Here is a 115,343-nt window from a genome sequence, read left to right on the forward strand (position 1 = left end):
CCTTAAACCTTAACAATTTCATAATTCTATCTGACCAAATTTCTAATGGCACATATACATCTTTGCTGATTGAAAATATTTTTAAGTATATGAATAGAAGATCACTGTTAAAAGGCGGAATACTTGCCGGTATAAGTATGCCTTTTGTTGGTTTGCATGATGTTATTGCCAAGCCGATCGGAGGAGTAAAAAAATCGAAAAATATCATCATGATGGTAAGTGATGGCATGAGTACAGGAACATTAAATATGGCCGATCTATATGCTAACCGTACGTTTGGTATAGGAAGTAAATGGCTTGACTTATATAGAGATAACAAAGCTGTAAGAGCTTTGATGGATACGGCTTCGGCAAGTTCAATGGTTACTGATTCAGCAGCTGCCAGTTCATCCTGGGGTGGGGGAATGAGGGTGAGGAATGGCTCATTAAATGTTGGGATGAGAGGTGAGAAACCTCAGCCAATACTTCAGAAATTTAAAGAGAGTGGAAAGAAAGTTGGCTGTGTAACTACAGTTCCAATTACCCACGCTACACCGGCAGGCTTCTGTGTAAATATAGACAACCGCGATGGACAAGCCTTAATCGCAGAGATGTATTTAGAACTAAAGTTTGATGTGATGATGGGAGGTGGAAGCAAATATTTTGATTCAAAAAGAAAAGATGGCAGCATTATACCTAAATACCTTACCCAAGGATTTAAAGTGGCAGAAAACCGAACTGAAATGCTTGCTCTTGATAAATTAAAACCGGTTTTGGGATTGTTTGCTGAAGATGGTTTGCCTTATGAAGTAGATCGGAAAAATGATCCAGAATTGATGAAAACTGTACCTTCAATAGCTGATATGACGATGAAGGCCATAGAATTAATGAAGGACCATAAGAATGGTTTTGCACTACAGGTTGAAGCAGGAAAAGTAGACTGGGCTGCGCATTCAAATGATGTTGCTGGTTTAATATTTGATCAATTGGCTTTTGATGAAGCAGTTGGGAAAGTAATAGAGTTTGCTGAAAAGGATGGAGAAACTTTGGTAATCATAACAACAGATCATGGCAATTCTAATCCAGGGCTTTTTTATGCTGATGAAGCCGACAAAAAATTTGACAATCTACAGCGTTTTAAGCATAGTAATACCTGGCTGCTCACTCAACTGAACCAATCGTTTAGTGAGCAAAAGATTACAGAGATAATTAGGGAAAGTCAGGGATTGGAGATGAAACTAGAAGATGTAAACTCTTTAGTTGCTCATTTTAAAGATATCGCTCCCGGACAATTATACAACGAGTCGAATCTTCCATTTTATGAATATGGAAAGATTATAGGCAAGTATACCGATGTGCAGTGGGCAGGAATGAACCATACCGGAGATTACGTGGAGCTAACAATGTTTGGCCCCGGCTCAGAACAGTTAACCCCTTTCATTAAAAACTATGAGCTTCATAATTTTATGTTAAATGCAGCAGAAATGCCAGCGCATTTTTTAGTTAAAGCTTAAAAGGTAATTAAAAATAAGAAAGCCATCTGATAATTATCAGATGGCTTTCTTATGTGCGCCGGGCATGGCGATCAACTATAGGGTGGAAATCCCGAGCCCACTTTGCAGTAGGAAGGGTTAGCCAAGAGCAAGGGTGTCGCGGGTGACTGCGAATCTAAAGGAAGCTGGCGGCAAATATGGGGGCCTACGAACAGAAACTGTATATAAGGCGAAATGATGTGGGTGATGTTGCATAACAAACAAAAGCCCCATACTGCACGGAACATCATAACGTAAATACAGAGGCTAGATCCATAGAAAGTTGATAGTCTTACCCCGGGAGATCTGTAAGCAATCTGTTGAAGGTATGCGCGAATGCCGGAAAAGAAACAATAGTCAGAGTCAAAGGACAATGATTAACTGGTGCTTACAGAAGTCAGCAGAGGTCGTAGTACTGTTTTTTTTTTTAAGGGACAGGAAGGGCTGAATGTTAGGATGGCAAAGGAAACAGGAAATTTATGGCGAGACGATCACAACAGAAACTCTTAAGAAAACTGCCTTTGAGAGGATAGGCCGGAAGCCGAAAGTAACAACAAAGGAGAGTTGAGTTTAGCCATGCAACCAATGGGCACAATGCTTGGGAAGGAAGTTTTTTTTTTTTAGTAGTATGCTTGAAGAGATATTAGACATCCGTAATGTACAAAAAGCCTTTCGGCAGGTGACTGCCAATAAAGGAGCCAGTGGTATAGATGGTATGCAGACCGATGAACTTCGTGACTACCTGAATACGAACTGGCAGACATTACGGTCTAATATATTAACAGGTAATTACAAACCACGGGCCGTACGCAAGGTAGAAATACCTAAGGCTGGAGGAAATGGTTTGAGGATGATCGGGATTCCCACTGTCGTGGACAGGTTGCTGGGGCAGGCGATCGCACAATGGCTAAGCCCAAGATATGAGCCCAACTTTTCAGGAAATAGTTATGGATTCAGACCTGGGCGCAATGCGCATCAGGCAGTTCTGAATGCACAGCGTAACTTAAACTCAGGTCACAGATGGATCATAGAACTAGATCTGGAAAAGTTCTTCGATCGGGTAAACCACGACAAAGTGATGCACTCACTATCGGCAAAAGTAAAGGATAAACGTACACTGAAGTTAATCCGAAGCTTTCTGAGCAGTGGCATTATGGAAAACGGATTGGTCAGCCCTCGTAATGAAGGTACAGTTCAAGGCTCCCCACTCAGCCCCCTGATCTCCAACATCCTCCTTGATCAACTGGATCAGGAATTGGAAAAGCGTGGACATGTGTTCGTACGCTATGCCGACGATATCAGTATCTATGTGAAGAGTAAGAAATCCGCCTTAAGGGTAATGGGATCGATTACATCTTTTATAGAAAAAGATCTGAAGCTAAAGGTCAACGGGCAGAAGAGCAAGGTAAGTAGGCCGGGCAGGAGCACACTATTAGGCTTCTCATTCTATGGAAGTAAAACAGGGTGGGAAATTCGGATAGCCCCCAAAGCACTCAGGAGCATTAGGGAGAAAATGAAGCAGCATACCAAACGCAATGACCCTATCGGGATAAAAGATAGGATCAGGAAAATCGAATTAAGTATTAGAGGCTGGATCAATTATTTCGCACTGGCGAAAGCCAAGAATCAGATGTTGAAACTTGACGAGATGATGCGAGTACGCTTACGGATAATTATCTGGAAGCAATGGAAGCATGCAAAAACGCGGCAACGTAACCTAATGAAGCTCGGCATCAGCAGAGGAAAAGCTTACGAATGGTCACATACCCGCAAGGGTTACTGTAGGACGGCCCATAGCCCGATACTACAGCGAAGTGTAACTAATGCTTACCTGAATGGGCTGGAATACACTGGGTTCGCGAACTACTACTATTGGAAAACAGCGCACCAAACGAAGTTATTCTAACAAACCGCCGTATGCCGAACGGCACGTGCGGTGGTGGGAGAGGACAGTAGGGGAAATAATCCCCTACTTCCTACTCGATTTACTGAGGAATTGCCGTAAATTGAATTAAATATTATTCCTATGAAAAAGCTATCTAAATTATGTCTGCTCTCGATGTTCCTTTTTGCTTGTGTATCAACCCAAAAACTATACGAGAAGGGAGAGTATGATAAAGCCTTTTATGCTGCAATTAGTGATCTTAAAAAGAATCCATCCAATTCTGATGCTTTAAAAATTCTTCCCAATGCATACAAAGAAGCCTCGACCAGATATGAACAGGATATTCTGGCAGCGAAAGGAGGAAAGGGTAGAAAATCGGAACAATTTGCAAATATTTATACCGGTTACTTCTCCATGCAAAAAATGTACGATGGTTTTAAGAATTCAGGTGTAAAGATAAGCACTTTCACTCCCAAAAATTATGAGAACGAATTAAATCAGGCGGCTTTGAGTGCTGCTGAAGCTCATTATAATAGAGGAATTGTGCTGATGAATAGGCAAGATCGGGTTAGCGCCCGTAAGGCATATAACAACTTAAAACTAGCAGATGAATATGTTCCGGGCTATAAAGATGTGATAGAAAAGAAACAAGAAGCTCATGAAGCTGCTATTACCAATGTTTTGGTTACTAAGTTTGATCAGCGTTTCGGATATTATTCAATAGATGGAAGTTTTTTTGAAAGAGATATTTTATGGAACTTAAATTCAATTGGCAATTCTAATTATTATGAATTTTATACTGGAAATGAGGGGCAAAATAGAAGAATTGATCAGAATTTAGAACTCTCGACGTATGACATCTGGTTCAGCAACCTGGCTACCAATAATTATTCATATAGAGTTTCTAAAAAGATTCCTGTTAAAAGCGATAAAATGACGGGCAGCACCAGCACAATTACTGTTACAGCAACTATAAGTGCTGTAAGAAGAATTATAAATTCAAGAGCCATAATGGATTACAGAATCACAGATGCTGTATCAAGAAAGTTGATTGCATCTGACCGAATTCCGGCACAATACACCTGGGAAAGCATCACCGGCAAATACACTGGCGATTCAAGGGCTTTAAGTGCAAAAGATTGGGATATAGTTAGGGGGAATTTTAACAACAGACCTGACTATAATGAATTGTACAGAGAACTTACCCGTCAGATCATGACTCAGTTTAACTTTAGGATGCGGGATATTTATCGTTAATGTTCAAATTAAAATGGGGGTGTCCAAAAAGAAATGACGACCTTCTCTTTAGACACCCCCTTTAGTGTGATCAAAGCGGTGTCAGGTATTGAGTATAGGAATATCCTGCAGCCCCATTATCAGTTTTAATTTCCCACCATTGATCATTTGCTTTGCTAACCAATGTAACCACTTCGTGCCTGGCTGCTTTGCCTACAATTTCAGCATCGGTACTAGGGCCGCTGCGAATATTTAAGTTTGAGCTGTTGGTTGTTACTTTTAGTTTTGAACCTTCTGTAACGCCAGCTACGCTATTGATATTCATTACTAGATCACCAGAAGAATAATTGGGATCGAGACGTCCATACGTGTCCCACAGTTGTTGTTTTATTGAACCACTGGCATCGCCATCAATATAGAGCACACCTTCCTGCTCACGTACATTTAGATTGTTTACCCCCTGTGCAGTAGCGGTATCTATCAATTCTTTATATTTTTCTTGTAAAGCCATTTTATATATCTCCTTTAACTATTTAATAACCAGTTGTGAATTGTCTACTTTTTTAGGTTTCAACGCATTTAAAGCCATCATCAATTTCTGGAGATTTGCTTTTTGGATTTCACCCTTTAATGTAACTACGCCATCATTTACCGTTGCAGTTACTGTGGGGAAGTCTTTTGTCGCATCCTTAACAGCATTGGTAAGCACATCAGTAGCGGCTACAGGTACGTTCGGAGTTTCGGGCACAATAGTCAGATTGTTTACAACTGATTTAACCCCGGCAACTCCTGCAACAGTTTTATCGACGTCTGCTTTAGTTGCATCATCAGGAACGTGTCCCGATATTGTTGCTACGCCTTTTTCAACAGTTACAGCCGCTTCGGCTATGTGTGGATTTGAAAGTAGTGCGGTTTCCACTGCTGCTTTTACAGCATCATCTTTTGGGCCACTTTTGCAGCTGATAAGTGTGGTTCCCATGATGATCAGGGCAACCAAGAGCGCGGTTGTTTTCATTGTCAGATTTTTCATACGGTTTATATTTTGGTTTTAAGTTTGGTTGACATGTCTATTCGTCTTATCTAAAGAAGGATAGCACACCATACCTAAATGATAAAACAATGGTCAAATGAAATTGTTTTATCAGCTGAAATTAAATCAAGTGATGGGAAATATTGTATGCAGTTTTGCCGTATCTTGGTTAAGTCAAACATCAATATTTTTATGGATTTATGCTTAAAAAAGTTTTGGAAAGAGGGTAGCGGAAGGCAATTAGCTGAATGGTCAGGAGCCGAACTCAATCTTAATACACCGAACAACTTTGTGGAACTGGCTAATAAATATGATGTTTTGGGTGATGAAGCAGTAAAAGAAATATTTAATGGAAGAAGTTTTAGTGAAGCCTATGTATATGTTACACAATTATCTAAAAATAAGATTCTTGAGGGTGATGACTTGCCGTATAACTTAAAGATAATGTTTTTAAATATGCAGGAGAAGCCTGCCTGGGTAAACGATGACTTAATAAAAATGGGCTGCAATTTATGTATGCGTAGCGGAACAAACGCACTCATCGCTTTGAGAGACTATAGCCTTATGAGCGGTTATGATTATGCTTACTTAAATAAGGCACTTATATATACAGGAGCCCTGAAAAAGGGCCCTGCTAAAAGAATAACCGATACGCTGGATTTTTGGGTACACGTTACACGTGATAAAGCCTTGGAAATTAATGGACTAGGCTACCAGTATATTGCCAGAACGAGAATGATACATTCTTTTTCAAGATTAATGATCATAGAGAAATACGCAGATTGGGACAAAGAAAAATGGGGTGAACCGATTAATTTGGGTGATATGGTTGCCACCAATATCGGCTTCAGCCTTTTTTATCTTCATGGTCTTCATAAATTAGGTATGCACATCTCTGATAATGAAGAGTTTGGAGTTTTTCACCTTTGGAAATATGTTGGATATTTATTGGGAATCCCTGAGACCTACCTGCCAAGTAACAAAAAGGAAGCCACAGAAATGTTCTATTTATGGACGGATACACAAGTTTCTGCAGATGAAGATTCTGTGATGCTTGCTCAAGCCCTGGAAAATGAATCTATTGCTTCCAATATTTTTAAGAAAGCCTATCAAAAGAATTTCATTAAGTACCTTCATACTTGCTATGTTCGGTTTTTAATTGACGAAGAAACCTGCAATAGACTTAAGATTTCTAAAATTAAGATGTATTCTCTTTTCCCGATATTTAGAAAGTTGCGTAATAAGCTTTTGCAAAAAATGACTAGCATAAGCAGTAAAAACTATCAACGAGCCGTATACATAGGTAGTATCCTTCAGACAAAAATTTCTGAAGAGTATTTAAAAGCAGATAGTAACATCCATTCCAAATAAAATATAGCTTTTCAGTTCTTGTGATTTTCCAAAAAGTTTAAAAGATTAATCATTTATGTCATTTAAGACTAGGGGAAGACAATTCATTATGTCAAAAAGTATAAATATAAGTGCCTTTTGGTAAAATGGAAATTATTGACCAATGCTTAGGTTTGTTTTAGTCAATAGAGTGAGTAAGACCTTACAACTCTTTACCTCAATTCTATTATAACCTAAATATAAACCAAATCTAAACAAGTTATGAAAAGGAAAAGATTGCTTTTTTTTATCAGAAGGGGCGGATCATGCCTGGTTATGTCTTTGATATTCTATTTACCAGCACATTCAAAGACATTCACAAAAGAAAATTTATATGGATATTATGCCCAACAGCAAGGAGTTACTTCAGGAAAGGTAGTGGACCTTCAGGATGGAAAACCATTAACTGGAGTTACGGTTGCTGTAAAAGGTACAAATCAGAAAACAACTACTAATAACGAAGGAAACTATCAGTTAGCAGCAACATCCTCTGCTGTATTGGTTTTCTCGTCTGTGGGGTATCAAACTAAAGAAATTCCAGTAAATGACAGGTCTGTTATCAACGTTCAGATGGAATCTGCTAGTGAAAGACTGAATGAAGTAGTGGTTGTAAGTTATGGAACACAAAATAAAAGAGAAGTTACAGGAGCTGTAAGTCAGCTAAACACGAGTGAGGTTAAAGACATGCCGGTAGCTAACATCGGTCAGAAATTGCAGGGAAAATTTGCCGGTGTTCAAATCGCAAACAACTCCGGAGCTCCTGGTGCAAATATGTCATTTAGAATCAGGGGAGCGGCTTCGATCAACGCAGGAAATAATCCACTAATTGTAATTGACGGATTTCCATCCACTAGCGGACTTGAAACGATAAGTCCGGATGAAATAGCAAGTATTACCGTATTAAAGGACGCTTCTGCCTCTTCTTTATATGGTTCAAGAGCTTCAAATGGGGTAATTCTTGTAACTACTAAACAAGCCAAAAGTGGCCAAAAAAGTATCGAACTTAGTTCATATGCAGGGTTGGTGAGGGTATCTGACAGAGGTAAGCCTGATTTGATGAATGCACCTGAGTTTGCTCAGTTTAAGAAAGAATATTATGAAGATGCTGCCCGTTACGAAGGGTATGCCGGCGGTGTACCAGACGTGTATCAGAATCCGCAACAATACGGGGCAAATTCAGGTACCAATTGGTACGATGTTTTATTGAGGGATGCAATTACTCAAGATTATAACTTATCCTTATCATCAGGTGGAACTGATCTTAAATCAACCATTAATCTTAATTACAATAAGCAGGAAGGAGTAATCTTAAATACTTTTGCAAACCGAATAAGCGGCAGAACTAATAACATTTACACTGCTACAGATAAACTAACGATTGGATTTAATCTATCAGGTACTTACCGACGTAATCAGGTAACTCCTGGCCTTGATAATGGACGTGCCATTATTCAGCAGGCCTTCTTAATGGATCCAACGTTAAACTATAAAAATCCGGATGGTAGTTATCCAATTAGCTTTTCGCAACCTGGTATGTTCGCGAATCCCAATTTTTATCTGGTTTTAACTCAAAGGGTTAATCCTTCGGAGCAAACAACGGTTTTAGCCAATGCATTTGCCTCTTATAAAATTATTCCGGGATTAGAATATAAAATTAGTTTGAATGGAAATACGGAGAGTGCAATTAACAGGTCGTTTACGCCATCAACAGCACAGGGTGGTTTGGGTGGTGCTCCACCTCAGCCACCTACGGGAAGTTACGGTACCAATAGATTCTTAAATTTACTGGCAGAAAACACCCTTACTTATCAGAAAACCTTCAGTGAAAAACATAATCTGGATGCATTTGTAGGTTATACCTTTCAAAAATTCAGATCAGAGAACAGCAATATCCAGGCTTCTGAATTTCCAGATGATAATGTTCAATGGATAAATGCAGCAACTACCAGAATAGGGACTGCAGGTACTACAGAATCGTCATTGTTATCATATATAGGTCGTTTAAACTATAATTACGACAATAAATATTTGATTTCACTGGCTTTTAGAAGAGATGGTTCTTCAAGATTTGGATCTGATAACAAATATGGAAATTTTCCGTCGGTATCAGTAGGTTGGGTAGCCTCGGATGAGAAGTTTATGAAAGAACAGGATAAAATAAGTTTCTTAAAATTCAGAGCGAGTTATGGTAAAGTGGGAAATAACAATATTGGAGATTACACCTACCTGGCTGCTGTAAATTCTGATAACTATGTGTTTGGAAACCAGGTTACCCCAGGTAAATCTCTTAACGGGATTGGTAATTCGTTTCTTACCTGGGAGACTACATCTAGTTTTGATGCTGGTCTTGACCTTGGACTTTTTAATGACCGGTTAAGAATAACCTATGATTACTATTGGAAAAAAACAGATGGACTGCTTTATAATGTAGATATCCCAGTTCAATCGGGATTTAACAGTATTACATCAAATATTGGTCGTTTTGATTTTTGGGGCCATGAGCTGAGTTTGGAATCGAGAAATCTTAATGGTGAATTAAAATGGACCACAGGTTTAAACATTTCCTGTGATCGCAATAAGGTGATCAAATTAGGTACAAACAATGCTCCTATTGGAGGATATAGCCTTTATTGGGATGACAACAGAACCGCTGTAGGTAATCCAATCGGAATGTTTTATGGATATGTCAATACCGGTGTATACATGACCCAGGAAGAATTTGATACGCAACCGCATGGCGCAACTTCTATGGTAGGTACAGCAAGATTTAAAGACATTAGCGGACCGGATGGCATTCCTGATGGTATTATAGATGAAAATGACAGAACTTACATCGGTAACCCAAATCCTGATTTTACTTACGGATTAACGAATAGGTTTAGTTACAAAAACTTAGATCTAAGTATTGTTATTGCAGGTTCTGTAGGAAATGAAATAGCAGATGATGCTTTTCAATCTACCGAAAACCTGGATGGTGTATTTAATGTAAGAAAAGGCGTAGCTAATAGATGGCGCTCTATAGAAAATCCGGGAGATGGGATTTATCCGAGAACAAGAACCGGTACTACTGCCGACTTCCGTAATTTCACTTCCAGACAGGTATTTAGTGCTACTTATTTAGCTGTAAAGAACATAACATTGGGATATAAGCTGCCTTTTAAACCTAATGAGTATATCAAAAACGCGAGAGTATATTTCAGTACTCAAAACCCTTTAATTTTTACTAAATATCCAGGGATGAATCCTGAAGCAGGTATATCCGGACTTAACGGTTTAAGTCAGGGGCGCGATTTTACTTCTTATCCAATCTCTCAGATTTTTACGCTGGGACTTAACGTAGGCTTTTAATCTAGAAAAATAATCATGAAAAATAAAATATTATACATCGTGGCAGTTTCTATCGGATTTCTATCCTGTAAAAAAAGTGAGCTTGATCTTGTACCTAAGACAAGTATAAGTGCCCCAACTTTTTTCAAAAATGAAACTGAATTTCAGCAGGCTGTAGTGTCTGCGTACAGCAACCTTAGGGGAGTTGCTTTTACAGGTATTTATATGGACGAAATGCGTTCCGACAATACCTTCTTTAGTTATTATTCTTCAGACAGGGGATCCGAAATCAGTATAGAAGCAATGGCAGTTTTCCTTGACAATAGTTTATCAAGTGCAGAACGCAATAATGCAGGTAACAGGTATGGAAATGATTACTCTGGAATTGCCAAAGCAAATACGGTACTAACCAGACTTAAAGCAAACACGATTGGTCTTTCTCAGTCGTCTATGGACGATCTTTCGGGTCAGGCCTTATTTCTTCGTGCATACTATTACTTTGATCTTGTGACACATTATGGAGGTGTGCCTTTGCAATTGGAGGAGATCATATCAGAAACTGGTGCATTCTTGCCTAGAAACACAGTTGATGAAGTGTATGCACAAATTATTACAGATCTGAATGATGCCATAGCAAAGCTTCCGGTAGCAATTGCCTTCCCTCAAACAGGAAGAGTGAGTAAAGGTGCTGCCAAAATGTTGTTGGCCTATGCTTATATGTCTAAACCCACACGCGACTATGCTAAAGCGGAAACAGAGTTATTAGATATTACCAAGATGAATTATACACTTTTGCCAAATTATACTGATGTGTTTTCGCCAACAAATAAAAACAACAGCGAATCAATTTTTGAAGTACAATATAAGGCAGGTAATGATGGTCAGCAAAGTGATTTTATATGGAGGTTTATTCCGAAAACTACCAATACAGAAGTTATTCTTGGATTGCATGGAACCAACCAAAGAGGAGGTATTACTAGTGGGGGATGGAATGTGCCTACGCAAGAAATGGTGAGTTCATATGAAAGTGGCGATAAAAGATTACCAGCTTCGATTGGTGTAGCTATTGGTACTCAAACCGGAGATTCTTTTACAATAAGTTCAGTTGTTAGTTCTGTTAATTTCACTCCACCTGCGGGAAAAACATTTTATTATTTTATAAATAAATATGTGTTTCCACCATATACTGTTGAGTGGAATACCGATCAGAATTGGCCGGTTTACCGTTACTCAGGTGCTTTATTATTGCTTGCAGAATGTTTGATAAAGCAGGGTAAAAATGTCGAAGCATTGCCTTATTTGAATCAGGTAAGAAAAAGAGCAGGATTACCAAACCTGGCTTCTGCTAATGAAGATAACGTAGCGAACGAAATGCGACATGAACTTGCTTTTGAAAACCATCGCTGGACTGATCTTATTCGTAATGGAAAGGCAGTAGAAACTTTAAATGCGAAAGGGAAGCAGCTTAAAAGCCTTTATGGCTGGTTATTACCAACCTCATTTAATGTAACTAATAATAGATTGATTTATGCAATACCATCTAGAGAGGTACAGATAAATAGTAATCTGGTGCAAAATCCAGGATATTAATACATACGCCGTCATCTCTACTATTGTCGAGATGACGGCAACTTTTAACAAATAATTAAGAAATATGAATTATCTAATAAGATCTTTTTGCTTTATTATTGCCGTTATTCTAAGTACTTCATGTTTCTCTCAAACAGAGCGCTGGAAAGCAGAATGGATTGGAATTCCTCATGCAGAAAAAGATACTAATGTATGGACATCCTTTCGAAAGCAGATTTCTATTGATAAAATTCCAAATAAGGTGCTTACCAAAATTAGCACCGATTCTAAGTATTGGGTTTGGGTGAATGGGAAAATGATCGTATTTGAAGGTCAATTAAAAAGGGGGCCTAATCCACGTGATACCTATTATGATGAAATTGATCTGGCACCCTATCTTACCAAAGGAAAAAATACGATCTCTGTATTAACCTGGTATTGGGGAAGAGATGGTTACGACCATAAAAATAGTGGCAAGGCTGCTCTTTTGTTTGAGATGGCAGCAGGAAACAAAGAAATTATATCAAACTCAACATGGAAAGGGATAAGGCATCCGGCTTTTGGCAATACCGGAGCGCCCTTTCCAAATTATCGCTTGCCCGAGTTTAATATTTATTTTGATGCTCAGAAAGATATGCCGCTTTGGAACCAGCCAGACTTTGATGATCATGCCTGGATAAATGCTACCTCCTATGGTGTAGCACCAGTTTCTCCATGGAATAACCTGGTGAAAAGACCCATACCGTTTTGGAAAGATTCGGGACTTTTACATTATACTAATAATACTAGCCTGCCAAAGGCCAGTGATGGCACTTCGATTGTTGCCAAACTGCCTAAAAATGTATCTATTACTCCATATTTAAAGATCGATGCTCCAGCTGGTTTGAAAATAGATATCCGAACAGATAACTATAAAGGTGGCAGTGAGTATAACGTTCGGACAGAATATATTACAAAAGAAGGTATACAGGAGTTTGAAACATTTGGATATTTAAACGGACATGAGGTTCACTATTCCATTCCTAAGGGCGTGAAAATTATTGACTTGAAATACCGTGAAACCAGATATGATACAGAACAGATAGGTAAATTTAAATCAGATGATCCTTTTTATAACCGTCTTTGGGAAAAATCATATAACACGCTAAATGTTAATTTGAGGGATGCAATTCAAGATCCGGATAGGGAAAGGGCACAATGGTGGGGTGATGTGGTAATACTAATGGGTGAAATTTTGTATGCCTGCGATAGAAATGGAGAATTAGTTATTAATAAGGCAATTCGTAACCTTGTTGACTGGCGAAAACCTGATGGGGTATTGTATTCCCCTGTTCCTTCGGGTAGTTGGCATGGCGAACTTCCAGCTCAAATGCTTGCCAGTGTGGGCAAATATGGTTTTTGGAATTATTATCGTTACACTGGAGACACAGCTATGATTCGGCATGTTTATCCAACAGTGAGAAAATATTTGCAATTGTGGCATTTAGGAGAAGACGGTTTGGTGATACATCGGCCGGGAGGATGGGACTGGATGGATTGGGGGGATGATATCGATACTCCATTACTTGAGAATGCATGGTATTATATGGCCGTTGAAACTGCAGTAAAAATGGCAGAGCTAACAGGGAATCAAGGTGATGTAAGAGACTACCGGGAGCTATTGAAATCTATAAAGTTAAATTTTAATAGAAAATTATGGAATGGTAGTGCTTATAAAAGCCCAACAAATAAGGGAGTTATTGATGACAGGGGGAATGGATTAGCTGTGGTAGCAGGCTTAGCAGATAGTGGAAAATACGAAGCCATTAAAAATGTATTAAAAACCGAATTCCATGCAAGTCCTTATATGGAAAAGTATATAATGGAGTCTTTCTTTATTATGCATGACGCGAAGGGCGGATTGGAAAGAATGAAGAAGAGATATTGCAATATGGTTGAAAGCCATCTCACTACACTATGGGAAGGCTGGGGGATAGGATCCGAAGGCTATGGCGGGGGCTCGTATAATCATGGTTGGTCTGGTGGCCCATTAACACTTTTAAGCCAGTATGTTGCCGGGATTGCTCCGGAAGCGACCGCCTATAAAACGATTAGTATACTACCTCAACCCGGAAACTTACGTGAAATCTATTGTGTTACGCCTACTGTAAAAGGAAATATTACTTTGGATTTGAAAAGAAAAGATAACAAACTCACCTTGTTTGTTGATATCCCAACCAATACCCTGGCTAAAATAGGTATACCTAACATGGAATCTGATTTATCCAATATATCATTAAATGGGAAACTGTTTGTAGAGAATAAGAAAAGTGTTAAGAAACATCCCGGGGCTACATTTAAAGGAGAGGATAGAAATTATTTCCTGTTTGATGTTAAACCCGGTAAGTGGTCATTTGTTTTGTATTAGAATCATTAATAAAAATAACTATATTGATATTGTTCAAACTCGGGGGTATATGATTAATTCATTATCCCCGAGTTTATTTGAACTAGGGTAAAGGAGGGTTTTTAGAATAGATCAATGGATTTTGTTCATCATCTTTTAGCAGGTCGCCTACTTCCAGCTTAGCTACCTGCTCATCAGACAGGATATTCTGGATTCCATTAAATACAGCGCCATCAGGCATAAAAGCACAGGTCATAGCCCTGCGGAAACCTTTGGTCATGTTAGCACCTGCTCCATGTATTGTTAACCCATTGTGAAAAGAACAGCTACCCGCTTTCATAGGAACAGCCTTGGAATCAGAAGAAGAGAGTTGCGGATAAAACTTAAATACCTCATCCATATTCTTGCCGATACCGGGGTTTTCAAAGGATGTAGCATGATAAGAACCAGGAAGAAAATACAAACATCCATTCTCTAGTGTGGCATCGTCAAGTGCAACCCAGATGGATAAAGCGCGTCGATCGGAAAAGGACCAAAACGGGGTATCTAAGTGCCACGAAGTAGGGTTGGCCCATGGCCGTTTTATCAAGGCCTGATCATGCCATACCCGTATTCCATCGCAACCAGATAAATCGGCAACCATTTTACCAAGATTTTCATCGAGTATTAACTGTTTTACCTTTTCATTGGTTTGCCATAGGTTGAGCATTTGATCGAATACCTTTCCAAAATAGTCGGCATTTTTATTAATCCCATCCTCCTCACCGGTTTTGGTGTCTTTCCCGGGTAGTTTTCTACCATCGCGTTGAACGATTGCCTCGGTAACCGCTTCGCGCCAGATTTCTAATTCATCCTTATCTAAAAAATCTTCAATAAGCAAAAAGCCATTCTTTCTGTAATCCTCAATTTGTTGTTGTGTGATTTGTGTCTTCATGTGTTTTTACAAAAGGTTATTGATACGAATTTACCGCGTTGGTTTGAAAAATATACTACCAATAATTTGTTATTATTTGCACTTTCTGATATTATAAAGCCCCTTCATATTTTCTTGAATTCAATTTAAAATCGTTAAATTCAATATACATTTGCAGTTAGCTTTATCAAATCTATATCAGGATGAAAAAAATCACAATAATGGCCTTTCTAATCTGTACTGCATTTATTTCTTATAATGCAGAGGCTCAGAAAGTAAATAAAAACTACGATGAGGAATTAGCTAAAGAACTTAAAGCTGATGAGTACGGAATGAAGAAATACATTCTGGTGATTTTAAAAACAGGTTCTGCTAAAGATTTGCCTAAACTTACATTAGATAGTATTTTTAAAGGACATATGGGTAATATCGGCAGACTAGTTAATGAAGGGAAACTGATTGTTGCCGGGCCACTTGGTAAAAATGACAACGCTTATCGTGGTATTTTCATTTTTGACGTAGAAACTGCTGAGGAAGCACAAAAGTTAGTAGAAACGGATCCTGTTATTATAAGCAAAGTAATGGCCGCAGAGTATTATCCGTGGTATGGCTCAGCAGCATTGAAGGAAACCGTGAAAATCCATAGTAAAATAGAAAAGAAAAGTCACTAGGTTAAATGGCAATTTTCTTTTGAGGGAACTGCTCAGTATGAGACAATATCATGTGAAGTATATAATCATTAGAAGGGTAGGGCTGTAGAGCCGATTTTAGCTCCTCAGGCGCGTTAATATCTGTATGATGTGAAATGTATCCCATGCCATAGAATTTTCCTTCCTCTACAAGCAAACAGCTTTGTTCGTCTTCAGTTCTTCCTTTATCAATAACGGCAAAAGTTGGTAGCATCTTTTTCAAATCTTCAATTGCATATTTAACCCTTACGTTGTAGGCAGCAGCAGATTCTTTACCTACGCAAGCACCCGTACATTTACCCTCGTCATGAGCGGTACAAGCCTGTCTATTTTTCTGAATAAAGCAAAGCTTTTCACAAAGCAAATGTTCTTTAATTAATACCTTTAAAAGGTTATGTCCCTCTAGTATTGTATTAAAACTATACAGGGCCGGTGCATTTTTTTTAAATTTATCTATGCCCAATCTTATATAACCCTTCTGATCTTCGAAGGCATATAAGCTGTATTTCTGTTCAAAACGCTTTAAAGCCCGGTTGTTGGCCGGCCATAGTTTTTTGATTTCTGTAGCTTCCAAAATAAAAGCCATCAGTTCCGTACCACATACTTCAAAATCCACACTGTAGATGTCCTTAAGGAAATCCTGTCGCTGTTTAGTTGTGCTATTCCCTGTAAAATGAGAACAAACCCGTTTTTTCAGGCTTTTGGCTTTGCCAATGTAAATCACTTTACCTTTTTGATCTTTAAAATAATATACACCAGGGTTTAAGGGCAACTTTTCTACCTCCGATTTTGGCAAGTTAGGGGGTAAGGCTTGCTCTTTTGAGGTTTTTCTTAAAGATTGATTGATAATTCCTTCAGTATCTGCTTGTAAAAGCATGCCCAATAGAATTGCCGTAGCGGCAGCATCTCCACCTGCACGGTGCCTGTTGTTTATCTCTATGCCTAAACCATTACAAAGCTTACCCAGACTGTAAGAGCGATGACCGGGAAGTATTTTACGGCTAAGCCTTACGGTACAAAGTTTATTGCACTGCAGCTGATAACCCGCCAATGATAACTGATGTTTAACAAATGAAAAATCGAAATTTACATTGTGCGCAACAAAAGTTTTATCATGCAACAATTCATATACTTTTGGAGCTATATCATTAAATAATGGGGCATCCATTACCATTTCATTGCTTATACCGGTTAATGCCTGTATGTATTCAGGAATCTCTTGAGCAGGATTAATTAGCGTTTCAAAAGTATTTATTACAGAAACACCATCATGAATGAGAATTGAAATCTCTGTGATTCCATTTCCTGAAGCAAAGCCACCTGTTGTTTCTATATCTACTACCGCGTAAAGCATGTTTTTTAAAAGCCTTTATGAATTGTAAATATGCTAATAATTTTAGTAATAAATCAAATTATTGGGATTTAGTAAGTTTTTTGTTCTCGGTAATAGACTTTAACAAAAATTGTCCCAGATCACTTTTATGGTATTTAATTAACAATAATGAAAAGTGTGGCATATAAATAGCTTATAATTAACTTAAAAGAGTTAGTGAAATGTCCAGAAAAATATTAGCAGTTGACGACGATAGTGATATAGTTGATATTATTAAAATTGTATTGGAGGGTGAGGGTTTCGAGGTATCTACTTTAACCAGTGGAAGAAATGTATTAAATGTAATATCATCGTTAAGGCCTGATCTGGTATTGTTAGATGTGATGCTTGGTGGAATTGATGGCAGAGACATTTGCAAAGCAATAAAAGCACACTCTTTGTTTAAAAATATTCCTGTTGTTATGATCTCTGCGAGTCACAATTTACAAAGTCTTTTAAAATTACCAGGCTCCCCTAATGACTTCCTTTCAAAGCCATTTGATATTGATAGTCTTGTTAAAAAAGTAAAAGCCCAATTCGCCGCCTAATTAGTTGCTAGGTGTACTAATTAATGTATAGATAGTACTAAATTGTATATAGTAAAATGCGGTTATTATTTGGTCTCAATTCTTATGGGATTACTTAATATTTTATGAATTGGGCATTTGTCTGCTATTTGCATTAAGCGTGTACGTTCTTCTTCAGTTAAGGTGCCAATCAGTTCAATTTTTCGCGTAATGGTTGTTTCCTTACTCATTTCCTTTTCCTCGCAAATTGCCAACTCTATTTTAATCGAATCTAAGTTATATTGTTTACGATCTGCATACATCCTAACAGTTATTGCAGTGCAACTTCCCAAGCTAGCTAGCAATAATGCTCCAGGCGTCATACCTTCGTCCGTTCCTCCTATCCTTTCCGGTTCATCAGAATAAATAAAATGGCCCCCTGCGTAAACTTTTGTTTTATAATGAGACCTGTCTAGTTCTGTAATTGCTGTAATTTGATTGTCTGCCATGTTTTAATGTTATGTAGATAAAGCTACAATTAAATTTAAGTATTTGACTTCATAAAATAATCATCCGGATTTAACAATAATATTGCAAGCACTTAAAATAGGCTAAACATATTATAACTTAATTTGTTATAGAAATAACTAACCAGATATCAGTATGTTAAGTAGCTATTTAAATTTCAGGTTTGATGTTCAGGGCAAGCCCATAAACGGATTTTGTATGCGCATACAGGATGATTTTCACGAAACCTATGCGGTAATAGTAGATGGCTACCATTCTTTTTGTGTGTGGTTAGATTCGACATCTACATGGAGATCTTCTAAACATACCAGTTTAGAACCTACTGCACTGGAACAGATTATCAGCAGAATAATATCAACAGAATCTAAATAATTCTGTACATCACGTTTCTTATCCAAAAAATAAATAAGCGAGGCCTATTGCTGTACATACCCCAACAAGATCGGCCAGTAGCATTGCGCCAATAGCATAACGGGTATTCTTAATACTTACAGAACCAAAATAAACTGCAACTACATAAAAAGTAGTGTCAGAGGCACCTTGGAAAATTCCAGAAAGCCTGCTTGCAAACGAATCCGGACCATAGGTTTCCATAGTACTCACCATCATTCCTCTTGCAGCACCACCACTTAATGGTCTTATTAAAGCCGTAGGTAAGCCTTCTACGAATCTGGTGTCGGCTCCTAAAAACGAGAAGAAATCTTTTATTCCCCCAATTATTACATCAAAGGTGCCACTGGTGCGAAGCATGCTTATTGCCACCAGCATCCCAACCAGATAAGGGATAATTTTAACTGCAGTTTCAAATCCATTTTTTGCTCCCTCAACAAATGCATCAAAAACATCAATCTTTTTATATAATGCCCCAAGTATAATCAACAGAAAAACCAAAAGTATAAGTCCGTTGCTTAAAATTCCTGAGAATGATTTTATTCCATCGGCATTAAGTGAAGTAATGTATAAAACCAATAATGCAATGATGAAAGAAAGGCTTAGAATCCAGACAATTACTACGGGTTGCAGCAGGTTAATCTTTTGTTTAAAAGAAACAATAAGCATTGCTGCCATGGTACCAACAAAAGTAACGATCAGACAAGGAATAAAAATATCAGTTGGATTGGAAGCATTTTGTGAAGCCCTGATTGCAATAACACTAACCGGAATTAAGTTTAAACCAGCTGCATGAAGGCAAAGAAACATGATTTGGGCATTCGATGCAGTATTTTTGCTTGGGTTTAACTCTTGCAGACTTTCCATAGCTTTTAAGCCAAAAGGAGTAGCTGCATTATCTAAGCCCAATAGATTAGCAGAAAAGTTCATAATCATGTGCCCCATAGAAGGGTGGCCTTTTGGAATATCCGGAAATAATTTAGAAAAGAAGGGTCCAACTATACGAGATAATAAACGGATGCCACCGGCTTTTTCAGCAATGCTCATCAAACCAATAAATAGTGCCAAAATACCTACTAGCTTAAGGCATAACTCTACCGAAACCCAGCAGGTCTCAATAATACCATCTAGTTTTAAAGGATTTGCAGGGTCATTGGCTTTACCAATGACCATCCAATTAAATATATCAGATTGTCCAAAAAAAAAGCACTTTATAGTGGCTACAACAATTGCAACAATGATAAAGGCCGACCAGATTTTACTTAATGCCATTTGGGATAGTTAGTTTTACGATGTTAATGTAGGGATTTTAAACAATATATCCCTAAGGCTTCTCATCCGTAAGCTCAAAACCCCATGTTTTACCTTTTTCTGTTGCCGGTATTCCCTGTGTCATCCATAAAGGTGCTTTAGCTCCTTTTAAATAGTAGTCAAAGAACTGCTGTTCACGTATTTGGATGTCTTTTCTGTTCTGACGCTTTATCAGGTTATGTGCCTCATTATTGTAGTTTAACATCCATACCGGTTTGCCCAATCTTCTTAAACCTGTAAACATTTCAATTCCCTGATACCATGGCACAGCTCCATCGGCATCGTTGGCCATAATTACTACTGGTGTACTTACTTTAGGTAAGGCAAATAATGGAGAGTTTTCAATGTATAATTCTGGCTTTTCCCATAAAGTTGCACCAATTCTGCTCTGTGTTTTTTCATATTGAAACTGTCTGTTCATACCACTTTCCCAACGCATACCGCCATAAGCAGAAGTCATGTTTACTACCGGAGCACCTGCCCAGGCAGCAGCATACATATTCGTTCTTGTAATTAAGTGTGCCACCTGATAGCCGCCCCAGCTTTGTCCCTGAATCCCGATTTTAGTGCCATCAACCCATGAGTTTTTCTTTAAAAATTCTACTCCGGAATTGATGAATTCCTCAGCAGATTTGCCAGGGTAGCCACTTTCATAGCTAATGTCCGGTGCAAAAACTAAATACCCATTGCTTACAAAATAAGATATGTTTAATCTGGAAGGAGTAGGAGCTGGTGGCTGATAGGTATATAATCCATTTGATAACTTCTCGTAGAAATATACAATCATAGGGTATTTCTTAGCTGGGTCAAAATCTTCAGGCTTGTAAAGAATACCATCCGCTTTAAAGCCTTTAGGTGTACTCCAGGCAACCAGTTCGGCTGTCCCCCAATTGTAATTTTGTTGCTGAGGGTTGGTATTACTTAATTTAACCTCGGTTTTCATATCTGTTGATACGAATACATTGGGCGAATTGGTATAGTTTGCTTTGTCGTAAATATAACGATCGGCATCTCTTGCTTTGCCTAAATTTGAATACTTAAACTTAGCCATGACAGCAAGCTCCGGGCTTTTATTGTCGCCAATATTCTTTCTGTAATATCCGTTTTCTTTAGTTGTATTGTTAAAGGCATCGAGCAATACCACTTCTTTTTTATCTAAAAAGCGAACGTTGGTGTCTAATTGTTGGTAGCGGAAAGTAATGTTGTTCTGTCTGCCAAAACCATTGGTGATATTTTGAGGAACATTTTTTCCATCTGGAGAAAAAGCCCAGATGTCGTACCTGTCATATAATAGAACAGTTTTATCATCTTCAGTCCATGCAGCAAGGCCATAAGCGTCTGGTTGATCTGGTACGTCGTTTTCTTCATCTACAAATTTAACATTTAACCCGTTATTTAGGTGTGTAACCTTACCTGTTGCAATAGTATAAGTGTACCAGTTAGATGTTTTTTTGTCGAAGTAAATTATAAATTTTCCGGATGGAGATGGCATTGCTGTTCCCACAAGCCCTTCAATGATCTTTTTTCTTGATCCTGTTTTTGTATCGACCAGATAATAATCTTTAATAGAATTTGCAGACCACTGTGATTGGATTCTGTTCCCAAAATCTGTTGATGCAAGTATATAGTTTGAATTGCCTTCGTCAATTAGTTTAGCTTCAGGTAGCTTAACATCTGTTAAAGGCACTACTTTTACATCACTATTAAATATTTCGATAGAAGTTAAATAAGTTCTTTTCGATTCCCTTTCCGCATTTTTTAGCTGCATTGGCTGCAGGTAGTCGTCCTTGTAGCTCCATATATCAAGCTTAGCATGTTCAAAATCAATAAGGGTAGTATCTTTTGGGTTTTTAATAGGGGCGATACCAAAAAATAGCTTTGTAGCTTCTTTGTTAAAGTTCAATTTTCCATCGCCACTAACCGCCCATTTAGCAGGGAACCCGGCGATGTCATTGTCTACCAAAACTTGTGCGGTATCTAACGAAGGTGAGTTATAGTATACAAAGTAGTCTTTAATTTCAGCCTTTTCGGGGCTTCTTTCTCCAAGAAATGCCAATGATTCACTTTCATCATCGAACACAAAGTTTTTGAAATTCCCTTTGCCGTTAACCAATGTTTTAAGAGTACCCTTTTCTGTGTTTAAAAGAAAAACGCCTGTTTGGGCTGTCTTATCTTTTTTGGAACCTGTGCAAGCAAACGCAAGCTGCTTGCCGTCTTTACTGAAAACATATTCGTTTACATATTTAAAAGTACGTTCTATACCTGTTGTAAGGTTCCTGAAAATCAAATCAGAACCTTCCTTGTCGTCTTTTTTTGTGGTGTCTGCCTGGACTTTTTTTGATGTATCTATTGGTTTTTCTAATTGATAAGCAAGCAATGCTAATCCATTCTCTGGTAGTTTAAAAGATTTTACACGTGCAACCTTTGAAATGGCAAGATTAGCTAAGTTGGCTATGCCCAAAGAGTCCTTTGGCATCTCATCTATCTTTTTCTTTTTAATTTTTGCTTGTCGTATAGCCGAATAAAAAGGCTTAATGGCAAATACAGCAAATTTAGAATCGGCACTAAACTGTGTATTTTCCGCCCGGTTTACTTTGGCTTTTGCATTGGTAAGCAGGTTAGTTAAATACAAATTTGCATCTCCTTCCTGCACCGAGATGCTATATGCTGCCCAATTTCCATTATTGGATAACTTTCTGGAGGCAACAGACTCCCATGCATCATACACCGTATGGTCAAGCGGTTTCTTTTGCGCAAAGCTGATTGTTGTAAAAAATAGGAGAGAGAGAAGTAGATATTTCTGCATAATTAAAATGGTTGTTTTTATCCCGGTTTAGTTCTAGAAGTCTAAAAATTAGAAAATTTTAAGACATATCCGTATTGTATATCAAATTTTACAATAAAAGGGCATATTGCGGCTTGGTGTGAACCATGTGAAGCCTGTCATAAGGATTATTTTGGTTAAATAGGTTTGATGTAAAAAGGGTGTATCATGATTTATGAAACACCCTTTTTTTTCGATTTTGCCATCTCAACGATAGGAGAGATGACGGATTCCTTGTGAGGACGAACTACTTATTCTTTTTTTGTTGAATCTGAGCTTGCTGTTGCTGACGCATATAGTCTTCTAACTTAGCACTGAATCTTGATTTCTTTTTCTCTACAACAGGTTTGGTTTTGTTGTCCTGAAGTGTTTTATGGATTTTTTCATCATCTACCATAGATTTGATTAGGAACTGCTGAGCAAACGTTAACATGTTCGCTAAGAAGTAGTAGTAGTTCAAACCTGAAGGATAGCTATTTAACACACCTAAAAACACGATTGGCATAATGTAACCAATGTATTTCATTTGACCGGTTGCACCAGAGATCTGATTATTAAAGTAAGTGTAGATCAATGTAGAAATCGTCATCAGTATACACATTAAACTTAAGTGGTTACCTAGAATAGGGATGTTTACACCAAACTTGATAAAATCATCATAGGTCGATAGATCCTTCATCCATAAAAAGCTTTCGCCTCTTAACTCAAATAAGTTAGGGAAGAAGAAGAAGAAAGCCATTACAAATGGTAATTGTAGCAGCATTGGTAAACAGCCGCCTAATGGATTTACACCCACTTGTTTGTACAGCTTTAAGTATTCCTGTTGTAACAATGTTGGATTGTCATCGCCTACCTTTGCTTTAATTTCATCCATCTCAGGTTTCAAGATTCTCATCTTAGCCATTGAAAGGTATGATTTGTAGGTCAATGGCGACATGGCTAGCTTTAACATAATGGTAAGCACCAGAATAATTAAGCCATAACCCCATCCAAAACCTTCAAGGAAGTTAAATACAGGCAATACAATAAATCTGTTGATGTATTTTAATGGCCAGTATCCCATGTCTACTTGTTTCTCCAATTCATGTCCCTGAGCCTTTAAAGTAGAGAATTTGTTGGTTCCAAAGTAAAATTCCATAGCGTAGTTTTGAGCAGCCAATTGGTTAAATGTAAGTTGCATATTAGCACCATACCATTTAATTTGACCAGGCTCAGTAGTTACCTTAACTTCAAGTTCACCTTTATCAAAAGGAACTGTTGGTATTAGTACAGCCGAAAAGAAGTGTTGTTTGAAAGAGAACCATTCGATTTTTCCTTCTTTTAGTTCTTCTTTTTCGTCTTTAGCAACACTTAAATGGTTAGGGTTTTCGCCTGCATATTTGTAATATGGAGCTGAATGTTCCTGCTCTTTTTGCCCTGATTTTTCTTGTTCAAGTAAAGTAGCTTCCCAGTTTAAGGTAATTGTATTGTTCTGAATGACCTGGTTTAAACCATTCAGGTTAATGTTAAAACCAACCTTGCTGCTATTCGGTTTTACATCGTAAACAAATTCAATGTATTTATCTCCGGAATAATTGGCACGCATGCTTACACTGTTTGCACCGATTTTAGAAGCAGTAAAATACAAATCGTTAGTACTTACAATTTTGCCGCCTATATTTAGGTTTAAACCAAACTTATTCTTGTTACCATCAAACAATATTACCGGTTTACCATCATAAGTAGTTTGTCCTTTAACCTGAGCAGAAAGGATTTTACCACCTTTGTTGGTGAAAGTTAATTTTAAATTCTCGTTTTCTAAAACGCTTGTTTGCTCTGTACCAGAGATATTGCCACCAAAAGGACCTTTTAATGCAGTCGAATCAACAGCTGGCAATGTAGCAACTGCTGCTGTAGCCGGAGTTGCAGTACTATTTGCTGTTGCTTTCTTTATAGAATCAGCAGCAATTCTTTCATTTTCTTTTTTAATTTCAGCCTCACTTGGCTTGAAAAAGTAAAAAGAACCTGCCAGAACAATCATGATCAGGAATAATCCTGTAAACGTATTTCTATCCATTATTGTTAATTAAACGCGTATTATTTTATTTTCTTCTTCGCAAACTCCATCGCTGCGGCGACAAATTTAACAAAAAGTGGGTGAGGATTAGCAACAGTTGATTTTAATTCAGGGTGAAACTGTCCGCCAACAAAGAAAGGGTGGTTTTTAAGCTCCACGATTTCTACCAGATTGCTTTCGGGGTTGATACCTGAAGCAATCATTCCTGCTTCTTCAAATTGACTTAAGTAAGTGTTATTGAATTCATAACGATGTCTGTGACGCTCTGTAATATGTTGTTTTCCGTAAGCAGCGTAGGCTTTAGTACCTTTTTTAAGATCGCATGGATAAGAACCCAAACGCATAGTACCACCTTTATTAGTAATGGTTTTCTGATCTGCCATCATATTAATTACCGGATGCTCAGTATTTTCATCAATCTCGGTAGTATTTGCATTTTGTAATCCAAGTACATTTCTTCCGTACTCGATAACTGAACATTGCATACCTAAACAGATTCCAAAGAATGGAACATTGTTTTCCCTTACATATTTAATTGCATCAATTTTTCCTTCAATACCTCTGCTACCAAAACCTGGGGCAACAAGTAAACCATCTAAATGACCAAGTTTTTCTTTAGCATTATCTGGATAAACCCCTTCTGAGTGAATGTATTGAACACGTACCTTACATTCATTTTTTGCACCGGCATGAACAAATGACTCAGTTATAGACTTATAAGCATCAGGTAATTCCACATATTTACCTACAACACCAATGGTTACTTCTGATGTAGGATTTTTTAAACGACCAAGGAAATCTTTCCAGCTTTCCATATCAGGTTCGTTTTTATGAGCCAGTTTTAATTTGGTTAATACCGTTTTATCTAACTGCTCTTTCATCATTAACAACGGAACTGAATAAATTGATGATGCATCAATAGATTCGATTACTGCATTAACGTTTACATTACAGAACAAAGCAATTTTTTTACGGATGTCCTGAGAGATATGGTGCTCGGTACGGCAAACCAAAATATCTGGTTGTATACCATACTCTAATAAGGCTTTAACAGAGTGTTGTGTAGGTTTGGTTTTTAACTCGCCAGCTGCTGCAAGAAATGGGATTAGTGTTAAGTGAATAACTATGGCATTATTAGCCCCTTCTTCCCATTTAAACTGACGAACTGCCTCTATAAACGGAAGTGATTCGATATCACCAACAGTACCACCTAGTTCAGTAATAACGATATCATACTTGCCGCTATCGCCTAAAATGCGCATGTTTCTTTTGATCTCATCTGTAATATGAGGAACAACCTGCACAGTTTTACCAAGGTATTCGCCTTGTCTTTCTTTGTTGATTACATTCTGATAAATACGACCAGTAGTAATGTTGTTAGCCTGTGTGGTTGGAACATTTAAGAAACGCTCATAGTGCCCTAGATCAAGGTCTGTTTCTGCACCATCTTCAGTTACATAGCATTCGCCATGTTCGTAAGGATTTAGCGTTCCCGGATCGATGTTGATATATGGGTCAAACTTTTGAATGGTTACACTGTAGCCGCGTGCTTGTAATAGTTTGGCTAATGAAGCGGAGATGATGCCCTTACCCAAAGAGGAAGTAACACCGCCCGTAACAAAAATATACTTAGTCATGTTTGTGAATTTCTGATATAAAGGCAGTTTTTTATGCTGTCCTTATTGTTTTTGTACGGGATACAAAGTTAGCAAATAAACCGAAGCTTTAAGGCTCTTTTTTTAAATATTCGTAAAGGAAAAAATGTTTTAATGAAATTCTTTATATGATTTGCCTTCTAGCGGTGACTAGCAATTATATAAAGGAGTACTTTTAAAGGACGAATCCATATATAGCTTTGCGTATTTCTTCTGGTTTCTCGTTTTTATTTCCGTTGTAACGCGTAAATAATTCAATTAATTTCTTCAATTCTCTTTCTGTTTCTGTTTTTTTGCCCTTGTTAGGTGGTTGAATTTCGTTATTAAAATTAGTAAAGGCGTCAACTTTGGTGGCAAACCAGGTAGTATTTAATCTGGGGATGGCAAGCCCTAATATCATACCCGGTAAACCGCTGAAGCCTTCTGGACCGCCACGCAGTAAAATTTCGTCTGTATAAAAAGCAACCACATACACTGTGTCGTTAATACGACCTATTGCTTTTCTACATTCATAGCCTGAAATAATTCGGATGTCGTGCATAATTTTCCAGTTTACACGAGGTATTGTGTCTTTTAGCAGGTAATCGTCGCCCATTATATTTTTTCTTAATACGCGGTTTCTGTTTGCGTAATCGACATAAAGTTCGTTGGTAGATTCACCGGGTGTAATGAAGTACATTAAATCCTCATCATTGTCGTCTTTTTTTTGAGCTTTATAGATAGATCTCGTACGGTCAAAATAAAGGTCCCAATTACTGGTTTTGTACTTTTTCATGCCTCCTTTAATTTCATCAGAAAGCCCAAAATCCGCCATTGTACGCACCATATTTATCCTTTTTTCGAACGTAATTTTTCCATTTGGAATGAAAAGCTGCTGGGCAAGCAACTTAAACGGCATTGCACAGAAAAGAAGAAAAAATACCGACCTGCTCATTGATTAGCTATTTTACACTGGAGTTTTTAATAAAATTACCACTTAAATTCCAGTTTATTCCAAATAATACATATCTGGGAATATAGCTAAACGTACTTTCACTTTTAATATTTCCACCAACATATCTGTTGTACCCAATTTTTTGATTAAGGATATCCGTTATGGATAGTTTTATTTCAAGCGCTTCGTTTTTTAATACCTTGGTTGACAGATAACCATTCCATATAATCACGTCAAGATCTTTATCAAAAGATGAGTTTGCAGGACGGAATGAAAGTGACATGGTTGAGTTAAATTCAAATTTGTAAGGTAGTTGTACTGTAGCAGAAAATTCATGGTCGTGAATTAAGCTTCTGCCGTCATTAATGCTACCAATAGATGATTTACCATACATAAAGCTGGCCGATGGGGTATAGCTTAAATCAAGCTTATGAGTATAGTAATTAAAAGATGTTCTTAAATTAAATTGAGTGTTTCTTGTTTTATTTCGCGTAAAGTTTAATATCGTTTGATTGTTAGAAGTATTAAACCCGAGGTCTACACCAAAGCGGAAGTTTAACTTCGGGAAACCTTTAGAGTAATATACGTTTCCTGCTATTGAATTGTTTCCATTCAGGTTGGTATAGCTGGATATTCTTTTGTTAAACTCATCAACTATTTCTGTATCAACAATTGCATTATTTGTAAAACCGTAACTAAAATAGCCAGAGATATACTGATCTGTTGAGAACTGAAAACTATTGTAAGAAAGGCCAAAGTTATTTGTAAACGAAGGTCTTAAAGATGGATTTCCGATAACCTGAAATAGAGGGTTGTTTAACTGCCTTACCGGTTGTATCTGATTAATGCTTGGCTGTTGCATGTAGCCATTGTAGTTTACAGATAAGTTGCTGTTGTTGTTTATTTTATAGAAAAGATTAGTGCTTGGAGACAGGTTTAGGTAGTTGCGATCAAAGTCGCTTTGCTGATCCAGATCTTTAAGCACAAAATTTGTTTGTGTGGCTTCCAATCCGGTGGAGATAGAGAAGTTTTTAACCTTATATTGCGTAATTATTTTTCCAACATTAGAGAAATTGATGAATTTAAAATTATTACTTAAAGAGTCTATTTTGTTGGTGCTGTTGTCTGAAACTAATCTGTAGCTACTTGATGCTATTGTTTTAAAACTATATCCTGCCTCTATAGCCCATCTTTTTGACAACGGCTCTGTATAACTGATCCTGGTGCCTATTGACTTTTGATCGTTTATATTGTCCTTATTCAGGTTCGTGTTTTCTACCCGGTTTTCATGGCCATTGTCATCATAGTATTTTGTTTGATTTATACTTTTTTCAATGTTTTTACTGGAAAGGTTCTCGGGCTGGATGTCTATTGATAGTGTCCTTCCTTTTTTATTAAATCGTTTTGACCAATTGATATTTCCATTAAATGCTTCGCTATGACCAGAACCGGTATTTATTTGAGTATTGTTACTGATAAATAAGCCTCGCTGATCTCTTGTAAAGTCATCGCTGGTAGAGTTTAGCTGATTTCTGTTTTGCTTTGCTCCAAAGGCTATTTTTAATGTTGTAAGTGAATCTATATTGTAACTATATCCACCTCGTAGGCTTTCGCCGGTATTTTTTGATCTGTCTTCTTTCCTTCCGGAGCTTGAAAATAACGATCCATTGGGTAGAAGTTCCTCAGATTTAGAAGTTCTTATATTCTTGTTTTTGTAATCGAAGCCTTTAAAATTAAGCTTTAACCCCATGGTATTGTTTTCGAACCTGTCGGCAAAGTGGCCGCCCATATTAAAATTATTGGGCAAGCCACTGGTAGGGGAGCTGTAATCATCATCGTCATCACCACCAGAAGAATACATTACCGAGCTGCCATCGTCGCCCACTTCAATCACATCATATTCTTCGCCTTTAAGTTTACGCATGGATCGGTTGATTTTAGAATCGTTGGTGAGGGTTGAGTAAGTTCCATAAACTGCAGCTTTGAGCTTGCTCTTAAAAACCCCAACCATAGCGCCGTAATCTCGAAACTTGTCGTTTCCCTGGTTTGCATCTAAAGATGCCAGATATCCATTTTTGGCATTTTCCTTTAATTTAATATTAATGGTCTTGTTTTTTACACCATCATCTATTCCAGTAAGCTCTGCTGTTTTACTTTTTTTATCGAAAACCTGAACTTCTTCTACAGCATTTGCCTTTAAATACTTTGTGGCCAAAAGTGGGTCATCGCCAAAAAACTCATCTCCATCAACTAAAACGGTCTTAACATCTTTACCCTGTGCTTTTATATTTCCGTTTTTATCTACAACAACTCCTGGTAGTCTCCTTAGCAATTCTTGTACATTGGCATTGGTACGCACAGCAAAGCTATCGGCCTGAAATACCAAGGTGTCACCTTTCATTCGTACTGCGCTTTTTGCCTGTATAACTACTTCGCTTAAGAGTTTCGATTTAAGCTCCATTCTAATGTCGCCAAGCCTAATGTTAGAGGTATCCGAAATCCTTAGATTTGTGATATAGTCGGCCATTTTAGGAAATGTTACCAGCAGCTTGTAATCTCCTTTGGTAACGTTTCTAAATTCAAACTTTCCTTCTGCATTTGTTCGGGTAGTTTTTACCATTATGGAGTCTACGGATCTTAACAATAAAACTGAACTGTGTTCCAGATTCCTTTTTCCCAATGTATCGACAACTCTACCAGTAACACTTGCTTTTTGCGCAATTACGGTAAGAAACGATAGTGTAAGGAAAATGAAAATGGACAACCTCTTCAGCATAAATTACCGTATAACATCTATTAAGAAAGCTAAAATAATGTTTTTTGACAACTTAAGGTTTTTATGCGTGGGGACAAAAAAAAGGCCCGAAATATTTCGGGCACTTTCTTTAAAGTATATTTGGTTAGAATATTCTAGGTTGTTTATTTATAAGTTATTACGTAGTTCTTTTGTTTCGTTATATAAACATAGTGTTAAATTTGAAATTATCATAATATTTTTTTCAATTGTTTTCAACAATTTTAATGGAATGCCTAAAAACGCATCAAATAAGCATTTATTGCGTTGATATGGGTTTTTACTAAAATATAAGATTTTCCTTAGTGCAGCAGGTATAGTATGTTTTAACCTTACCTTCTTTATCAGACCAGGCTACATAATTTTTACTCTCTTTTCCCAGCCGATAGATGAATCCATTCAATCTGGTTTTTTTGAGCTCGTCGAAAAATGCTTTGTCGGGTACGTTTGCATCAGCCACGTCTGTTTCATCAACAGCAGGTTCCATAAAGTTCTCGTCATCAAAGAAACGGTTAACTTCTTCCTGTAGAAATTTGATCTGGTTTTTCTTCTTGGAAAGATCTATGGTAGCAATATAATTCTTAAACAAATCGGTAGCTTTAATGTCTATATCGTAAATCTGTTTACCATCAAAAGAGGTGATGGAGAATGCAAGGTGCATGTTGTCGGGTTTGTCACCCAGTATTTGTACTTTAAAGGTGTCAGCCTTTAAAGAATCACTAAATGGCTTTGTTACAATTTTTACAAGATCTTTTCCATCGGAATCGTCTTTGTCGGTACTGTTACATGCAACAAAAAAAACGGCGCAGAGAAAAATGCAGGCAATTAACTGTTTCATATGCCATCATTTATTTTAGCTAGGTCTTCTGGAGTATCGATAGCAGTAGTTTCAATCTCAGTTATCTTGGTTTTGATCCTATACCCATTTTCTATCCATCTTAATTGTTCTAAGCTTTCTGCAATTTCTAAAGAGGATAAAGGCAGTTTGGTAATTTCTAACAGGATGGGATAAGTATAGCCATAAATCCCGATATGTTTATAAAACTGATGGGCTTTTAGCCAATTCTCCTTTTCCTGATTTCTGATATATGGAATTGTTTGTCGGCTAAAATAGATTGCTTCTCCTTTGGAATTGATAACGACTTTAGGGATATTAACATTGAAAAGCTCGATTTCTGTATGTATTCCCTTAATTAAAGTGGCTAACTGAACATCCTTTTCGTTAAAGCACGAGGCTAAAAGATTAATCTGCTCAGGATCTATATACGGTTCATCGCCTTGTATGTTTATGATTGCATCGTAACCAGAAACAGATGTTGCTACTTCCGCACAACGGTCTGTACCACTTAAATGATTGCTTCCGGTAATGATGAATTTGCCTCCAAACCTTTTAACCTCGGTGGCAATACGCTCATCGTCGGTTGCCACAATTACATCAGATAAGCTTTTGGCTTTACTGGCTTGCTCATAAACCCTTTGGATCATACTTTTACCTTTAATTTGAACTAAAGGTTTCCCCGGAAAGCGGGTTGAGGCATATCTTGCAGGTATGATTCCAAGGATCTTCATTTAAAATAATCCGTTTATTTCGGCTTCTATGGCTTGTATTATTGTTCCCAGATCTTCAGGATTATTAGTAAAATCTAATTTATCCTTATCAAGGATAAGCAGGTTACCCAGTTTATAATCTTTAATCCAGGCCTCATACTTTTCATTTAATTTGGATAAGTAGTCTATGCGGATGCTGGCCTCATATTCTCGGCCCCTGCGCTGGATATTGTTTACAAGTGTAGGTACAGAAGCGCGAAGGTAAACAAGAAGGTCAGGAGGTTTGATAAATGAGGTGACGTTTGCAAAAATGGCTTTATAGTTTTGATGATCTCTTGTAGTCATCAAGCCCATATCATGTAAGTTATCAGCAAATATATGAGCATCCTCATATATCGTTCTGTCCTGTATTACGTTTCTGTTGAAGTTTTGTATATCTACGATTTGTTGGAAACGGCTGTTAAGAAAGTAAATTTGAAGATTGAAGCTCCATCTTTTCATGTCGCTGTAAAAATCTTCCAGATATGGGTTATTGTCAACAGCTTCGTATAAAGCTTCCCATCCATAATTCTTAGCCAGTAAACCCGTTAGCGTGGTTTTTCCTGCTCCTATATTTCCTACTATCGCTATGTGCATAAACTTTTATTGAAGATCAGTAAGGTAGTTATTTTACCCAATAAGTTAAAATGATTTGAAGCCAATTAATTGTCTAACTTCTCTTATTGTTTTTTGTGCGCTTTCTCTGGCTTTTAAAGCACCATGTATAGCTACCTGACGTAAATATGAGCTGTCTTTAGAAAGATCTTCAATACGCTCACGAATTGGCGTGTTAAAAACGATCATGTCTTCGGCCAGTTGTTTTTTGAAATCGCCATACCGAATACCCATTTTATTATACAAGTCATCGAAATGTTTCAGCGTATCAGCTGGGGAAACAATTTTCATTAAATCAAATAGATTCTGGATTGCTTCAGGTTTTTTTTGGTTCTCTTCTGATGGACCACTATCTGTGACTGCACGGGACACTTTTTTACGGATGATTTCAGGACTGTCTGATAAATAGATGCAGCTACCTTCTCCGTTTGATTTGCTCATTTTTCCATTTCCGTCTAAACCAGGTACCTTAACCAGATTTTTCGAATAGTTAAAAGCGAACGCTTCAGGGAAATATTCTGAATTATATAGTCTGTTAAATCGGTTACCAAAAGTACGTGTAAATTCCAGGTGTTGTTCCTGGTCTTTTCCAACAGGTACTTTTGTAGCCTTGTGGATCAAAATATCGGCGGCCATTAAGGTAGGGTAGGTTAGTAAACCTGCATTTACGTTGTCTGGCTGAGACCTTACTTTGTCTTTAAATGAAGTACTTCTTTCCAGCTCACCCATATATGCATTCATATTAAGATATAAATACAGTTCGGCAACCTCTGGAACATCAGACTGAATATAAATTGTTGTTTCTTCCGGGTCTATTCCACACGCAAGATATTCTACCAAAACGTGTCTAACGTAGCCATGTAAATCTCCGGGAGTAGGATGAGTTGTTAAAGAATGAAGATCAGCAATGAAAAAAAAGCAGTTATAATCGTACTGCATTTTTACAAAGTTGGTGACTGCACCAAAATAATTTCCTAAGTGCAATTTCCCTGTCGGACGTATGCCACTAACTACCGTTTCTTTCATAGGGCCGAAATTAATAAAAAACCACAACTCGATCTGCTAATAATTTCTTTTTTTCTCCTTATTTCTTTAATTGGTTAATTAATTTCTCAACTCTGATACTTTAATGATTTGAATTCTAAAAATTTGTATGTTTGAATTTCATGATTAAACTTCTAAGGCAGCTGCACCGCATTTATTCTTTATTTGTTCTTTTGGTTTTTTCGGCCGTGTTTTACCCATTTTATTATCTTGCTTCGAGAAATCCAAAGTATTACGACCTGATGAACAAACTGCGCAAATGGAATAGTTTCATTTGTAGTTTTTTTATTGGCTTGGTTTACCGCATTGAGTTTGAAGAGGAGCTAAAAAGTGATCAGACGTATATCTATTGTGCCAATCACACTTCTAATTTTGATATCATGATACTTTGTGTAATTGCAAAGGGACGCTTTCATTTTATGGGTAAAGAAGAATTGCTGGCTAATCCTGTTTTGAAGTTGTTTTTTAATACTATTGATGTTCCGGTAAAACGTGAGAGTAAGATCTCGGCGTTTAGAGCGTTTAAAAAAGCAGGTGATAATTTGGAAAAGGGAATGAGCCTGATTATTTTTCCGGAAGGAAGAATAGAAGATCAATATCCTCCAAAAACAATCCCTTTTAAGAATGGGCCTTTCAGACTGGCAATTGAAAAAAATATAGCCATTGTTCCTGTTAGTATGATTAATATTTGGAAAAGAATGTGGGATGATGGATCAAAATATGGAACAAGTCCGGGAATTTGCGATATTTACATCCACAAACCAATTGGAACTCAGGATTTGGGTGTTGATGACTCAGATGTTCTGAAGGACCGTGTTTTTGATTTAATAAACAGTAAACTTGCTCATAAATGATTATAGATAAGCAAACCATAAATAAAGTTGCTGATTTAGCCAGAATAGCTATTGAAGATAAAGAAGTTGATACATTGATTGCCGACATGAATAAGATACTTACTTTTATGGAGAAGTTGAATGAGTTGGATACTACCGGTGTAAAACCTCTGGTTTATATGAATCAGGAAGAAAACATCTGGAGAGAAGATGTAGTGAAGCAGGAAATTACAGTACAAGATGGGTTAAAGAATGCAGCCAAGCACAACGAAAGCTTCTTCTTTGTTCCTAAGATCATAGAAAAATAAGCTAAAGTGTAACATTGGAGTATTAAAGATCGTCTAAAAAGAAAAAAGTGATGGAAAAAGCATTAATACAAATTACAGAGATAGGCCGTAAATACGTTATAGGTTCAGAAGTTATTCATGCTTTAAAATCCGTTACTCTTGATATTCATAAAGGCGAGTTCGTTGCTTTAATGGGGCCTTCAGGTTCTGGTAAATCGACCTTAATGAACATTCTTGGCTGTTTAGATACCCCTAGTAAGGGTACATACATTCTTAATGGAATTAATGTGAGTCATATGACCGATAACGAGCTTGCTGAAGTAAGAAATAAAGAGATAGGGTTTGTTTTTCAAACTTTTAATCTTTTACCACGTTCAACATCTTTAGATAATGTTGCTTTACCGTTAATTTATGCCGGTGCTTCTAAAAAGGAGCGCGATGAGCGAGCTCAAAAAGCTTTAGAAAACGTAGGTCTTGGTAACAGGGTTACACACAAGCCTAATGAGCTTTCGGGTGGTCAGCGTCAGCGTGTAGCTGTTGCCAGAGCTTTAATAAATAATCCTTCAATCATATTGGCCGATGAGCCAACAGGTAACCTTGATACTAAAACCTCGATAGAAATTATGGGTTTGCTTGAAGAAATTCATAGTAAGGGAAATACCATTATCCTGGTTACACACGAGGAAGATATTGCGCAGCATGCTCATCGTATTGTGCGTATGCGCGATGGTTTAGTTGAGAAGGACTATAAGAATGAAGATATTAAAACCGTATCGCCACGCCTTAGCAATCTGGAGAAAATAGGTAGTGATTTTGAGAAAATAGTATAACATTTCTTAATGAAGATATATACCAAAACCGGTGATAAGGGATTAACCTCCTTGATAGGAGGTACCCGAGTTCCGAAATTCCATTTGCGTATTGAATGTTACGGGACCGTTGATGAGCTTAACTCCTACATAGGATTAATCATGTGTCAGGACATAGATAGCCATCATCAAAAAATACTTAAAGAGATCCAGGATAGGTTATTCACAGTAGGAGCATCGTTAGCTGCTGATCCTGAAAAGCCAAAAATGAAGATACCCGACCTTCATGAAAGCGACATTGCGCTGTTAGAACAGGAAATGGATCGCATGAGCGAAATACTGCCAGAATTGAAACATTTTGTATTGCCAGGTGGAAATACGGTAGTTTCTTACTGTCATGTTGCGAGATGCATTTGCCGCCGTGCAGAGCGTTTAACGGTACATTTGGCTACCGAAAGCTTTGTTGACGAAAAAATGACCATTTATTTGAACCGTTTAAGCGATTATTTATTTGTTTTGGCACGAAAACTGAATTTAGATGCTGGAACGGAAGAAAATATATGGCTTCCAAGGCTTTAAAAAAAGTGGAAAAAAAAGTTTGTTTTGCTCAGGTTTTTTAATATACTTTTGCGAATAAATTTAGAATAACTTAATAGTAAAGAAATATGTATTGGACTTTAGAACTCGCATCGCATTTGGAAGACGCTCCATGGCCTGCAACAAAAGATGAATTGATAGATTATGGTATACGATCTGGAGCACCTGTAGAGGTGATAGAAAATTTACAAGCTTTGGAAGATGATGGGGAACCATATGAAACCATCGAAGAAATTTGGCCAGATTACCCTACTAAGGATGATTTCTTCTTTAACGAAGACGAATATTAACCATAACTAATAAAAAAGAAAGGCCCCGATCCATCGGGGCCTTTCTTTTTTGGAACGATGATTGTTTATGTATTGTCATGGAAGTGTTTTACACAACCTGAAAATCTATCTAAAACATACACCTAAAATTAAACGTTATGGGAAATTTACTTTATCTAGTTGCCGTAGTATTAGTAATACTGTGGATCATTGGCTTCTTCTTTAATGGCTTTGGCCCAAATGTTGGTGGCTTAATCCATATTTTATTGGTTATTGCGGTTATAGCAATTATTCTAAAAGTTATCAATAGGGCAGCATAATAGTATTACTGCTAATCGGTCGTTATGCGGGTAAATCGGCATAACGACCTTATAAAGTCAATTTTCTTTTGTTAAGGAAGATTGAGGCAATTTCAAGATCCTCAGGGTAGGTAATTTTAATATTCTCTCTTTCTCCTTCAATCATATTGATATCAAATCCAGAATATTCAGCAACTGAGGCGTCGTCAGTAAACTCATTTCTGAATGGCTTTTCATAAGACCTTCTTAATATATCCAAATTAAAAGTTTGAGGGGTTTGTATCAAAGCGACCTCATTTCTATTCAGGGATTCACTTTTTTGGCTACCAATCATCCTTCTGATGGAATCTGTTGGAGTAATGCTGACAATGCAGTTGCCTTTTTCTTCTGCTACCTGAAATGATTTGGAGATAAGGTCTGGGGAGATCAGGGGTCTTACTGCGTCATGAACGGCTACAATCCCTTTACCCTTAATGGTTTTTAGGCCGTTTTTTACCGAATGAAATCTTTGTACACCACCTTTTATTACCTGATGAGGAATTGAGCAGCCGTAGGTATCGCATAGCTCTTCCCAGTATTCATGTTGATGGATATTTAGTACTAAGAGTATTTCAGGGTTTAGCGGGCATTGATGAAAAGCCTCAAGGGTGTGCATTAATACCGGTTTACCATCTAATAATAGAAACTGTTTGGCTATAGCATTTTGCATCCTGCTACCAGAACCACCTGCAACTAAAATGGCGTAGTATTTCATCGTATTTTGGCTTTTAAACAAAAATAGGAGATTTAAATCAGTTCTGATTCAAATCTCCTATTACAACTTTAATATTTTTGATTAGATGATTAACATAGCATCACCATAGCTATAGAAGCGGTATTTTTCTTTTAAAGCCACTTCATAAGCATGTCTAACGTAATCGTAACCACCAAATGCACTTACCATCATCAATAAGGTTGATTCCGGAGTGTGAAAGTTAGTGATCATTGAGTTAGCAATGCTGAAATCATAAGGAGGGAAGATGAACTTACTTGTCCAGTCGTTAGCTGCCTTAAGTGTTCTATTTGAAGAAACAGCTGATTCTATTGCACGCATAGAAGTAGTTCCAACGGCACAAATCTTTCTTTTTTCTTCGATGGCTTTATTTACAATGTTTGCATCTTTTTGTTCAATAATGTACTGTTCTGAGTCCATTTTGTGTTTAGTTAAATCTTCAACCTCTACAGATCTAAAAGTACCTAAACCAACGTGCAAAGTAACTTCTGCGAAATTAATGCCTTTTAATTCCAGGCGTTTCATTAACTCTCTGCTAAAGTGCAAACCAGCGGTAGGGGCAGCAACTGCACCTTCATGTTTTGCAAAAATAGTTTGATAACGTTCTTTATCCTGAGCAGTAGCTTTACGCTTGATGTATTTTGGAAGTGGAGTTTCACCAAGAATTTCGATGTTTTTTCTGAATTCTTCGTCCGTTCCATCAAATAAGAAACGAATGGTACGTCCACGTGAAGTAGTGTTATCAACAACTTCAGCAACTAATAAATCGTCATCACCAAAGTATAATTTGTTTCCAACACGGATTTTACGGGCCGGATCAACCAAAACATCCCATAAACGCAATTCTTTATTCAGTTCACGTAATAAGAAGACTTCAATTGTTGCACCTGTTTTTTCCTTATTTCCGTATAAACGTGCAGGAAAAACTTTAGTGTTGTTCAATATCATTACATCCTTATCATCAAAATAACCTAAAATATCCTTAAATATTTTATGTTCAATTTTGCCGCTATCCTTGTGTAGAACCATTAAACGGGCTTCGTCTCTTTGTTCTGAAGGATTATTGGCAACTAATGATTCAGGTAGATTAAACTTAAATTGAGATAACTTCATATTTTTCGATGTGATAATTAAGGGCGCAAATTTACAAAATATAATCTTCTTTTTTGCAATTAACTTACGTCCTGATAAACAAGATATGTTTTATTCATAAACATAAATGTATTTTTTATATTATATAATGTTTTTCTGTAACCTTTTTGGTTAGTTTTGGTCTAAACATTAATTATGATCATTCTCAAACTAATAGGCGAAAGTTTTCGATTTGCATTTGATGCTCTCCGCCAAAATAAGCTTCGCACCATGCTTTCCTTATTAGGGATCACCATTGGTATTTTTGCAATCATATTCGTGTTTTCTGCTGCTGATACCTTTAGAAGTAAACTGCAGGCAAGTATAGATAAACTAGGCTCTAAAACAATATTTGTTCAGAAATGGCCATGGGGTGGTTTTGGAGATTATCCCTGGTGGAAATACATGAACAGACCGGTGCCATCACTAAGAGATTATGAGTTACTCAGAGATCGTCTGGAGCATGCAGAAGGCTTGTCATATGAAATCTGGGCCAATGAGAGAACTATTAAATATAGAAGTAATTCAGTAGAAGGTGTGGGGGTAAGAGCTGCTTCTCAGGATTTTAATAAAACATGGACCCTGGATTTTCAGGAAGGAAGATATTTTACCGAGAATGAAGGACGGGCAGGTTCTCCTGTTGTTCTTATTGGTGCTCTTGTGGCGGAAGGCCTATTTAATGGGGAACCGGCAATTGGCAAATCCATAATAGTGATGGGCCGTAAATTGAATGTAGTTGGCGTTTTTAAGAAAGAAGGAGAAGATATTCTGGGTATGTCGCAGGATAAAAATATTATAATGCCTTTAAATTTTGCTAAAGGTATTATGGATATTGAAAGCGATAGGTATGATCCATCAATTACGGTAAGGGGTTTTGAACACATTGCACTTGATGAGATTGAAAGTGAAATACAAGGAACCATGCGTTCAATCAGAAGGTTAAGACCTGGAGTCGAGGATGATTTCTCTTTGAATAAGAGTACTATCGCATCTAATCAATTAGATACCATGTTTGGAATGGTTGATATAGCGGGTTGGGTTATAGGTGGCTTTTCTATTCTTGTTGGAGGGTTTGGTATTGCCAATATTATGTTTGTTTCGGTAAAAGAGCGTACCAATATTATAGGTATCCAGAAGTCGCTGGGAGCTAAAAATTATTTTATCATGCTTCAGTTTCTATTTGAAGCGATAGCATTGTGCTTGCTCGGAGGGTTGTTAGGATTGCTCCTTGTTTATCTCGCAACGTTAGCAGCCAGTGCTGCCGGTTTTGAGATGATCTTATTCATGAAGAATATCATGCTTGGGATAGGTGTGTCGGTTATTATTGGTACAATATCGGGGTTTTGGCCGGCTTATGCGGCGTCTAGGTTGGATCCCGTTGAAGCGATCCGCTCCTAATATAGCGCCTCAGCATAAACCCGCTAGTACAACATCAACATGCATGGAGTAATATGGAGAAGCATAAGGGAATAAAAAGGCCTGTTGCATTGTGCAACAGGCCTTTTGTTATGTTTTGATCTCAATATCTAAGTACTAACTTAGCTCAACTTAGCTAAAGCAGCTTTGATTCTTGAAACTGCATCTCTAAGTTTATCTTCAGCTGCAGCATAAGAAATTCTGATACAATCGCTGTTTCCGAATGCTTCGCCTGTAACAGTAGAAACATGAGCTTCGTTTAATAAAAACAAGCTTAGGTCTTCTGCGCTGTTGATGGTTTGAGTACCATCGGTTTTACCAAAGTAAGATTTTATTTCAGGGAAGAAATAAAAAGCTCCGTCTGGAAGATTTACCTTAACACCCGGAATCTCTGTTAACAGGGCATAAACGATGTCTCTACGTTTTTTAAATTCTCCAACCATTTCGTTTACGGTATCTAAACCTCCCTGATAGGCGGCTAAAGCAGCACGTTGGGCGATAGAAGAGGTGCCTGAAGTGATTTGACCTTGTAGTTTGTCGCAAGCATTTGCAATTTCTTTATTCGCAGCCATGTAACCGACTCTCCAGCCAGTCATAGCGTAAGATTTAGAGAAACCATTGATTAGTATTACTCGGTCTTTGATAGAATCAAATTCTGCAATCGAAGCATGTTTACCAACAAAGTTGATGTGCTCATAAATCTCATCAGAAATGATATAGATGTTCGGGTGTTTTTCAAAAACAGCTACTAAATCAGCTAATTCTTCTTTGCTGTAAACAGATCCAGTTGGATTGCATGGCGAAGAGAACATGAATAATTTGGTTTTAGGGGTAATTGCCGCTTCTAATTGTGCTCCCGTAATTTTAAAGTTGTTTTCAACTGTAGCGTTGATGAATACTGTTTCACCTTCACCAAGTTTAATCATTTCTGAATAAGATACCCAGTATGGAGTTGGAACAATAACTTCGTCTCCTGGATCAACTAGACACATTACTGCGTTTGCAAGTGATTGTTTAGCTCCTGTAGAAACTACAATCTGATCGAAACCATAGGTTAATCCATTTTCTCTCAATAACTTTTCTGCAACTGCCTTACGTAGTTCAGGGTAACCAGAAACCGGAGTATAGTAAGAGTAATTCTCATCTACAGCGGTCTTTGCAGCCTCCTTAACAAACTCAGGTGTAAAGAAGTCTGGCTCACCAAAGCTTAGGTTAATAACGTCTATTCCTTTTGCGGATAGCTCTCTGCCTAACTTAGCCATTTTAATTGTCTGTGACTCAGATAGGTTATTGATTCTTTTGGATAAAAATGTCATAATAATTTGTGCGTGGGCAAATTTAATTTTGTGCAGTGACAAATATATGAACCTCACTGAATTATAAACTAAAAAAAATACTTTTTAATGTAATTCGATAGTGAAACTGTATTTTTGGTGGCTAATCTCTATAAAGTGCAACCTAAAAAAAAGGCGATACTTCTTTCTTTGTGCATCGGGATAGTGCTTATGCTGGCAAAATTTGTTGCCTATTTCATCACTCAGTCCAATGCAATTTTAACCGATGCTTTAGAGAGTATTGTTAATGTACTGGCCAGCAGCTTTGCATTTTATAGCATCTATCTGGCCACCATCCCTAAAGATAAAAATCATCCTTACGGTCATGGTAAAGTGGAGTTTTTCTCGGCTTTTCTGGAAGGCACGCTAATCACCATTGCCGGATTGATCATTATCTTTAAATCTACCTACGATTTAATCTATCCTAAACCAATTTATCAGCTTTTTGAGGGTGCTATTATTATTGGCGCTACCGGGATTGTAAACTTAATTATAGGCTTTTATTTGATGAATACCGGAAAAAAACACAATTCAATCACACTGGAGGCTGATGGGAAACACCTGCTTACCGATGCCATAACCAGCGCCGGTCTGGTGGCTGGTGTAATTTTAATACAGCTTACCAAAATCTATTGGCTGGATAGTGTGATCTCGATTTTATTAGGATTATATATCATTTACAACGGATATAAGCTTACGCGAAGATCTATAGGTGGATTGATGGACGAAAGTAATATTGATCTTGTAAAAAACATTATTGAGATTTTGCAGAAAAACCGTAATGAACCCTGGATAGATGTACACAACCTGAGGGCGCAACAGTATGGTGCCGATCTACACATAGATTGTCACTTCACGCTCCCTTATTACTTCGATCTCAATCGTGTTCATCAGGAAATATCAAGTATTGATAAACTTATAAATGGCAATGCACATCGGAAAACGGAACTGTTTATTCATGCAGATCCTTGCTTGCCTGCTTGCTGCAACTATTGTAAAATGAATGATTGTCCGGTAAGGCAAGAAGCCTTTAGAGGCGAAATCAAATGGACAATCGAGAATGCAACTAAAAATCAAAAACACTTCGATCAATGAGTTATTTTAATGTAAGAGTATACGGCTTACTAATTAATACTGAAAACCAGGTACTGATTAGCGACGAACAATCTGGTGGCCGAACATTCAGTAAATTCCCCGGTGGTGGGTTAGAGTTTGGTGAAGGTCTAATAGACGCCCTTAAACGTGAGTTTATGGAAGAATGCAATGCTGAAATTGAAGTGCTCAATCATCTTTATACTACCGACTTCTATGAGCAGTCTTCTTTTAACGATAGTCAGATTTTAAGCATTTATTATACCGTAAAAGCGTTACATCCTTTAGCATTGAACTTTAAAACTGATGTATTCGATTTTGATGAAAATACCTTACAGTCGTTTAGATGGGTTAATTTAAATGACCTTAAAGCAGACGACGTGACTTTTAAGACCGACAAAACTGTAGTAGAACTATTAATTAAAGAAAGAAACCAATGAGTTTAGCCGAAAGGGATAAAAAAGTAATATGGCATCCTTACACACAAATGAAAAATGCCGCACCTCACATCCCAATTGTAAGAGGAGAGGGTGTTTACTTATTTGATGAAGATGGCAAGAAATACATTGATGCCGTTTCCAGCTGGTGGGTAACCATTCATGGACACGTTCATCCTCATATTGCAGCTAAAGTTGCTGAGCAATTAAAGACTTTAGAGCATGTAATATTTGCAGGTTTTACCCATGAACCGGCTGTACAGCTGGCAGAACGTTTGCTTCCATTATTACCTGGCAAACAGGAAAAGGTATTTTATAGTGATAATGGATCTACAGCAGTAGAGGTAGCCATTAAAATGTGCTTACAATACTGGGTTAATACTACTAAGCAGCCCCGTACTAAAATTATTGCATTTAGGGAGGCTTATCATGGCGATACTTTTGGTGCTATGTCGATTAGTGGGCGGAGTATTTTTACTGATCCCTTTGCTTCTCTATTGTTTGATGTAGAGTTTATTGATCTGCCAAATGAGCGGAATATTGAGCAACTTAAGTCTAAGATCAATTATCTCTCTAATGAGGTTGCCTGCTTTATATTTGAGCCTATGGTTTTAGGTGCAGGCGGAATGTTAATGTATGAACCTCAATATCTTGATCAGTTGATTGAAACTTGCCAGAAACATGGGATACTGACCATAGCAGATGAAGTGATGACTGGTTTTGGGCGCACTGGTAAGTATTTCTCCTGCGAAGCACTAAATACTAGTCCAGATATTTTTTGTTTGTCTAAGGGCCTTACAGGTGGTACTATGCCAATGGGGATTACTACATGTAACCAAAAAATATTTGATGCCTTTTTAAGTGATGACAAGCTTAAAACCTTATACCATGGACATTCATTTACTGCTAATCCGGTAACTTGTGCGGCCTCACTGGCTAGTCTGGATATTTTGTTAAAACCGGAAACACTCGAAAACATTCATAGAGTGGTAGCAAAACATGAAGCTTTTGCTTCACAAATAAAAGGTCATCCGAAGCTTAAAGACGTAAGGCAGGCGGGAACCATATTGGCAATGGAGTGGGAAACAGGTACAGATACCTCTTATTTAAGCGGGCTGAGAAACCAACTGTATAACTATTTTCTGGATAGGGGGATTATACTTAGGCCACTGGGAAATATCATTTATATTTTAGCACCTTATATAATCAGTAATGAAGACCTTGATTATATTTACCAAACTATTAATGAAGCACTAAACGATATATAAAGAGAGTTGGCGTCGCGTCGTGCAATAGCCACCTAGTCGTGTTATAGATTTCGTCATGACGACCGCCTTTAAAGAATAAGAAGACGCTTAAAAAACAATGTTATCAGCAATATTATAATAAAAACAGTAATGAACATTAAACCGATTTTAGAGAACATAGTAAGTGATAATGTTTTGCATGCCAAATGGTTAAATACCTTGTCGTATATGGAAAATGCAGGTGCAAAGAAAATCTCTGCATCGGAGCATAAAGAAAAGGTGAACCTTATAATTCTTAAACATGCAGCAGAGGAACATCGTCATGCTTATTATTTAAAAAAGCAACTGGACAAACTGGATGGTGATTTTTGCAAAACTTATACTAACGATGAGCTATTGGCTCCTAACGACACCAAATTTTATCTAAATGCTTTGGATGTAGCTGTATGCCGTTATTTGAAACAGCATTTTAATTTAAGCGGATATGAACTAAAGTTTGCTGCTTATCTTTTTGTAACCTATGCAATTGAAGTACGTGCAGATGAGCTATACCCTGTTTATCAGGATGTCTTAACTGCTGCAGGCAGCAAGGTAACCGTTAAATCCATTATTCTTGAAGAGGAAGGACACCTTGAGGAAATGTTAAACCAACTTAAAGATTTTTCGTCCGAATGGGATAAACATGCTGAACTGGTCATAAAGATTGAGCAGGAAATGTTTAATTCCTGGATGCAGAATTTGAATAAGCAAATTGCTTAATGATCATTCGTTATTTGGAACCGACAGTTATCAAAAACTGGCTGTTATCACGAGGAATCCGTCATCTCGATAGGAGAGATGACGCTATGGTAGCAATGACGGCGATCGCAAAAGTGACGTCTATCATTCAAATGCCGGCAAATTTCTCAAACCTTCACAACCTTAGCAGGCGTAATGGCATAAAAACAATCGCCCTGCCCTGCATCTAATATTTTTAGCCCGGTAAAAACACTAAAAGCGGGTAATATGGCGCAATGTTTTCCAAAGTAAAAGCAGGGGAATTTCAATTGCTGCTTAGCCTTTCCATAAATAATTACACCGGGGTGTATATGGCCCGAGATGCCATAATAATCATCAACCTCGCCAGGTTTATCATGTATAAATCTAAAAGGTGCCAGCAACAATTCCTTTTGATGCACTTCTATCCCTAAAGCTTCATAATCTTCATTCTTTAAATTGTCGTGATTTCCTTTTATCAATACAACTTTAAGGTTGACATAACTATTTCGCCAGTACATAAAAGCATTGGCATCACTGTTAATGTTATTGTGGAACATGTCGCCCGTAACCAGCAGCGTTTCAGGGTTAAATTCCGACATCAGAGTGGTTAGTCTTTGCAGGTCTGTATGGTTTATTGCATCAGGAACCTGTATGCCTGATTTTCTGAAATGAGCAGATTTCCCGATATGTAGATCACTAATGATAAGCATTTTTCTGGCTGGCCAGTATATCGCTCTTTCATTACTTAATATGAGTTGTTCGCCTTTACAATCAATGGTCATTTTTTTGCTTTTTGCTTTTTACTTGTACTCTTTTTTTCCGATTCCGAAGTCATCCTTTCAATCCGCTGACTCAGCTCTTCACTACTCATGTTATCTCTTAAGCTATCTACTTTGATCGGGAAACACAGTGGGGTATAGCTGTCAGTCTTTATAACGATAACTTTGCTGGTTTGTATACGATGCAGGGCTGCGGCTAATCTGGGTTCTTCAATCTGCTGATAAAATGCTTCATCGTATGACTGACGCAATAATAAGTTATGTTTATCATAATCGCTAAAAACATTAAAAAATAGGGAAGAGGATGATTGTAAATGCTTGTTCGCAACGTATTTTCCTGGATATCCCTGAAACACAAGTCCCGAAATGCAGGCAATGTCTCTGAATTTACGTCTGGCCATTTCTGTTGCATTAACACTGGCTACAATATCGTCGGTTAGGTTCACAGGGCTAAACAGCTCTTTTAGGGAATTTTCCTCCAGAGGAATAGACTGTTCACTGAGCAACTCAAAGCCATAGTCGTTCATAGCAATAGAGAAGCTTATTGGTTGCAGGCGACCAAGTCTGTAGGCAATTAATGCAGCCATGATCTCATGTACTTGTCTGCCCTCAAAAGGATAGGCAAAGAAATGATAGCCATCTTTGGTATTGATCAGTTCAATTAAAAACTCGTCACTTTTAGGAACGTGAGAAACCTTAGCCTGACGTTCAAATAGTGGCAGTATGAAATCGAGCTCTTCATCTCCATGCTGCTTATCGAGTGTCTCATTGTATTTCTTTCTGAGTACACTACCAAGGTTTGCGGTTAGCGACATACGGCCACCCATCCAGCTTGGGCTGATGGCTTGTTTAAGTTTACTTTTTCTAACCAATACCATCATCTCCTTAACCATTATAAATTCAAGTACTCTGCCGGCAAGGGTAAAGCTACTTCCCGGTTTCATCCGTGATATGAATGATTCTTCAATCATACCAACGTAGCCGCCTGTCAGGTATTTTACTTTAAGCATGGCATCACTAACTATTGTTCCTATGTGTAATCTGTGACGCATTGCAATTTGTCTGTTTTCCACTTTCCAAAGCCCATCTGTACTTTTTGTTACTTTACTAAACTCATTATAAGCCTTCAAGCTATCCCCACCTGTAGTAATAAATCGCATAATCCAACTCCATTCCTGAGGTAGGAGCTCTCTAAATGCATGAGTTTGCTTAATCTCAAAAAAGATCTTTTCGTCATCAAACCCATCGCCAACGGCCAAGGTAACCAGGTACTGGATCAATGTATCAAATGACATTACAATAGGCTCCCTGCTTTCGATGTCTTGTGTTTTTGCTGCTTCTTTTATTGCGGCAGCCTCTACAAGTTCTAATGCATGAGTAGGCAGAAAATAAATCTTAGAGGTTTCATTAGGGGAGTGGCCACTGCGCCCGGCGCGTTGTAAAAACCTGGCAACACCTTTTGGAGAGCCAATCTGAACTACCGTGTCAACAGGTTTAAAATCAACACCCAGATCTAAAGATGAAGTGCAAACCACGGCCTTAAGTACTCCTGAATGCAATGCATCTTCAATCCAGTTCCTTAATTCATAATCTATGGACCCATGATGAATGGCAAGTAAGCCGGCAAGATTTTCATCCTGGGCAAGCAAGGTTTGATACCAGAGTTCGGCCTGTCCGCGCGTATTGGTAAATATTAAAGTGGTTTTACTTTTATTAATGATAGGGATGAGCTTATTAGCCAGTTTGTGACCTAAATGACCGGCCCAGGGCAGCATATCTATATGATCTGGTAATATCGACTTGATAACGATCTTCTTCTTGATATCAGATTTTACTATAGTTTTAAGCAAATCGGCATAAGGTACAAGTACGTCCATAGCCTGTTCCATATTGCCAATGGTTGCAGAGATCCCCCATATCCTTAGGAGTCTTTCGGGGTGTTGCTCGGTAAGCAACCCTTTTATTCTTGAGATGGCCAGTTCCGCCATCACGCCACGTTTACTGCCCAGCAGTTCATGCCATTCATCAGCAACTATACATTGCAATTGATCAAAATAATTGAAGGTACTCTTTTGGGCCAGTAGCAAGTGCATACTTTCGGGCGTGATAATGAGCACCTCTGGCATCTGTTTTTTTTGTTTTAGCTTTTCACTCTGGGGGGTGTCACCATTTCTTACACCTACCATCCAATCCAGTTGAAGTTCATTACAAACCTCGCGCATGGCACGTGCCAGATCCTTAGCCAAGGATCGAAGCGGTGTTATCCAGATCAATTTTAATCCGGTCTTAGCTTTGCTTTTAAGTGCCTGGGTTTTCAGCTCAGCTCTTTTGTTAAGCTCATCAATTACCACAGCTAAAAATATAGAATAGGTTTTACCAAAGCCGGTAGGAGCATTCACCAGGCCACTATAGCCTTCGGCATAATACTGCCATGCATCAGTTTGAAACTTAAAAGGTCTTTTTTTGCTAAGTTTTAGCCAACTTATAACCTGCCTGTATCCTTTGCTATTTTCCAGTTTCATAAGGTAGATTGTAATAATTGCCTAAGGTCGTCAAGCGTATTGATCTCATCGGCCTTTTTATCTTTTCTCCATCTGGCAATTCGTGGAAACCTTAATGCCAGCCCGGCTTTGTGCCTTTTACTTTCGGCTATTCCTTCAAAAGCTATTTCGAATACCAGTTCAGGCCTTACCGTGCGTACGGGGCCAAATTTCTCAACAGCATTTTTCTTTACAAAGCGATCCACCTCTTTAATTTCAGCATCTGTTAAACCGGAATAAGCCTTTGCTATGGTGATTAATTGATCCCCATCACGTACGGCAAAAGTATAATCGGTATAGAAGTTAGCCCTGCGACCGCTTCCTTTTTGTGCATAAATCATTACTGTGTCAATAGTATAAGGGTTTATTTTCCATTTCCACCAATCTCCGCGCTTTCTTCCTGAATGATACAAGGAATCTAGTTTTTTAATCATAATACCCTCACTGTTCAGTTCTCTTGCACCTTCTCTAAGAGTTGCAAGGGAGGTCCAGTCACTAAAAATAACTACAGGTGAGAGGGCAACGATGTGTTGCGTTTGTAGTTGCTGAATTGTTTGCTCAAGTAATTGTCTTCGGGCTGCCAAAGGGTCTTCTCTTAAATCCCTTCCTTTATGCTCAAGAAGGTCGTAGGTGTAAAAACCTACTGGCGCATCGTTGAGCTGTACTTTATTGATGGTTTTTCTGTTTAATCGCTGTTGCAATATGCTAAAAGCCTGCACCTTACCATCCTTAATGGATAGTATTTCTCCATCCAGTACGGTGCCGTCTGGTAATTCGTTTGCCAGGAAATGAAGCTCGGGAAATTGATCTGTTACCAGTTCTTCGCCGCGCGACCAAATGAACAATTCTCCATTACGCTTAATAATTTGTCCGCGAATACCATCCCATTTCCATTCGGCCTGCCATTCTTTTGGCTCACCCAGGCTTGCAGGCTCAGATTCAAGGGCATACGCCAGGCAGAAAGGATACGGCCAGGAATTGTCGGTATTTACATGAACGCCTGCAATAAGATCATTATAGGTAATATCTGAAGGTTCCCATTTACCCATAATACTGTGCGTGATTTTGCTGCTTTCGGTTGCACTTTGTTTTGCCAGCGCATTTACAAGCATCTTGTTGGAAACACCGATTCTGAAATTTCCCGAAATAAGCTTATTAAATATAAAGCGTTCCCTGGTTTCTAAACTATTCCAGGCGTTAACAATAAAGGTTTTTTTATGGCTGTCGTCTTGATCGTTTAATAAAGCAAGGTCCTTTATCCACTCGTATAATTTACGATTGGAAACCTGAACAGGAGGAGGCAATATAAGAGCTATGGTTTCACTTAAGTCGCCCACATTATGATAGCTTTCTGTAAATAACCACTCAGGAATTTCGCTTAGCTCTATGGCCCACAGCTTGACTAAAACCGTGCTTACAGGGCGCTTGGGGCGCTTTCCTGTAAACATGGCTATCACATAAGGTTTATCCAAATCATCAGCTTCATTGAAATAGTTTACAAGGGCGGCAATTTTATCGTTTGTCTTATTACTTGTTTCAAGCTGTTGTATAAGTTCTGCAAAGCGTTTCACGATTTTTCCTCCTCCTCTTCCTCAGGCCCATATTGAGTTTTTACTTCTTCAGATTCAATGCCTATTTCATTTAAGTATTTAGAGAAGGTAGCTGTAAAGCCATGTGTTATAAATACCTTTTCTGCCTCGGTAGCTTTTATAGCCGATAATAGTCCGGGCCAATCGGCATGATCGCTTAGAGCGAAACCTGCATCAGCGCTTTGCCATCTTCTGCCAGCCCTAACTTGCATCCAGCCAGAGCATACTGCGGTAGCCGGATTTGTTAGCGTTTTAATCCATTTACCATCGGAAAGTGCAGGCGGCACAATAACAATTCCTTTTTGCAGTTCTTCTTTTTTCGTTTCTGGAGTGATCCTCGTAGTTTCGGGCAAGTTTACACCGGCATGCACAAACCCTTCGTTTAAATTTGCAATTGAGCTATGAACATATATATCACCATAACCATTCAGGCCTTTTACAAGTCTTTGGGCCTTACCTAAGCTGTAAGCCGTGAGTATTGAGGTTTTGTTCTTATCCCGATTGTTGGATATCCAGTCTTTTATTTGTCCAAATACCTCTTGCTGCGGTTGCCACTTATAGATAGGTAATCCGAAAGTACTTTCAGAAACAAAAGTATGACACTTTACCGGTTCAAATGGGGTGCTTATTCCATCGTATTCTACTTTGTAGTCGCCAGATATAACACAGACCTCGCCTTTATATTCCAGTCTTATCTGTGCAGAACCTATAACATGGCCTGCAGGGAAAAGACTTAACTTAACACCATTAATGGTAATCTGTTTATGGTAGGGTAAGGTTTGTATGTTTAAGTCTGGGCCTAATCTGTGATTAAGAATTGATTTAGTAAGGTCATGGCATAAATAGGCTTTATTGCCCAGTTTTACATGATCTGAATGCCCATGGGTGGTTACCGCGTAGTCAACTGGTTTCCATGGGTCAATATAAAAATCACCTTGTGCACAATAAATACCCCTGCTTGTAAATTTGATTAATGCCATTTGGTAATAAACAAAATCAATATAGGTAAAGTTTTGGAGCATTTTAAGTGTCTGCTGATTATGACCAACGAGCACACTGGAAGCAGACTAGGGTAGGACTTCTTCGGAAAAAAGGTGCCTTTTCCGAAGCTTCTTCTTCCTCGTCACCGATAGGAAAGATCTCTTCAGGTATAGTTCAAGAGATCTCTCTCTTCGCCCGAGATGGCGGAATCAAAGTGATTGCCCGGCCCATCCAGGCCAGGCATCACATCAAAATAGACCCATATACCTGTGTATACGAGGGACTTTTAATGCTGTTTTATATTTATTCTTTTATAAATGTACTAGCTGGTTTCACGCAATAAATAGTTTCCTAAAGTACAAATCCAATGCACGATGCAAAGGAATAATAGACAAACTCAGGGATTGTGTCGACGGTTCTGCTTTTACAAGCGACGGGCATGATATAGATTTTTTGTTACGACGGAACTCGTTCCCGTCTAAAAAAACGAGGTGTACATTGCATTTGTCTTTTAAAGAATATATTGAAATTGGCAGGGTATTCAAAACCAAGGCAGTATGCAATTTGGCCAACATTCCATTCGGTATGACTTAGCAGTGCAACGGCTTCGGTGGCAATTCTTTTCAAGATATGTTCCGAAGTGGTTCGGCCGGTTACCTCTTTTACAGCATGATTGAGGTGATTTACATGTACAGAGAGTCGTTCGGCGAAATCGTGTGGTGTTCTTAATTCAAGTATATGATCAGTGGAGCCTATCGGAAATTGCCTTTCAAGCAATTCTATAAACATCGATGTTAATCTGACAGCCGCGTTGTTTTCCCTAACATAAGTGTCTGGTGGTTGAACCTTTAGTGCTTCATGCACAATTAATTGAATGTAATTGCGGAGCATGTCATATTTATGAACATACATACTTTCCATTTCAGTCATCATCTTGGCAAATAGCTCCATGAAAATCTCTTCCTGATGTTGGTTAATGGAAATGATAGGGCAACCCTGAAGCTGCCATAACAATGACTCTCTGAGACTTTCGTTTCTGTTATGTATAAAATTCTCGGTAAACAGGCAGAAAAATCCAGCCTGGGTTTCTGAGGTTGCTTCCCAGGCATATGGAATATTGGGGTTGGTAAAAAGCAAGCCTCGTTCTTTTACAACAATTCGCCGATTTGGATAATGAAGTATTCCAGATCCTAGGATCAGTGAAATCTTATAATAATCCCTACGATTATATGGAGAGGGCTGGACAGAACAATGCGTAGATCTTTTGAATACTCCAAAGTGCCCGACATTCGTAACAGTTTCAACACTGGGGATGGTAACATCGGGATGACGAATCTTTAGACGTTCATAAAAATCCTGAAGGCTTTCAATTTTATTCACAACATAAAGTTCTTCATTTTTATTCAGCATTAGCGATAACCTCTGTGTAAAATTATGGTTGTATGACTTGACCAGACTGCATTTCTTCTGAAGGATTTGTTACCAGTTCATCGTCTGCTTTAAGATCTCCGAAAATCTCTATTCTATCATCTGCTTCCCTGCCTTTTTTTACTTCGATCTTTTCTATCTTATTATTGTTGTTTTTTAGCACAAAGATACCTTCAGCTGTTTCCAATAATGTTTTTTTAGGGACCACGAATGTGCTTGCATTGGCTGGAAGTGGAATGTGAACTTCAGCTACCATGCCTGGTAATAGTTTTTTTGACGTGTTTGGAACATCCATTTCTATTTTCTCGGAACGAAGACGTAGGTCTAAAGCACCCGATAAGCGCTTAACTTTGGCGGTAAAAACCTGATCTGGCATTGACTTTACTGAAAAGCTAATTTGATTACCTTCCTTTAAATACCCTGTATATACTTCAGGAATAGAAATGGCTAAACGAAGATTTTTCTGTTCCTGCAGGGTAAGTAATGGAAATTCTGATCCCTTGCCAGACGGCCCCACATAAGCACCTAAATTCACATTTCTGGAAGTAATAATGCCGCTAAATGGCGCGCGGATTTCCAGATAATCTCTAATGGCGGCTACTTCTTTATAGGCAGCTTTAGTTGCTTCAAATTGTGCCTGATCAGAATTTCTACGGGCTATGGCCTGATCCAGATCATTTTTGGAAATAGTGCCTGGGGTTTTACTGGTCTCGTACAATCGCTCGTAATTCGCTTTGCTTGCAGTGTATAAAGCTTCCTGAGATTTGAGTCTCGATTGTGCGGCAGCCAACTGAGAATTGGTTTCTGGTGCTTCCAGGGTCATTAGCAATTGACCTTTACTCACCTGTGAGCCGATATCTACTTTTAGTGTTTTAATAAAGCTGCTTATCTTTGCGTACAGGTCAACTTGCTGGTAAGCACTTAGCTCTCCAGGCAGCTGCAGTGTGGTGGCAAGCTTATCTTTTTTAAGTTTAAAGGTAGCAATAGTAGCTGCCTTTTCTTTTTTGTCTGCTTCTCTTTCTGCTTTGGCTGTACATCCGTTGATTATAGCCAATATGGCAATTCCTCCTGTCAGGACTACTGTGTTTAGAAATAGGTTTGTTTTCATTTGTGAGTTAGTTTAAATGCCTTTATGTTATTCTGCTAATCCTTTGATGTAATGTCTACTTTCTTTATCCTCTGGATCAAGTGATATAGATTGTGTGGTTTCCTTGCCCTGTACCCATGCAAATACCAATGGTAAAATTATCAAAACCGCAATAGTTGAGGCGATCAAACCTCCAATTACTGCCCTGCCAAGCGGCGAAACCTGATCACCTCCCTCACCATGGCCAATTGCCATCGGAAGCATTCCGGCAACCATGGCCACACTGGTCATAATGATGGGTCTAATCCTTAGCGCTGCCGCTTCTTTTGCCGCGCTTACTGCATTCCCGCTATGTTTACGCAAATGCTCTGCGTTTGTTATCAGAAGTACAGCATTAGCGATAGATACCCCAACAGACATAATGATGCCCATATAAGATTGAAGATTTAAGGTAGAACCGGTAATACTCAGCAACAGCAAAGCTCCGAGTATAACAGCGGGTACTGCAGTTAAAATTACCAATGGTACTTTAAATGACTGGAAATTTGCCGAGAGCATCAGGAATATAACCACAATTGCTACAAGAAGTCCAGATTGTAAACTGCTTAAGGTCTCTGCAAGTACATTGATCATACCTACTGGTTTTACAATCAAACCTCTCGGCAGTTCACCCAAATCTTTAATCGCTTTATTTACATCCTTACTAGCGGAGCCCAGATCCATTTTGTTCAGGTTTGCCGTAACAGAGAGGTAGGGCATAGCACCAACGTTGTCATTTTCGCCATAAGTGGTATCTGTAGTAATAGTGGCTACGTCGCTTAGTACAGGTCTGATGCTGTTTCTAAGCAAGGGGATTTCGCCGATATTTTCTTTGGTGTTCATCTGGTTAAAAGGAACCTGTACCTGAACGTTATAGGTTAAGCCAATTTTCTCATCTACCCAGACATTTTTATCTGTATAACGGGAGGAAGAGGTGGACGCTATTAACGATCTAGACACATCGCTCATATCTACACCCAGTTGAGCAGCTTTAATTCTGTCAATATTTACATTTAACGCAGGGTATTTGATAGACTGTGCAATTTGCACATCACGCAAATAAGGAATCTGTTTCAGTTCAGCGAGTACCTTTCTGGCGTAAGTTTCATTTATCTTTTTATTCTTACCCGCTATACGTACTTCAACAGGAGTGGGAGAGCCCTGACTTAACACCTTGTCGGTTAATTCTATTGGCTCAAAAGATAAACTGATATCTGGTTCAAGTCTTTTTATGTTCTTCCTTAATTCATCTTTGAATTCTTCCATATCGACATGATAATCTTTCAGTCCAATCTGAAAAACGGCTTCATGTGGTCCGGCCATAAATAAATAAATTGGGTTTACCGAGAATAAAGATGGATGCTGTCCTACATATACTGAACTAATGGATAAATGATCCTCTCCAACCATCCTTTTAATTTCCTTAAGTATCACTTGTACTTTTGCTTCTGTACGTTCCAGTCTGGTTCCTTCGGGAGCTTTCATTCTTAACTGAAACTGACTGGAATTTACTTTAGGCAATACGTCTCTTCCAATATTTGTGAGTAACAAGGCTGCCGCCACAATAACTACCAGCAAATAAACCACCACCACAGGTTTACGATAACCCATAAGTCGATCCAGAAAACGCATAAAACGATTCCTAAATCTATCAAATAGAGAAACCTTGCCATCGTTACTGAAATCCTCACGTTCTACAAGGATTTTCTTTTGATTCAGCGTATCTTTTTCTGATTCCAGTCCCAGTCCCGTTTCGTTAAAAACGGCCTCGTCATCCGTAATCTTTTTACTATGCCTCGGTGTTTTTTTAGGGTGTGCTACCATTAACCAATTGGCCATGATGGGTACAAAGGTTTGTGATAAAAAGAAGGAAACAATCATAGAGAATCCAATTGCAAGTGCCAGTGGCAGGAATAGCGCTCCAGGAATGCCTGTCATGGTGAAAGCTGGTGCAAATACAGCAAGGATACATAACAGGATCAGCAATTTTGGAAAGGCGATTTCCTTACAGGCATCCCAGATGGCCAGGGCCTTGGGTTTACCCATATCAAAATGCTGGTGTATATTTTCTATCGTTACTGTTGATTCGTCGACCAGGATACCAATAGCTAACGCTAAGCCACTTAAGGACATGATATTGATGGTTTGATCAAACAACTTCAGAAACAAAACCCCAGCAATGATAGAAGTTGGTATGGTTAGAATTACAATCAGGGCCGCTCTTCTGTCACCTAAAAATAGTAATACCATTAATCCGGTAAGAATTGCGCCGATTGCACCCTCACTGATCAGACTTTTTACCGCATTGATCACATATACCGATTGGTCAAATTCGTAAGACAGTTTTACATCCTCAGGCAGTGTATTCTGAATCTGAGGTAAATTCTTTTTTAAGTTACTAACCACATCCCAGGTGGAGGCGTCACCTGATTTGGCAATGCTCAGGTATACCGACCGCTTACCATTAATTAAGGCGTAACCCGCTGTCGCGTCTGCTCCATCCTTAACTACAGCAACATCCCGCAGGTAAAGATTTTGTACACCCCCCTTAAATAATGGAATATTTTCAAAATCTTTAACATTTTTGATTGTATAATTGGTTGGGGTCAGGTAATTCTTGTCTCCTATACGAACATTACCCGGAGGCGCTGTTTGGTTATTTACTTTGATGGCTTCAACTACCTGGTCTACGGTTAAATTATGTGAACGCATTAATACCGGATCCACATTTATTTCAATTGTTCGTGGACTTCCGCCAAAAGGTGCAGGTGCTAACAAGCCCGGGATAGAAGTAAATGAAGCGCGAACGTAGGTATTGGCAATATCCTGCAATTCGTTGTTTGTTCTTATAGGGCTGCTTAGTACAAGCTGACCTATTGGAAGAGATGAAGCATCAAAACGGATAATGAAGGGAGGCTGTGATCCCGGAGGAAAAATGGCCTGGGCACGATTGGATAGGGCACTGAGCTCGGAAGCTGCCTGAGCCATATTGGTTCCTTCGTAGTAAGTGAGCTTCATTAGCATCAGACCCTGAATATTTTTGGTTTCAATGGTTTTAATGCCATTGGCAAACAATAGGATGTTAACATATTGCTTGCCAAAGTAAGCTTCCATCTGGCTAGGGGTGTAACCACCGAAAGGGTGGGCGATATAGATCACCGGCAGGTTCATTTTAGGTAAAATATCTACCTTAATGGTGTTTACTGCACTAATGCCAAAAAAGAACAGCCCGGCAACCAATACTAATATTGAGATAGGTTTTCTAAGCGCAAAGCGGATTAAATTCATGAATATTGCTAATTAAAATTCGTTGATGAAAAGGTCAAAATCTCCAAGTGCAGCCGATTTTAGTAATAATGCCTGCCAAACATTGTTGTAGGCAATATCTCTGTCAGTTTCTGCGCGGTTAAGGGTGTACAATGCCTGGGTAAGATCTACTATTGTAGTTAATCCATTTTTATATAAAGTGCTTTTCTGAAGGTAGGCGTCTGATGCAGCTTTAACCTGTATCGGCGCTTCGTTATAGTTGTCAATGGCATTTTTGAGTTTGGCGTTAGCTAATGATAATTGAGCTTGTAATTGCTGCGCCACAAGTTCATATTCGTCTTGCAGCCCCTTACTTTGGAACTGTTGCGCCCGTACCTGAGGGCTGGTACGCAGTATGCTTGTTAAATTCCAAACTACCCCCACACCCAAAAGATAGTTTCCTCTAGTTGGGTTTATCCCATCAAAATAACTTTTGGTAAAGGCTGTTTGGTTTTGAGCATATGTGGAGCTAAATCCGGATCCTCTTCCCTGCATTACTCCAAAAAGAGAAAAAGTAGGATAGTAGGATTTTCGGAAAAGGTTTATCTGCTCATTGCTCACATCGACCCTGTTTTTATAGAATCGCATTAGCGGATGATTTTTTTCATTCAACGAACCATCTGCAAACATCTGATGGGGAATCCTTGAAATAGAGGCAGTATCCAGTTCCATTTGCGTTGAGGTAACACCCATCAGTACACTTAATCGATTTGCTTGTTCTTGTTCCAGGTCTCTTGCTTTAGTTAGCGAGATTTTTGCGCTGGAAACTTCCGCTTTGGCAAGTGAAGAATCTACGCCGGCAATTAGCCCGTTGTGTGCCCTGATCACTGCTGTATTTTTGAATGTGATTGCTCTTTCGAGATTGTTCTCCTGGGATTTAGCTAATCGTTGGGCGGCCAGTAGATTCAGATAGGCTGCGGAGACTTTGATTTGCTGTTGAAATTTTTCCTGCGCCAGGTCGTTCTGATCTCTTTGCAAGATCGTATTGGCTACTTTAACCCTTTCTTTGATCCTGCCGAATGTGAAAAAATCCCAATTGATATTGGCAAGGTACAAGCCCCCGAAAGCGGAATTCCAGTTTTGTTTTTCTAATGCCGGTCCGCTTGATGCGATACCCAGGCCGCCCAGGCCATAAGATGGACCATTTTGTCCGTTAATGGTACCATAGTCTTGCTGGGCCGATAAGCTCAGGTTCGGAAGGAAATCGGTTTTAGCTTGCTGGACGGAAGCTTGTGATGCATTAACATAATTCTGTTTAGCTTTAATAGTCCCATAATTGGTTAAAGCAGTATTTACTGCATCTTTCAGTTTTAGTGTTTGTGCTGATGATGTTTCTGTACCAATAACTATAAAACTGAGGAAAAACAGAAAGCAAGGTAGGACTTTAGTCATAGTGTATTTATTACACGACAAATTTATTTTTCTGCCTTGAGCTCAAAGTATGCGCGTCAAACGATTTATTATGAAATTCAAATAATTGTCCCTTTTTTCAATTAATGACTTTGCCATTACATTGCCTATTTGGTTCAGTTTAGGTCGTTGCACTTCATCGTCATCTTTTCTAATCGTCAAGATAAATGCCTAGAAGTTGAGGAGTTAGATGCCAGGGAATGCGGAGCTTTAAATGGGGTATCAGTCCTTGGGTTGGATTTGTTGCTGCTTATGTTTTAGTTGAAGCCGCGCTAAATCCAAGGGCTCACGCTAAGGCTTTTATGGAAGGCTGGAATAGTATTTAAAAAAGAAATCATACCTTAAAAATCTCAGCATGAAAACAATCGATCAAAGTTATTTAACTGATTTGACAGAAGAAGAAATGAACCAATTAGATGGAGGAAGTGAATTTAGTGAAGCCGTTTTCAGAACGGCAGGATTTATTGCCAAGTTTTTTTACTATGCAGCTACGGAGGATCCCATCAGGCCAAGCACATACAGGTAATAAATTTAAAGAAGAATTAAAGTATCTATTGGTATAACCAGTGGATACTTTAATTCTTTATAATAAGGTTTATGACGAAAGTTTATAAAAAGGAGATCTTTATATTTTTAATTGTATTGTTTTCTATTGTTTTTATCGAATACATTTTGAATATTAGAAATAAAGGAAACGCCGATTTTACTAAAATATTCTATTCTGTATTTTGGAAGATAGCGCTATCTTCTGTTTTGCGTATACTTTTCCTGATGTTACGAAAAAAGAGTTGAAGCCCCACTTTTAGATAATGAAAGATCATAAATACACTAGCAGACAACAGATTACCAGAGTTTTAATGATCATCCTTCCCTACATCATTGTTGTTGGTGTTTTTCAGCTCATTGCTTGTGTTCTGATTGGCGTTGATATCTTAGCGCCAGCTGTTGAACTCTCTGCCTGGCAGAAATTGGTATTAACTCTATTTAGCTCTTTTGGCACTTTGCTTGTCGTTTTCTTGTTTAAAAAACATGTTGACAAGGAACCTTTTAATAGTTTAGGACTTGGAAGTATCCATATATGGGATATTTTTTTGGGGCTGTTGATTGGCTTTGTCATTATGGTCACAGGATTTTTTATCCTTGTCTATATGAATGAGATAACATACTCAGGAAATAAATTTTTACCGGGAGACTTTATTTTAAGTTTCTGCACTTTTGCCTTGGTTGCAATATCGGAAGAGTTGTTCGTGCGAGGATATATCTTAGGCAATTTAGTTCAATCAATGAATAAATATAAGGCATTGATCATATCATCGGTGTTTTTTAGCTTAATGCATGGACTCAATTCGAATTATGGCTGGTTTGCAGCAATTGAATTATTCTTAGGCGGAATGTTGTTAGGCCTTTCTTATATCTATGTACCGAATTTAGGTTTTCCTATAGCTCTGCATTTTAGCTGGAATTTTTTTCAGGGAACAGTCTTTGGTTTTAATGTAAGTGGATCTAGGGCTTACTCACTGATTACCCAGGTTCGCAGTGAAGATACAATTTGGAATGGCGGCCCTTTTGGATTTGAAGGCTCCGCCATTTCAGTTGTTTTTCAAATATTAGCGATTATTGTGATTTATTTGCTATTCAACAAACGAAAACCAAATTTAGATGTCAATAACGTCCAGATTTCTTCTACCAGATAAATTGGTAAACGACCTCTTTGTTAAGCAGATGGTAAACCTTTTATTTAATATAAGGGAAGTCAAATAGAAACGACATGCCTCTAAACTCTGGTTTTGGTCAAAAGAATGTGTATTTCATCAAAGCTGGTCACTAAACCGTTCGTCATCGTCGAGATGAAGAGCGCTTATCAAACAAGCAATGGAAGATTTTAAGCATCATATACTATTCTTGCTGAATCAAATCTCCGGTCGTAATTGAACACATCGTATATTAAACGGGCAAGTAGGATTTTGATTTCCAAAGCATCTTTAAACTTATCAACGTGATACTGATATACCCATTGTTCGTCTCTAAGAATAAATCCGAGAGGTTTAATCTCTTTGCCATCTCCAAATACCCACTCATGATGATCATAATAAGGGTCTTCATCGTAAAGCAATGTAATTTCAATGGTGTGATCTTTTAATGTAAATCTGGCATATATATCAGGCCTGGATTTAAAATACAGTTTGAAACTGCTGACTACCCCTTTAACCAAATCAAACAGCGCGTTATCGATCTCCTGACTATCGTATGTCTGACTAACAACAGGCGCACGCTGCCATTCAAGGATTTTGTTTTCTCCTTCCTGAAGCTGTTCTGCAAAAAAATCTGTTCCCAAACGATCAAAGTATTTTTTATATTCTTCGCTGGTTAACATCTTAGTCATATTTCTCGCTTTAGCTTTTTCTTCCGAAATGAGCCCGTAGAACGGATGCTGCATGCCCTTAAGGATATCGAGCGTTTTATTGACTTTTCTTAAAGCTTTGTTATGATAATGTGCATAGATATAGTCACCCTCATCAATATACTCCGAAATCTGTTTTTCAAGTTCGACTTTCTCTATTTCATAGGCTTCGATTAATTCTTCAAGATCTGATTTCATACAAGGTCAGCTTTAAGATAAATATAGTTTTAAACAAATTATAAAAGGAAGATTTATTCATCGTTATGACTATGTGGTGACCTGCACGCGACTGACGTATCCTTATATTTGGTTTTAAATCATCCAATCAATGAAGAAAATAGGATTTTTATCATTCGGACATTGGTCTGACCATCCCTCGTATCAAACTCGTAACGCCGGCGACACATTACTTCAATCCATAGACCTTGCTGTTGCCGCAGAAGAAATTGGTTTGGACGGTGCCTATTTTAGGGTGCATCATTTTGCACGGCAGCTGGCATCACCATTTCCGCTGCTTTCGGCTATTGGGGCAAAAACCAATAAGATAGAGATCGGGACGGGCGTGATCGATATGCGCTATGAAAACCCACTGTATATGGTAGAAGATGCCGGTGCGGCGGATCTGATTTCGGGTGGTCGCTTGCAACTTGGTATTAGTCGGGGTTCGCCCGAGCAGGTCATCGAAGGCTGGCGTTACTTCGGTTATCAACCTGAACAGGGAGAAACCGATGCAGATATGGGCCGTAAAAAAGCCCTGGAGTTTTTGGATCGCTTAAAGGGTGACGGATTTGCCCAGCCCAATCCCAGTCCTATGTTCCCGAACCCGCCGGGTCTGTTACGCCTGGAGCCACATTCCGAGGGACTGCGTGAACGTATCTGGTGGGGAGCTGCCTCTAATGCAACCGCAGTTTGGGCTGCCGAGAATGGCATGTACCTGCAAAGTTCAACGCTGAAATTTGACGAAAATGGTAAGCCTTTCCACATCCAGCAGGCGGAACAGATCAGGTTGTATAAGGAAGCCTGGAACAAAGCCGGGCATCAGCGCGAGCCAAGAGTTTCAGTAAGCCGTTCAATCTTTGCACTGGTAAACGATCAGGACAGGTATTATTTCGGACAACAGGGAAAAGGAGCGGATAGCTTTGGCTATATTGAAGCTGATAAACGGGCGGTCTTTGGTAGGAGCTATGCAGCCGAACCCGATCAGCTCATCAAAGAGCTTGCTGCAGACCAAGCAATACAAGAAGCCGATACGCTGTTGCTAACCATACCGAACACATTGGGCGTTGATTATAATATCCATGTCTTGTCTGCTATTCTAGAGCATGTCGCCCCTGCACTGGGTTGGCGATGAATCGTCATCTCTCAATGCAGGAGCAAAAGCTCATACTCATTAAGCCGGAATTTTATCTTTTTTCTCCCGTTCCCAGAAGCGGTGCAGGGCAATTGCCTTCATAAAAGCTTCCGGTTTAAAATCTGCCAACAAGCCTGCTTTTGCATCGGCATCATCACTTTTCAATTTTGCACCAACATAACTTTGATTAATCAACTCAATACCTTTACCAGTGGTGGCAATGGCTTTGCAATGTCTATAGGCTTCATTTATAAAATGAATAGCATCTGGTTCAGATAGTAAGGCTTTAATGCTTTTTTCTCCGCCAGGCACATATACTGCATCGAATACCACAGAAGTTCCCGTTAAGAAGCTCATGTCAATTTTGATTTCTTTACCGGCAGAGTCTTTAAGTGTGCCATTTTTAGGTGCAACAACCTTAACAACGGCGCCTGCAGCAAGAAGTGTTTTTTTCATATTTCCAAAATCTGACGCGTCAACACCATCAGCAGCCAGAAAAGCAATTTGTCTGGTCTTAATGCTGTCTTTTGAAGTATTTGCCATACTCAGGGCCGAAGATTTTTCAACTTCTGATTTTACTTTGATCGGTTTATAATCTGCCGGATTGGCATCTGCTCCAAGATTATGGTTAATTGGTTCTATTGGTTTTCCTGCTTTTAAGCCTAAACTCTCTGCAACGGCATTGGCAAGAGGTGTGCTTACCTGCGTTAGAAGGTTCACCATACGTTGACGGATTTCTACGCTTTCAACTTTGCCTAGTTCAAATTTAAATGCATCGGCGATGTGGTTTTGCTCTGGTTCCGATTGACTGTTATAGAATAACGTTGCCTGACTAAAGAAATCCATAAAGCTTTTACTCCGTGCCCTTACTTTATGTGCATCAATACGTTCTTCATAGGATGAAAATCCCCCCTCAGCTATCTTCGCCTGTGCAGGGCTGCCATCGGAAATAGAATTTGGGTGATAACCGCTCTTTCCTACGTTGATCTGCTGACGCATATGTCCATCTCGCTGATTGTTGTGTACTGTATTGACGGAACGATTAATCGGGATTTCGTGGAAATTAGGACTTCCTAAACGAGACAATTGCGTATCAGTGTATGAGAATAAACGGCCCTGCAATAAAGGGTCATTAGTGAAATCTATGCCCGGAACCAAATGACCAGGGTGGAAGGCAACCTGTTCAACTTCGGCAAAGAAATTATCAGGATTGCGGTCTAATACCAATTTACCAATCCTTTGCACCGGCACCAGCTCTTCCGGAATTAGCTTGGTTGGATCTAATAAATCAAAACCAAACTTATGCTCATCTTCCTGCGGTACAATTTGAACGCCAAATTCCCATTCTGGAAAAGCGCCACTTTCAATGGCATCGTGTAAATCCCGGCGGTGAAAATCAGGATCTTTACCAGATATTTTTAAAGCCTCGTCCCAGGCAACGGAATGTACGCCCAAAAGTGGCTTCCAATGAAATTTCACAAAACAAGATTTTCCTTTAGCATTAATAAATCGAAAAGTATGTACACCAAAGCCTTCTATCATCCGCAGACTCCTGGGGATTGCCCGGTCTGACATGGCCCACATAATCGTATGCATAGATTCAGGGGTGAGCGAGATAAAATCCCAAAAGGAATCGTGAGCGCTAGCCGCCTGCGGTATTTCAGTATCAGGTTCAGGTTTAACCGCATGGATCAGATCAGGAAATTTTATTGCATCCTGGATAAAGAACACCGGAACATTATTGCCTACCAGATCATAGTTTCCTTCCTGTGTATAAAACTTAATGGAGAATCCACGAATATCCCTTGCCAGATCCGTAGAGCCTCTAAATCCAGCAACGGTAGAAAACCGCATAAATATTGGGGTTTTAACCGATGGGTCCTGTAGGAAGCCAGCTTTGGTATATTTAGCCATAGATTCATAAACCTGGAAATAGCCATGCGCTCCGGAACCACGAGCATGGACTATTCTTTCCGGGATTCGTTCATGGTCAAAATGTGTGATTTTCTCCCTCAGGATAAAATCTTCCAGTAATGATGGTCCGCGGTCCCCGGCTTTCAGAGAATTTGTGTCATCGTTAATTTTAAGGCCTTGGTTGGTTGTCATGAACTCACCCTGATCGGAAGTGGTATCGAGTTTTTTCTTTTTCATATTCTTGTTTGATTTATAGATAGGTGTTGTTTTAAAAGCAGGACTCCCTGTTCATTACCTTGTTGTAACGCAATTTCTAATGCATCCATGCCACGATTATCGGTAATCGTTATATCTGCACCATGTTTCAATAGCAATTGAGTTAGTTCATTGCGCCCAAACATAATGGCAAACATCAAGGCCGTTCCTCCATTCCCGTTCAGCGCGTCGAGGTTGATATGGGGATGAGTGAGAAGAAGTTCTGCTATATCTGCATAGCCTTTAAAACACACGCCCATTAATGCTGTATTGCCACCCGTATCTTTGCCATTAACATCTGCTCCTGACTGTAAGAGCAATTGGACTGCAGCAAGTTGATTATTATAAGAAGCGATAATCAAGGATGTATAACCCTTATCATCCCGAACTTCAAGGTCGGTTTTTTGATCTATTATTTCTTGTAACAGTGGCAAATCGCCAGTTCTTGAAGCGTGAATTAAGGCTGATGTGATAGGATCCATGATATTAGAACAACTTCAATGGAGAATTGTTTAATTGATAGGAACCCAGGAATTTTGTTAATATACAGGATTGTCTTTAGAAATAGTGGTGGAACAGTTGAAGTGAAGATTGTGGCAGAGCGATACCAGCTACAGCGGTCAGGTTTACGCAGATTAATTTTACATCTCTTCATCTCGACCAAAGGAGAGATGACGGCGTATCTAAATAGACACTGGGTAACTACCCCTACAATAATACTACAGTCGTTTGTTAAGATGTTGTTTTTTAGCTTGTTGCGTTGATTAGTGGTTGACATGACCTGTTAAGGGAAGAAAAATATGCTAATTTTGAGAGTGTCATGAAGCAATTTTGCAGATGCATTTTAAAATTCCTCTCTAAAAAATGATAAAACGCTTGAAATTTGTTAGCACAAGTTTAATACTACTTTTTGCATCTGCTTTTGCCGTTCAGGCGCAACCCGTAATTCATGTTAATCAGATCGCCTTTGATTTATCAGGACCAAAGCAAGCCCTTGTTAGTTTAGAGGGTGGCTTTTCAGAATTAAAAAAGTTCAAATTGATTAATGCTTCTGATCAGAAGATTAGCTTCAGTGCTACACTAAAAGCTGCCGGATCTGTTGAGGAATGGTTTCCGGGCCGTCAATTTTTTACTGCAGATTTTTCCTCATTTAATAAACCCGGAAAATATAAGATCGATGTAGTATTTAAAGGAAAGCATTATACATCGGCCAGTTTTGATATTGCTGAACAGGCACTTGCAGTTAATACCTTACCGAGCATTCTGAATTATTATAAAAAACAACGCGCCAATACTCCTCAGGAAATAGCGGCCGATAAAAAGATGTTGCTTTATGGTAGTAATAAGAGGGTTGATGTGCATGGAGGCTGGGGTGATGCATCTGGAGATATCAGTAAGTACTTTTCTCACTTGGCATACGCAAATTTTATGTCGCCACAGCAAATCCCTTTGGTTACCTGGTCGATGGTGAATGCAACAGAGAAAATCCCGGCACTACTAGATAGACTAAAAATAAAAGCGGACCTGCAAACAGAAGCCTTATGGGGTGCCGACTATATAATGCGTTCTTTGTCTGACGAGGGATACTTTTACATGACTGTATTTAGCTACTTTAAGCCAGATGCAAGTGCCCGAAGAATTGTAGGGCTGGAAGCAAATAGCGTTACTACGGCAGCCTATCAATGTGCATTTAGAGAAGGGGGAGGCGTGGCGATTGCTTCTTTAGCCCGCATTTCTACATGGGGTAAGAATGGCGATTATCAAGCTAAAGAATACCTGAAAGCTGCAGAAAGGGCATATTCACATTTGACGGTAAATAATTTGAAATATGCTGATGATGGGGAAGAGAACATCATTGATGATTATTGTGCATTAATGGCTGCCACAGAATTGTGGATAGCCACAGACAGTTCCTATTACAGAGATGAGGCCCGTAAAAGAGCCTCAAATTTAAGGGCAAGAGCAACTGACAAGGGATATTTTATAGCAGATGATACGGATAGACCATTTTGGCATGCTGCCGATGCAGGATTGCCCGTGGTTGCTTTGGTTCGTTACCTTGATATGGAAAAGGAAGAGGGCTACAGAACACAGGCACTTGCTGTAATAAAGAAAGCTATTGATGGCAATTTAAAGGTTACCAAATCTGTTAATAATCCGTTTGGATATGCACGCCAGTATTTTAAACTTAATGATAAAGTGCAGGAAGGGTTTTTTATACCTCATGAAAATGAAACAGGCTGGTGGTGGCAGGGAGAAAATGCAAGACTGGGTTCTTTAGCTACTGCATCATTGCTAGGTGGTCGACTCGTTTACCCTGAAAAAAGTGGCTGGGGAGTAAGAAAAGATATTGAACTTTATGCTGAGCAGCAACTTTCATGGGTTTTGGGCAGCAACCCTTATTCCATGTGTTTTATGTATGGATTTGGAGAAAAAAATGTACCCTACATGGCTGCCTTGTTTGGGCACGGATCTCAAAAGGGAGGGATTTCCAATGGCATCACCGGAAAAGATGGAAATGCTGATGGCAGTGGTATAGATTTTAAAACAGAAGCCGGCGGAAATGAATGGCGCTGGACAGAACAATGGATACCTCATGCAGCATGGTTTTTACAAGCATTAACCGCAATAGAAACCGTAAATGAGCCTGAAATTGAGCCGCCACTGTTTAGGGTTTTGGTTTTGACCGAGAATGGAGGGCACCATATCGCTTTTACTAAAGCGGCGGGCCCCTGGTTGGATGAATTTGCAAAAAAGAATCATTTTGCAATTGATTATGTTGACAATACCGATAAAATTAATGATGCTTTTTTAAAACAATATAAGCTTGTTATTCAGCTGGATTACCCTCCTTACGCCTGGAAGCCCAGAGCTGTTAAGGCCTTTGAAGATTACATCGATAATGGGAAAGGCGGATGGTTGGGATTTCATCATGCCACCTTGCTTGGCGAGTTTGATGGGTATCCAATGTGGAACTGGTTTTCCGATTTTATGGGTAGCATAAGGTTCCAGAACTATATCGCAGACTTCGCTTCGGCCAATGTGAAGGTAGAGGATAAAACACATCCAGTGATGAAAGGCGTACCACCATCATTTAAAGTGGATAAAGAGGAATGGTATACTTACAATAAAAGCCCAAGGCCAAATGTACAGGTACTCGCCAATGTAGACGAAGCCAGTTATCAGCCAGATTCTAAAATAAAAATGGGCGACCATCCCGTGGTTTGGGTAAACACAAAAGTTAAGGCAAGAAATGTTTATATTTTTATGGGTCACTCGCCAGACTTGCTTCTTAACAGTAATTGGAAGAGAATGGTAAGTAATGCGATATTATGGGCAGCAGGCCAAGGTAATTAGTGTAATAGTAGTGATGGAATAGATTTTCTTTTCTATTTTTACGAAAGACTAAGTATTTATATGCCAATAACAAAGAGCTTTGTACCAATACTTTTATTATTTATATGTTGTTGTCAATTTGCTTTTTCTCAAAATAAATTTACGATTAGCGGTATAGTTACTGATTTCGGAACCGGTGAAACATTAATAGGTGCCAGCGTTAAGCTAATCGGTTCAACAACCATTGGTGCCGGAACTAATGCATACGGGTTTTACTCTTTGAGTGTAACGGAAGGGGTTTATGAGCTTTCAATAAGTTTTATTGGCTATAAAACGGCTAAACAATCAATTACAATTTCACGGAACATCAGGCAAAATTTTGTGCTTTCAGAAGATAATCAGTTAAACGAGGTGGTTATTTCTGCTGAAAAGAAAAATGATAATGTAAGCAGTCCGCAAATGGGCCTTCAGAGAATCAATATCAGAGAAATCAATAATGTACCTGTTCTGCTTGGAGAGCGCGATGTGCTTAAAACGTTGCAATTGCTGCCCGGAATTAAATCGGCAGGAGAGGGCAATAGTGGATTCTATGTTAGAGGTGGATCTACTGATCAGAACTTAATACTACTGGATGAAGCTCCTGTGTATAATGCTTCGCACTTGCTTGGTTTCTTTTCTACTTTCAATTCTGATGCAATTAAAGATGTAAGTGTTTATAAGGGAGGAATGCCTGCACAATATGGCGGCAGATTAGCTTCTGTACTAGATATTAAGATGAACGATGGAAACCGTAAAGTTTACACTGCAGAAGGTGGTATAGGTTTGATCTCCTCGCGTTTAAAGGCCGAAGGGCCAATTGTTAAGGATAAAGGTTCATTTATGATTAGCGCGCGTAGAACTTACCTTGATGCTTTTTTGGCCTTGTCACCAGATAGTTCGATAAATGGGAATACGCTTTATTTTTATGATGTAAATGCCAAAGCCAATTATCAGTTAAATGATAAAAATACCCTGTACTTGTCGGGTTACTTTGGCCGCGATAAACTTGGTATTTCTGAAGCTTTTGGTTTTAATTGGGGTAATGCTACTTTTACCCTGCGCTGGAACCACCTATATAGCGACAGATTGTTTTCAAATACGTCGCTGATCTATAGCAACTATAACTATGTAATTCAGAATTTTATGGAAGACAATGATTTTCAAGTTAACTCTTCTATTAAAGATTTTAATTTAAAACAGGACTTTGAATACAGTTTAAGTAGTAGTCATAGTTTAAAGTTTGGTGTGAATGCCATCCATCATACCATTGCTCCGGGGAAACTTACGGCAAGTGAGTCGTCGAGTGTAAATTCGACCACCTACGAAAACCGGAAAGGACTGGAGCTTGCTGCTTATTTATCGGATGAATGGGCTGTTAGCAATAAGATGAATCTGGTTTACGGACTTAGGTTAAGCGGGTTCTCTTTATTGGGGCCGGGTAACTTTAAAACTTACGATGCGGAGGGAAATACCATCAGTACAACGTCATATAAAGCAGGAGAGGTGGTTGAAAATTATTTTAATCTGGAACCAAGAATTTCTGCAAGTTATCAGCTAACACCCTCAAGTTCTTTAAAAACCGCATATACCAGGAATATTCAAAATATCCATCTGATGTCTAATTCTACATCAACATCTCCAACTGATCTTTATATTATGAACAGCAACAATGTTAAACCAGAAATTGCTGATCAGATTGCTGCAGGGTATTTCAGGAACTTTAGCGACAATACCTATGAATTTTCGGCAGAGTTGTACTATAAATGGATGCAAAATCAGATAGAATATAGAAGTGGAACTGATCTCAGAGGGAATGGGAATGTTGAGGCCGATTTGCTTTATGGGGATGGCAGGGCTTACGGTATTGAACTTTTTTTAAAGAAAAGATTTGGCAAATTTAATGGATGGATTGGTTATACCTGGTCCAGAACACAACGTCAATTTGATGCTATAAATGAAGGAGAATGGTTTTATGCTAAGCAAGACAGGACTCATGATTTATCGCTTGTTGGGATTTACAAAGCAGGGTCAAGATGGACCTTTTCTTCTGTTTTTGTTTACAATACCGGGAATGCAGTTACTTATCCAAGTGGTAAATATCAAATAAATGGCCGTACGGCATTTTATTACACAGAAAAAAATGGCTACCGTACACCAGCTTATCATCGTTTAGATCTTTCTGCTACACTTGAGGGGAAGCCGGCGAGGAAGCTTCAGTCGAGCTGGTCATTTGGTATTTATAACGTATACAATCGGCATAATGCATTTTCAATTGATTTTAAGGATAATCCTGATGATGTTTCTAAAACACAGGTAGTACGTACAACTTTGTTTGGTATAATTCCGTCAGTAACGTGGAATTTCAAATTTTAATGGGATGAAAAAGAGAGTTATACTTGGAGTTTTAGCTGCTTTATTTATGTTGATTGGATGCGAAAAAGTGATCGACCTGAAGCTCGACACTGCAGAACCACAGCTGGTGATATACGGAGGCCTGAGTGATAAAATTGAGAACCATTTGATAGTGATTTCAAAAACATATGATTTTACTGATCCCAACAGATTTAATTCGATTTCGGGTGCAAAAGTGATTGTGAGAAATGAAGAAGGAAATACTATGGAGTATGTTGAGGTGTCTAACGGTGTATATCAAAGCCCTAAATTTAGAGGGCAGTCGGGCAAGAAATATATATTAGATGTTACTTATGAAGGTAAAATTTATACTGCCAGCTCCACCATGCCAGGTAAAGTTCTACTTGATTCATTGACTTTTAAGGATTTTAGTTTTTTGGGTGAAAAGAATACTTATGTTGCAGCTAATTATAATGATCCTAAAGGAATTCAAAATCAATACCGATATATTTTAACGGTGAAAGGTAAGATAGAGGAGGATGCAGTAAGTGAAGACCGGTTTGATGATGGTAATAAAGCGGCAAATGTGATATTTTATGACTTGAATGATCTGGTTCGCGGAGATACCATTGAGGTTGAATTTCAATGCATCGATAGAAATGTTTACAAGTATTTTTATAGTTTAGGGCAAAATTCTGGTGGAGGAGGCCCACCAGTAGCACCTGCTAATCCACCTACTACTTTTAATAACAAAGCCCTGGGTGTTTTTAGTGCATATTCGACCAGTAAAAAAACCGTTGTAATTAAATAATATAAACTTTCAGTTTAATCTGGAATTGTATTATATTGCACTGACAGCCAATTTATGAATCCCAATTTAGTCTCGAATGGCCATAGAATTAAGTCAAAGTAAGTCCTCAATTGAGGAGGAGCGAATAAAAGCCATACACAGGTATGAAATTCTGGATACCCCGCCTGATGGTTCTTTTGATAAGCTAACCAGATTAGCCGCAAAACTATTTAATGTGCCAATAGCTATTATTAGTATAGTTGATAAAGATAGAATCTGGTTCAAATCAAAGTACGGTATAGATATTAAGGAGGTAAGCCGTGAAGTTGGACTTTGTGCCAATGCAGTGCTTTCTGATGGTTTATACACAATAGAAGATACTTTGATGACTCTGGGTGATGTAGACTTGCGGTTCTATGCAGCGCTTCCACTAAAAACGATAGATAATTATAACCTTGGTGCTTTTTGCATTGTTGATATTAAACCAAGAGAATTTGGTCCGGAAGAAGAATCAATTTTAAGCGATTTAAGGGATCTTGTTATGGATCAGATTGAGCTTAAGCTCGCATCAAGGCTTGCAACTATAGAACATAACCAAATCTTAAATACTACCGCACATGATTTAAAAAATCCGCTAACTACCATACCTGTACGTGCTGATTTAATAAAACTAAAAAAGAGTGATCCGGAAATGGTAGACAAGATGTGTGAGCAGATCAAAACGGCCAGCTTAAATATGGTTCGTATTATTGATGAATTGTTGCTTTCCGGCACTGCTGAGGCAGGTAAAGTGCAGTTGCTACTTATTAAACTGAATTTATCTTCGTTAGTTAGCAATGTGATCTCTATGAATCTTCCACTTGCAGAAAGAAAGGATCAGACTTTAAGTTTTGTCGCTCAAGACGATGTGGTATTGTTAGGCGATGAGGGTAAATTGTCGGAGATATTGGATAATCTGATTAATAATGCAATCAAGTATTCACCGGCGAATACAAATATAGAAGTGCGTGTTAAGAAATTAACAGGTAAGGTTCATATAGAGGTACAGGATGAGGGCCAAGGGCTTACTGACGATGATAAGAATAGATTGTACCAACGTTTTACCAGATTAAGTGCGCAACCTACAGGGGGCGAAAACTCAACTGGTTTGGGCCTTTCTATCGTAAGGGTATTGGTAGAGGCGCATGGAGGCAGCATCTGGGCCGAAAGTGATGGCCATGATAAGGGTTCAACATTCATCGTTGAATTGCCCCTGCAAGATTAAAAACATGCGATAGACCAGCTGCGTTCCCAGTTCCCTTTTGGAGCCAGTGCTATAATTCCTTCTTTATCTTTAAGGTGCTGATTGTGGTTTATCCCATCGGCAATACCACACCATGGCTCCAGGCATACAAAATCTGCATCCTTAGCAGCCCAGATTCCAAAAAACGGAAAATCCTTAAAGGTAAAATGTAAACCATGTGGATCTTTATGATTCTTAAGTGATATACAGTCACTTTTAAGGGTTTTAAATACCAGCGCATCTTTATAGAAAAGCTGATGAGTAAGGGGTAAGGAGTGGTTCTTCAGATGTATTACTTCGGTTTCTTCATCAATTAAATCGCCTTTAATTTTATAATAAATAAGGTTTTCATCTTTGTTGAATTCTAAAAAGTAGTCATCGTAGCTTATATGCTCATTGGTTGGTACGGCAAAGGCCGGATGTCCGCCTACTGAAAAGAGGAGTTCTTTATTCCCTGGATTTAGAACAATGTAAGTGCAGGATAAACTGGCATCAGTAATTTTATAGTGAAGCTTTAGGGTAAAATCAAAGGGGTAAACCTTTAGGGCTTCTTCGTTTTGAACAAGCGTAAATACTGCTTCTGTATTACTGACCTGTTCAACTTCAAATTGATTGTCTCTTGCAAAACCATGTCTTGGAAGGGTATATTCTTTGCCTTCAAACAGATAAGTGTTATTTTTTATCGCACCTACTATAGGGAAAAGTATAGGACTAAACTTACCCCAATAATCCGGATTGCCATCCCATAAGTAGTCTCTGCCTGTTTCTTTACCTGCTAGGCTTTGTAGTTCTGCACCTTTGGTTGTTAAAGATGCTTTTATATGTTCGTTTTCTAGAAAAATCATAAATGCTTTTATAATTACTAAAGTAAATAAACTTGGATAATTGTTTGTTTGTAAAAAGTTATATTTGTTTTAACTACAAGCGATGCGTCTCAAAGAAAAACTAATAGTGTTTATTGCGTGGCTGTCAGGCAAACCCAAAGTAATTGGGTTGTGTGTGTTCTTTTTTTTGCTATTGCTGATAGGTTTATTGGTGATTCAGAGATATCAGATAATTAAGGAAGGTAAACGCCTGGAGATGGCCAATGTACTGAATGTGGTTAAACAGAATGTTCAATTGGTATTGAATAATGGTTCTACTGCTACTTTAACGCTTGCAATGACCTTAAATGATAAAGGCATTCCAAAGAATTTTGATGCTGTTGCGGCTAAATTAATAGCATCTAATCCGGACTACAAGGCGATGGAATTATTGCCTAATGGTATTATAAAGTACCTCTATCCAAGGAAAGGCAATGAGTTGGCATTAAATCTCGACCTTTTTAAAAAATCTGAGGAATCCAGGTTAATGGCTAACAAGTCGATAGCATCAAAAATGATGTATTATGCCGGTCCTTATGAATTACAGCAGGGAGGAATGGGAATTGTTGGTCGATTGCCAATATACCGAGAAAATAGGTTCTGGGGCTTTTCTGCCGTAGTTATTAAGCAAGATGCATTCTTTAATAGTATTGGTGTTTACAATAATAAAAACAATAACTTTTACTTTCAATTTTCAAATGTTGATATAGCTACCGGAAAAGAGGATTTTTTTTTAAAAGGGGATAGAGACTTTCTTGGTGAAGATCATCAATCGACATCTTTTGCTGGTACCAATTGGAAGCTTTACGTTGTTAACGCTCGTGATGGGATAATTCCATTTCAATTGGTATATCCTTTACTTTTTGGTATTGGCTTGGCTATTTTATCCAGTTTGCTGGTTGTTCAGGTAGTTAAAAAAACTACTGAGTTACAGAACCTGGTAGATACTCAGAAATCAAAACTGATAAATACTGAAACAAAGTTTAAAACAATATTTGATCAGGCAGCTATTGGTATAGCTTTAGTAACCCCAACTGAGGGCAGGTTTTTACAGGTGAACAAGAAGTTATGTGATATACTAGGATATAAGGAAGCTGAATTACTGAATTTAAGTTTTCAGAACATTACCCTGCCGAATCATCTAAATGGAGTGAGTGATCATACTAAACGCTTAAATAATGGCATTGTTAAAGAATTTAGAATTCAAAAAAAGTATCTGCATAAAGAGGGTTATGTAAAGTGGTGTAATATTGTGGAGACTCCATTGTGGAATGATGATGGGGAACCAACCAACCACATTGTAATTATAGAGGATGTTACTGATCGGAAAGCTGCAGAGAAGATCGTTCTTGATTCTCAATTGAGAATTGAATCTTTAATAAATACTATCGATGGCATCGTTTGGGAGGCAAATCCTAATACATTCGAATTTAAATTTATTAGCAAAAAGGTTGAAGATATTTTAGGGTATTCTGTTGAGGAATGGTTGTCGTCTCCAACTTTTTGGGCCGATCACATTCACCCTGATGATAAGGACTGGGCTATTGAGTATTGTGCTGTTTCTACGAGGAAAAATATTCAACACGACTTTGAATATAGAATGATCGCTAAAGATGGAACAATAGTGTGGCTAAGAGATATTGTAAACGTAATCTCTGAGAATAATAACCCCATTCTGTTAAGAGGTATAATGATTGACGTAGGAGAGAATAAACAGGCCCAGGATGCATTAAATCATTCATTTAACCTGGTTACAGAACAAAATAAAAGGCTACTGAACTTTTCGTACATCGTTTCCCATAACTTAAGATCACATACTTCGAACATCCAGGCCATTACCAATCTAATAGGACAAACCAGTTCTGAAGAGGAAAGGATTGAGCTGATTGAAGTACTTAAAACTGTATCGGGCCTGTTAAATGAAACCATGCTGAATTTGAATAAGGTAGTTAGCATCCAAACCAGCATAGATGTGATAAAAGAACGGCTAAGTTTGAGTAACTACATTAATAAAACAATTGATATATTGAATGATCAGATCGTTTTAAAAAATGCCATTGTCAAAAATAATGTTCCTAAGGATGTTATTGTGAATTACAATCCTGCATATCTGGAGAGTATTTTGTTGAATTTTATTTTTAATTCGATCAGGTATAGTCATCCTGATCGAAATCCGGTTGTTGAATTGGATTCGTTTATTGAGGATTCTCAAACTGTTTTACAGATTTCTGATAACGGAATAGGAATAGACCTGGAGAAACATGGTGAAGAACTTTATGGATTATATAAGACGTTTAATAAAAAGCCCGACTCGAAAGGAGTAGGGCTTTTTATTACAAAGAATCAGATTGATGCCATGGGAGGCAAAGTAACAGTAAGTAGTGTTATAAATAAGGGAACTACTTTTAAAATATACTTTAGATAGCGGCTTTGCGCCGTGTTATTCTTTTTTTGTTTCACCTGCTGCGGCTTCCGCTTTCGCTTTCTTTTTAAAGAAGCCTCTTAAAAGAAAATTATGCTGCAATGCTTCCAGATTTTCATCGAGCTTTTTGCTGCTGGTTTCCATGTTTTGCACAATTGATTTTACCTGCTCTGCAGTCTTCTGATCATTTAGCAATACACCAACTGCATTGTCTGTTTGTGTTAATTTTCCGGATGCTTTATTCAGGTTTTCTGTAAGCGTGGCAGCTGAACTTGCCGTTTTCTGTAATTCGTTTACAGAGGCCTGAAGTTTGGCAAAAACAGCTGTATCGGTAAGCAGTTTGTCGGCCAAACCACCTTTTGTATTTAATGTTTTTGAGAATTTATCCAATTCTGCAGCCATCTTGTTTGCCGATGCTGTAGTGTTCTTCAAGTTTACAACGATCGCTTTAAAATCAGTAGCTATCTGTTCGTCGGTAAGTAGTGCGCCTGCCGTACCTTTTCCTTCAACAAGGCTTTTGGCAAGAATCTTAAAATCAGAAGTTACCTCTACCAGGTTTTTGTTGTTTACCTGGAATGTTTTCATGATGTCGTCTGTCGATAAGGTGGTATTCACTCTAAGCCTGTCTCCATCCTCTACAAATGGGAACTTTGGGGTTCCACCTGTAATTACAATGATCTTATTTCCAATTAATCCATCAGAACTAATGCTGGCAGATGCATCTTTATGAATGTACTTATGTGCTTCTTCTTCAATATTAAGAAAAACCTGTACCTGTGAAGTTCCAAAAAACTGGATCTTTTTTATTGTGCCTATTTTTACACCGGAAAACCATACGTTATTACCGGTTTTAAGTCCTTGAATATCGTTAAAAACAACATCAACGGTAAAGCTCTTTACGAATGCTTTTTTCTGGCTTCCTAATGTAAAAACCCCTAAAATAAATATCGCTATGCCCAGGAGAATAAACGCTCCAACTATAATCTTACGGCGTGTGTCTGTTGCCTGCATAATTTCTATTGAATAAAATTGTAATCGTAAAATGGTTTTACCCGTTCGTCATTTGTATTAAACACGTCTTCAAAAGTACCCTGACGTTCAAATTTTCCATCCAGTAACATGGCTACTCTATTGCCCACTGCTTTTGCACAGGTTAAATCATGGGTAATAATGATTGAACTGGTGTGAAAGCGTTCCTGTACTTCATTAATGAGGCTATTGATTTCCAAACAGGTTATCGGATCAAGTCCGGCTGTAGGTTCATCATAAAGCATAATTTCGGGCCGTAAAATCAATGTTCTGGCAATGCCTATTCTTTTTCTTTGCCCACCTGATAGTTCCGAAGGCATCTGATTAATGGTATGGAGCAGTCCAACTGCGTCCAGCATCTCTTCAACAGCACTGGTTATTTCTCCCTTTGTTAATTTTTTCTGATTTCTGATTAAAGGGAAAACCAGGTTTTCTCTAACGGTCATACTATCATACAATGCGCTGTTTTGGAATGAAAATCCTACTTTTAACCTTAAAGCAAGCAGTTCTTTATAGGTGATCTGATCAACATGCTGGTTAAGCACCCTAACATCCCCACGGTCTGGGGTTAATAAGCCAACCACAATTTTTATCAATACAGATTTACCTGTACCTGATTTTCCAAGCACAACCAGGTTTTCGCGCTTATAAAGTTCTAAATCTACGCCTCTTAGTACATGGTAATTACCAAAAGACTTATACAGGCCATTAATTTCTATTACTTTTTCTTGCTCAGACAAGGGCTTCTTTTCTTTCATAAGTTTAAAAATTAAGTCCTGAATAAACCAAAAAACTGTACTGAAACTACTTCTTCTATAAATATAAGGAACATGCCAATAACCACGGCCGAATTGGCGGCTTTACCTACACCTTCTGTTCCCTTTGATGAATTATACCCCTGATAGCAACCTACCATTCCAATTGTAAAACCAAATATTACAGCTTTAATAGTAGACGCAGTAATGTCTAAAAAGGTAATTGATTCAAGCGACGATTGAAAGAATGCCTTTGCGCTTGTGCCTTCGCTTAGAGAAACATTTAATAATGCCCCCAGCATTCCAACCATAGCGGTATAAAAGGTAAGAATAGGAATAGTAATTGTTGCTGCAAGCACCCTTGTGGTTACCAGAAATTTGAATGGATTGGTTGCCGAGACCTCCATAGCGTCTATTTGCTCTGTAACCCTCATTGAGCCCAGTTCGGCACCAATACTTGATCCTACCTTTCCGGCGGCTATAAGTGAAGTTAATAATGGTGCTAATGTTCTTAATAGTGCAATACCTACTAATGATGGAAGCCATGAAGTGGCACCAAATTCAGCAAGCGACGGTCTGGATTGCTTTGTAAATACTATACCTGTAATAAATCCGGTTAAAGAGATTAGCGCTAAAGAACGATAGCCAATGTCATAGCACTGTTTCATTAGTTCTTTTCCCTCATAAGGAGGTAAGAAGCCTTCTTTAAAGAAGCGTCCAATAAACTGAAAAACGTCATAAAGCGTTATAAACATTCTGGATAATTTACCAGGAGTTTTTACTTCATCATTTAAGGTTTCCTGGCTCTCAGCTTTTTTCTCCATGTATATGCCTTAATATCTTATTATTCGATTTAGAGTGTTGTTATTATCAGGTTTTTGATAGCGATCACCACCATCAAATTATGAGCCATAATTATGCAAAACTACTATTCAGAAGCACAATAAAATATATGCTATCTTCTTTTTTACATGAATTTCGGCAAATATGCAGTATTTTTTGGGTGTTTTTGTCTTGTAAATGTCCCAATTATATAAACGATATAGAGGTCAAAAAGGTTTTATATTACTTACCTCCCGGAGGGCAATTTCTTTGTAAGAATTCGGTGTAAGTAAGCGCAAGGTGTTCGGATGTTCCTTCACCTTCGTTAATACTATGCGTCCTGTTAGGGTACGACATCAATTGAAATACCTTTCTGTTCCTGATCAGTTCATTGATCAACATCTCTGCATTTTGATAATGTACATTATCGTCGCCGGTTCCATGTATGTATAAAAGCTTGCCTTGTAGGTTTTTAGCGTAAGTAATAGGGGAGCCTTTAACGTAGGCCTCTTTAGTTTTTAGTGGAGATCCCATATACCGTTCCTGGTACACATTATCATACGTTAGCTGATTTCCTACTGCCGCAATGGCGATGCCGGTTTTGTATATTTCGGGATATTGGAACATTAAGTTTAATGTTGATGAACCGCCACCGCTCCATCCCCAAACAGCTACCCTGTTTTTATCAACAAACGGCCATTCCATTATTTTTTTTGCAGCCATGGCCTGGTCGCGAATATTTAAAGTGCCTATTTTTTGGAAAACACTTTTACGCCATTCTCTGCCTTTGGGAGCAGGGGCGCCTCTGTTTTCAACAGAAATATAGATGTAACCATCTTTAGGCATGTCGCCAGCGTAAAGCCAGTTGCGTCCGGCACCGTAAGTATCGGTTACGGTTTGCGAAGCGGGCTCACCATAAACATAAAATACAACCGGGTATTTTTTTGTCTGGTCAAAATTGTCAGGTTTCTTCATCCAGCCATCCAATTCAATTCCATCTTCAGTAGTTACTTTAAAGAATTCTACTTTGTTTTTTAGTGGCTTCATTCGTCCAAGCTGATTGGTAATACTACCTTCCATGGTCAATGGGTTTAAGGTGGTAAGTTTCATCCATTCTGTAATTGGGGGTACTGAGGCATTTTGGTAAGTGTGGCGCGCGAATACTCCATTTGGCGATATCTCGTAGGAGTGTGTACCTTTTAATATAGAAGGGGTAACCATTTCTGCTTTTCCACCGCTAAGTTTGGTTTTAAATAAATATTTCTGGGTGGCATTTGTTGGAGAGGCAATAAAATAGATCTGACCGTTTTTCTCATCTATTAATGATTTCTCGATAACATCATAATTACCTTGTGTAATCAGTGTATGCTTTTTACCATCTTTACTGATACGGTAAAGATGACGCCAGCCATCAAATTCACTCATCCAAATAAACTCTTTGCCGTCATCTATCCAGTCCCATCCCTTTGCTACGTCAATCCATGCTTTATCAGTTTCGGTATAGATATTTTTTACCTGACCAGAGCTTGCATCAGCAACAAATAGTTTACTTACATTTTGTTCTCTGTTTAGTTGTTGTAAAATCACTTCGTTGCTCGAAGGGATCCAGTCCATTCTTGGAATGTAATTTTGGATCTGATCGCCAGGCACTTCTAACCAGTTGGTTTTTGCTGAGGCAATATTAACGATGCCGACTTTGCATGACGATGGGTTTTCGCCAACTTTAGGATATTCTACAGGGATAGTGAAAGAATAAATAGAATCCGTGTTGTCTATCATCAAAAAGTTTTTGATTTTGGTAGCATCAATTTGCCAATAGGCGATAGATTGACCATCGGGACTCCATCTGAATCCATCTCTGCAATCAAATTCTTCTTCATATACCCAATCAAAAGTTCCGTTTATTAATCTTTCAGTACCATCAGTAGTTAAGGCCTTACTTGTTTTGCTCATTAAATCATCAACATAAAGATTGTGCTTACTTACATAGGCAACCTTATTCCCGTCAGGAGAAAACTTAGCAAACATTAGCGAAGAGGCAGGTTTATCTTTTCCAACCTGAGTAAGTTGGTTGGTTTTCAGGTCGGCTACAAAGTAATCTCCACGCGTTTCGTAGCGCCAAACCTTTTTGCTATTCGTATAAAGTAAAACTTTAGTGCCGTCTTCAGATATTTCAAAACTTTTGATCTCACCTAGTCCTGTATTACCGCTTGAATAAAGTAAGTTTCGACTTACGATGGTTTTTCTTTCATTCAGAGGAAGGCTTATGGATACAATTTCACCCTGACTGACCTCATAGTATGAATTGCCATCTTTTGACCATTTGATATCCTGAGCATTGGCTTTTCCAAGAAGTCCTAAAATTAAGACTAAAGCCAGTTTAAAAAAAATGTGTTTAAAGTTCATTTTTATAGTTCTATAAATTGCTGATAAACGTTTTGTAGGTATGATTTGGCACTGTTAAGGGTTTTTAAAGTTAGGTCCTTATCCTTAGAATTGCTGTTGTATAATATTGTCTTTCCTATATTGTCAAAAGTAACACATTGCTGGTTATCAATAAAGCCCATTCCATTATCCCAGCTAAAAAATGCAAAATGTTTTGCATAAGGGTTCAGGAGATTTTTGCTCCATACAAATTCCTTTGCGCTAATATCCAGCTGACCAAGTATTGTGGCAGCCACATCAGCCTGACTACCTACATCTTCAAATTTTTTGCCCTTATATTCGTCTTTAATCACATCTCCGTAGAATAATAGGGGTACATGATAACGTTGAGGGACATAAATTTCGTGACTATTTTTAGGTAAAAGGTGACCATGGTCTGCAATAAATACAAAGAGTGTGTTTTTATACCAACTTTCCTTTTTTGCATTGTTTAAATAAGCATTGATACAGGAATCGGTATAATGTGCGGTGCTTTTAAATTTTGCAACGTTATCAGTTTGCCCAAACTTGTAATTGCCCGGAAGCGCATAAGGCTCATGATTGGTAAGGGTAAGCAGGGTAGAGAAGAAAGGTTGTTTTTCCTTATTAAGGTCCTCAATCTGCCTCTCAAAAACCGCCTCATCAAATTGCCCCCATTTGGTTACTTTTCCACCCTTAAAGTTATTTTTATCAACCAGCTTTTGGTAATTATGACTTAAAATAAAGGCTTTGTAATTATCGAATTCAGATTCTCCTCCGTAAAAAAAAGAGGTTTGATAACCGTTTTTAAAGAATGGCTGAGAGATACCGGGAATCTTCTGCATTTTTTCGGGCCATTTTACTATGCTACCTGCGGCAAGGGTAGGGAAACCGGCTAAAGTGGCTACCAATCCTTTATCAGTTCTGCTGCCAGAAGAATAAATGTTACTAAAAAGCACTCCTTTGTGCATTAGCGTATCAAAATTAGGCGTAATGCCATCTTCGTTGCCTAGTGTTTTGGTAAGATCTGCAGTAAAACTTTCAATAATTACCAGAACCACATTCGGCCGTTTAGTGGTAAGTATGTTAATGGTAGTGTCTTTTGCCGGAGTATAAAGTTCCTTAATATTTGCATCGGCTGCTTGCTTGCTTAAATAGATATAAGGATTATTCTTGGTCATGCGAGCGGCAAGTGTACTCGACAAAAGGTTCCACTCTGTATTTACTGCAGCATGATTTAAAATCTGCTCTTTTGAGAAGTAGGCCATGCTTTGGTTAATTGGAGAACCGCCTAACCCGCCACGTATCAAAAGAAAATTTAAAAAAAACAATATAATAACGGCAATTCCCCGTAACCAGATCGGGCTAGCTTTAAAATTAAGTTTCCTAAGTATAACCCATCGTTGCAGAATAAAACCTATAACAACCAATAAGACAAATAAGGATAGTGTTAATCCGATAGGAGAAGATGCGCTTGATGCGAGGGCTTCGTTGGGCGTTGAAATGGCAAAACCGACAGCTTTTGCGTTTATCTTACTTCCCCATTCCCGGTAAATGTTGAAATTTACAACAGAAACAATACTGAATAATACGATCAGGATTTTATTATAGATGGTAAGCCATTTTAATTCTACCACCTTTCGGCCATTTAAAAGCCAGTATATATAGCTGAAAAGCGGAATGACGAGTATGTACGCCGTCATCGACAGATCGAGCTTTAGGGCATGATAAAAACTTGCCATGATTTCCGATAGTGGAACCATGGCAAGTTTTTTTGAATTTATAATGATAAATGTAAGGCGGTCAACGAAAAAAAATAACAGCCAAAACAGAAAGAAACGTACAAAGAACAGGAAGCTTTTTAACATTTTACGCTATGTTATTGGCCGCCACCTTGCATTGCTTTTAATTCAGCCATTGTTTTTTCTTCATAACCACTTGGTACAGTAAGGCTAAAAGGACCTACTTTTTCTTCTTTCAGGCTTTTTAATGTTGCTACTGTTTTAAAACCATCTCTGATGTTGGTGTATTTAACAGGAGTACCTTTTATCTGATCAAATCCTGGAGGGGTAGCACCCGGTGTAACTTTTAAATCGTTGGTAACCCAAACTTCGTAGTTAGCGCCATTGTTGTCTTTATAAGTGTATTTTTCTGAATTAAAGCCTGCGATGGTTTGTTTTTCACCTGTTGGTTTAAAGTCGCTGAATACCAGGTTTCCGGTTTGTTTATCTAAATCTTCTTTCGACATTTTAGAGGCATACTGTTTTTGGGCAACCGGAATATCTATAAGTACTAATGCGGTTCTGGCAGCCCCATCAGAAAATACCTTTATCATTGCAGGCCCCATATCCATTTCAACTTTAGATATATTGCCATTAAACTGAACTTTACTTTCTGAAGGAAGTACAGAAGGGTCTAGAACTTTCTTTTGATCGTCCGTTAATTGATATTCAATTCCAAAGGTTAATGTTCCCTGATCTACAATTTTTTGAGCTTTGGCGACAATGGCTGTACTGATTAAAATTACAGCTACAACACCGGTTTTAATTGATTTAAACATTTTCTTGTTTTTAGTTTTTTATGTATTAGTTATAGTTTTATTATCATTTGTGAGGCTAAAAGGCAATTACCACTTTATTTTTTCCTTGTTAAGGAAAGAAGCAACACCTTTTTTGAAATCTTCTGTATCTCTTACTCTGGCATTTATCTGAACGGCTAGCGACAAGCTTTTCTCCAATGAAGGATTTGTAGTTTGTCCGATTAGCAGCTTAGTTACCATTAACGAATTTGCTGAAGCTTCATTACACAAATTTAATGCAAAATCTTTCACTTTATGACTAATCTCTTCCTTGTTTGTTACAAACGTTATTAATCCATAATCCAAAGCTTCCTGTGCGGAAAAAAGGCTTCCTGTCAGTAGTATTTTTTTTGCAATAGTTTCACTCGTTTTGCGCAATAAAAAGCAGGATACAATTGCCGGAACAAAGCCAAGCTTTACTTCAGTGTAGCCAAAACTAGCTTCGGGAACCGAAAATGTAACGTCGCAAACTGTTGCAAGTCCGCAGCCTCCGGCAATTGCATGTCCTTCTACTTGAGCAATAACCACCTTAGGTAAATAATAAATGGTGGTAAATAGTCGCTTTAGGTTCTCAGAATCGGCAAGGTTTTCTTCGTAAGTATTTAACTGCAGCTGCTGCAGATAAGCCAGATCAGCACCTGCACTAAAAACAGCGCCGTTAGCTTTTAACACAATAACTTTTACCTCTTCATCTTCGGAAGCTCTGATGAATGAATCCGTTAGCTGCTGAACAAGATCGGGATTTAATGCATTACGCTTCTCAGGGCGGTTTATAGCAATAGTTGCTATACGCTCGCTTACTGAATATAAAACCAGGGGTTCTGTCATGCTTTTTATGTTTTATTGCTTTCTAATTTCTTCAATCTAAAAAAGAAAACCAGAATAGAAATCGAAAGTCAATAAAGATAATGAGAAAAATGAAACGTAACATAATTGATAAACTTAAATGAAAATATGAGTTTCAACATGAAAACTACATGGAAGATGTAAAGCATAATGTAATTAATCATATATTAATTTTTTTTTTATGCTAAGACATTAATTAGTGGAAAAGATTATCACACAAACCAAATATTAAACAACCGATGTTTACGAACCTAAAAACAATTATTGTGGTTTATGCTTTATTTATGAGCATAACCATATCTGCCTTCTCGCAGGAGAAAGATTTGAAATTATGGTATAAATCTCCCGCAGGATCCGTATGGGAAGCAGCCCTTCCTATCGGAAATGGACGGTTGGCGGCCATGGTTTATGGAAATACAGAACACGAGAAGATCAGTTTAAATGAATCTACAGTGTGGAGCGGGAGCCCAAACCGAAATGATAACCCTGATGCTTTGGCTGCTTTACCAGAAGTAAGAAAGCTGCTTTTTGAAGATAAATATGTGGAGGCAGATGCCCTGGCGGCAAAGACAATTCAGTCCAAAAAGAACAATGGAATGAAGTATCAGCCGGTAGGTGATTTAAACCTGGATTTTCCGGGACATGAAAACTTTTTGAACTATTACCGCGAGCTAAATCTTGCTGACGCCGTAGTTAAAAGTAGTTATGTAGTTAATGGAGTTACTTATACCCGCACCGTTTTTTCTTCTATACCCGATCAGGCAATTCTGATCAGATTAACAGCGAGTAAGCCAGGAAGCATAACTTTTAATGCATCAATGGCAACTGAGCACAAGGGTTCTGCTAAAGCTATTAATACAAATGAAATACACTTGTCGGGAATAAGCAGCGACAGAGAAAATGTTCCAGGTAAGGTTAAATTTAATGCTATAGCAAAAATTAAGAATGAAGGCGGACAACTTTCTTTATCAGATGACCAGATTAATGTTAAAGGGGCAAACAGTGTTACGATATATGTTTCCATCGCAACCAATTTTGTGAATTATAACGACATCAATGCTGATGAAAACAAGCGTTGTGAAACCTATTTAAATGCTGCGTTAAAGAAAAACTATCCTCAATTATTGAAGGATCATGTTGCCGCTTATCAAAAATATTTTAACCGCGTAAAAATAGATTTGGGTAAAACAGATTCTATTAAGAATCCTACAGACGTTAGGTTAAAGGATTTTGCAAATGGCGATGATCCTCAATTGGCAGCTATCTATTATCAGTTCGGCCGTTATTTATTAATCTCTTCCTCTCAGCCAGGCGGACAACCTGCAAACCTGCAAGGGATTTGGAACAATAAAATGGATCCGCCATGGGGAAGTAAATACACCATCAACATTAACACAGAAATGAACTACTGGCCAGCCGAGGGGACTAACCTGACCGAAATGCATAACCCGTTGATCGAAATGGTAAAAGACCTTTCTCACACAGGGCGCGAAACTGCAAAGGTGATGTATGGTGCTGGTGGCTGGGTAACACACCATAACACAGATCTTTGGAGAATAACCGGCCCGGTTGATGGTATTTATTCTGCAATGTGGCCTATGGGCGGCGCATGGTTAAGTCGCCATGTTTGGGAAAAGTATTTGTATAACGGAGATAAAAAATATCTGGCCACAGTATATCCTGCATTAAAAGGTGCGGCAGAGTTTTATTTGGATTTCCTTGTAGAAGAACCAGTTCATAAATGGATGGTGGTATCGCCTTCCATGTCGCCAGAAAATGCACCGAGAGCTCATAAAGGTAAATCTATAGCCGCTGGTGCTACTATGGATAACCAGCTTGTGTTTGATCTGTTCTCTAACACTATAAGAGCTGCCCAGGCATTAAATACTGATAAAGATCTTGTAGCAAAAATTAAAGCCATGCGCAATAGACTTGCACCAATGCAGGTAGGACAGTATGGCCAACTGCAGGAATGGATGCAGGATCTGGATGATCCTAATGACAAACACAGACATGTTTCTCACCTTTTTGGTTTATATCCTGCAAGTCAGATTTCTCCATTGCGTACTCCTGAATTGTTTGATGCAGCGCATACATCATTGATGCAGAGAGGAGATGTTTCTACAGGATGGTCTATGGGATGGAAGGTAAATCTATGGGCCAGATTGCAGGATGGTAATCATGCTTATAAACTAATTAGAGACCAGCTTACACCTACAGGATTAAATAAAGGTGGTGAAAACAGCGGCGGAGGAACTTACCCTAATTTGTTTGATGCGCATCCTCCTTTCCAGATTGATGGCAATTTTGGATGTACTGCAGGTATTACTGAAATGTTATTACAGGCCCATGATGGTTCTATCCAACTGCTTCCGGCAATGCCTGGCGAATGGAAGGATGGAAGTATTAGTGGCTTAAGGGCGCCTGGAGGTTTTGAAATTGAGAACATCACCTGGAAAAATGGGAAATTGAGCAAGGTTACCATTAAATCAAAACTTGGTGGTAATTGTCGCTTACGTGTTCCTAATGTGCTAAAGGGAAATTCACTTAAACCCGCAAAAGGAGATAATCCAAATCAGTTTTATCAGATTGATAAAATAACTACACCAGTTATATCTGCTAAAGCTAATCTGAATAAGCCATCCATTATTGAAACCATTCTTTATGATTTCGATACAGCTGCAGGTAAAACGTATACTTTCATTAGCGAGTAAAACAGTTACGTTAGAGAACTATGATGTAAAATGAAAATATACTTTTTTTTAAAAAAACAAATTAATTGTATATTTCCAAACACTTAATCCATCCCTTAAGATGATTTTGCTAACCAAATAACCATTATATTATGAACGAAAACATTAACAAGAGTGCCTTATTCAACGGGAGTTGCTTTGCTGTTATCACCACAGCTTTTACCTTCTCGATCAGGGCGGGTATTTTACCCCAGCTCGGAGCGCAATTTAACCTGACTGCAGAACAGCTTGGATTTATTAACAGTATGTTCTTTTTAGGATTTCCTATCTCTATGATCATTGGTGGGTTGGTTTACCACACTTTTGGGCCTAAAAATATTATGAAGGCTGCATTTGTAGCCCATACTATTGGTATCTTATTGACAATATATGCCGGAGGATATGTTGGATTACTTGTTTCTACACTTTTTATAGGGTTTGGTAACGGATGTACAGAAGCAGCTTGTAATCCTTTGATTGCAGATGCATATGCGGGTTCGAAAATGAATAAAATGCTAAGTAGGTTCCATATGTGGTTCCCTGGAGGAATCCTTATCGGAGCGCTTATCTCTAAATTTATGACCGATAATGGAATGGGCTGGCAGGCTCAGATGTGGGTTACTATGATTCCAACTGTTATATATGCTGCTTTGTTCTATGGAAAGAAATTTGTAGAGCCCAGAGCGGATGGCAGTACCTCAATTGCTGAGAATCTTAAAGCAATGCTTAACCCTGTTTTTATATTCTTGTTTATCTGTATGGCCCTTACTGCAATTACCGAATTTGGTCCTAACCAGTGGGTGAGTGTGATTATGAGTAACAGCGGTGCCAGTCCAATGCTGATCCTTGCGCTTACAAGCGGATTGATGGCAGTAGGTAGATTCTTTGCCGGTCCGGTTGTTCATTCATTAGGCCAAACCGGTGTTTTATTAATGTCAGCGATCCTGGCAGCCATTGGTATTTACATGTTCAGCGTGGTTACAGGACCGCTTGCATATGTTGCCACGGTAATATTTGCCTTAGGGGTATGTTATTTCTGGCCAGTTATGATTGGCGCAGTTGCGCAACGTGTTCCGTTAAGCGGTGCTTTAGGGATGTCGATTGTTGGAGGAGTTGGGATGTTCTCGACTGCAATTTTTCAACCCTTTATTGGAAGTTGGATTGACTCAGCAAGAGCAGAAAATGTAGCATTAGGTTTAAAAGGAGGAGCGCTGGAACTTGCTGCAGGTCAGGATACCTTAGTGAAAATGATTGCTTTCCCTGGAATACTGGTCGTTTTGTTTGTTATATTTTTCTTCTGGCAAAAAAATGTAAAGAATAGTGTGCCGGCTGCTGCAGCAGCGCATTAATACGTTCGTCATCGACGATAGCAGAGATCTCTTGATCATGAAGTTGCCGCGAAGCGAATTGGCATAAACAAGGGATACCCCAGCTCCTCTGGATGACGACAATAACGCACAACCTAGAATAACAGACCAATAAAGAAATAAAAAAGAGGCTGTTCAGCCAGTCATGGTCGGAAGATTTTTCTTCCGACTTTTTTGTTTAAAAAGAGTTTGTTTTATTTATATAAATATCTGATAATCAGATGTTTATACTTGTTTTTTTGGATTTAAATTAGTATCTTAATTGCTGATAATCAATAAGATATGGCGAAATTTAAAGATCATACTATCAGTGCAAAACATCTATTAGGCTACATTCCTGAGGCGCTGATATCAAATTTATCCCTCACGACCAAGATCGATCATTACGCGAAGGTTCTTCATGGTAATAAGCTATTCTATCTTCTGTTGTATGGTATCTTGGATAATGAAAAACTAAGTCAACGAACTTTGGAGGATACCTTCAATGATTCTGTATTCAAGGTACTTTTTAATCTGGATGAGGATGAACGGGTACGCAGAAGCTCCATTTCAGAGCGACTTTCTAAAATAGATCCAGATTATTTTAAGCAGATCTATGAATGCATTTACGATCAGTTCTCCAGTTTGTACTCCCTAACCGAAAGAGAGAAATATAATCTTATCCGTGTTGATAGCTCAATGGTTAGTGAAACGGTTGGTAAGTTAACCGAAGGGCTTGATAATAAAAGTGGTAAGAAAGCAGTGAAATATAGTATTGCCTTTGATGGAGTATTACCATGTCAATCCAATGTATTTACCTCCAAAGGCTATGCCAGTGAAGATCTTGCACTGCCTGAAGCAGTAATGGCGCATGTGAAGAAAAAAACCGATCATCAAAACATTTATGTGATGGATAGAGGTTTGCAATCAATCAGAAATATGAAAACATTTAGTTCCAATGCAATAACATTCATTTGCAGCTAAAGAAAATAAGAAATTCATTGAACTGGAGTCGTTTATCAAGGAGAATCAAGACTTGGATCTAGGTGAATCCAATCTATTAAAGGACTCTAAAGTTCAATTGTATACTGGTGTAGCGGTAAATAACAAAAAGGGGGATAAACATTTCAGAGAAGAACTAGTAGATAGTCCCTTTCGTCTTATTATTGTGGAAAGCAAGTCGGATGGCAAGAAATATTGGTTTTTGAGCAATGATTTTGATCTGTCTGCAAAGGAAATCGCTCAAGCATATAGGAGACGTTGGGATATAGAGGTATTTTTTAGGTTTCTAAAACAGGAACTCAATATGAGCCACCTCGTGTCTTTGAATAAGAACGGAATACAGGTAATGTTGTACATGACATTAATGGCAGCCATGTTGGTGCTGATATATAAAAAAGCAAACAAATTGACTTACAAAACAGCAAAAAGACGGTTCTCCATGGAAATAAGGGATCTTGCTATCGCATTAATAGTTGTCCAATGTGGGGGAGACCCTGGCTTATTTTTCAAAACATGAAAATGGTCGGAATTTCTTCCGACCATGACTGGGGTATCTTCCTCTTTTTTATTTCAATTCTTATTACTTCAATGTGTTCAATTCCTGCCATGTCCAGTTTTTGGTTCTTCCGGCAGTTTGCTCACGTACTTTTTTAACATCAGCAGCCTTTACTGTAGATGCTTTGTTACCAATATCATTACGAATATAACTGATTACTGACGCAATGTATTCGTCATTGTTGCTTCCAAGGGCAGGCATCACATCGGCATATGTTTTACCATTAACCGGACCTGATAAACCGTGAAGTAAAATACGTATTATTTTTTCAGGATCGCCATTCACATCTTTACTCGCTGCCAGTGGGGGAGCTGGCATATCTTTACCACCGTTAATTACACCTTTACCTTCTGCACCATGACAGGTAACGCAAAGCTGTTTAAAAATTAATGCACCATCGTTTATTAATTTCTGATCAGCAGCAGCCATTAGTTTTGAATTCTTTTCTGCAGTAGCTTTAGCCTCTATTTGTCTGTGATATTTCTTCTGAGACTCTGCAAGAACTATGTCTTCAGGATGATCCTTAATAATGTCGGCTATGATTTGTTGTGCTTTATCAGAATTATTAAACCTTAATGATAATCCAAGTTGTAAGCGAACATCAGCACTAAGATCATTTTTTAGGGCCCCAACTGCCAATACGAGACTTTCATCTCGTTTTCTTATTGGCTCCTCGCTAATCCATAATGCAGTTTTTCTTACCTCAGCATCTTTGTCTTTCAATGCAGCTAAGAGGGTAGATCTATCTAAAGCATCCAGACCGTTCATCGTCCACAGGGCGTGAATACGTGCCAGTTGCACAGGTGAGTTTAACGCCAGTTCTTTTAATGCAGGTACAACAGATTTATCTCCACGAACCACTATAAGTTTCTGAGCATTGTCTCGCCACCATCCGTTAGGATGCGAAAGGTACGGAATCAATTTATCACTGGTAAGGCTTAGCATATTTGGGACGGTCTTATCCCGCTTAATACCATCGTGAACCAATCTATAGATACGTCCTCGGCCAATATTTTTGTCGAATTGCTTTTGATCAATCTGGTTACGCAGGTAAGTTCCCTTTCTTGTCCAGTTACCTTCCTGAATAATTCCCCGGTACATGTCTACGATATACACACATCCATCAGGGCCCGTCACACTGTTTACAGGTCTGAAGTTCATGTCTGTAGAAGCAATGAATTCTTCTTTCTCGTACGCATTTTTTAGGGTTATTTTACCATTGGTGTTCGTAACCTTGGCTCTTCTGATGAGTCTGCCTACGGGTTCACAGATCAATAAATCTCCTTTCAGATCATCAGGTAATGAATTGCCTCTGAAAACAGACTGACCTGTACAAGCTGTAAAATGGTTTAGCGTGCTGTCTGGACGTAATCGGCCTAAACCTCCCTGGACATCTGGCGTAGAAATTACAGGCCAGACATCCTGAAATTTATCATTATACTGTTCGCCAAGGTCTAAATATCCAAAGTAGGGATTTTGTTGAAAGTTTACCGCAGGAGCTTCGCCACCTGCTGATGAAAAAAACAGTCTGCCGTAATTGTCATTCGCAAGACCCCACTGACCGCCTGAACCTTCATGCTGATTCTCAGGTTTTAATACACCATCCTCAAATTTATAACGAACGTTTTCTACAGTTACATAGATCTTATTGTCGAGATTCCATACTAAACCGCTTCGCTGATGCTCCAGATTACTTTTGTTTTCAGACTCATTTTTGAAAACCATTTTCTTTTCATCGGCCACGCCATCTCCATTGGTATCACGGTAGCTATAAATACTGTTGTCAAAAGTTTCGGCAACCAAAAGGCGATCATCAAGTGGAAGGATCATTCTTGGAAGTAGTAACTTATCAAGAAAAACTACCGATTTATCCATTTTCCCATCACCATTGGTATCTTCCAATCTTTTAATGGTACATACCGGTTTCATCTCATCTGTACCTTCAGCGTCCTGCATATAGGTATTCATCTCTGCAACATACATGCGTCCATTTCCGTCCCAGGCAATCGCTACAGGCTCATGAATCATCGGCTCGCTGGCTACAAGTTCGAGGTGGTACCCTTTAGGAAGATGGATGGTTTTAAGACTCTCCTGCGGTGTTAGATAAGCAGGAGAGGGGTTGGTGTTTACGATTACCTTTCCATTGGCGTCTCGTTGTAAAGTATTTTGAGATACTTTACAAGTATAAACGAGCATGGACAAGCCGAGCATGCCCAATACCCATTGTTTATTTGGTTTCATTGTGTATTTGGTTTTGTGTGTTTTGGGTTGAGGGTGTGTTTATTTTTTCACACCCAAAGCATATTTGATCCCCCCTAAAAGATGTTTAAGATAAAGTGGATCAGCATAAGATTCATCCGTATGACCTAGTTCAGTGTAGAAAGCGCGACCACCATCATATTCATGGTACCATGCCATTGGGTGTTTATCACCCATTTTTCCTTTACCGGCATCATAGCTTTTCTCATCAATAGAAATTAATACATTTAAGCTGTCGGCTACCCATTTGAAATTATACCATTCATCTTTTCTTTTCCAAACTTCCGGAAGGTGTTTTGTAGAGATATGGTTGCGGTTAGTTACATTTAAAGAAGCCTCTTGTTGACTTGGGTGACTAACAAAATAAGCGCCTACCAGTTTGCCATACCAAGGCCAGTCGTACTCAGTATCAGTAGCAGCATGTACACCTACAAAGTTTCCCCCACCTTGAATGTATTTCTCAAAAACAGCTTGCTGCGTATCATTTAATACATCACCGGTAGTATTAAAAAATACTACCGCCTTGTAATTCTTTAAATTATCTGCTGTGAACTTCTCCGAATTGGTTGTGGTATCAACATCAAAATTATTTTCTGCTCCTAATTTAATAATAGCTGTAGTTCCTACTGCAATTGCATCATGATGAAACCCAGCTGTTTTACAGAACACAAGAATTCTTGGGTTTTTCTTGGCAGAGGCTGATGAGGCACTAAACATGATCAATATTAATGACAGCATTGTTAATGCTTTTGCTAAAGAGTTGTTTCTAGTCGTAATTTTCATTTGTTTTTTGTTTTAATGGTATTAAAGGTAAAGGAATTTTAATTCTCTAAGTAACGGATAAAGTGTATTATTTAAGAGACAAGTTTTAGGGAAACATTAACAAAACTTACATTGGACTAGTTGGACGCACAGCTGTAAGTACAATTTGCCCTTTAAACATTTTCCCTCCATCGCCCGTTAACCTCAAATAATAATCTGATGAACAGGCGGTGCCGTCCTCATCCAGTGTTACAAATGATGATCCTTTAGGAATAAATGACGAATTTTCAGCAGTTTTCGCAATCTGGTTTCCTTCATCGTATTCGTCAAACATAGAGATGTATATTCCCTGGCAACCCACTCTTCTCATGTTATAGAACTGGCGCCACATAAAGTCTCCATGGGCACGCTGGCGACCGGATACTGGAAGATGGACTTTGATGATACCAAGGTAAAAATAGATTATAGTGAGTACCTGAACATTGTAAGCAGTAAAGGGGAAAAGGATAAGCGAAAAGTGAATGAGCTTACTAAGATCATACACCAGGGAAGCTTCTTGTCGAACGTAGAATACGATTGGTTAGATACCTTTAAATCTGACCTCTCAAACGAGATCATAGATACCTATTTACACTATGCAGTTACAATTAAAATTGCTGATGATCCAGAGTTCCTGATCAATCTGGCCAACTATGTATTCTATTTTGATCCGGTAAATGAAGAAGCGATGATCATAAAATGCAAAGCTCTGGTTCATTTAGGAAAGCACTCATTGGCCAAAACTAAATTTGAAACCTTTAACAAAGAGTATAAGGCTATATATGGCGAAGAGTTTAAACATAGTTTTCAGGAAATACTTGAGTAAACCTTAATTAATCTTCGGTTTTGTTTCTCAGTGTTGACGACCGAACAATCAGTTTTGGTTTTATACTTACAATCTTAGGGTTACTGTCTTTTTCTGAAGATTCTATTTCCTGAAAATATAGATTTGCAATTGTTTTGCCCATGCTAACACTGTACTGGTCTATTGTCGTAATAGAAGGACTGGTTATTTCAGTAAAGGCCTCATTTGAATAACCGCAAATACCTAGTTCCTCAGGAACCTTTAATCCCATCTTAGTGGCTACTTCCAAAACACCCAGAGCGGAGAAATCGGAAGTAGAAGCAAATATTGCATCGGGCGGTTCAGCAAGATTTAGTAATTCTTTAGTTGATTCAGCTCCCAGTTCTTTTGTCCACGCATTTTCCTTAATTAGCTCTGGTAACACCGAGACGTTGTATTTTTTTAAGGCAGCAAGATAACCTGCTTTCCTTTGTCTGAAAATATTCAGATTTTGCGGGCCTTCAAGAAGTGCAATTCTTTTATAACCCTGCTCAATTAAATGACTTACTGCGTCTATAGAAGCTTGCTCGTTATCGTTCAATACTTTAAAAGTGTCCAGATGTTCTGCTACCCTGTCAAACTGGATCAGCGGAATACCATGTTCCTTAATGGTTTGAAGGTGTTTGTCATCTTCAAAATCAGCACTAAGGGAAATTACGATACAACTCACATGCTGATTAATTAAGGTGTTTACACATTTAACCTCTCTTGCAGAAGATTCGTTTGATTGGCAAATTACCAGGTTATAACCTTTTTGATAGGTAACCTCCTCGATACCGGCAATCACATCAGCAAAGTAATTTTGATTGATGCGCGGAACAATAACCCCAATGGTCTGGTTATGGCCTTTCCTTAGGTTTGATGCCAGGCTATTTTGTTTGTAATTTAATTCCTTGGCGGTATCTAAAATTAGTTTCCGGGTTGCTTCACTAACATTGCTGTTATTACTTAAAGCCCTGGAAACAGAAGAAGCATTTAAATTCAGCTTCTTTGCAATATCATAAATCGTTGTCCTTTTCTGATTTTTCATCAGTATATCTTGTTTTTTATTTGGTTAATTGTTTGTTCATTGCTCTTTTTCCCAGCTTCCGTCATTTCGACAATAGGAGAGACGACGGGGTGCAACATCCATACCGACCCTATGCAATACTACAATTTATTAATCGAGTAAATATGATAAAATATTTTTATCGCAATCGATTGCTTAAATTAAATATTTTACTAATTTCGTTTTATCAAATACTAATATTTTAATTCAACCCAAATATATAAAGAAAACATGCTGCTATTAGGTATTGATGTAGGAACATCATCTGTCAAAGTTTCGGTGGTTGATGTTGCGTCCGGCGACATTCTTGCAAGTGCACAATATCCGGACAGTGAATCGGAGATTATTTCCCTCAAATCAGGTTGGGCAGAGCAGTCACCAGATATGTGGTGGGAACATGTTCAGCAAGCCATACTAAACTGTAACAGTAAGGGCAAATACAATCCGTTAGACATTTCGGCCATTGGTATAGCTTATCAGATGCATGGGCTTGTTATTGTAGATGAAGCGCAAAACAGCCTGAGAAACAGTATTATATGGTGCGACAGCAGAGCTGTAGAAACCGGAGAAGAAGCATTTAACGCTTTAGGAAAAGAACAGGTTTTGAGCCGTATGCTTAACTCGCCTGGTAATTTTACCGCCTCAAAACTGGCCTGGGTTAAAAAGAACGAACCCGAAACCTATAGTAAAGTATCAAAGATGATGCTGCCTGGAGATTTTATTGCGATGAAACTTACCGGAGAGGTTACTACCAGTAATTCTGCCTTATCAGAAGGAATACTTTGGGACTTTAAAGCCAACGGAATTTCTACTGATATTATGAGCCAGTTTGGTTTTTCTTCAAGCATTATTCCTGAGATAAAACCTGTGTTTTGTGAACATGGACGGGTAAAGAAATCGATTGCCGAAAAGCTAGGTTTAAAGGCAGGTATTCCAGTTGCTTATAAAGCAGGAGATCAGCCAAACAATGCCCTTTCATTAAATGTAACGCAACCAGGAGAAGTAGCGGCAACAGCAGGAACATCAGGTGTTATTTATGGCGTTACTGACCAGTTACTTTACGATAAACAATCACGTGTAAATACATTTGCGCACGTAAATCACACCGCTCAGGATCAACGTTTAGGCGTTTTGCTTTGCATCAACGGTACAGGAAGTATGAACCGATGGGCTAAAAGCTTAATGGGGTCGTCAATAGACTACGTTGCCATGAATAATGCAGCAAGTAAAATCGCTGCCGGAAGCAACGGACTCTATGTTCTTCCTTTTGGCAATGGCGCAGAGCGCATGCTAAATAATAAACTTGTAGGCGCACATTTACAACAAATAGACCTTAACCTGCATACACAGGCACATATATTCCGCGCAGTACAAGAAGGAATTGCATTCTCATTCCGTTATGGATTAGATATCCTTAGAGAAAACGGAATGCAGCCATCAGTAATCAGAGCAGGCAGGTCAAATCTTTTTATGAGTGATATTTTCTCTCAAACCTTTGTAAACGTAACAGGTGTGCCGGTAGAACTTTATGAAAACGACGGTAGTTATGGTGCTGCTGTAGGGGCTGGTATTGGTGCAAACATCTTTAAAACTGTTAGCGAAGCATTTAGCAATAAAAAGCCTGTTAAGCTGGTAGAACCAACAAATGAAACACTAGAGGATGAATATCAAACCTGGAAAAAACTTCTTGAACAACAATTAGAATCATTAAATAAATAGAAAATCAACATGAGCGTAAACACTTTGAATAACGAATTTTTTAAAAATATCGGTAAGGTTAACTTTGAGGGACGTGAAAGCGACAATCCTCTGGCATTTAAATGGTATGATCCTGAAAGGATTGTCGCTGGGAAAACACTTAAAGATCACCTTCGTTTTGCCGGCGCTTACTGGCATTCATTCTGTGGTAACGGTGCCGATCCTTTTGGCGAAGCAAGCCACATTTTTCCGTGGAACCAAAAAAGCGATCCTGTAGAACGTGCTAAAGATAAAATGGATGCAGCATTTGAGTTTTTAACCAAACTAAATATCCCATATTACTGCTTCCATGATGTAGATATGGTAGATTACGGTAACGACATCAAAGAAAACGAAAGAAGACTGCAGGCTTTGGTAGATTATGCTCGTCAGAAACAAGACGAAACAGGCGTAAAATTATTATGGGGTACTGCAAATTTGTTCTCGCACAGAAGATATATGAACGGTGCGGCAACAAATCCTGATTTTCACGTACTAACGCACGGTGCTGCCCAGGTAAAAGCCGCCCTTGATGCAACTATTGCATTAGGTGGGGAGAATTATGTGTTCTGGGGTGGTCGCGAAGGATATATGTCGCTATTAAATACCGACATGAAGAGAGAGCAGGAACATCTTGCACGTTTCCTGCATACCGCAAAAGATTATGCCAGAAAGAATGGATTTAAAGGTACGTTCTTAATTGAACCAAAACCATGTGAGCCTACTAAACATCAATACGATTATGATGCAGCAACGGTTTTCGGTTTCCTTCAAAAATATGATCTTCTAGGCGATTTTAAATTAAACCTTGAAGTAAACCATGCAACCCTTGCCGGTCATACCTTCCAGCACGAATTACAAGTAGCTGCAGATGCAGGTCTTCTTGGATCTATTGATGCAAACCGTGGAGATTATCAAAATGGCTGGGATACAGATCAATTCCCAAATAACATTAACGAATTGGTAGAGTCTATGCTGATCATTCTTGAGGCAGGTGGCTTTAGTCGTGGTGGAATAAACTTTGATGCCAAAATCCGTAGAAATTCAACTGATCAGGCGGATTTGTTCTATGCACATATTGGTGGTATGGATATGTTTGCCCGCGCACTTATCGTTGCTGATGATATCCTTCAAAACTCTGACTATAAAAAAATCAGAACAGAAAGATATGCATCTTTCGATAACGGTAAGGGAAAAGAATTTGAAAATGGTAATTTAAGTCTTGAAGACTTACGCGATTATGCAATCCAGAATGGCGAACCACAAACACTAAGCGGCAGACAAGAATTCCTTGAAAACTTAATCAACAGACACATTTAAATTCAGCCATTAACCGGAATTTATGAAAACACTGGGCGCATTAGACTATGCAGTTTTCCTGATTTATTTTCTGATCGTTGCGTTTTACGGATGGTGGGTTTATAGACAAAAAAAGGCTCATAAGGAGAACTCTAAAGATTTCTTTTTGGCCAAAGACTCACTTACCTGGTGGGCAATAGGGGCTTCCCTTATTGCCTCCAATATTTCTGCAGAGCAGTTTATTGGAATGAGCGGATCAGGATTTAAGATGGGACTGGCAATTGCTACCTATGAATGGATGGCAGCTGTTACCTTGATAATTGTGGCGGTATTTTTTATACCGGTATACCTTAAAAATAAGATATACACCATGCCGCAGTTCTTAAATCAGCGTTACAATGGTACTGTAGCAATGATCATGGCCATTTTCTGGTTGTTACTATATGTAGTAGTAAACTTAACCTCTATACTTTATTTAGGGGCTCTGGCAATCCACAGCATATCAGGAATTAACCTTACGGCGTGTATGTATCTGCTGGCTATTTTCTCCATCATCATTACACTTGGTGGAATGAAAGTAATTGGTTATACAGATGTAATTCAGGTGTTTTTTCTTATCCTGGGTGGTTTAGCAACTACCTATCTGGCATTAGAACTGGTCGCTACGCATTTCGGTTCAAGTGGGGTAATGAAAGGTTTTAGTCTGTTAAAGGTCCACGCGGAAGAGCATTTTCACATGATCTTTAAGAAAGATAATGAGAATTATCTCGATTTGCCGGGCTTAACTGTATTAATTGGTGGTATGTGGATTGTAAACCTTAACTATTGGGGTTGCAATCAGTACATCACTCAGAGAGCACTTGGAGCTGATCTTAAAACAGCAAGAAATGGGCTTCTTTTTGCATCTTTCTTAAAATTACTGATGCCGGTTATCGTGGTACTTCCAGGTATTGCAGCGTTTGTATTGTACAAAGAAGGGTATGGTGATTTTAAAACAGATATGATACAAGGCGGAGAGGTGTCTCCAGATAGTGCTTATCCTGTGCTTTTAAATCTTCTTCCTGCCGGACTAAAGGGATTGTCGTTTGCCGCATTAACCGCTGCGGTAGTCGCTTCCCTTGCTGGTAAAGCAAATAGTATTGCAACCATTTTTACGCTTGATATTTACAAGAAAGTAATCAATAAAACAGCGAATGAAGACAAACAGGTAGTAATTGGACGGATTACCGTTATCCTTGCAATGCTTGTGGCCATCATCATTTCTCCATTACTTGGTATCGATAAAAAAGGTGGCTTTCAGTTTATTCAGGAGTATACCGGATTTTTCTCGCCAGGTATTTTTGCCATGTTTATCCTTGGTTTCTTCTGGAAAAAGACAACCTCAAATGCAGCGTTATTTGCAACAGTTGGAGGTTTTGCGCTTTCGGTGATATTCAAATTCCTTCCAAATGTTATGAACCTGGAATTCCTCAGTTCAACAGGCTTTTCAAAGTTGGTGCAACAGAGAGATGGGAGTATGCTTTATGAAATACCATTTCTAGACCGCATGGGTTTTGTATTTATCATTTGTCTTGTCGTGATGTATGTAATTAGCATCATAGAAACCAGAAGAGGGGTACTAACAAATGGACTTGAAATAGAAAAAGAAATGTTTAGAACTAATAGGGCATTTACAGTTGGTGCAATCATTGTTTGCGGGCTGATTGTAGCACTATATACAATTTACTGGTAAGTTAGGTTTACCCAGTTTAGGTTAGGACGGTGGGCTGGTTACCTATCGTCCTCTTTTATAAACCGGAGCGTAAAATCCATCCATAGGAACGTGGATGGGATGTAAGCGACAGACACTGATCTTGAGCTATACTGACAAATCAATGCCTTGAAGTTCAAGTATGTCTATCAGTTTACCGCTGATATGAAGGTGATTGAAAAAGTTACTGATTTGAAGGGGCGATAAAAAGATCAGATTTTGAGTTCTTCCGGATTTGTTCCATTGAGGTCTATGGGGTGCTTTCTGTAATATGTAAGGCACTCAGTTAACTCAGAAAGGTCATAGTCGTCTGATAAGTTTTCGGCAAAACTTTTAATAATATGCTTAATAGGCGAATCTCCCTGAGCGTTTACCTTAAAAAAGGAGAGGGCAAGAAGAAATGTACATAGTATTCTAGTTGTGGCTGACATAAACTTGTCTAACCACATTAATTATTTTCGAAATAAAAAATAATTAAGCGGATAAATGAAAATAAATGCCGATAATTAAATCTGGTCGTTCAACTTCAGTAAGAAATCTTTTAATTTCTCAAGCGAGTCAATGATTTTTTGATTTTCTTTAACCTCAGATGTATTGTTTTTTAGATGATCTTTTGCACCCTTTAAAGTGAAACCTTTATCTTCTACCAGATGAAAAATGATCTTTAAATTTTCAATATCTTCCGGAGTAAAAAGACGGTTTCCTTTTTTGTTTTTTTTAGGTTGCAATACGTCAAATTCCTTTTCGTAAAATCGGATTTGGGATGCATTTACACCAAACATTTCGGTTACCTCACCCATCGTATAGTACATTTTATTAATTTCCCGTTCTTTGTAAGGCATACTTTAGTGTTGATTATTAGTGTTTTATAGCTTTTATTTAAAGTATTCAAATGTAGTGGGATTTTAGTAGAATCCAACAATAAAATTTTAATTTTCCTCGATAGAGGTTATTTTTTTATCTAAGTTTGTTCCACTAATCAAGAGAAGGATGACAGCTAAGGAAATCAGACAGGCATACTTAAAATTTTTCGAATCAAAACAACACCATATTGTTTCATCGGCACCTATTGTAGTTAAAAACGACCCCACATTAATGTTTACTAATGCGGGAATGAATCAGTTTAAAGATTTGTTTTTAGGAGAGGCCCCAATAAAATACCCAAGAGTAACTGATACCCAACGTTGTTTGCGCGTATCTGGAAAACATAATGATTTGGAAGAAGTAGGGATAGATACCTACCACCATACCATGTTCGAAATGCTTGGAAACTGGAGCTTTGGCGATTATTTTAAGAAAGAAGCCATTGCCTGGAGTTGGGAGCTGTTGACCGAGGTTTATAAAATTCCAAAAGATAAATTATATGTTTCCATTTTTGAAGGAGACGAAAAAGAAGGTTTGCCAAGGGATACTGAGGCTTATGAGCTTTGGAAGCAATATGTTCCTGAAGACCGTATTATTTTAGGTAATAAAAAGGACAATTTTTGGGAAATGGGCGATACGGGCCCATGTGGTCCATGCTCTGAAATCCATGTTGATTGCAGATCGGACGAGGAGCGTAAAGCTGTTGAAGGTAAATCACTGGTAAATGCCGACCATGCTCAGGTTATTGAGATATGGAACAATGTATTTATGCAGTTTAACCGTTTAAAAGATGGTTCATTGCAGCCGCTTCCAGCCCAACATGTAGATACTGGGATGGGTTTTGAGCGTTTAGTTCGTGTATTGCAAGAGAAATCTTCAAACTATGATACCGATGTTTTTCAACCCTTAATTCAATTCATAGCCAAGCATGCGGGGATTGATTATGGTGTAGATGAAAAAACGGATATCGCTATGCGTGTGATGGCTGATCATATTCGTGCCATTTCATTTGTAATTGCCGATGGGCAATTGCCTTCTAATAATAAAGCCGGCTATGTGATCCGCCGTATTTTGCGTCGCGCAGTGAGGTATGCATATACTTTCCTTAACCTTAAAGATCCGTTTTTAAATCAGCTGGTGCCTGTGTTGGCTGAGCAATTTAAAGGCGTTTTTGATGAGCTTTCGATGCAGCAGGATTTTGTACAGAAGGTGGTTTTAGAAGAAGAGATTTCTTTTTTAAGAACTTTAGCTACAGGTATCCAACGCTTTGATAATTATACTAAAAAGCAAGGCGAAGTATTAATGGCAGAGAATGCTATTGAGCTTGAAAAGAGATTTGATGATCCATGGGTTCACAGCATATTGAAAGACCAGATGGTAATTTCAGGTGAGTTTGCTTTTGAGCTTAATGACACCTACGGATTTCCGATAGATTTAACTGAATTGATGGCCAGAGAACAACGCTGGACTGTTGATATGGAAGAATATAACAAGGCGCTTTTAAAGCAAAAAGAGCGTTCTCGTGCAGCTACTGCGGTTGATACCGGCGATTGGGTTTTGGTAAATCCTGATCTTGAGGTTGAATTTGTGGGATATGACGATTCTGAGGCTGAAACTGAGATTGTAAAGTACCGTAAGGTTAGTGCAAAAGGTAAGGATCAATATCAGATTGTGTTGAGTAAAACACCTTTTTATGCTGAAAGTGGCGGGCAAGTAGGTGATACAGGTCGTTTAGAAGATCATAGTCGTCTTTTCTTTGTTGAAATAACCGATACCAAGAAAGAAAACGGGGTAATTGTCCATTATGCTGATACTTTACCTGAAGATCTTGACGGTCAGTTTTGGGCTGTTATTGATGAGGATAAACGTTTACTATCTCAGGATAACCACAGTGCTACGCATTTGTTGCATGCTGCGTTGAAGAAAGTATTAGGATCGCACGTGAATCAAAAAGGTTCGCTGGTGAACCCTGATTACCTACGTTTCGACTTTTCGCATTTTGCAAAAGTTACTGATGAGGAATTGGCGCAGATTGAACACCTGGTTAATCAGAAAGTAAGAGAAAATATTCCTTTAAAGGAGCAAAGATACGTTCCATATGATCAGGCCATTTCGAGCGGGGTAACTGCTTTATTTGGTGAGAAGTATGGAGATTTAGTACGCATCATCACTTTTGATGATCACTATTCTAAAGAGCTTTGTGGTGGTACGCATGTACAGGCAACAGGCCAGATCGGTTATTTTAAAATCACATCTGAAAGTGCTGTTGCTGCCGGTGTAAGGAGAATAGAGGCAATTACAGCAGATAAGGCTGAGGCATTTATTTTGGACCAGAATAAAGAGTTAAATGAGCTTAGATCATTATTAAAAGGAAATAAGGACCTTAAAGCTGCTGTTGCTGCACTTATCGAAGAAAACGCAAAGCTTAAAAAGGATGCTGATAAGGCCGTAGGTGAACAAGCTGCAAATCTTAAGCATGAAATTGTACATCACCTTAAGACCATTAATGGAATTAATCTGATCGCAACTCATGTTGATTTGCCAAATGCCGAAGCAGTTAAAAACTTAGCATTTTCAGTTAAGGATTTGGTTGATGATCTGTTCCTTGTGTTTACTACCTTAATTGATGATAAACCGGGAATTACTGTAATGCTATCGGAGAATTTGGTTAAAGATAAGGGCCTTAATGCTTCTAATATAGTTAGAGAATTAGCAAAACATATACAAGGCGGCGGCGGCGGACAGCCTTTCTACGCTACTGCCGGAGGAAAGAATAAAGACGGTCTAGCTGCTGTTTTAATTAAAGCTGAATCATTGATCAGTTAGTTATTTAAAACCCTCGTCATCTCGATGATAGGAGAGATGACGAGGGCTCTAGAACATTTACTTAGAATGCTCGCTTTGGATCGACAGTTTTAGTTCACTCGCTTTACTTAGAATCGACTTTCTGCGAAAAGGCCTGGGAAATTTTTGCCCATTTAGCGAAGCGGGCAAAAGATTTCAGTCTTAGCGTAGAAGGGTTATTTTACCGTTAATTTTTTAATCGGCTCCAGTACCACTTTTCTAAACTCAACTTCAGAACCCTCTGCCTGCAATGCAATATTGCCGCCACTCACAGTGCAATTGGTTCCATGGTTTACAAAAACGTCATTAACCCATACTTTTACCTGATCACCCAAACATTCGATAACCATTTTATTCCATTCACCTACAGGCTTTTCAACATCCTGAACCAGTCTTTTAATTCTTCTAAGCTTATCGCCGTTAACGCCCCAGTTTTCTTTTGGACCGCGTCTTGTTTCCATATCAGGGACAGTAATGTCTTCCTGGATGCACCAAAAATCGCCGGCCATGGTATGCTGCATTTGTACTTCTATCGATTTTGGGAACATATCGTAAAGTGCCCTCGGTGTAGAGGCATGTACAAGTACGCCACAATTGCCCGGTTTGGCGGCAAAACGATATTGTACTTCCAAACGGTAATTTTTATAAGTAGCATCGGTAATCAGGTGACCTCCGGGAGTTCCCAAACTTACCAATAAGCCATTGCGAATAATAAAAGGCATCCGGGCATTGGAATCTTTGTCCATTTCAGGAACATCGGCATGCCATCCGGTTAGGTCTTTGCCATTAAATAAGCTCTTTGATTGAGCAAATGAGGCAGCTGAGCTTAAAATTAAGGCCAGCGCCAAAAGTGATTTGGTTAGGTTTTTTTTCATGTTTATTGTAATACTAATATAGAAATACTTTTAGCAACTCGCTTTTTTTTCTATTTTGTGTTTTCCAAATAAAATAAGAAAGTATGACCATCCTAATCGTCCTATTGTGTATCCTATTTCTGATTGTTTTAGTTTCAGCATTTAAGGTCAATGCATTTGTTGCATTTCTAATTGTATCTATACTTGCCGGTATTTTACTGGGTATTCCACTTAATAAAGTTACAGCCTCTGTCGAAAAGGGAATTGGAGATGTTTTAGGCTCGTTGGTAGTAATCATTACTGTGGGGGCCATGTTGGGTAAACTTGTGGCCCAAAGTGGCGCAGCGCAAAGAATTGCATCATCTATGATGAATTTTTGCGGAGAGAAATATATACAATGGGGAGTAGTTACTACCGGGTTCCTAATCGGTATTCCATTGTTTTACGGGATAGGTTTTGTGTTAATGGTCCCACTGATTTTTTCTATTGTTTACAAGTATAAGCTGCCTGTTATATACATCGGTTTGCCAATGCTTGCTGCATTATCAGTTACTCACGGGTTTTTACCACCGCACCCTTCACCATCGGCCCTGGTTATTCAGTTTAAGGCCAATATGGGTTTAACGTTATTGTATGGATTAATTGTGGCCGTACCCGCCATCATTATAGGAGGGCCATTGTTTTCGAGAACGCTTAAAGCCATACCCTCAAAACCTTTGGCAGCTTTTGTTCCTGCCGATATGCCTGAAGAAGAATTGCCGGGCGCATTTAATAGTTTTTTTACGGCCTTACTGCCTGTTTTGCTTTTAATAGGTGCTACGGTATTTACGTTTTCAGAAAATCAGAATCCAGCTGTGTCCAGTTTCTTTGCCTTTGCAGGCAGCCCGACAATCGCTATGCTTGTTGCATTGTTTGTTGCAACATTTTCGCTAGGTATTTTTCAGGGCAAGAAAATGGGAGACATCATGAATATTTATGGCGAAGCGATTAAAGATGTCGCCATGATACTGCTAATTATTGGTGGATCTGGAGCATTAAAGCAAGTTTTGGTAGATAGTGGGGTAAGCGGACAAATAGCAGTGCTTTTAAAAGATATGGATATGCAGCCTTTATTTTTGGGCTGGTTAATTGCCGCAATTATTCGTTTTTGTGTAGGTTCTGCAACGGTAGCAGGCTTGACAACTGCCGGGATTATTTTACCTTTGATGGTGTCATCTAACACAGACCCTAACTTAATGGTTTTGGCAGTAGGTGCAGGCAGTTTAATGTTCTCGCACGTAAACGATTCCGGATTCTGGATGTTTAAAGAGTACTTTAACTTAAGTATGAAGGATACTTTTAAATCGTGGGCCGTAATGGAATCAATAGTAGGAATTGTGGGGTTGGCGGGTGTACTTTTATTAAATCAACTTATTTAAATATAGATATGGGAACTTTTAATGCAGATGAACAGTTTGAAAAATTAGGATTAACATTGCCTCCGGCGCCAACGCCTTTGGGTGTTTATAAGCCTTTTTTAATTGATGGCAAGTATCTTTATTTATCTGGTCATGGGCCTGTTAGAGATGATAAAAGCTTGATAATTGGACGTGTGGGTGTCGAGTTTGATAAAGAAGAAGGTAAACTTGCTGCTAGACAAGTTGGATTAACCATGTTATCAACCATAAAAACAAATTTAGGCAGCTTAAACCGTGTAAAAAGAGTAATCAAAGTTTTAGGGATGGTAAACTGCACCCCAGATTTCGAAAAACATCCCTTTGTAATTAATGGTTGCAGCGAACTTTTTGCCCAGGTTTGGGGAGAAGAAAACGGCATTGGTACCAGAAGTGCAGTAGGTTTTGGATCGTTGCCTGATAATATCCCTGTAGAGATTGAAGCTTTATTCGAACTTCATGAATAACCCTAAAAAACTAACAAACCGGTATTGGTTCGAGATTGACAATGTGAGTGAACTCGATTCTCCGGCATTGGTCTTTTATCCCGATCGTATTGCAGATAACATAACTCTTTTAAAAGCCAGCATTGATTCGGTTAGCAGATTGCGACCTCATGTAAAAACGCATAAATCCAGCGAGGTCACCTTGTTAATGATAAATGCAGGAATAGCTAAGTTTAAATGCGCTACCATTGCAGAGGCAGAGATGTTAGCTGCTTGTGGTGCTGCCGATGTTCTGCTGGCCTATCAGCCTGTTGGCCCAAAAGTTAAAAGATATGTCTCGCTTATAAAAGCTTTTCCGCTAACACAATTTTCATGTCTCATTGATAATGAGCAATCATTAAATGAACTTTCGAAAGCTGCAGTTGCATCAGGTTTGGAAATCAATTTGTTTCTGGATCTGAATTTAGGGATGAACCGAACAGGTATTTTGCCCAACGAAAAGGCTCTGGCACTTTACCAGAAAATGCATATTTCGAAAGGAATAAATGCTATAGGTTTGCATGGCTATGATGGTCATATCCATGATGTTTCGTTATCGCAAAGAAGAGAAAAATGGCAGGTTGGCTGGAATTTAATTAAAAGCTTGAAAGATGGCATTACAGCCAATGGTTTGCCTGTGCCGGTTATTGTAGGTGGTGGTACACCAACTTATCCTTTTTATGCGGAGCAACCTGAGGTAGAATGTAGCCCAGGCACGTTCATTCTATGGGATAAAGGGTATCAGAACTCTTTTGAAGAGCAGGAGTATTCAATTGCGGCGGTGCTTATAAGTCGCGTAATCTCTTTACCGGATGAAACTAAAGTAAGTCTGGATTTAGGGCATAAAGCTGTAGCTGCAGAAAATGAGCTTACTAAAAGGGTGTCATTTTTGAATGCTCCGGATGCCAAAATAATAAGTCAGAGCGAAGAGCATCTGGTATTGGAAATGGCTAATGGTCATGGTTTTAAAATAGGAGATGTTTTGTATGGATTGCCAATTCATATTTGTCCAACTGTTGCCTTATACGACCGTGCAGCAACGGTTATAGACTATAAAATTACCGGCGAATGGGCCATTGTTTCAAGAAATAGAAAAATTAATATATAACCTATGTTTACAATTGATGCACATTTGGATTTAAGCATGAATGCCTTGGAGTGGAATCGTGATTTGACTTTGCCTGTTTCTTCGATCAATGCAAGGGAGGAGGGATTAACTGATAAGCCGGATAGGGCAAAAGCAGTTGTCTCGTTACCCGAACTTAGAAAAGGTAAAATCGGACTCGTTGTAGCTACCCAGATTGCCCGATTTGTAGCACCAGGGAATAAATTGCCTGGATGGCACTCGCCCGCGCAGGCTTGGGCGCAAACTCAAGGTCAGCTTGCATGGTATAAAGCTATGGAAGAGGCAGGGGAGATGGTTCAGATTACCGATTTGGCCGGTTTGGAAAAGCACCTTGCTTTATGGGCTGCTGATACCCCGGATGCTGAAAAACCAATTGGCTATATTCTAAGTCTTGAAGGTGCTGATTCTATTGTAACCATAGGGCATTTAGAAAAAGCTTATCAAAATGGTTTAAGGGCTGTTGGTCCAGCTCATTATGGTCCTGGGAGATATGCTCAGGGAACTGATGCCAGTGGATTTATGGGGCCAAAAGGTCATGAGTTGCTTAAGGAAATGGAGCGATTGAACATTATTTTAGATGCCACTCATTTATGCGACGATAGTTTTTGGGAAGCTCTTGACCATTTTAACGGCCATGTTTGGGCGTCGCACAACAATTGCAGAGCGCTTGTGAACCATAACCGTCAGTTTAGTGATGATCAAATTAAGGCGTTAATAGAACGCGGCGCAGTTATTGGCGGGGCTCTGGATGCCTGGATGATGGTGCCTAACTGGGTACGTGGTAAGTCTACCCCAAAGAGTATGAATTGCAATCTGGATGTGATGATTGATCATATAGACCATATTTGTCAGTTAGCAGGAAATACGCATCATGTTGGAATTGGTTCAGACCTTGATGGAGCATTTGGGAAGGAGCAGTGTCCTTATGATTTGGAGACTATCGCTGATCTTCAAAAGATACCTACATTGTTTAAGGCCAGAGGATATTCGAACGTGGATATTGAAAATCTGATGAGAGGAAACTGGTTAAGATTTTTGCGAAAAGCCTGGTAATTGGGGTCTATAACATCTTCGCCTATATGTTAACCTTTAAACCACTTTAAAAGGCCGTTTTAATGGTAAAGGTCGGTCAGAGTCGTTCAATAAGTCGTCTGAAAGTCACCGTTTATTTATTTAAGGGCCCAATACCCTACGGCCAGCCAGATCAGGCCTTTTATCAGAAAAAACAAAAATCCCCAAACGCCGACTTTTTTCAGCCATTTTAGGATTGCTGCTTTTTTTTCTGATGTGGTTTTATTAGCCATAAGATATCAATTCATAACGCTGTTTATCTTCAGACAAATATATCTTATTTGAAATAATTATAAATAAAATTGAATGTAATTTTAATGTTTGAATACACCCGTTATCATGAGCGCCCAGCATTGGGGAAAGTGGTAATGACATCATGAAATAGCTCACATCGTCCTCAACGATAGGGGAGATCTCTTGATTATGCCACCTAAAGAGATCTCCTATCGTTGAGGACGACGAAAGCTATGAGATGAAAGCTTCTACCCTCTTGGCCTAATTATTCTTTCAATACCAGGGTCTCTTCTTTCCCTTTTGTTTTCGTAATGCCTGTTGTCACGTCTTCTGTCATTACCTCTTTCTCTGTATTGTCTTCTGCCATTATCATGGTGTCTATCTTCACGATATCTTTCAGTGTAATGTCTTTTATTGCCTTTCCAGTTATCATGTCTACCATATTTAACCCTATAAGCATTGTGATTATGATACGGTCTTGGTGAATTGATCACATATTTTCTTCCAGAGTATAAGTTATAACCCCTGTATCTATGTGGAAGTGAACGAGAATGAACCCATCTATTTCCGTTTAAGTAAATAAACTGTCTGGTTGGTACATAGTAATAACTCTCAATGTCGGGCATGTAATAGTAATCTACATAATCGTAGCCTCTAGGTCCCCATTGCGGCTGTGAGCCAATGTTTACGCTAATGTTTACTTGCGCCTTTGCGGGTGCTGTTACAGCTATTATTGATGCAAATCCAAGCATCGCCAATAAAAATAGTTTTTTCATAGAATTGATTTATTATTTGTGTGTGATGTATTAAAACCAAAGTTTGTGCCATAAGTATAATTCTGGCTACAAATCTGTGTTAATAACGCATAAATGGTTATATTTGTATCTTAAACACATGTTGAATAAAGTTAATTATTGCATATAAATGAGTACGAAAACTGCAGTTTCTCCATCAGAATTCGAATTGGTATCTGGTTTAGAAATCCACGTACAATTAAATACACAAACAAAAATATTCTCATCAGATAGTGCTTCTTTTGGAGCAAAACCTAATGAGCATATCTCTGCTGTTTCGCTGGCATTACCAGGCGCTTTGCCTAAATTGAATAAAGAGGTGGTTGCTAAAGCCGTTAGAATGGGATTGGCGTTAAACTGCACCATTAACCAGCTCAATTTTTTTGATAGAAAGAATTATTTCTATGCCGATCTGCCTAAAGGATATCAGATTACTCAGGATAACAGACCAATCTGTCAAAATGGTTATCTGAATGTAACGCTAAGTAATGGTGAAGAAAAGCGCATCGGAATTAACAGGATACACCTGGAAGAGGATGCCGGTAAAAGTATGCATGATCAGAGTGATCAATACTCTTACGTAGACCTAAACAGGGCAGGGGTTCCATTAATAGAGATTGTTACAGAACCGGATATCAGAAGTTCAGAAGAAGCATCTGCTCTGCTAACAGAGATGAGAAAATTGGTTCGTCATTTAAATGTGAGTGATGGCAATATGGAAGAAGGAAGTTTGCGTTGTGATGCAAATATCTCTATCCGTAAGGTTGGTGCTACAGAATTTGGGACGCGCTGTGAGGTGAAAAACCTAAACTCAATAAGAAATGTACGTAGGGCTATGGATTTTGAGTTTAACAGACAAAAAGAGGTTGTTACTACCGGAGGCAGGATTATACAGAGTACATTGAACTTTGATGCTGAAGAAGGTACCACATCCCCAATGCGGAGCAAGGAAGAAGCCAATGATTACAGGTATTTTCCAGATCCGGATCTGCCACCTATACATATTTCTGATGAGTGGCTGGAGCAGATAAAGGCTACAATGCCTGAACTGCCCGCAGAGATCTCTAAGAGGCTGGTAAAGGATTATGGAGTTAACGCATCTGAAGCTACATTGCTTGCTGAAGATATTGACTTGCTTACCTATTTTAATTCGGCGTTGCCTATAGTTAAAAATACAAAGAGTCTGGTAAACTGGCTTACAGGATCTATCAGAGCTTTGTTAAGTGAAAAAGAGATCACCATATCAGGATTTAAAGTTAGCCCTGTTCAACTTGCAGACGTAATTAACCTGGTAGACAATAAAAGGATCACCCAACAAATTGCATTACAACAGCTATTGCCTTTGACTGTTGGTAATGAGGGTGCCGATGTAAACAAACTGGCTACTGAACATAGCTTGCTAATTGAAGAAAATAGTGATGAACTGGCTGGTTTTGTGGATCAGGTTCTATCAAAATATGAAGTGCAGGTACAAGCCTATAAAAAAGGAAAAAAAGGTGTGCTTGGGCTTTTTGTAGGTGAGGTAATGAAACTTGCCAAGGGGAAAGCAGATCCTCAAAAAATAAATGAATTGTTACAAGTGAAATTAAAATAGTAAATATTATGATGAAACGTATTGGGTATGTATTGGTGTTGTGTGTCGTGTTTGCAGCATGTAAGGATAAAAGTAAGTTTGTAATTAACGGGGAGTTTAAAAACGCTGCTCCAAAAAGCAAAGTTTACTTATTTGGTTTGCAAAAAGACAATGCTTTACCATTAGATTCAACTGTGTTTTCTGAAAAAGGAGAATTTAAATTTACCCATTCTACCCCAGGGGCAGATTTCTTTAGGATTTCTGCGGGCAATAACGAGTATATGATTATTGCAAAAAATGGCGATGAAATTAAAATTACTGCTGATTTGGCCGACAAATCGTTAGCTTATACTACTTCTGGTGCTGCTGAGGCAGATAAACTACAGGAACTGAATACCACCAAGCATGAGTATATGACCAAAATTGCCGCTATACAAACTCAGTTTGATGAAGCGGTATCGGCCCAGCCAGATAAGAGAGAAGCTATTATGGAGCAAATGAGACCTCAATATACTGCAGAAATGGAAGGGCTTAATAAAGCGGTATTGAAATTTGCTGAGGAGAATACAGAATCGTTAGCTGGCTTTTATGCCATAAACTTGTTAAATCCTTCGGAATTTGAGAAAGAAATGGTGGCTTATTCTGATAAAATTAAAAGTAAGTTTAATGATAATGCTGCAGTAACTGAATTTTTAAAGAGAATGGCTAGCTTAAAGGCAGTTCAAATTGGTCAGACTGCACCAGAATTTACCATAACCGGTATTGATGGAAAGCCAGTTAAGTTGTCTGATTTTAAAGGAAAATATGTATTGCTTGATTTTTGGGCCTCGTGGTGTATGCCATGCAGACAGGAAAATCCGAATGTGGTTAAAGCTTACAATACTTATAAAGACAAGAATTTTACCATACTAGGTGTTTCTTTAGATAAAGATCCTGCGGCATGGAAAAAAGCCATTGCTGATGACAAACTAACCTGGAATCATGCTAGTGAATTAAGTGACTTTGAAGGTTCAACCGTTAGATTGTATCAAATAGAGGCTATTCCAAGCTCATTTATCATAGATCCAAAAGGGACAATTGTTGCAAAGAATCTTCGCGGGGAAGAGCTTGATGCATTTTTAAATAAAACTTTACGCTAACCCTAAATTCATGTTAATATACATGATGGTATTAACAATTTGTTAACATGAGTTTAACGGTATATTATAATTGATTACCTAATTTCGTAACAAATAATTAAAGCTATGAGCACCGTAAAACAGAAGATACTTATTGTTGATGATGAACCAGATATTTTAGAGTTAATTGAGTATAACTTAAAGAAAGAGGGATATCAGGTATTCTTAGCCAATAATGGTCAGGAAGGCATTACGATTGCAAAGAAGGTACATCCTGATTTAATTATCCTGGATATCATGATGCCAAAGATGGATGGTATTGAGGCATGCAGGTTAATGAGGGCTATTCCTGAGTTTAAAAATACTTTCATGGTGTTTTTAACAGCACGAAGTGAAGAGTATTCAGAAATAGCAGGATTTAATGTTGGTGCAGATGATTATATAGCTAAGCCAATTAAGCCTCGTGCACTGGTAAGTCGTATTAATGCGATATTAAGAAGAAATGCGAGTGGGGACGAAGTTTCTGATAATAAGGTTGAAATAGGTGATTTGGTGATTGACAGAGAAGCGTACCTTGTTTTTCAGAGTGGTAAAAAAGTGATTTTAGCTAAAAAAGAGTTTGAATTACTTTATTTATTAGCCTCAAAACCCGGTAAGGTATATACCAGAGAATCTATTTTAAAGAATATTTGGGAAGATTCTGTAGTGGTTACCAACCGTACAATTGATGTACACATTCGCAAGTTACGTGAGAAGTTAGGCGAAACTTATGTTGCTACTGTAAAAGGAGTGGGGTATAAATTCGAACTTTCTTAGTACTTTTGCATTCTGGAAGATCATTGGGCTTTTTGCTACCTGTAGCGAATTAGCTCACTGATATCTTTACAGGCTGGAATGCACTAGTTACTTCTGAAAAACACACTGAATTGAAATATCCTTCATTTAAAGACATTATCCTATTCGAAAACGATGATTATATCGTTGTAAATAAACCACCTTTTGTTGCCTCTTTAGATGAGCGTGGCGGTTCGGGTGAAGTAAATATCTTACGCCTTGCTAAACAATATAGTGCTGATGCGCAGGTTTGCCATCGTCTTGATAAAGAAACTTCGGGTGCAATTATTATTGCAAAAACGCCTGAGGCTTACCGTTCTGTAGCCATGCAATTTGAAAAGCGTAAGGTAAATAAAGTATACCACGCTGTTGTTGATGGGCAGTTTACTTTTAAAGATTTGTTTATAGACCTTCCTATTTTAAATGATGGGAATAAGAGTGTAACGATAGACCGTAAGGAAGGTAAGCGTGCGGAAACATATTTTAATTCTATTAAAAACTACAGACATTATACTCTGGTAGAGTGTAAACCAATAACGGGTAGAATGCATCAGATTCGTATACATTTAGCCACGCAGCGTGCTGCAATTGTTGGAGATCATATGTATAAGGGTAAGCCGGTATATCTATCGGCAATGAAAAAAGGATACCGCATTGCAAAGGACGATGAGGAACAACCCATCATGAAACGTTTTGCTTTGCATGCCCGCCATCTGGTATTTAAAGGCCTTGATGATAAGGATATTGTAATTGATGCACCATATCCAAAAGATTTTGCTACGTTAATTAAATTACTAGATAAATTTGACGCTTAAAAGGTGAATTATGTATATACGGCTGGTGAATTATATAGATTCAATTAACCATTACCGGAAAACTAAAATTTCTAACCGTAATTTCCTGGTTATTGCTGCGTTGATTGTCGGCATTCTGGCCGGTCTTGCTGCTGCACTTTTAAAAACCTTAACTCACCATATAGAAGATTTTTTGCAGACGGGCTTCCATTGGCAGTACAAATATTATTTGTATTTCTTTTTTCCGTTTATAGGGATACTTCTTTCAGTAATGTATGTGCGAAGGTTCATCAGAAAGGGGAAATTTGAAACCGGATTAACACCTCTTCTGTATACAATTTCAAAAAAATCAAGTAAAGTTGAGCCTCATAACATCTATTCGCAAATTATTACAGCAGCATTAACTGTTGGTTTTGGGGGGTCTACAGGTCTGGAAGCTCCAATTGTGACCAGCGGAGGGGGCATTGGTTCTGTTGTAGGCAGATTTTTAGGTTTATCATATCGTGAAACCACCATGTTGCTGGCATGTGGTGCAGCAGCAGGAATATCTGCCGCATTTAATAGTCCAATTGCGGGTATTGTATTTGCCATAGAAATACTACTTCCAGAATTCACCATTCCTGCTTTTATACCGTTATTGCTTGCGTCTGCCACTGCTGCGGTAGTAGCAAGGTTCTTTTTTAATGAGCAGCTTTTCTTTTTGGTTACAGAAGGCTGGAAGATGAACGCGCTTGTATATTATGTGCTGCTTGCCGTGTTAATTGGTCTTTTCTCTATTTATTTTACCAAAGCAAATTCAGTTATTAAATCCTTTTTTTATAAGATTAATCATCCATATAAACGTGTAGTTGTTGGTGGTTTGATGCTGGGTTTAATGGTTTTCCTGTTTCCAACATTATATGGGGAGGGTTATATTACCATTAAAAATTTGCTTGGCGGAAATTATACCAATGTAATAACCAACAGTATATTCTCTGAATATAGTAGTTTACCATGGCTGGTTATCCTTTTTACAGTAATAACTATTTTTGCTAAATCATGCGCCACCCTTATAACTTTAGGTGCCGGTGGGAACGGGGGGATTTTTGCGCCTAGTTTGGTTATTGGTGGTTTAATAGGTTTTGTTGTGGCATTTTCTGCAAATACTTTGGGGATAGCAAACCTGAGTGTTGCAAATTTCATTGTAGCAGGTATGGCGGCTTCATTAAGTGCGATTATGCATGCGCCGCTTACCGGAATATTTTTGATTGCCGAGATTACCGGAGGTTACGTTTTAATGGTTCCATTGATGATTACTTCTGCAATCTCTTATTTGATCAATCGTAGTGCAAATAAATACTCTATCTATACCAAACCTTTAGCAGAGAAGGGAGAGTTGTTGTCGCATGAAGATAAAGACACTACCGTTCTTAATATGATGAAGCTTAAATATCTTGTAGAACCAGATTACCTTGTTTTAAATGAAGATGATTTGGTTTCGGTAAGAATGCCTGAAATTCTACAGTCTAAAAGAAATTTGTTCCCGGTTGTAAGTGCCGACAAGAGTTTTAAGGGGTTGGTGTTTGTTGAAGATGTTTTGAAGAGGAATATTGCCGAAAAAGATAACCTTTCCGTAAATGACCTGATGCAGGCCGCTCCAGATATTGTGGTGGTTACGGATTCGTTAAAAAAGGTACTGGAGAAAATGGAAAAGGAAAATGCATGGCTATTACCTGTTTTGGATGAAAGTGGGGCATACCTTGGGTTTGTATCCAAAACGGCAATTTTTAATAAGTACAGGGCTTTGTTAAGCAGGCAAGCGGATTATATGGAATAAAAAAGCTCCTGATTTTGTCAGGAGCTTTTTTGTTTATTCTGAGGATCTTTTTAATCCGAATTTCTCGATCTTACTATATAGGTGACTGCGTTGGATATCTATGTCATCCGCAGTTTTGGATACATTCCAGTTGTTCTTTTCCAATTTAAACTTGATGAATTCTTTTTCAGCATAGTCTTTGTAATCCTGAAAGTTGTTGAATTTATCGTAAGCCAGAGCTGGGGAAGGTGCTATCTGTGGAGATCCATTTGGAGCACCACTTGCTGCACCTATATTTGTTCCTCCACTGGGATTTGCAAATACAGTTACATCATGATCTGTAATGGTTTTATCACTTAAAATAATCAGACGTTCGATCATGTTGTGTAATTCCCTAACGTTACCTGTCCACGGCAGACTCTGTAATGCCGTCATGGCGCTATCGCTGATCTTTTTAACCGGCATGCCGTATTCTCTACAAATTTCTTCAAGGAAGCTTTGTGCGATCTCTGGGATATCATCAATGCGCTCACTTAGATGTGGAACATGGATGTTTATGACGTTTAGGCGGTGGTATAAGTCCATACGGAAATTACCATCTTCAATTTCTTTTAAAAGATTTTTATTGGTAGCGGCCAGTACACGAACATTCACTTCAAGTTCTTTTTCACCACCTACCCGGGTGATTTTGTGTTCCTGTAATGCACGCAAAACTTTTGC

Annotated in this window: 94 protein-coding genes (1 of these 94 running past the window's edge); 48 read left to right on the forward strand and 46 right to left on the reverse strand. The window is 38.5% G+C overall.

Translation table 11 applies throughout. The features are described from left to right. The 3 genes from AC6CH7_RS23315 to AC6CH7_RS23325 form a co-directional block, all read left to right on the forward strand. Positions 1 to 1,493: alkaline phosphatase (locus AC6CH7_RS23315; RefSeq protein WP_498264996.1), on the forward strand; the 1,493-nt coding region annotated here is incomplete at its 5' end. 646 nt (positions 1,494 to 2,139) lie between these two features. Beyond that, complete coding sequence (ltrA, locus tag AC6CH7_RS23320; RefSeq protein ID WP_498264997.1) at positions 2,140 to 3,417, forward strand: group II intron reverse transcriptase/maturase; 1,278 nt, start codon at positions 2,140 to 2,142, stop codon at positions 3,415 to 3,417. Positions 3,418 to 3,537: 120 nt separating this feature from the next. Then, a complete protein-coding gene (locus AC6CH7_RS23325; RefSeq protein ID WP_498264998.1) occupies positions 3,538 to 4,653 on the forward strand; it encodes a hypothetical protein in 1,116 nt (371 codons plus the stop codon). 70 nt (positions 4,654 to 4,723) lie between these two features. Here AC6CH7_RS23325 and AC6CH7_RS23330 read toward each other — a convergent pair whose 3' ends face one another. Further along, positions 4,724 to 5,143 carry an SH3 domain-containing protein gene (locus AC6CH7_RS23330; protein WP_498264999.1) on the reverse strand — a complete coding sequence of 140 codons (420 nt, stop codon included), beginning with the start codon at positions 5,141 to 5,143 and terminating at the stop codon, positions 4,724 to 4,726. A gap of 18 nt (positions 5,144 to 5,161) precedes the next feature. Beyond that, the gene (locus AC6CH7_RS23335) at positions 5,162 to 5,662 is read right to left on the reverse strand and encodes a BON domain-containing protein (RefSeq protein ID WP_498265000.1); all 501 of its coding nucleotides are present in this window, start codon (positions 5,660 to 5,662) and stop codon (positions 5,162 to 5,164) included. 192 nt (positions 5,663 to 5,854) lie between these two features. On the opposite strand from AC6CH7_RS23335, the gene AC6CH7_RS23340 reads away from it, so the two are divergent. From AC6CH7_RS23340 to AC6CH7_RS23355, 4 genes are all read left to right on the forward strand, one after another. After that, on the forward strand, positions 5,855 to 7,033 hold the full coding sequence (locus AC6CH7_RS23340; RefSeq protein WP_498265001.1) for an oxygenase MpaB family protein: 1,179 nt from the start codon (positions 5,855 to 5,857) through the stop codon (positions 7,031 to 7,033). 240 nt (positions 7,034 to 7,273) lie between these two features. Next, the gene (locus tag AC6CH7_RS23345; RefSeq protein ID WP_498265002.1) at positions 7,274 to 10,399 is read left to right on the forward strand and encodes a SusC/RagA family TonB-linked outer membrane protein; all 3,126 of its coding nucleotides are present in this window, start codon (positions 7,274 to 7,276) and stop codon (positions 10,397 to 10,399) included. Positions 10,400 to 10,414: 15 nt separating this feature from the next. Beyond that, positions 10,415 to 11,968 carry a RagB/SusD family nutrient uptake outer membrane protein gene (locus AC6CH7_RS23350; protein WP_498265003.1) on the forward strand — a complete coding sequence of 518 codons (1,554 nt, stop codon included), beginning with the start codon at positions 10,415 to 10,417 and terminating at the stop codon, positions 11,966 to 11,968. A 64-nt stretch (positions 11,969 to 12,032) separates the two neighbouring features. Beyond that, entirely contained in the window at positions 12,033 to 14,354 is a 2,322-nt protein-coding gene (locus tag AC6CH7_RS23355) for an alpha-L-rhamnosidase-related protein (protein ID WP_498265004.1), read from the forward strand. Between the two features lie 82 nt (positions 14,355 to 14,436). On the opposite strand, the gene AC6CH7_RS23360 is transcribed toward AC6CH7_RS23355, so the two are convergent. Beyond that, on the reverse strand, positions 14,437 to 15,267 hold the full coding sequence (locus tag AC6CH7_RS23360) for a phytanoyl-CoA dioxygenase family protein (RefSeq protein WP_498265005.1): 831 nt from the start codon (positions 15,265 to 15,267) through the stop codon (positions 14,437 to 14,439). Between the two features lie 182 nt (positions 15,268 to 15,449). Here AC6CH7_RS23360 and AC6CH7_RS23365 point away from each other — a divergent pair, with 182 nt between their 5' ends. After that, positions 15,450 to 15,917: a YciI family protein gene (locus AC6CH7_RS23365; protein ID WP_498265006.1), complete on the forward strand. Its 468-nt coding sequence runs from the start codon at positions 15,450 to 15,452 to the stop codon at positions 15,915 to 15,917. A 1-nt stretch (position 15,918) separates the two neighbouring features. Here the strand turns inward: AC6CH7_RS23365 and AC6CH7_RS23370 are convergent, their stop codons facing one another. Further along, entirely contained in the window at positions 15,919 to 17,289 is a 1,371-nt protein-coding gene (locus AC6CH7_RS23370; RefSeq protein ID WP_498265007.1) for an exonuclease domain-containing protein, read from the reverse strand. Positions 17,290 to 17,489: 200 nt separating this feature from the next. Between AC6CH7_RS23370 and AC6CH7_RS23375 the strand changes: the two genes are divergently transcribed. Beyond that, positions 17,490 to 17,855, forward strand: a complete 366-nt coding sequence (locus AC6CH7_RS23375; protein ID WP_294873268.1) for a response regulator — start codon at positions 17,490 to 17,492, stop codon at positions 17,853 to 17,855. A 65-nt stretch (positions 17,856 to 17,920) separates the two neighbouring features. Here the strand turns inward: AC6CH7_RS23375 and AC6CH7_RS23380 are convergent, their stop codons facing one another. Further along, positions 17,921 to 18,322 (reverse strand): OsmC family protein, encoded by a 402-nt coding sequence (locus tag AC6CH7_RS23380; protein ID WP_498265008.1) that lies wholly within the window; start codon positions 18,320 to 18,322, stop codon positions 17,921 to 17,923. Between the two features lie 154 nt (positions 18,323 to 18,476). Between AC6CH7_RS23380 and AC6CH7_RS23385 the strand changes: the two genes are divergently transcribed. Next, entirely contained in the window at positions 18,477 to 18,713 is a 237-nt protein-coding gene (locus tag AC6CH7_RS23385) for a hypothetical protein (protein ID WP_048906181.1), read from the forward strand. Between the two features lie 18 nt (positions 18,714 to 18,731). On the opposite strand, the gene AC6CH7_RS23390 is transcribed toward AC6CH7_RS23385, so the two are convergent. The 10 genes from AC6CH7_RS23390 to trpS form a co-directional block, all read right to left on the reverse strand. Beyond that, on the reverse strand, positions 18,732 to 20,003 hold the full coding sequence (locus AC6CH7_RS23390) for a nucleoside recognition domain-containing protein (protein WP_498265009.1): 1,272 nt from the start codon (positions 20,001 to 20,003) through the stop codon (positions 18,732 to 18,734). A 52-nt stretch (positions 20,004 to 20,055) separates the two neighbouring features. Next, complete coding sequence (locus AC6CH7_RS23395) at positions 20,056 to 22,848, reverse strand: S9 family peptidase (RefSeq protein ID WP_498265010.1); 2,793 nt, start codon at positions 22,846 to 22,848, stop codon at positions 20,056 to 20,058. Positions 22,849 to 23,113: 265 nt separating this feature from the next. Further along, on the reverse strand, positions 23,114 to 24,922 hold the full coding sequence (yidC, locus tag AC6CH7_RS23400) for a membrane protein insertase YidC (RefSeq protein WP_498265011.1): 1,809 nt from the start codon (positions 24,920 to 24,922) through the stop codon (positions 23,114 to 23,116). A 20-nt stretch (positions 24,923 to 24,942) separates the two neighbouring features. Continuing rightward, positions 24,943 to 26,559 carry a CTP synthase gene (gene pyrG, locus AC6CH7_RS23405; RefSeq protein ID WP_498265012.1) on the reverse strand — a complete coding sequence of 539 codons (1,617 nt, stop codon included), beginning with the start codon at positions 26,557 to 26,559 and terminating at the stop codon, positions 24,943 to 24,945. A gap of 193 nt (positions 26,560 to 26,752) precedes the next feature. Beyond that, entirely contained in the window at positions 26,753 to 27,511 is a 759-nt protein-coding gene (locus AC6CH7_RS23410) for a GLPGLI family protein (protein WP_498265013.1), read from the reverse strand. Between the two features lie 7 nt (positions 27,512 to 27,518). Continuing rightward, entirely contained in the window at positions 27,519 to 30,287 is a 2,769-nt protein-coding gene (locus AC6CH7_RS23415; RefSeq protein WP_498265014.1) for an outer membrane beta-barrel family protein, read from the reverse strand. Between the two features lie 301 nt (positions 30,288 to 30,588). Further along, positions 30,589 to 31,143, reverse strand: coding sequence for a hypothetical protein (locus tag AC6CH7_RS23420; protein WP_498265015.1), 555 nt, complete (start codon positions 31,141 to 31,143; stop codon positions 30,589 to 30,591). Beyond that, positions 31,140 to 31,874 carry a 3-deoxy-manno-octulosonate cytidylyltransferase gene (kdsB, locus tag AC6CH7_RS23425; protein WP_498265016.1) on the reverse strand — a complete coding sequence of 245 codons (735 nt, stop codon included), beginning with the start codon at positions 31,872 to 31,874 and terminating at the stop codon, positions 31,140 to 31,142. Before kdsB ends, AC6CH7_RS23420 begins: the two co-directional genes overlap by 4 nt. Further along, positions 31,875 to 32,489, reverse strand: a complete 615-nt coding sequence (locus tag AC6CH7_RS23430) for a deoxynucleoside kinase (RefSeq protein ID WP_048906174.1) — start codon at positions 32,487 to 32,489, stop codon at positions 31,875 to 31,877. A 45-nt stretch (positions 32,490 to 32,534) separates the two neighbouring features. Beyond that, positions 32,535 to 33,533, reverse strand: a complete 999-nt coding sequence (trpS, locus tag AC6CH7_RS23435; protein ID WP_498265017.1) for a tryptophan--tRNA ligase — start codon at positions 33,531 to 33,533, stop codon at positions 32,535 to 32,537. A gap of 140 nt (positions 33,534 to 33,673) precedes the next feature. On the opposite strand from trpS, the gene AC6CH7_RS23440 reads away from it, so the two are divergent. From AC6CH7_RS23440 to AC6CH7_RS23465, 6 genes are all read left to right on the forward strand, one after another. Next, the gene (locus AC6CH7_RS23440; RefSeq protein ID WP_498265018.1) at positions 33,674 to 34,405 is read left to right on the forward strand and encodes a lysophospholipid acyltransferase family protein; all 732 of its coding nucleotides are present in this window, start codon (positions 33,674 to 33,676) and stop codon (positions 34,403 to 34,405) included. Beyond that, on the forward strand, positions 34,402 to 34,692 hold the full coding sequence (gene gatC / locus AC6CH7_RS23445) for an Asp-tRNA(Asn)/Glu-tRNA(Gln) amidotransferase subunit GatC (protein ID WP_048906171.1): 291 nt from the start codon (positions 34,402 to 34,404) through the stop codon (positions 34,690 to 34,692). Before AC6CH7_RS23440 ends, gatC begins: the two co-directional genes overlap by 4 nt. 50 nt (positions 34,693 to 34,742) lie before the next feature. Then, entirely contained in the window at positions 34,743 to 35,501 is a 759-nt protein-coding gene (locus AC6CH7_RS23450; protein ID WP_172659157.1) for an ABC transporter ATP-binding protein, read from the forward strand. A gap of 9 nt (positions 35,502 to 35,510) precedes the next feature. After that, positions 35,511 to 36,059: a cob(I)yrinic acid a,c-diamide adenosyltransferase gene (locus AC6CH7_RS23455; RefSeq protein WP_498265019.1), complete on the forward strand. Its 549-nt coding sequence runs from the start codon at positions 35,511 to 35,513 to the stop codon at positions 36,057 to 36,059. 86 nt (positions 36,060 to 36,145) lie between these two features. After that, positions 36,146 to 36,367, forward strand: a complete 222-nt coding sequence (locus AC6CH7_RS23460; protein WP_008240955.1) for a DUF2795 domain-containing protein — start codon at positions 36,146 to 36,148, stop codon at positions 36,365 to 36,367. A gap of 137 nt (positions 36,368 to 36,504) precedes the next feature. Further along, a complete protein-coding gene (locus AC6CH7_RS23465) occupies positions 36,505 to 36,666 on the forward strand; it encodes a lmo0937 family membrane protein (protein WP_152542334.1) in 162 nt (53 codons plus the stop codon). 49 nt (positions 36,667 to 36,715) lie between these two features. On the opposite strand, the gene AC6CH7_RS23470 is transcribed toward AC6CH7_RS23465, so the two are convergent. Then, positions 36,716 to 37,399, reverse strand: coding sequence for a 2-C-methyl-D-erythritol 4-phosphate cytidylyltransferase (locus tag AC6CH7_RS23470; protein ID WP_498265020.1), 684 nt, complete (start codon positions 37,397 to 37,399; stop codon positions 36,716 to 36,718). An 81-nt stretch (positions 37,400 to 37,480) separates the two neighbouring features. Then, entirely contained in the window at positions 37,481 to 38,530 is a 1,050-nt protein-coding gene (gene queA, locus AC6CH7_RS23475; RefSeq protein ID WP_498265021.1) for a tRNA preQ1(34) S-adenosylmethionine ribosyltransferase-isomerase QueA, read from the reverse strand. Between the two features lie 174 nt (positions 38,531 to 38,704). On the opposite strand from queA, the gene AC6CH7_RS23480 reads away from it, so the two are divergent. After that, entirely contained in the window at positions 38,705 to 39,946 is a 1,242-nt protein-coding gene (locus AC6CH7_RS23480) for an ABC transporter permease (RefSeq protein ID WP_498265022.1), read from the forward strand. Positions 39,947 to 40,086: 140 nt separating this feature from the next. On the opposite strand, the gene AC6CH7_RS23485 is transcribed toward AC6CH7_RS23480, so the two are convergent. Next, the gene (locus AC6CH7_RS23485) at positions 40,087 to 41,280 is read right to left on the reverse strand and encodes a pyridoxal phosphate-dependent aminotransferase (RefSeq protein WP_498265023.1); all 1,194 of its coding nucleotides are present in this window, start codon (positions 41,278 to 41,280) and stop codon (positions 40,087 to 40,089) included. A 135-nt stretch (positions 41,281 to 41,415) separates the two neighbouring features. Here AC6CH7_RS23485 and AC6CH7_RS23490 point away from each other — a divergent pair, with 135 nt between their 5' ends. The 4 genes from AC6CH7_RS23490 to AC6CH7_RS23505 all read left to right on the forward strand — a co-directional run bounded on the left by AC6CH7_RS23490 (position 41,416) and on the right by AC6CH7_RS23505 (position 44,833). Next, positions 41,416 to 42,393: a cation diffusion facilitator family transporter gene (locus AC6CH7_RS23490; RefSeq protein WP_498265024.1), complete on the forward strand. Its 978-nt coding sequence runs from the start codon at positions 41,416 to 41,418 to the stop codon at positions 42,391 to 42,393. After that, on the forward strand, positions 42,390 to 42,830 hold the full coding sequence (locus AC6CH7_RS23495; RefSeq protein ID WP_498265025.1) for an NUDIX domain-containing protein: 441 nt from the start codon (positions 42,390 to 42,392) through the stop codon (positions 42,828 to 42,830). Before AC6CH7_RS23490 ends, AC6CH7_RS23495 begins: the two co-directional genes overlap by 4 nt. After that, positions 42,827 to 44,095 carry an adenosylmethionine--8-amino-7-oxononanoate transaminase gene (gene bioA, locus AC6CH7_RS23500; protein WP_498265026.1) on the forward strand — a complete coding sequence of 423 codons (1,269 nt, stop codon included), beginning with the start codon at positions 42,827 to 42,829 and terminating at the stop codon, positions 44,093 to 44,095. The genes AC6CH7_RS23495 and bioA overlap by 4 nt, the downstream gene beginning before the upstream one ends. 129 nt (positions 44,096 to 44,224) lie before the next feature. Then, positions 44,225 to 44,833, forward strand: a complete 609-nt coding sequence (locus AC6CH7_RS23505; RefSeq protein WP_498265027.1) for a hypothetical protein — start codon at positions 44,225 to 44,227, stop codon at positions 44,831 to 44,833. Positions 44,834 to 44,979: 146 nt separating this feature from the next. Here AC6CH7_RS23505 and pdeM read toward each other — a convergent pair whose 3' ends face one another. The 8 genes from pdeM to AC6CH7_RS23545 all read right to left on the reverse strand — a co-directional run bounded on the left by pdeM (position 44,980) and on the right by AC6CH7_RS23545 (position 57,974). Next, positions 44,980 to 45,615 (reverse strand): ligase-associated DNA damage response endonuclease PdeM, encoded by a 636-nt coding sequence (gene pdeM / locus AC6CH7_RS23510; RefSeq protein WP_498265028.1) that lies wholly within the window; start codon positions 45,613 to 45,615, stop codon positions 44,980 to 44,982. Then, the gene (locus AC6CH7_RS23515) at positions 45,612 to 48,134 is read right to left on the reverse strand and encodes a ligase-associated DNA damage response DEXH box helicase (RefSeq protein WP_498265029.1); all 2,523 of its coding nucleotides are present in this window, start codon (positions 48,132 to 48,134) and stop codon (positions 45,612 to 45,614) included. The genes pdeM and AC6CH7_RS23515 overlap by 4 nt, the downstream gene beginning before the upstream one ends. Then, on the reverse strand, positions 48,131 to 49,723 hold the full coding sequence (locus AC6CH7_RS23520) for an ATP-dependent DNA ligase (RefSeq protein WP_498265030.1): 1,593 nt from the start codon (positions 49,721 to 49,723) through the stop codon (positions 48,131 to 48,133). Before AC6CH7_RS23520 ends, AC6CH7_RS23515 begins: the two co-directional genes overlap by 4 nt. Beyond that, complete coding sequence (locus AC6CH7_RS23525; RefSeq protein WP_498265031.1) at positions 49,720 to 50,721, reverse strand: ligase-associated DNA damage response exonuclease; 1,002 nt, start codon at positions 50,719 to 50,721, stop codon at positions 49,720 to 49,722. Before AC6CH7_RS23525 ends, AC6CH7_RS23520 begins: the two co-directional genes overlap by 4 nt. A 457-nt stretch (positions 50,722 to 51,178) precedes the next feature. Next, entirely contained in the window at positions 51,179 to 52,132 is a 954-nt protein-coding gene (locus AC6CH7_RS23530) for a helix-turn-helix domain-containing protein (protein ID WP_498265032.1), read from the reverse strand. 22 nt (positions 52,133 to 52,154) lie between these two features. Next, positions 52,155 to 53,258: an efflux RND transporter periplasmic adaptor subunit gene (locus tag AC6CH7_RS23535; RefSeq protein ID WP_498265033.1), complete on the reverse strand. Its 1,104-nt coding sequence runs from the start codon at positions 53,256 to 53,258 to the stop codon at positions 52,155 to 52,157. Between the two features lie 27 nt (positions 53,259 to 53,285). Then, on the reverse strand, positions 53,286 to 56,564 hold the full coding sequence (locus AC6CH7_RS23540; RefSeq protein WP_498265034.1) for an efflux RND transporter permease subunit: 3,279 nt from the start codon (positions 56,562 to 56,564) through the stop codon (positions 53,286 to 53,288). A 12-nt stretch (positions 56,565 to 56,576) separates the two neighbouring features. Then, positions 56,577 to 57,974: a TolC family protein gene (locus AC6CH7_RS23545; protein WP_498265035.1), complete on the reverse strand. Its 1,398-nt coding sequence runs from the start codon at positions 57,972 to 57,974 to the stop codon at positions 56,577 to 56,579. A gap of 218 nt (positions 57,975 to 58,192) precedes the next feature. On the opposite strand from AC6CH7_RS23545, the gene AC6CH7_RS23550 reads away from it, so the two are divergent. The 3 genes from AC6CH7_RS23550 (at position 58,193) to AC6CH7_RS23560 (ending at position 59,686) form a co-directional block, all read left to right on the forward strand. Continuing rightward, on the forward strand, positions 58,193 to 58,318 hold the full coding sequence (locus AC6CH7_RS23550) for a hypothetical protein (protein ID WP_498265036.1): 126 nt from the start codon (positions 58,193 to 58,195) through the stop codon (positions 58,316 to 58,318). Between the two features lie 29 nt (positions 58,319 to 58,347). Continuing rightward, positions 58,348 to 58,518, forward strand: coding sequence for a hypothetical protein (locus AC6CH7_RS23555; RefSeq protein ID WP_498265037.1), 171 nt, complete (start codon positions 58,348 to 58,350; stop codon positions 58,516 to 58,518). 283 nt (positions 58,519 to 58,801) lie between these two features. Beyond that, positions 58,802 to 59,686: a CPBP family intramembrane glutamic endopeptidase gene (locus AC6CH7_RS23560; RefSeq protein WP_498265038.1), complete on the forward strand. Its 885-nt coding sequence runs from the start codon at positions 58,802 to 58,804 to the stop codon at positions 59,684 to 59,686. A 188-nt stretch (positions 59,687 to 59,874) separates the two neighbouring features. Here the strand turns inward: AC6CH7_RS23560 and AC6CH7_RS23565 are convergent, their stop codons facing one another. Then, positions 59,875 to 60,591 carry a hypothetical protein gene (locus AC6CH7_RS23565; protein ID WP_498265039.1) on the reverse strand — a complete coding sequence of 239 codons (717 nt, stop codon included), beginning with the start codon at positions 60,589 to 60,591 and terminating at the stop codon, positions 59,875 to 59,877. 130 nt (positions 60,592 to 60,721) lie between these two features. On the opposite strand from AC6CH7_RS23565, the gene AC6CH7_RS23570 reads away from it, so the two are divergent. Further along, the gene (locus AC6CH7_RS23570; protein WP_498265040.1) at positions 60,722 to 61,744 is read left to right on the forward strand and encodes an LLM class flavin-dependent oxidoreductase; all 1,023 of its coding nucleotides are present in this window, start codon (positions 60,722 to 60,724) and stop codon (positions 61,742 to 61,744) included. 39 nt (positions 61,745 to 61,783) lie between these two features. Here the strand turns inward: AC6CH7_RS23570 and AC6CH7_RS23575 are convergent, their stop codons facing one another. Both AC6CH7_RS23575 and AC6CH7_RS23580 read right to left on the reverse strand, forming a co-directional pair. Next, positions 61,784 to 63,895 carry a catalase gene (locus tag AC6CH7_RS23575; protein WP_498265041.1) on the reverse strand — a complete coding sequence of 704 codons (2,112 nt, stop codon included), beginning with the start codon at positions 63,893 to 63,895 and terminating at the stop codon, positions 61,784 to 61,786. After that, positions 63,892 to 64,395, reverse strand: coding sequence for an ankyrin repeat domain-containing protein (locus AC6CH7_RS23580; protein WP_498265042.1), 504 nt, complete (start codon positions 64,393 to 64,395; stop codon positions 63,892 to 63,894). The genes AC6CH7_RS23575 and AC6CH7_RS23580 overlap by 4 nt, the downstream gene beginning before the upstream one ends. A 382-nt stretch (positions 64,396 to 64,777) precedes the next feature. On the opposite strand from AC6CH7_RS23580, the gene AC6CH7_RS23585 reads away from it, so the two are divergent. From AC6CH7_RS23585 to AC6CH7_RS23600, 4 genes are all read left to right on the forward strand, one after another. Next, on the forward strand, positions 64,778 to 67,270 hold the full coding sequence (locus AC6CH7_RS23585; protein WP_498265043.1) for a ThuA domain-containing protein: 2,493 nt from the start codon (positions 64,778 to 64,780) through the stop codon (positions 67,268 to 67,270). 60 nt (positions 67,271 to 67,330) lie between these two features. Further along, positions 67,331 to 69,661 carry a TonB-dependent receptor gene (locus AC6CH7_RS23590; protein ID WP_498265044.1) on the forward strand — a complete coding sequence of 777 codons (2,331 nt, stop codon included), beginning with the start codon at positions 67,331 to 67,333 and terminating at the stop codon, positions 69,659 to 69,661. A gap of 4 nt (positions 69,662 to 69,665) precedes the next feature. Beyond that, positions 69,666 to 70,451: a DUF4249 domain-containing protein gene (locus AC6CH7_RS23595; protein ID WP_498265045.1), complete on the forward strand. Its 786-nt coding sequence runs from the start codon at positions 69,666 to 69,668 to the stop codon at positions 70,449 to 70,451. 76 nt (positions 70,452 to 70,527) lie between these two features. Beyond that, positions 70,528 to 71,694 carry a sensor histidine kinase gene (locus AC6CH7_RS23600; RefSeq protein ID WP_498265046.1) on the forward strand — a complete coding sequence of 389 codons (1,167 nt, stop codon included), beginning with the start codon at positions 70,528 to 70,530 and terminating at the stop codon, positions 71,692 to 71,694. Here AC6CH7_RS23600 and AC6CH7_RS23605 read toward each other — a convergent pair. Beyond that, positions 71,691 to 72,557, reverse strand: coding sequence for an aldose 1-epimerase family protein (locus AC6CH7_RS23605; protein WP_498265047.1), 867 nt, complete (start codon positions 72,555 to 72,557; stop codon positions 71,691 to 71,693). The genes AC6CH7_RS23600 and AC6CH7_RS23605 overlap by 4 nt on opposite strands. Positions 72,558 to 72,639: 82 nt before the next feature. Here AC6CH7_RS23605 and AC6CH7_RS23610 point away from each other — a divergent pair, with 82 nt between their 5' ends. Beyond that, entirely contained in the window at positions 72,640 to 75,000 is a 2,361-nt protein-coding gene (locus AC6CH7_RS23610) for a sensor histidine kinase (RefSeq protein ID WP_498265048.1), read from the forward strand. A gap of 15 nt (positions 75,001 to 75,015) precedes the next feature. Here the strand turns inward: AC6CH7_RS23610 and AC6CH7_RS23615 are convergent, their stop codons facing one another. The 7 genes from AC6CH7_RS23615 to AC6CH7_RS23645 form a co-directional block, all read right to left on the reverse strand. Next, positions 75,016 to 76,008 (reverse strand): MlaD family protein, encoded by a 993-nt coding sequence (locus tag AC6CH7_RS23615; protein ID WP_498265049.1) that lies wholly within the window; start codon positions 76,006 to 76,008, stop codon positions 75,016 to 75,018. Between the two features lie 5 nt (positions 76,009 to 76,013). After that, positions 76,014 to 76,784 (reverse strand): ABC transporter ATP-binding protein, encoded by a 771-nt coding sequence (locus AC6CH7_RS23620; protein ID WP_498265050.1) that lies wholly within the window; start codon positions 76,782 to 76,784, stop codon positions 76,014 to 76,016. 11 nt (positions 76,785 to 76,795) lie between these two features. Then, complete coding sequence (locus tag AC6CH7_RS23625; protein WP_498265051.1) at positions 76,796 to 77,605, reverse strand: MlaE family ABC transporter permease; 810 nt, start codon at positions 77,603 to 77,605, stop codon at positions 76,796 to 76,798. A 241-nt stretch (positions 77,606 to 77,846) separates the two neighbouring features. Further along, positions 77,847 to 80,009 (reverse strand): S9 family peptidase, encoded by a 2,163-nt coding sequence (locus tag AC6CH7_RS23630; RefSeq protein WP_498265052.1) that lies wholly within the window; start codon positions 80,007 to 80,009, stop codon positions 77,847 to 77,849. A 2-nt stretch (positions 80,010 to 80,011) separates the two neighbouring features. After that, on the reverse strand, positions 80,012 to 81,769 hold the full coding sequence (locus AC6CH7_RS23635; protein ID WP_498265053.1) for an LTA synthase family protein: 1,758 nt from the start codon (positions 81,767 to 81,769) through the stop codon (positions 80,012 to 80,014). Between the two features lie 116 nt (positions 81,770 to 81,885). Next, the gene (locus AC6CH7_RS23640; protein ID WP_498265054.1) at positions 81,886 to 82,566 is read right to left on the reverse strand and encodes a hypothetical protein; all 681 of its coding nucleotides are present in this window, start codon (positions 82,564 to 82,566) and stop codon (positions 81,886 to 81,888) included. A 66-nt stretch (positions 82,567 to 82,632) separates the two neighbouring features. Further along, the gene (locus AC6CH7_RS23645; protein WP_498265055.1) at positions 82,633 to 83,412 is read right to left on the reverse strand and encodes an enoyl-CoA hydratase/isomerase family protein; all 780 of its coding nucleotides are present in this window, start codon (positions 83,410 to 83,412) and stop codon (positions 82,633 to 82,635) included. Positions 83,413 to 83,669: 257 nt separating this feature from the next. Here AC6CH7_RS23645 and AC6CH7_RS23650 point away from each other — a divergent pair, with 257 nt between their 5' ends. From AC6CH7_RS23650 to AC6CH7_RS23665, 4 genes are all read left to right on the forward strand, one after another. Further along, positions 83,670 to 86,144, forward strand: a complete 2,475-nt coding sequence (locus AC6CH7_RS23650; RefSeq protein WP_498265056.1) for a glycoside hydrolase family 95 protein — start codon at positions 83,670 to 83,672, stop codon at positions 86,142 to 86,144. A gap of 131 nt (positions 86,145 to 86,275) precedes the next feature. After that, entirely contained in the window at positions 86,276 to 87,511 is a 1,236-nt protein-coding gene (locus AC6CH7_RS23655) for an MFS transporter (protein ID WP_498265057.1), read from the forward strand. Between the two features lie 300 nt (positions 87,512 to 87,811). Next, complete coding sequence (locus AC6CH7_RS23660) at positions 87,812 to 88,492, forward strand: transposase (protein ID WP_498265058.1); 681 nt, start codon at positions 87,812 to 87,814, stop codon at positions 88,490 to 88,492. A gap of 52 nt (positions 88,493 to 88,544) precedes the next feature. Beyond that, positions 88,545 to 89,027, forward strand: a complete 483-nt coding sequence (locus tag AC6CH7_RS23665; RefSeq protein WP_498265059.1) for a transposase — start codon at positions 88,545 to 88,547, stop codon at positions 89,025 to 89,027. Between the two features lie 63 nt (positions 89,028 to 89,090). On the opposite strand, the gene AC6CH7_RS23670 is transcribed toward AC6CH7_RS23665, so the two are convergent. The 3 genes from AC6CH7_RS23670 to AC6CH7_RS23680 form a co-directional block, all read right to left on the reverse strand. Further along, complete coding sequence (locus AC6CH7_RS23670) at positions 89,091 to 91,307, reverse strand: DUF7133 domain-containing protein (RefSeq protein ID WP_498265060.1); 2,217 nt, start codon at positions 91,305 to 91,307, stop codon at positions 89,091 to 89,093. A gap of 39 nt (positions 91,308 to 91,346) precedes the next feature. Further along, complete coding sequence (locus AC6CH7_RS23675; protein WP_498265061.1) at positions 91,347 to 92,108, reverse strand: ThuA domain-containing protein; 762 nt, start codon at positions 92,106 to 92,108, stop codon at positions 91,347 to 91,349. Positions 92,109 to 92,214: 106 nt separating this feature from the next. After that, positions 92,215 to 92,457 carry a hypothetical protein gene (locus AC6CH7_RS23680; protein WP_498265062.1) on the reverse strand — a complete coding sequence of 81 codons (243 nt, stop codon included), beginning with the start codon at positions 92,455 to 92,457 and terminating at the stop codon, positions 92,215 to 92,217. 30 nt (positions 92,458 to 92,487) lie between these two features. On the opposite strand from AC6CH7_RS23680, the gene AC6CH7_RS23685 reads away from it, so the two are divergent. Then, positions 92,488 to 92,952 (forward strand): hypothetical protein, encoded by a 465-nt coding sequence (locus tag AC6CH7_RS23685; protein ID WP_498265063.1) that lies wholly within the window; start codon positions 92,488 to 92,490, stop codon positions 92,950 to 92,952. Positions 92,953 to 92,959: 7 nt separating this feature from the next. On the opposite strand, the gene AC6CH7_RS23690 is transcribed toward AC6CH7_RS23685, so the two are convergent. Continuing rightward, positions 92,960 to 94,000, reverse strand: coding sequence for a LacI family DNA-binding transcriptional regulator (locus AC6CH7_RS23690; RefSeq protein WP_498265064.1), 1,041 nt, complete (start codon positions 93,998 to 94,000; stop codon positions 92,960 to 92,962). 249 nt (positions 94,001 to 94,249) lie between these two features. Between AC6CH7_RS23690 and AC6CH7_RS23695 the strand changes: the two genes are divergently transcribed. From AC6CH7_RS23695 to AC6CH7_RS23705, 3 genes are read left to right on the forward strand one after another with little or no spacing between them, the layout of a single operon-like run. After that, positions 94,250 to 95,737, forward strand: a complete 1,488-nt coding sequence (locus AC6CH7_RS23695) for a xylulokinase (protein ID WP_498265065.1) — start codon at positions 94,250 to 94,252, stop codon at positions 95,735 to 95,737. 9 nt (positions 95,738 to 95,746) lie between these two features. Next, a complete protein-coding gene (gene xylA, locus AC6CH7_RS23700; RefSeq protein WP_498265066.1) occupies positions 95,747 to 97,075 on the forward strand; it encodes a xylose isomerase in 1,329 nt (442 codons plus the stop codon). A 22-nt stretch (positions 97,076 to 97,097) separates the two neighbouring features. After that, positions 97,098 to 98,786 (forward strand): sodium/sugar symporter, encoded by a 1,689-nt coding sequence (locus tag AC6CH7_RS23705; protein ID WP_294875237.1) that lies wholly within the window; start codon positions 97,098 to 97,100, stop codon positions 98,784 to 98,786. Positions 98,787 to 99,016: 230 nt separating this feature from the next. Here AC6CH7_RS23705 and AC6CH7_RS23710 read toward each other — a convergent pair whose 3' ends face one another. Together AC6CH7_RS23710 and AC6CH7_RS23715 are read right to left on the reverse strand one after the other, a co-directional pair. Further along, complete coding sequence (locus AC6CH7_RS23710; RefSeq protein ID WP_498265067.1) at positions 99,017 to 99,235, reverse strand: hypothetical protein; 219 nt, start codon at positions 99,233 to 99,235, stop codon at positions 99,017 to 99,019. Positions 99,236 to 99,310: 75 nt separating this feature from the next. Next, a complete protein-coding gene (locus tag AC6CH7_RS23715) occupies positions 99,311 to 99,646 on the reverse strand; it encodes a MerR family transcriptional regulator (RefSeq protein WP_048906117.1) in 336 nt (111 codons plus the stop codon). 148 nt (positions 99,647 to 99,794) lie between these two features. On the opposite strand from AC6CH7_RS23715, the gene alaS reads away from it, so the two are divergent. Further along, a complete protein-coding gene (alaS, locus tag AC6CH7_RS23720; RefSeq protein ID WP_498265068.1) occupies positions 99,795 to 102,494 on the forward strand; it encodes an alanine--tRNA ligase in 2,700 nt (899 codons plus the stop codon). A gap of 194 nt (positions 102,495 to 102,688) precedes the next feature. Here alaS and AC6CH7_RS23725 read toward each other — a convergent pair whose 3' ends face one another. Further along, the gene (locus AC6CH7_RS23725; protein WP_498265069.1) at positions 102,689 to 103,387 is read right to left on the reverse strand and encodes a 3-keto-disaccharide hydrolase; all 699 of its coding nucleotides are present in this window, start codon (positions 103,385 to 103,387) and stop codon (positions 102,689 to 102,691) included. A gap of 83 nt (positions 103,388 to 103,470) precedes the next feature. On the opposite strand from AC6CH7_RS23725, the gene AC6CH7_RS23730 reads away from it, so the two are divergent. From AC6CH7_RS23730 to AC6CH7_RS23745, 4 genes are read left to right on the forward strand one after another with little or no spacing between them, the layout of a single operon-like run. After that, positions 103,471 to 104,784, forward strand: coding sequence for a gluconate:H+ symporter (locus AC6CH7_RS23730; RefSeq protein ID WP_498265070.1), 1,314 nt, complete (start codon positions 103,471 to 103,473; stop codon positions 104,782 to 104,784). An 8-nt stretch (positions 104,785 to 104,792) separates the two neighbouring features. Then, complete coding sequence (locus AC6CH7_RS23735) at positions 104,793 to 105,266, forward strand: RidA family protein (protein ID WP_498265071.1); 474 nt, start codon at positions 104,793 to 104,795, stop codon at positions 105,264 to 105,266. Then, positions 105,259 to 106,392 carry a D-TA family PLP-dependent enzyme gene (locus AC6CH7_RS23740; protein ID WP_498265072.1) on the forward strand — a complete coding sequence of 378 codons (1,134 nt, stop codon included), beginning with the start codon at positions 105,259 to 105,261 and terminating at the stop codon, positions 106,390 to 106,392. Before AC6CH7_RS23735 ends, AC6CH7_RS23740 begins: the two co-directional genes overlap by 8 nt. Positions 106,393 to 106,395: 3 nt before the next feature. Then, positions 106,396 to 107,463 carry a dipeptidase gene (locus AC6CH7_RS23745; RefSeq protein ID WP_498265073.1) on the forward strand — a complete coding sequence of 356 codons (1,068 nt, stop codon included), beginning with the start codon at positions 106,396 to 106,398 and terminating at the stop codon, positions 107,461 to 107,463. A gap of 500 nt (positions 107,464 to 107,963) precedes the next feature. Here AC6CH7_RS23745 and AC6CH7_RS23750 read toward each other — a convergent pair whose 3' ends face one another. After that, positions 107,964 to 108,491 carry a hypothetical protein gene (locus AC6CH7_RS23750; RefSeq protein ID WP_498265074.1) on the reverse strand — a complete coding sequence of 176 codons (528 nt, stop codon included), beginning with the start codon at positions 108,489 to 108,491 and terminating at the stop codon, positions 107,964 to 107,966. Positions 108,492 to 108,639: 148 nt separating this feature from the next. Here AC6CH7_RS23750 and gatB point away from each other — a divergent pair, with 148 nt between their 5' ends. From gatB to AC6CH7_RS23775, 5 genes are all read left to right on the forward strand, one after another. Then, positions 108,640 to 110,103: an Asp-tRNA(Asn)/Glu-tRNA(Gln) amidotransferase subunit GatB gene (gene gatB, locus AC6CH7_RS23755; protein WP_498265075.1), complete on the forward strand. Its 1,464-nt coding sequence runs from the start codon at positions 108,640 to 108,642 to the stop codon at positions 110,101 to 110,103. A gap of 8 nt (positions 110,104 to 110,111) precedes the next feature. Continuing rightward, entirely contained in the window at positions 110,112 to 111,221 is a 1,110-nt protein-coding gene (locus AC6CH7_RS23760) for a redoxin domain-containing protein (protein ID WP_498265076.1), read from the forward strand. A gap of 105 nt (positions 111,222 to 111,326) precedes the next feature. Then, on the forward strand, positions 111,327 to 112,016 hold the full coding sequence (locus AC6CH7_RS23765; RefSeq protein WP_048906107.1) for a response regulator transcription factor: 690 nt from the start codon (positions 111,327 to 111,329) through the stop codon (positions 112,014 to 112,016). A gap of 110 nt (positions 112,017 to 112,126) precedes the next feature. Then, on the forward strand, positions 112,127 to 112,849 hold the full coding sequence (locus AC6CH7_RS23770; RefSeq protein WP_048906106.1) for an RluA family pseudouridine synthase: 723 nt from the start codon (positions 112,127 to 112,129) through the stop codon (positions 112,847 to 112,849). A gap of 10 nt (positions 112,850 to 112,859) precedes the next feature. After that, the gene (locus tag AC6CH7_RS23775) at positions 112,860 to 114,644 is read left to right on the forward strand and encodes a chloride channel protein (RefSeq protein ID WP_498265077.1); all 1,785 of its coding nucleotides are present in this window, start codon (positions 112,860 to 112,862) and stop codon (positions 114,642 to 114,644) included. 33 nt (positions 114,645 to 114,677) lie between these two features. Here the strand turns inward: AC6CH7_RS23775 and AC6CH7_RS23780 are convergent, their stop codons facing one another. Beyond that, positions 114,678 to 115,343: the end of a sigma-54-dependent transcriptional regulator gene (locus AC6CH7_RS23780; protein ID WP_498265078.1), read on the reverse strand. 744 nt of this gene lie beyond the right edge of the window; only the last 666 of its 1,410 coding nucleotides appear in the window; the start codon falls outside the window, past its right edge; the stop codon is at positions 114,678 to 114,680.

Source organism: Pedobacter sp. GQ55 (assembly GCF_059758925.1).

Coding starts and splice junctions, on each gene's coding strand:
- ltrA (WP_498264997.1), top strand. CDS start 2,140: ATGCTTGAAGAGATATTAGACATCCGTAATGTACAAAAAGCCTTTCGG.
- AC6CH7_RS23325 (WP_498264998.1), top strand. CDS start 3,538: ATGAAAAAGCTATCTAAATTATGTCTGCTCTCGATGTTCCTTTTTGCT.
- AC6CH7_RS23330 (WP_498264999.1), bottom strand. CDS start 5,143: ATGGCTTTACAAGAAAAATATAAAGAATTGATAGATACCGCTACTGCA.
- AC6CH7_RS23335 (WP_498265000.1), bottom strand. CDS start 5,662: ATGAAAAATCTGACAATGAAAACAACCGCGCTCTTGGTTGCCCTGATC.
- AC6CH7_RS23340 (WP_498265001.1), top strand. CDS start 5,855: ATGGATTTATGCTTAAAAAAGTTTTGGAAAGAGGGTAGCGGAAGGCAA.
- AC6CH7_RS23345 (WP_498265002.1), top strand. CDS start 7,274: ATGAAAAGGAAAAGATTGCTTTTTTTTATCAGAAGGGGCGGATCATGC.
- AC6CH7_RS23350 (WP_498265003.1), top strand. CDS start 10,415: ATGAAAAATAAAATATTATACATCGTGGCAGTTTCTATCGGATTTCTA.
- AC6CH7_RS23355 (WP_498265004.1), top strand. CDS start 12,033: ATGAATTATCTAATAAGATCTTTTTGCTTTATTATTGCCGTTATTCTA.
- AC6CH7_RS23360 (WP_498265005.1), bottom strand. CDS start 15,267: ATGAAGACACAAATCACACAACAACAAATTGAGGATTACAGAAAGAAT.
- AC6CH7_RS23365 (WP_498265006.1), top strand. CDS start 15,450: ATGAAAAAAATCACAATAATGGCCTTTCTAATCTGTACTGCATTTATT.
- AC6CH7_RS23370 (WP_498265007.1), bottom strand. CDS start 17,289: ATGCTTTACGCGGTAGTAGATATAGAAACAACAGGTGGCTTTGCTTCA.
- AC6CH7_RS23375 (WP_294873268.1), top strand. CDS start 17,490: ATGTCCAGAAAAATATTAGCAGTTGACGACGATAGTGATATAGTTGAT.
- AC6CH7_RS23380 (WP_498265008.1), bottom strand. CDS start 18,322: ATGGCAGACAATCAAATTACAGCAATTACAGAACTAGACAGGTCTCAT.
- AC6CH7_RS23385 (WP_048906181.1), top strand. CDS start 18,477: ATGTTAAGTAGCTATTTAAATTTCAGGTTTGATGTTCAGGGCAAGCCC.
- AC6CH7_RS23390 (WP_498265009.1), bottom strand. CDS start 20,003: ATGGCATTAAGTAAAATCTGGTCGGCCTTTATCATTGTTGCAATTGTT.
- AC6CH7_RS23395 (WP_498265010.1), bottom strand. CDS start 22,848: ATGCAGAAATATCTACTTCTCTCTCTCCTATTTTTTACAACAATCAGC.
- yidC (WP_498265011.1), bottom strand. CDS start 24,922: ATGGATAGAAATACGTTTACAGGATTATTCCTGATCATGATTGTTCTG.
- pyrG (WP_498265012.1), bottom strand. CDS start 26,559: ATGACTAAGTATATTTTTGTTACGGGCGGTGTTACTTCCTCTTTGGGT.
- AC6CH7_RS23410 (WP_498265013.1), bottom strand. CDS start 27,511: ATGAGCAGGTCGGTATTTTTTCTTCTTTTCTGTGCAATGCCGTTTAAG.
- AC6CH7_RS23415 (WP_498265014.1), bottom strand. CDS start 30,287: ATGCTGAAGAGGTTGTCCATTTTCATTTTCCTTACACTATCGTTTCTT.
- AC6CH7_RS23420 (WP_498265015.1), bottom strand. CDS start 31,143: ATGAAACAGTTAATTGCCTGCATTTTTCTCTGCGCCGTTTTTTTTGTT.
- kdsB (WP_498265016.1), bottom strand. CDS start 31,874: ATGAAGATCCTTGGAATCATACCTGCAAGATATGCCTCAACCCGCTTT.
- AC6CH7_RS23430 (WP_048906174.1), bottom strand. CDS start 32,489: ATGCACATAGCGATAGTAGGAAATATAGGAGCAGGAAAAACCACGCTA.
- trpS (WP_498265017.1), bottom strand. CDS start 33,533: ATGAAAGAAACGGTAGTTAGTGGCATACGTCCGACAGGGAAATTGCAC.
- AC6CH7_RS23440 (WP_498265018.1), top strand. CDS start 33,674: ATGATTAAACTTCTAAGGCAGCTGCACCGCATTTATTCTTTATTTGTT.
- gatC (WP_048906171.1), top strand. CDS start 34,402: ATGATTATAGATAAGCAAACCATAAATAAAGTTGCTGATTTAGCCAGA.
- AC6CH7_RS23450 (WP_172659157.1), top strand. CDS start 34,743: ATGGAAAAAGCATTAATACAAATTACAGAGATAGGCCGTAAATACGTT.
- AC6CH7_RS23455 (WP_498265019.1), top strand. CDS start 35,511: ATGAAGATATATACCAAAACCGGTGATAAGGGATTAACCTCCTTGATA.
- AC6CH7_RS23460 (WP_008240955.1), top strand. CDS start 36,146: ATGTATTGGACTTTAGAACTCGCATCGCATTTGGAAGACGCTCCATGG.
- AC6CH7_RS23465 (WP_152542334.1), top strand. CDS start 36,505: ATGGGAAATTTACTTTATCTAGTTGCCGTAGTATTAGTAATACTGTGG.
- AC6CH7_RS23470 (WP_498265020.1), bottom strand. CDS start 37,399: ATGAAATACTACGCCATTTTAGTTGCAGGTGGTTCTGGTAGCAGGATG.
- queA (WP_498265021.1), bottom strand. CDS start 38,530: ATGAAGTTATCTCAATTTAAGTTTAATCTACCTGAATCATTAGTTGCC.
- AC6CH7_RS23480 (WP_498265022.1), top strand. CDS start 38,705: ATGATCATTCTCAAACTAATAGGCGAAAGTTTTCGATTTGCATTTGAT.
- AC6CH7_RS23485 (WP_498265023.1), bottom strand. CDS start 41,280: ATGACATTTTTATCCAAAAGAATCAATAACCTATCTGAGTCACAGACA.
- AC6CH7_RS23495 (WP_498265025.1), top strand. CDS start 42,390: ATGAGTTATTTTAATGTAAGAGTATACGGCTTACTAATTAATACTGAA.
- bioA (WP_498265026.1), top strand. CDS start 42,827: ATGAGTTTAGCCGAAAGGGATAAAAAAGTAATATGGCATCCTTACACA.
- AC6CH7_RS23505 (WP_498265027.1), top strand. CDS start 44,225: ATGAACATTAAACCGATTTTAGAGAACATAGTAAGTGATAATGTTTTG.
- pdeM (WP_498265028.1), bottom strand. CDS start 45,615: ATGACCATTGATTGTAAAGGCGAACAACTCATATTAAGTAATGAAAGA.
- AC6CH7_RS23515 (WP_498265029.1), bottom strand. CDS start 48,134: ATGAAACTGGAAAATAGCAAAGGATACAGGCAGGTTATAAGTTGGCTA.
- AC6CH7_RS23525 (WP_498265031.1), bottom strand. CDS start 50,721: ATGGCATTAATCAAATTTACAAGCAGGGGTATTTATTGTGCACAAGGT.
- AC6CH7_RS23530 (WP_498265032.1), bottom strand. CDS start 52,132: ATGCTGAATAAAAATGAAGAACTTTATGTTGTGAATAAAATTGAAAGC.
- AC6CH7_RS23535 (WP_498265033.1), bottom strand. CDS start 53,258: ATGAAAACAAACCTATTTCTAAACACAGTAGTCCTGACAGGAGGAATT.
- AC6CH7_RS23540 (WP_498265034.1), bottom strand. CDS start 56,564: ATGAATTTAATCCGCTTTGCGCTTAGAAAACCTATCTCAATATTAGTA.
- AC6CH7_RS23545 (WP_498265035.1), bottom strand. CDS start 57,974: ATGACTAAAGTCCTACCTTGCTTTCTGTTTTTCCTCAGTTTTATAGTT.
- AC6CH7_RS23550 (WP_498265036.1), top strand. CDS start 58,193: ATGCGGAGCTTTAAATGGGGTATCAGTCCTTGGGTTGGATTTGTTGCT.
- AC6CH7_RS23555 (WP_498265037.1), top strand. CDS start 58,348: ATGAAAACAATCGATCAAAGTTATTTAACTGATTTGACAGAAGAAGAA.
- AC6CH7_RS23560 (WP_498265038.1), top strand. CDS start 58,802: ATGAAAGATCATAAATACACTAGCAGACAACAGATTACCAGAGTTTTA.
- AC6CH7_RS23565 (WP_498265039.1), bottom strand. CDS start 60,591: ATGAAATCAGATCTTGAAGAATTAATCGAAGCCTATGAAATAGAGAAA.
- AC6CH7_RS23570 (WP_498265040.1), top strand. CDS start 60,722: ATGAAGAAAATAGGATTTTTATCATTCGGACATTGGTCTGACCATCCC.
- AC6CH7_RS23575 (WP_498265041.1), bottom strand. CDS start 63,895: ATGAAAAAGAAAAAACTCGATACCACTTCCGATCAGGGTGAGTTCATG.
- AC6CH7_RS23580 (WP_498265042.1), bottom strand. CDS start 64,395: ATGGATCCTATCACATCAGCCTTAATTCACGCTTCAAGAACTGGCGAT.
- AC6CH7_RS23585 (WP_498265043.1), top strand. CDS start 64,778: ATGATAAAACGCTTGAAATTTGTTAGCACAAGTTTAATACTACTTTTT.
- AC6CH7_RS23590 (WP_498265044.1), top strand. CDS start 67,331: ATGCCAATAACAAAGAGCTTTGTACCAATACTTTTATTATTTATATGT.
- AC6CH7_RS23595 (WP_498265045.1), top strand. CDS start 69,666: ATGAAAAAGAGAGTTATACTTGGAGTTTTAGCTGCTTTATTTATGTTG.
- AC6CH7_RS23600 (WP_498265046.1), top strand. CDS start 70,528: ATGGCCATAGAATTAAGTCAAAGTAAGTCCTCAATTGAGGAGGAGCGA.
- AC6CH7_RS23605 (WP_498265047.1), bottom strand. CDS start 72,557: ATGATTTTTCTAGAAAACGAACATATAAAAGCATCTTTAACAACCAAA.
- AC6CH7_RS23610 (WP_498265048.1), top strand. CDS start 72,640: ATGCGTCTCAAAGAAAAACTAATAGTGTTTATTGCGTGGCTGTCAGGC.
- AC6CH7_RS23615 (WP_498265049.1), bottom strand. CDS start 76,008: ATGCAGGCAACAGACACACGCCGTAAGATTATAGTTGGAGCGTTTATT.
- AC6CH7_RS23620 (WP_498265050.1), bottom strand. CDS start 76,784: ATGAAAGAAAAGAAGCCCTTGTCTGAGCAAGAAAAAGTAATAGAAATT.
- AC6CH7_RS23625 (WP_498265051.1), bottom strand. CDS start 77,605: ATGGAGAAAAAAGCTGAGAGCCAGGAAACCTTAAATGATGAAGTAAAA.
- AC6CH7_RS23630 (WP_498265052.1), bottom strand. CDS start 80,009: ATGAACTTTAAACACATTTTTTTTAAACTGGCTTTAGTCTTAATTTTA.
- AC6CH7_RS23635 (WP_498265053.1), bottom strand. CDS start 81,769: ATGGTTCCACTATCGGAAATCATGGCAAGTTTTTATCATGCCCTAAAG.
- AC6CH7_RS23640 (WP_498265054.1), bottom strand. CDS start 82,566: ATGTTTAAATCAATTAAAACCGGTGTTGTAGCTGTAATTTTAATCAGT.
- AC6CH7_RS23645 (WP_498265055.1), bottom strand. CDS start 83,412: ATGACAGAACCCCTGGTTTTATATTCAGTAAGCGAGCGTATAGCAACT.
- AC6CH7_RS23650 (WP_498265056.1), top strand. CDS start 83,670: ATGTTTACGAACCTAAAAACAATTATTGTGGTTTATGCTTTATTTATG.
- AC6CH7_RS23655 (WP_498265057.1), top strand. CDS start 86,276: ATGAACGAAAACATTAACAAGAGTGCCTTATTCAACGGGAGTTGCTTT.
- AC6CH7_RS23660 (WP_498265058.1), top strand. CDS start 87,812: ATGGCGAAATTTAAAGATCATACTATCAGTGCAAAACATCTATTAGGC.
- AC6CH7_RS23670 (WP_498265060.1), bottom strand. CDS start 91,307: ATGAAACCAAATAAACAATGGGTATTGGGCATGCTCGGCTTGTCCATG.
- AC6CH7_RS23675 (WP_498265061.1), bottom strand. CDS start 92,108: ATGAAAATTACGACTAGAAACAACTCTTTAGCAAAAGCATTAACAATG.
- AC6CH7_RS23680 (WP_498265062.1), bottom strand. CDS start 92,457: ATGAGAAGAGTGGGTTGCCAGGGAATATACATCTCTATGTTTGACGAA.
- AC6CH7_RS23685 (WP_498265063.1), top strand. CDS start 92,488: ATGGGCACGCTGGCGACCGGATACTGGAAGATGGACTTTGATGATACC.
- AC6CH7_RS23690 (WP_498265064.1), bottom strand. CDS start 94,000: ATGAAAAATCAGAAAAGGACAACGATTTATGATATTGCAAAGAAGCTG.
- AC6CH7_RS23695 (WP_498265065.1), top strand. CDS start 94,250: ATGCTGCTATTAGGTATTGATGTAGGAACATCATCTGTCAAAGTTTCG.
- xylA (WP_498265066.1), top strand. CDS start 95,747: ATGAGCGTAAACACTTTGAATAACGAATTTTTTAAAAATATCGGTAAG.
- AC6CH7_RS23705 (WP_294875237.1), top strand. CDS start 97,098: ATGAAAACACTGGGCGCATTAGACTATGCAGTTTTCCTGATTTATTTT.
- AC6CH7_RS23710 (WP_498265067.1), bottom strand. CDS start 99,235: ATGTCAGCCACAACTAGAATACTATGTACATTTCTTCTTGCCCTCTCC.
- AC6CH7_RS23715 (WP_048906117.1), bottom strand. CDS start 99,646: ATGCCTTACAAAGAACGGGAAATTAATAAAATGTACTATACGATGGGT.
- alaS (WP_498265068.1), top strand. CDS start 99,795: ATGACAGCTAAGGAAATCAGACAGGCATACTTAAAATTTTTCGAATCA.
- AC6CH7_RS23725 (WP_498265069.1), bottom strand. CDS start 103,387: ATGAAAAAAAACCTAACCAAATCACTTTTGGCGCTGGCCTTAATTTTA.
- AC6CH7_RS23730 (WP_498265070.1), top strand. CDS start 103,471: ATGACCATCCTAATCGTCCTATTGTGTATCCTATTTCTGATTGTTTTA.
- AC6CH7_RS23735 (WP_498265071.1), top strand. CDS start 104,793: ATGGGAACTTTTAATGCAGATGAACAGTTTGAAAAATTAGGATTAACA.
- AC6CH7_RS23740 (WP_498265072.1), top strand. CDS start 105,259: ATGAATAACCCTAAAAAACTAACAAACCGGTATTGGTTCGAGATTGAC.
- AC6CH7_RS23745 (WP_498265073.1), top strand. CDS start 106,396: ATGTTTACAATTGATGCACATTTGGATTTAAGCATGAATGCCTTGGAG.
- AC6CH7_RS23750 (WP_498265074.1), bottom strand. CDS start 108,491: ATGAAAAAACTATTTTTATTGGCGATGCTTGGATTTGCATCAATAATA.
- gatB (WP_498265075.1), top strand. CDS start 108,640: ATGAGTACGAAAACTGCAGTTTCTCCATCAGAATTCGAATTGGTATCT.
- AC6CH7_RS23760 (WP_498265076.1), top strand. CDS start 110,112: ATGATGAAACGTATTGGGTATGTATTGGTGTTGTGTGTCGTGTTTGCA.
- AC6CH7_RS23765 (WP_048906107.1), top strand. CDS start 111,327: ATGAGCACCGTAAAACAGAAGATACTTATTGTTGATGATGAACCAGAT.
- AC6CH7_RS23775 (WP_498265077.1), top strand. CDS start 112,860: ATGTATATACGGCTGGTGAATTATATAGATTCAATTAACCATTACCGG.